Consider the following 112260-nt stretch of genomic DNA (forward strand, 5'->3'; position numbering starts at 1 on the left):
ATCGGCAACCGCAAGACGGCGCAGGAACCGGCCCAAGAACTCGCCTACGCGGCCAACGAACTCAACCAGTATACCCGCATTGAAGAAAACGCGGAGGCGCCTTTTGCGCCTCAATACGACGCCTCGGGCAACCAGACGCTCATCAGGACGTCAACGGGCATCTGGACAGTGGCGTACAACGCGGCCAACCGCGCGGTGAGCTTCACCAGCCGGGACGGCGCGACAGTCGTGGAATGCGGCTACGATTACCAGGGACGGCGCTACATGAAGAAAGTAACCCAAAACGGCACGGTCACCAGCCATGAACGCTGCCTGTACCGCGGCTACCTGCAACTAGCGGCGTTGGACATGCTGGACAACCGGAACGTGCTTCGGACACTGTTGTGGGATCCTCTGGAACCGGTGGCCACGCGTCCCCTGGCCCTGGTGCAGGCCGCCTCTCTTTACTGCTATGGATGGGACTTCAACAAAAACGTGACGGAGGTCTTCGACGCACGGGGAACGATCGCGGCAACTTACGACTATTCGCCCTATGGGACAGTTGGCAGCACAGGCAACCTCGTCCAGCCCGTCCAATGGTCCGGCGAGATGAACGACGAAGAACTCGCCCTGGTCTATTACAACTATCGTTATTACAATCCCGCTGACGGCAGGTGGATCAACCGCGACCCCATTGCTGAAGAAGGAGGATGGAATCTTTATGCGTTCCTCGGGAACAGCACTCAAGATAAGGTTGATGCTTTGGGGTTGGTTTTTGTTATGCCTATACATACGGCAACAGGTGTGCCTGGGTATGATCGTCCCTCGAATATTCCTGGATGGGGTACAGCTTTAGTAAACTTCCTTCGTTGGTTAATTGGTACTGTTCCACCTTATTCTATTTATCCAGAGGGATCTGAAGAATCGGAAGCTATTAAAAATTCTCCCATTGGAAGAGATATCATGATTTTTTTCAAAAGAAAAAATAAAGGAGCACGGTTTTGTGATGAATGGGAAAATGCAACTAATATATCTATTTCGTATCCGGGATTTAAATCTGTTATGTCGTTTACAAAATTTAAACGAGATTTTGAAAGATTTTTCTCAAGTTTACCTAATGGAATACCAACTTTTGTTGGAAGTTGTCGTGGCGATGTTTCTATTGAAATTATTAATAATAGAAATGAATTTTATATAAATACTATATATAAAGTAACTAATACAACATCTGCTACTTCATTTTTTTATCACTTAATGCCTAGTTGGTCTTCTGGCTATCCAATGGGAAATTGGACACAAGTATACATTTGGAAAGAAAAAATAAAATGTTGCAAAAAATAAATAAAAATTTATTTCAATCATGCCTATAATATTTTTTTTCTTGTTAATTTATTTATTATCTCTCTTTATGTCCACATATATAAAAGATTCAGATATATCTTTTATTTTTAATATTATATCTATCATTATAGGTTGCATTCCTATTGTTTTGATTACATTCATAATTTGTTTTGATTACGGAATAATTTCAGGCATTTTTATAGGACTACTACTACTGTTGCTATTATTATTGACAAACAAAATAATTAAATTTATTTTTAAAAAGTTTAAAACAAAAATACAATAAAGTACTTATTATTAACTATAGTTTATTTTAAATATCCATTACCTGAATACAGAGATTCCGATAAATAGATACTTCGTTTTTCATAGTAACACGATGGAAGAAAGTCGCTAAGCCTACATAGAACAAAGGTATAGCAAGTATCCGCTGTAGACCTGCTCAACAACCGTAACGTGCTTCGCACGCTGTTGTGGGACCCTCTGGAACCGGTGGCCACCCGCCCCCTGGCTTTGGTGCAGGGCAATGCCCTTTACTGCTATGGAACAGACTTCAACAAAAACGTGACGGAAATCTTCGACGAATAGGGAACGATCGCGGCGGCTTACGACTACTCCCCCTATGGAACAGCCACCCGCACCGGAAGACTCGTCCAGCCCGTCCAGTGGTCCGGCGAGATGCACGACGAAGAACCCGCCCTGGCCTATTACAATTACCGCTTTTACAACCCCAAAGACGGCAGATGGATCAACCGCGACCCCATCGCTGAACAGGGAGGATGGAATCTTTATGCGTTCCTCGGGAACAGCCTTCAAGATAAGTTTGATGCTTTAGGGTTAGAAGATAAGAAAAAAGATAAAGAATTTCTTGGATATGTTTATGATCAAATTTTAGAAGGAACAGACATATACATTTGTGAAACAACAGGATTGAAAATAAATGACAAAATTTTAAATAATACAGTTTCAGAATCCATGAACGCTTTTAAGGAAGCTAATAGTGCTAATCAAGCGGCAAGCAATATTAGATATGCAAAAGATTTTAGTAAAAAAGTGTCTAAACTTTATAAAGTAACTCCTGGAACAAAAATTCCCGGAGTAAAAATTTCTTCAATTAAAGATATAATTGATTTTGTTTATATCAAAAGAGATGAAAAAGTTGCATATCAACAATTTTATAAAGCTGCTACACGATATCAAACGCTAAAGAAAAAGACATTCTCAAGTTGTTTTGAATTATGCGTAGCCATGGGAGAGTATGCAAAAGTATTTTTAAAAAATGATTTAGGAAAAGGAATAGTTAAATTTTCTACTGTCTATTGTATTTCTAAATGTAATAAAAGGCATAAAACATTAGATTAACAAAACATGAAAAATATCTTCAACATATTAATATTCAGCGCCATAATAAATATAACCCAAGCACAAGGCAATATAGAAATTTTGAAACAGATCGTTCAATCCGCAGATTTATTTCAAGATTTTCCTATAATAAAGTTCATAGATACTAATAAAAATTTAAATGATACCACAAGATACACACAGATATCATATTATCGGGATAGGTTTGAAGCTTGGAAAAATATTCAAACAGTGACATCTGGAGTTATCAAATTCAAAAAAGACAATGTAGTAGGTAGATCATATGATGTTATTCAAATAGATCAGAAAACTGGAAAGCCTGTTCCAAGTTTTTGTATGTTTGGTGGTCGAGATGCAGCAATTTATACATATCAAGTTTTGAAAATTGGACAAACCATGTATTTGTGCCACCAATGGTACAATGAATTATGGAAACCTGTTCATAATGAATGGGGAATATCTAGTGTAATAATCAAACACGATTCTTTCCAAGACAGAGCTATTATGTTCTTTTTGGATAAGGAAAAAAAATCATATGTCTTACCATGCGGAGTTGCCTCAGCCTTGTATGAGAAAAAAAATCAAAAGATTGTATTAACATTTTTTGATCGTAAAAATCAGCTTACCGAGCTGAATAATGAAGAATACCGTATTTCCAAAATAGAAGCTTCATGTGATAATGACAATATAACATGTTATCTGAATGATAAAAAAATTGATATGCAATGGTCCAAAATAGGAAATTGGAGAGAAATGATGATTTATAATTTATGGACTTATGGCAACGGAATTGATTGGAAGAATTGACACTCCTGTATCAGAGCTATAATGCCCCCTTAGAATGCCCGGTCACCCGCACGCAGCAGCGGGGAACGGAACCCGCCCGCAGCGACAGCTTCAGCTACAACGGCAGAAACGAACTCACCGCCGCCACCCTGGGCGCCGCCCCCTACGGCTACAGCTACGACAACATCGGCAACCGCAAGACGGCACGGGAACCGGCCGAGGAACTCGCCTACGCGGCCAACGGGCTCAACCAGTACACCGACATTGAAGAAAGCGGGGAAGCGCCTTTTGTGCCGACGTACGACGCCTCGGGCAACCAGACCCTCATCAAGACGTCAACGGGCATCTGGACGGCCGTGTACAACGCGGCCAACCGCGCGGTGAGCTTCACCAGCCGGAATGGAAACACGATTATTGAGTGCGGCTACGATTACCAGGGACGCCGCTACATGAAGAAAGTCACCCAAAACGGCACGGTCGCCAGCCACGAACGGTACCTGTACCGAGGCTATTTGCAGATAGCCGCCCAGGACATGCTGGACAACCGGAACGTGCTCCGCACGCTGTTGTGGGATCCTCTGGAACCGGTGGTCACCCGCCCCCTGGCCCTCGTGCAGGGCGCTTCCCTGTACTGCTACGGCGTGGACTTCAACAAGAATGTGTCGGAGGTCTTCGACGCACAGGGAACGATCGCGGCGGCTTACGATTACTCCCCCTATGGGGCCGTGACCGGTACGGGCAGCCTCGGCCAGCCCGTCCAGTGGTCCGGCGAGATGCACGACGAAGAACTCGCCCTGGTCTATTACAACTACCGCTATTACAACCCCAAAGACGGCAGGTGGATCAACCGCGACCCCATTGCTGAACAGGGCGGGTGGAATTTGTACGGGTTTGTTGATAATGGAGTGGTATTTTCTATTGATTATCTCGGAAAAGAAACTAACGAATTTGGCTACACAATGACTATTCCTGCGGGTTACATACCCATTCTTCTTATTATTGAGGGAAGTATATCAATAGAAAAAAAAGAAAAATTGTGTATGCATTGAAGCAAAATTACGAACAGATGTTGGTATAGGTGTAGGTATAGGGCTTAAAATTAAACAAAAATGGTGGCCTATTCTTCCTGATATTGAATATTCTTTAAAAACTATGATTTCTGGATTAAGTAATGAAAAAAATACTTAAAATTGACAATTGTAATGGCAAAACTTTAACATCCTATCGGGAAGAATTATTAGGATTTTCTCACAGAATGGATGCAGGTATTACACTATCATCTTATATACAAGCATCTTATTCTATCGATTTTAAGATAAGTTCTGGATTAACTTTGAACGCAAAACCAATATATTTAACTTTAGATGCAACGGGATATATTAAGATTAACGCTACTTTAAAAATCCCATTTATCATAGATCAAAACGAAGAACTTGTTAACAAATCTTTTAATGAAAATATAAAAATATGGTCTAAATAATGAACGAAATATAATTAGTTGCCTGTATTATGATTTACCCTGAGTCTCCTTTAACTGTATATGAATATTTTGAATTAGTTTATGGATGTGTTTTTGTAATCCTATTTTTAAGAATTCTTGTTTGGTTAAAAAAATACTCTTAATTTTTCATTTAATAACTTCCCTTTTCCAATTATCAAACTCACAATTTATTTATTTCTGATCTCTGGAATAATTGGAATTTTGTCAACAATGTATCATGGTATAAATCTATTATGGGAAAACTTTTCGAATGAACTTTTAATATCATATACAGTATTAATTCTTGGTTATCTCATTATAGTCATTGAATGTTTCAGAATAACATATGTCTTGAAGAAAATAAAAAATAAATCTGATTCTAATTGAAATAATCATGAAAAAAAATCTTTTCAGACTTGTTTTATAAGAAGCTAGTGTATTATAAAGAATACAGGAAGAGAATTGAATCGGAAGATTTTCCAATGATATAATAGTATCAGAACAATTGTATCAAAGATGACAAAAAATCATAAAAAATGTGAATTCCCTAAAAATCCTTAAATAGAATGACCGTAGCTACTTGTAACTAGCGTCGCAGGATATGATCAACAACCGTAACGTGCTTGGCACCCTGCTGTGGGATTCTCTGGAAGAGATGGCCACGCGCCCCCTGGCCCTCGTGCAGGGCGCTTCCCTGTACTGCTACGGCGTGGACTTCAACAAGAATGTCACAGAGGTCTTCGACGCACAGGGAACGATCGCGGCGGCTTACGATTACTCCCCCTATGGACAGGCGGCTGCTACGGAAAATTTCGTCCAGCCAGTAGAACTCCGGCCTTAGCTATTTCAGGGCCAAGTTCGGATCTGTGCAGACGTAATATTCCTTCTTTCTCAAGGACAGATTTTCAGGAGGAGCAACAGATCTATCGGCAATATTTTTCTATGTTTATATGGAGATAGAGAGAAAGCAGGAAACCGGGGCAAAGTTAAATATATAAGATCCTTTCTCTCATTCTCTTTTCCTGGAATCCATGAAAATAGTCACCGGGCCGTCGTTAATCAGGGAAACCTGCATATCCGCGCCGAATTCGCCGCTTTCCACCCTTCCTTCCAGCAAAGACGCCAGTTCCTTCTTAAACAGCTCATACAGGGGAATGGCCCGCTCAGGCCTCGCGGCGCGGATGAAAGAGGGCCTGTTCCCTTTCCGGGTGGAGGCATGCAGCGTAAACTGGCTCACCACCAACACGCTTCCACTCACTTCCCTTACGGAAAGATTCATCTTTCCGTCCGCGTCGGAAAAAATGCGCATGGCCGCCGCCTTGTTGGCGAGCCAGCGCACATCTTCCTCCGTATCCGCCTCTTCAATGCCCGCCAGAATCAGCAGACCGGGCCCCACGGCCCCCGCACAAACACCGCCGATATGAACGGCGGCCTTACTGACACGCTGAATAACCAGCCTCACGGTTCCTCTCCTTTCCCCCTCAGGATAGTCACCTTCGTTCCCGGCCTGGTCAGCATGGCCAGTTCATTGCAGTCCTGCCGGCTCAGATAAAACCCAGGCGAGCGGGGCGTACCGCGAGCAGCGTCAATGACATAGCCTCCCGCCGCCAGCACCAGCGTCTTATCCGCAGAAGGAAACTGCCTGCTGTAGATGGACACGGGGGCCTGCTCATCCTTTACGGTCGTTTCCACATTCTTTTTCCCCCCGTCCTTCATGGAGAGGATGGGGTATCCCTTGACAAAATCCGTCCCGTCGTAAAGGCAGATTTCCTTTTCCGGCACGTTCACCACCACATGGAAATCCAGAGGCCGATACTTGAATACATCTCCCGCACGAAGAGCGGGAATATCCATCAAACCGTTCAGGTGAACCACCATGGCCTGAGAGCAACCCAGTTTTCTGACCATGCGTATCCAGGAATCTCCCTTCCGTACGGTATATTTTTTCACGTCCGGTCCGTTGGGATCCAGCAACTGGCGGATGCGCAGCCTTCCGATGAGTTCCTTCGCCTCTTTCCCCACCACGCCTCCCTGTTCCGCCAGAGGCTGCAGCAGTTCCAGAGCTTTTGGCAGACTGCCGCGGTCCATCAGGCGGCGGGCTTCAGCAAGGGCCTCCGGACGGCGCGGCCAGAGGGAATAATTTTCTCCGTCCGCCAAAACTCCCTGGGCACAGAAAGCCGCCGCCAAAAGGCTAAAGAAGACCTTTGCGCTTGAAGTCAAAGATATTGATTTCATGGGATTTTTGTATCATTTCCACCATGAATTTCAAGAGGGAGACCTCCCATGCGTCATCCACTCCCTCAATGAGAGACATGAATGTATCTTCTCCATTGCGCACCTGGTCCAGCAGCCGACCGCGCACGGAATCAAGCGGTTCATGCAGAATTTCCTCGCTCACCTCCGACCGTTTAAACCTGAACCCGTATTCCAGCAGCGTCAGAAAGCCCGGGCCGTTTTTGGAGAGCCAGTCAAAAAAGCGCTTGGCTTCTCCGGAAAATCCCTCCGTACTGATTTCATTGTAAATGGAAGGCCGTATGATTTTCGGTTTCTCCGCTTCCACCCAGCCGCTGCGCACGCGCACCACGTTCACCTCATCCATCAGTTCACTGAGGAGAAGAAAATTAAACCTGGTATCGCCAAAAGTATCAATGCGGCGGTCCGGTTCATACACCACCCGCGTCATCTCCGCCGCATAGCGGATATCGTCACGGGAAAAGGAAGGCAGGTCGCTCATGGAAGAAAAGGCAGAGGGGCTTTCCATGAAAAAGCGGCTTCCTTGCCTTGGACAGGGAAGCCGCTTTTGTAATAAAGGATTTTTAGCAGTTTAACTTAACCCTGAACCTTTTCGATGTAAGCAACGACGTCGGCCACAGACTGAAGCTTTTCAGCTTCTTCATCGGGCACTTCAATGTCAAAGTTTTCTTCGAAAGCCATCACGAGTTCAACGGTATCCAGCGAATCAGCACCGAGATCCTCGATGAATTTCGCATCAGCAGTCACTTTATCGGATTCAACGCCAAGTTGGTCGACGATGATACTTCTTACTTTTTCTTCGATGCTGTTGTCAGACATGATATTTATTGTTAAGGTTCATTGATATTACATGGGGTATGCGCCATTTGCAACACCTATTTATGAGTTTTTACGCGTCATCCGGCCACGGCGCCGGAAGCAGCAGGTTTCCAGCCGATTTTGGCCGTTCTTTAAAGATTCAGCCCGGCGGCTATGCGCAAGCCGTTCAACGTAATGTCAGGGTCCACATGGTCAATGCGCTCCACGCCCCTGGCGATCAGCGCTGCATCCCCTCCCGTAGCAACCACGGCCGGACGCACGCCCAGCTCACCTTCCAGCCGGGCCAGAATTTCCTTCACCAGCCCCCGGTAACCGTACACGGCGCCGGATTGCATGGCCTCTACTGTGCTGGTTCCAATGACGCGGGACGGCTCCTGGGGGTCAATGGCGGGAAGAAGCGCCGTATTGCGCTCCAGGTAATCCCCCATGCTGGCAAGCCCCGGGGCAATGACGCCGCCCACATAGGTGCATTGGGGACCGATCACGTCAAAAGTCACGGCGGTGCCGAAGTCCACCACAACGCACGGATACCCGTAATAAGCCGCGGCGCCTACGGCGTTCGCCAGCCTGTCGGCCCCTATCTGGCGCGGGTGGGGATAGTCGATGCCCACGCCCAGCCGGGAATCGCAGGAAAGGAAATGGCACGGTTTGACGATCCAGTTTTTCAGCTCTTCCGCCACGCGCGGCACAACGGAACACACCACGGCGGCATCATAACGGACGCCGGCCAGCACCTCGTCCAGCCGCTCCCCGCTCACCTCCCGGGTGGGAATCATATACCGCTCCGGCAACAGGGCTTCCGGCGAAGAAAGCACGAACTTGGTGCGCGTGTTGGAATTGTCAATCAGAAGATAGGTCACGGGAATCAGTTAGTATGTTCCTCCGCCAGTTTCAAGGCCAAATCCGCTATTCTGCCGCTTCCTCCGGTCATCCCCGCCCGCAGCAGGTTTTCATGCATGCGCCTCCACTGCGCGCCGCCGTCCGCCATCATTTCCTGAAGAGCGGAAGCCAGGGCGCGGACATCCGGCACATGGCCGCCGCCGCCCAGTTTTTCCAGAAGGCGGGTATTGCCCTCCTCCTGGCCCGGAAGAAGAAAGTTCACCAGCATGGGCCGTGCGGCCGCAAGCACTTCGTGCACGGTGGCGCCTCCCGCTTTCCCGACCACTACATGGCTGGCGGCAAGATAGGAAGGCACGCGGCGCGTCCAGCCGCGCACCGTCAGCCTGCGTCCGTATCTGGCTCGCAAATCCCGGATGCGGGGATAAATGCGCCGGAACCGGCGCCCCAGAATACAGGTTACATGCAGGGCGGGATTCGCATCCAGCATACCCGCCAGCTCCGCCCGCGCATGCCGTGCGGAACGCTGGGCAAAGTAAAGCACCCGGAACGGCTCCCCTTCCTTCCAGGAAAGAGGATGCTCCTTCGCCAACGCCCCCAGCACGGGATTGACGGGAAATCCCGTAACGCGCAGCCTGTCCTGCGGCAGCCCCTTTTCCTCCATGATGGCCCTCGTCCAGGGATCCGTTACGGCCCAGAGAGGGGACTTGGAACACAGCCATGATTTATTGATGACGAAGGAATCCGTCACGACGGTCAGGTAGGGAACCGCCCTGCCCGTGCAGGAGGCCAGGGAATCCAGCATGTAGGGATATACCATGTAGGTGCAGACCACGGCATCCGGCTTCCATTCCCGCAGCAAACGTTCCAGCAGGCGCTCCACGGGGGCGATTCCCCTGACGGGCTTTTCCGCCATATTGCGCCTGTCGCTCACCTCATACATCAGTTTCCAGAGGCGGGGCATGCGGGAAATCATCCACAGGTAGGCGGCGCGCGTCAGGCCAAACATCCGGGGCATCGCCTCCGCGCACAGGTCCGTAACGAGGACTTCCGCGCGCCCTGCGAGAGCATCCCTCACGCCCCTGGCGGCGGAATTGTGCCCTTCCCCGTATCCTGCGGTCACAATCAGAATGCGCGGCAGCCGTCCTTTCTGCATAGAACAGGGTATACCAATATTCCGCTCCATCGAAAAGAACTTCTTGCAGGAGGGCAGACATGAGGGGAAGCGGCCGGAAAAACATTATCCTCCGGTATTCCCTCCGGACGGAAAGGAACGGGAAAAAACGGCCTTTCTTCCCTATGATTCCCTTCTCAAAACCGGATTTAACATTGACCTGCGCAGGCCGTCAGGGCAAGCTTCCAGCCATGCGCATCGTCTTCATGGGCACAGGCGACATTGCCATTCCCGCCTTCCGCAGCCTGATCCGTCATTCGGATCTGGCAGGCCTGGTCACGCAACCCGACCGCCCTGTCGGCAGGCACCAGGTGCTTACAGCCCCGGCCATCAAAAATATTGCCAGGGAAGCGGGCATTCCCGTGCTCCAGCCGCATTCCCTGCGCAGCCCGGATGCGCTGAGCAACCTCAGGAGACTGAATCCGGATCTAATCGTCGTCATGGCGTACGGGCAGATTCTGAGCCAGGAAGTGATTGATATGGCCCCCATGGGCTGCATCAACGCCCATGCCTCCCTCCTGCCGCGCCATCGCGGAGCGGCCTGCATCCAGTCCGCCATCAAATCCGGCGATGCAGAAACGGGCATCACCATCATGCACATTGTCAGGAAGCTGGATGCCGGAGACATCATCGCCCAGATCAGCACCCCCCTGGAAGGCACGGAAACCGGAGGTTCCCTGCATGACAAGCTGGCCAGGATGACGCCGGATGTGCTGCTGCCCGTCATCCATTCCATTGAAAAAGGAACGGCTACACGCATCCGCCAGCAGGAAATCCTGGCAACATACGCCCCCAAGCTCCTGCGGGCGGACGGAAAAATCGACTGGACGCGCCCCGCAGAAGAAATCGGCCGCATGATCCGGGCGTACGACCCGTGGCCCGGGACCTTCACCAACTACTGGAACCGCAAGAAACGCATCCGCAACATGAAAATTTTCCCCGGCTTTTCCATCCTCCCGGAAGCGGAGGGAAAACCGGGCCAGGTGCTCTCCGCCGGAGAACAGGGGCTTTTGATCGCCTGCGGAAGCGGAGGATTGCTGGTGACAGACGTCCAGCTTGAAGGCAGCACGCGCATGAATATCTCCCAGCTCATTGCCGGCCACCCGAATTTGAAAGATATCCATTTTGACGTATAAATGGCCAAGTCCTTTTCCATGGAGAGCCTGAACGCGGCCCAGAGGAAGGCCGTGCAGACCCTGCAGGGGCCCGTGCTGATCCTGGCCGGGGCCGGAACGGGTAAAACGCGCACCGTCACCTGCCGCATCGCCCATATGGTGGACCGGGGTATCAGCCCCAAAAGCATCCTGGCCGTGACGTTCACAAACAAGGCCGCTCTGGAAATGCGGGAACGCGTAGGCCAGATGGTGGAACGCAAGGCGGCGCGCCAAATAATGGTGAGCACTTTCCATTCCCTCTGCGTGCGCATCCTGAGAGAGGATATAGGGCGCCTGGGGTACAAGACCAATTTCACCATTTACAGCGGTTCCGAACAAAGCGGCCTGATCCGGCGACTGATTGTGCGCCACGGCGGCATTACGGAGAAAATCACGCCCAAGGATGTGCTTTCCTCCATGAGCCGGATGAAAAACAGCGGTCTGGGACTTGACTCCATTGAAGACAACCTGACGGCCAACATCGCCGCCTCCTACCAGCGGGAACTTCAGGCGCAGAATTCCGTGGATTTTGACGACCTGCTGATTCTGGCGGACAAATTGCTGAAGGAGCACCGGGACGTCAGGGAGGCGTGGCAACAGCGCTTCCGCTATATCACAGTGGATGAATTCCAGGATACCAACAGCCTCCAAATGAGCCTGCTGGGCCATCTGGTGGGGCCGGAACACAATGTCTGCGTAGTGGGGGACGACGACCAGTCCATCTACGGCTGGCGCGGGGCCCAGATCAGCAATATCCTGGAATTCGAACGTTTTTTTCCAAATCCCTCCATCATCAAACTGGAAGAAAATTACCGCTGCACCGCCCCCATCCTGGACACGGCCAATGCCCTGATCCGCCATAACCTGGGCCGGAGGGACAAGACGCTGCGCGCCCATAAAGGCGGAGGAGAAGCCGTCCGGCTCATTTCCATGCCCGGAGACGCGGAAGAAGCGGAATTCATCATCACGGACATTGAAAACGTCCGCAGGCAGGAAGGCCGGCCCTGGGAGGATTTCGCCATTCTGTTCCGGGCCAATACCCAGAGCCGCATCATTGAACAAACGCTCCGGGAACATAAAATTCCCTACCGCATGGTGGGCGCGCAAAGTTTTTTCGACCGCAAGGAGGTAAAGGACCTCATTTCCTATCTGGCGACTATCGAAAACCCGCAGGCTGACGAATATCTGCTGCGCATCCTCAACACGCCGCCGCGCGGCATCAGCGAGCTGACCAGCCATCTGGCCATCGACTGGAGCCGGGAGCACGGCAACAGCGTCTGGGCAGCCCTCCAGGACGAAGAATTCCTGGCGGCCCTTTCCACCCGCGCCCGCAACAGCGTGCAGGCATTCAATGAACTGATTGCAAAATACATCGACCTTTTCCAGGATAAGGAAACCGACTTCGGAGACATCCTGGAGCAGCTTATTGAGGAAACCGGATTCAGCGAATACGTCACGCGCCTGTGCAAAACGGAAGCTGAAATCCAGAAACGGCTGGTGTCCATCGGGGACGTGAAAGCCTCCCTCCGCAACTTCTGGCAACCCGGAAAAACTCTCCGGGACTACCTGGCCCAGGTCACCCTGGACAAGGAAGATAACGATGACGACGTGGAAAACAAGCCAGGCGTATGCCTGATTACCATGCACGCCGCCAAGGGACTGGAATTTCCGGTAGTGTACCTCGTGGGGCTGGAGGAAGGCATCCTTCCCCACAAGCGTTCCCTGGAAGACGGCAATTGCGATGAAGAACGCCGCCTGCTCTACGTAGGCATCACGCGCGCCCAGGAGAAACTCATGCTTACTTATTGCGCCACGCGCCTGCGTTACGGGGACCGCATGCCTTGCCAGCGCTCCTCCTTCCTCAGTGAAATTCCTCCCCACCTGATGGAATATTCCAAATGGGAGGATCTCATGAACGCGGAAGCGACGGAAGAGGAATCCGGAAACTTTTTCGATTCCCTGCGCAGCATGCTTCTGGAAGAGGAATAAGAGGCGGCATGGCGTTTTGCCAGCCTCTTTTCAACCATGTCTTTTACTTTAACTTTATTCAGAGGACAAGGCGCCGTTGCCGCCCGGAAACGCCAGTCTGCCGACTTTCCGCCTCCAGAATATTCAGCCGCGCCAGCTGCATGGTCTGTTCCGGACGTGAAAAATCCTCCCGGCCTGAACCGGGAGGATTGAAAATACGGGACTGGAGGTCTTCCCTGGATTACCAGAAGATGATGTACAGGGCGACCGTCGCGGCAACCACGAGCCATCCGAAGATTTTAGCCCGAGAAGAGGACTGAAGGGCAACCACGCCCCTGTCGGGCAGCACGATAGGCTGTCCGCCGCGGGCGGCGTTCACCGCCGTGAAGATGAAGCCGATGACCACTACCGTGATGAAACACACGGCCATGCGGTTCAGGAAGGCCATTTCCGGCTGCCACACCTTCAGGATTCCGTACAGGAGGGCATTAATGACGATACCCAGCCAACCGAAGATGCGCGGGCACTTGGGCACAAAGAAGCCGAAGAGGAACACGCACAGGGCGCCCGGGCTCAGGAAGCCCTGGAATTCCTGAATGAAATTGAAGATGCCGCCAAAGGCCGGGCTGTCCAGGAACGGAGCAATGGTCAGGGCGATCACGGCGCACACCAGCAAACCAATCTTGCCGACGGTAACCAGCTCCGTGGGCCCCGCATTTTTGCGCAGCTTGTTGTAAATATCCATCGTAAAGATGGTGGACGCGGAATTCAGCATGGATGCCAGGGAAGACACCACCGCGCCAAAGAGAGCCGCAAGCACAAACCATGTCCATCCCGTGCCGGGAAGCAACTTCCTGATCAGCGTGCCGAAGGCGGAGTCATAGTCAAAGCCTACCAGCGTATCCGTCAGATAGTAGTTGTCCGAGTTGTCCACGGCCGGCTTGATGATTTTATTGTTAAGGGAAGCGATTTTTTCCACGAACGGGGCACGTTCCGCTAACGTGGTCTGGTCGTTGGCGGCATCCGCTTTCAAATCGGCGCAGGCCTGTTTCAAATTGGCCATAACATCTTCGCCCACCTTCATTACTTCCGCGTTATGAATGGCATGGGCACAGCCTTCCTCCACGTTTTCCACCAGGAAGCTGTCCGTAAGCTTGTAGATGACGGGGCGGCCCTTGACTGCGGCGGGATCTTCCGTCTTACGGATTTCCGCCGCATATTTTACTTCCGCCTGTTCCTTCAGGTCATTGCGGTACAGGTTATAGGCCAGGATGCCGGGGACCACCACCACGAATGGGATGATGAGCTTGAGGAACGCGGCGAACACAATGCCCATCTGACCTTCCGCCAGGGATTTGGAAGCCAGCGTACGCTGCATGATGTACTGGTTGAGGCCCCAGTAAAAGAAGTTGGGAATCCACAGGCCCAGGCAAAGAGCCGTCCACGGGATTTCCGCATCATCCGCAGGACGGATCATGTGCAGCTTGCCGCCCACGGTATTTACACCGCTGGCCGCGTCACCGGAGTTCAGCTCAAAAAAGCGCGTCACCCCATGCCAGAGGCTGTCCGAAGGATTCCCCAGGGAGGCAACCGTCGCGCCGGAATTGGCGGCGGCGGATTGAATCAAATGGTTCGGGTCTGCGCCGCTGAGCTCCGTCAGGGCAAAATAGGCTACCACGCCGCCGCCCACAATCAGGGCGGCGCCCCAGAACAGGTCCGTCCAGGCGCAGGCTTTCAACCCGCCCACGAACACGTATACCGTGGCGCAGAAGGCAATGATAACGCAGCCGACGGTGATGTTGCCGAAGTCAATGCCCATGGCAGAGTATCCCGTGAAGAACACGGAGATCACCTTGGCGCCGGCGTAAATCACGCCCGCAGTCGGCACGCCTACCAGAATCAGCAGCGTGGCAATGGCCATCAGGGAACGGGCCAGCGTGTTATACCGGTATTCCAGGAATTCGGGAATCGTATATACGCCGCCTTTCAGCAGCTTGGGAAGGAAACAGAAGGCTACAACCACCAGCGTGATTGCGGCCAGCCATTCATACCCGGCGATGGCCATGCCCACCCAGTTGGCCGATTTGCCGGACATCCCCACAAACTGTTCCGTGGAAATGTTGGCGGCAATCAGGGAAAAACCCACCAGCCACCAGGTCAGACCGCGGCCGGCCAAGAAATAGTCTGAAGCGCCCTTGGCCTTCTTTTCCTCTTCCGTTTCTTCGGGGTCACGGCTTTTCCAGATGCCCAGGGCGATTACGCCCACCACGACCACGCAGAAGAGAATGACTTCCACCATGGAAAGAGGGGCCGTTTTAGGCTCCGCAGAGGCGGTCTGTACAGCCTCTGCAGCGGGAGCCGCCGGCTGAATTTCCGCTGCCGGCTGGACTTCAACAGCGGGAGTCGCGGCCGGAGCGGCCAGGGCGGGCTGCGCATCAGCTGCCGTTGCAGGCACGGGCCCCTCCTGGGCGGATGCGCCCCACGTCATCAGGGCGAGCGCCCCGAATATAGTTGCTAGTGTTTTCATCATCAGTATGGATTAAGCTTGGTACAGAATACGGGCGCCTTCTCCGGCACGGGTTACAAGATACGTAGTTTCAATGCCCGTTTCCTGGCAGTAGCTGTCCAGAAGCTCCTGGGCCACCTTTTCCACGTCCTCCGTCTTCACCAGGGCCACAATGCATCCGCCAAACCCGCCGCCCGTCATGCGCGCGCCGTAAATGGAGGATGCGGAGGGAATGCGGTCACAAAGGGAAACAAGGGTATCCACCTCAGCACAGGAAACTTCATAGTCGTCACGCAGGGAAGCATGGCTGCCGCGCATGGCTACACCGGCCTCATCCCAATCGCCGCGGGCAAGGGCATTCGCAAAAGCGTTCACGCGCGCATTTTCTCCAATGACGTGGCGGGCGCGGCGATAGCGCACATCGCCAAGCTGTTCCCTGAAGGATTCCAACAGCTCCAGCGTAGCTTCCCGCAGGGAGGGCACGCCCATGATGGAAGAAGCTTCCTCACACTGCTTGCGGCGCTGTCCATAAGCTCCGTCCGCCAGGGAATGCTTCACAGCGCTGTCCAGAACCAGCACGGAGACGGACTCATTGTTCATCGGAACCAGCTCATATTCCAGCGTGGCGCAATCCAGCTTGAGAGCCATGCCCTTCTTGCCGTTGGCAGAAATAAACTGGTCCATGATGCCGCAGGGAACGTTCACGAATTCATGTTCCACGGCCTGCCCGATCAGGGCTACTTCCTTGGGATCTATTTCAACGCCGGCAAAAGCGGCGAGCGCCGTACAGACGGCAACTTCAAGAGCGGCACTGGAGGAGAGGCCGCCGCCGCGGGGCACATTGCTGTCAATCAGCATATCCACAGGCCCGATTTCTATGCCGCGCCTGTGCAGGTTGGCCAAAACGCCGCGGACATAATTGGACCAGAACGGTTCGCCGGGAACCAAGGCATCTTCCACCGCAATTTCATGGATCTGGTCACCCAGGGAACCGCAAAAGCGGTGTTTGCCCACGGGGGAGGGAGCCACAGCCACAACACAATGGTTATCAAGCGCCATAGGCATCACAAAACCGTTATTATAATCCGTGTGCTCACCAATAAGGTTCACACGTCCCGGTGCCGCTGCCACATGAGTAGGCGCCTGACCGAAATACTCGATGAAATACGGAGTCACCGTTTCTTTAGAGATTTCTCGCTGAACTAAATCCATAATAGATTGATTCTGCCCCATCCCTTTCCGCACCTCAAGATTAAAGTCTCTGCCCGGCAATAATTTTCTTCATTTTCCACAAAATACACCAATTTCATCCCCCTCCCGAATTGCAGTATTCTTAAAACGGGCCTGTTCCACCGGACAGAGAACCCCAGCCAGATTCCAAATTCCCGGCAATAACGGCTGACGGCCTGCAATCCAGGGAGACCTGGAAGCTACTTTGCCCCACGGGCGAAAAGCACTGCCGGGACGGTTTTCAGAAGCAGTTTGATATCCAGCCACAGGGACCAGTTGTCAATATACTTCATATCCAATTCCACCAGCTTTTCAAATTCCCGGATGTTGCTGCGTCCGGCAATCTGCCAGTACCCCGTCACACCGGGCAGCACGCTCAACCTGCGGCGGTGGGCGTCGCTGGTAAAGGCTTCCGTCTCATAAACGGGCAGCGGGCGCGGGCCAACCAGGCTCATTTCCCCCTTCAGCACATTAATGAGCTGGGGAAGCTCGTCGATGCTGAATTTGCGCAGGAAGCGCCCAAAGGAGAAGATGCGAGGGTCGTGCTCCAGCTTAAAGATGGGGCCGTCCATGTCATTGCCGTACTTGGCTTTCACTTCATCCAGCCTCTTATCCGCGTCCCGGTACATGGTGCGGAACTTCCACATGCCAAACTCCCGACCATACAGCCCGGAACGTTTCTGGCGGTAAAAGACCGGGCCACGATCCGACAGCTTGATTCCCACAGCCGCCAGCACCCACAGGGGTGACGTTCCCACCAGAAGCGCCAGCGCTCCCGTCCAGTCCAGCATTTTCTTCAACTGCCAGGAGGTGGTATAGGGAATGGGGGTGGATTTGTACACCAGCATTCTTGTTCCTCCAATCACGCCGAAATAGGTTTTATGCACAGCGGGCATGCTTACCACCATGCTCGCGTAAAAATCGACTCCCATCTTGCCGCACAGTTCCACCAGGCACCGCGCCACGGAAGAATCCACCTCCTCCGGCAGAAACACCACCTTGCTGACGCAATTCTTAATCAACAAATTCCTGACTACCGCACTGTCCACCTCTTCAGGCGCCATGACCAGCAGCCCATTCCTGAAGTCCACATGATTGTTCTCCAGCGTCCTGCGGAATTCTTTCACATGATCCGGAGTTCCCACCACCAGCGTAGGGGCTTCCTCCACCAGCCTTTTTTCCGCCCGGAACCAGCTGATACGCAGCCAGAGGGAACCCAGGAAGGTAAGCAAATACGCCAGGGTCTGGACACCGACATCCGCGGAGAAGGGAACAAAGAACTTCCATATCATCACGCTTAACACCACAAAACAGGCATATGCCACCACAAACCGCCGGATGCTTTCCCAAAGCGTCTGGCAGCGGTAGTAAACGCCGAACTGGTCACAGCACACATACAGCAGCAGAGACATCGTCAGCGGCGTCAGCACCAGCGTCCGCAGACGCCACGGTTCCGGAGCGACCCCATCCCATTGCCAGGACACAAATCCGACAACGAAGAAGACGACGAATGCAAGGACGAAAACAACAATCTTATTAATCCCGTAGGTAGTACGGTCTGCATTTTGAATCAGCATCGAGAGAATATGTAGATTAGCCGGCATTTAAAATGCTCCGTCCTTGTCTTTTTGTCAAATTGTTTGCTCACTCTGAGCCATGCCCGGCACGGAAGCCTGCCTCCCGGACAGCCTTCCCGCCTCCGGGCGAGCAGAAAGCCTAAAATGACGAGATACCGGCTTGCAAGAATCCGGCTCCCTGTGCATTGGTATACGCGTCAATCGACCGGACTGGTCACGCGCCTAGCCTGATCGCCCCCCTATCAGACCATGCATGGACCGTTGATCGGGGCATGGGGCCCCCTTACTCCTGGCTTTTCTCATGGCAGCGGAACGTCCCGGCGATCCTCCGGATGGAATTTACTGCACACAGCGATAAATCCGGCATGACACCAACATAATCACCAACTTAGCATATAAGTATGTCACAACACAACACACAGGGAAGACAGGGCCAGGGAGCTCGCCGCCGCTACAACAAAGGCGGACGCTCCTATGGCAATGACCGCCGCGATTCCAGCGGTTACCGTCCCAAGTACAGAAAAGAAGCGCCCGCCAAACTCTCCTTGTGGCAGCGTTTCCTGGGCCTCTTCGGCATTCGTCCGTCCAAGAATAACAAGTATGCGGCCAGGGATAAAGCCGCCGCCAAAACCAACACCCGCGTAGCCCGCAACAGGCAGGATCGCGTTTCCGCACCCAAACAGCCCGTCTCCAACCGCCGGCTTTATGTGGGCAATCTTTCCTATGAAGCTACGGAAAGCGATCTGGAGGACGTGTTCAAGGGCATCGGGGAAGTCAATTCCGTGGAAATCATTTACAACCCCCGCACCCACAAGTCCAAGGGGTATGCTTTTGTGGAAATGAAGAAGATGGAAGACGCCATCCGTTCCGTGGACATTCTCCACAACCAGCCTTTCATGGGCCGCAATCTGCTGGTCAGCGGAGCCAATGAACGCCAGGAACAACCCCGTCAGCCCCGCGAAGACCGCGCACCCAGGGAAGAACAGGGTTCCATGGCGGAAGTGAAGGAAACCTCCACTCCCCTGCTCCAGCCGGAAGCTCCCGCTCCCCAGTCCCAGGAACAATAACCATTTTACCATGCGGAAGCCGGCCTTTGAAGAAAGGCCGGCTTCCTGCATTTACGGGAAAGGGAACTCCAGGCAGCAACGAACGTGCAGCACGGCACGGGAGCCGCACCATCCACCAGCCCTTCCATCCGTAGTGTTTCAACCACACCCCTGTCCGTCCCGGGGCGGCGGAACAGGCGTGCCTGCAAAGGCGGATTCTGAAAATATCACGGCAGCCCCCAGGCTCTGCGCAGGCGCAAATATTCCCTGGCGGGGAGCAGAATATAAAGGGGATGTCTGGAAGGATCCAGCCATGCAATCATGGCCCTCAAATTTTCCTCGCTCATTGCGGTGCATCCGGCCGTAGGGGCTCCTCCGTCCCGGCGCCAGATATGGAAAAAAATGGAGGAACCCGCACCCGGCACGGGTTTCTGCCGTCCGTCTGCGGCATTATGCCGGATAAACAGTTTCAGACTGTGGGCGTAATCATTCAGCTTCATCTGCTGCTTGAACTCCCAAGGCGTGACGGGATCATGCTTCAGCACAAAGTGCTGGTTATACAGGGGAGAGGCAGGGTCATCCACCCACATGTCCCGCGGCGTGATGCGGCGGTACGGCATGGAACGCTTTTTCTGCGGCGCGGGAACAGTTCCATATACGCCCCCCAGTTCAAAAATTCCTGCGGGAGAACGCAAGTCCCCCTCCTTCTTCACCGGCCCTCCGGCGGGAGGGAAGCTGACGCCCCTGCCCCAGACCAGACCGGATTTTCCCAGACGCGCCGGAAACGGCCCTTTCACCATCACCCAGCCCCGCGGCCCTTTCTCCAAAAGGCTCAACTGCACATGGGAACTATTCCACCCGTCCGCGGAACCTACAATCACCTGGCTGCAATCCGCCGGAAGCGCCGCGGCCGGAAAACAGAACGCCGCCAGCATGCACAAACACAGGTATACTGCCTTCATGAGCCGTAGCATAACGGCACCGTTCCGGAAGAAAAGCAATTACTCCGTCTCCACAGGCACGCCATGCGGCGGAATTTATCCGTCCAGTTCAACGGAAAATTTCATCAAGCAGGGACTCAATTCCCTCCTTGGCAAACCGGGAATACAGATACAGCCTTTTAGCTTCCATGTACTTGCCCAGGGCGGACCCCACTTCTCCCTCATTCCTGCATTTTTCCGCATCATTCAGCAAATTCACCAGCGTGCTTGCCTTTGTCGTCAGGTCCAGATACCGGGCATTCAGCTCCTGGTCATTGATGAACAGCTCCTGGTCTTTGGAACGCAGCTGCTGAAGCTCCTCCCAGGCGCCGTATACGTCCTGCATGGCTTCACGCTGACGCGCCGCGCCCAGGGCACGCTCAATAACGGCCATTTTGCCCAAATCTTCCACAAACTGCTTCTGGAGCTCCGGATCATCCTTCACCAGAACGGCAAATTCATGCTGGTTGTCAAAGATGCGGCGATAATTCTTACTCTTGTGGAAACGTTTGAAATCCTCCAGCGCATGGGATTGCTGACCCGCGGCCATCATGGCGTTCCGCAGCGGAAGAAGGCGGGGGTTTTTCGGCCAGATTTCAATGGCGCTTTTCAGGCATTCCTCCAGTTTGGCGCGGTCACCCCTGGCCAGGGCTTCCTGACCCTGGGAAATATAGGCGTCACTGGCGAATACGGCGGCGCTGATTGCGGATTCCGCACGGCCCGTGCTGAAATCCCTGGAAGTCTTCTTAAGAGCCTCCACCAGGGAAAGGGCTTCTTCATAATCTTTGCCGTTCATCAGCTCGAACAACTTTTCCACGTCCCGCTTGAAGGCATACAGCTTTTGCTTCTTCTCATACGGAAACGTATTTACGGCAGGCATGAATTCCCCGATCAGAAGGGCTTCGTTCAGCCGTTCCAGCGCATCCACATAATGACGGGAATCCACCAGATTGTTCACGGCCTTCATGTGCCGGTCGGAGTCACGGGCCAGCTCCCGGGAAAGATTGTCCAGAATAGCGACGGTGGGCGGAGCGCCCAGCGTGCCGCTGAACATCTTGGCGGCATCGGAATTTTTATCCAGCCGCAGCTTGGTATCCCCGTCATTGAACAGGCGGCTGTAAACGCCGCAGCCTATGGAAACATGGTCAAAACGCCGCTGGGCAAACAATTGAACCAGCGTAGACTGGAAAACAACTTTCGCTTCCGTCACCGTCAGCACCTGTTCACTCTCCAGCTTCAGCTTGCGGGCTTCCATCTCCACCACACGCTTTTCCAGGTATTTGTAACGGGGATTATTTTTCGCCGGATGATTGGAGGGAGTCCCCTTTTTCCCGCCCTTCTGGCCGGAGGGTGCACCGGAAATCGCCGTCACGCCGCTTTCCATCAGGCTCATCTTCTGGGCGTTGCTGCGGATTTCCCTCTCCACCGCCTCAAGCATCTTCCCCTTGTTTTTCCCATTGCTCCTGGCCTGCCACGCGGTGTAAATGGCTTGGCAGAGAGCGTCGGAAACGCCTCCGTCCAGCGGATTGCTGGAAGCGGCGGTCAACAGGTCCACTACCTGCCGCACCACATTATCCGCCGCCAGTTTTTCCTTGCGCATGGAGAGCGTTTCGTGGAGCTTTTCAAAAATTTTCTGATATTCCTTCGCATCTTCCGTGCTCTCCTCCGGCTGGCTCAGGTATTTGTTGAAACGCGCTTCAATCTCCCGGAAACTGCCCATATTCAACGTCGTTCCGTTGATGGTCACCGTGCCGTCCTGAGGGTTCAGGAAAGGCAGCTCATTGCCGTACAGGGACTTGGCATCCCCCTGCCTGGAAGGCTGGTAGGCATTCGGCTGAACGGCGGGAGGGGAGGCAGGAGGCGCGGCAGGCGCACCGCCGGCTGCAGGAGGGTTGTACATCATCTGCCCCAGCGCAGGAACCGCGCAGGCCAGAGTCATCAAAAAACAGCATTTCATAGGACGAGGGAGATTGTTTATTTAGGCTGAATGGATGTAGCTACGCACACGCCGCGCACCTTCGGATTGACGTCTTCCACCCGGAACTCTATCCTGTATTGCTGGTCCCGGTTGATGTTCAGTCCGTTCCTGGCCTCAGCAGAAACACAGACGGGAATGATGCACTCACGCCCGGAGGCGTCTTTGTACAAGAAGGCAATAAGCTCGGACTCGCCGCGCGGAAAACGGTCAATCACCGTTCCGTCCAGTGCATAGTTGTTATTGGAAAGCTGGGAGGCGTTCGCCGCCAGAATATCCAGAGGTATATCCGACCCGGCCTGAGGCTTCTCCCCGGCTCGGAACATGACAATCCCCACAATAACGGCCAGCACAAAAACCGCCGCCCCGACCGTCAAAACCAGTGCGGATGATGAGGAATTTTTCTTTTTTGCTGCACGCCGTCTCGACATAATTTTTGATGGAAGAAGTATATAACGGACTTCCCGCAAATGCACGCATTAAATTAAAGCTCCCAGCGCGAACGGCGGATTCCCGCGTAGGCGGCCGCAATGCCGCACGCAACATGCACGCCCAGAACAATATAACAAACCAGGGAGGGCGTCAGGTCCGTATCCAGCACATTCTTGACGGCGTGATATACGTCGTCCTTCAGGGCGGAGATGCTGCCGGACCACGCCCAATACGCGGAAATGAAGGGCCGTATGAAATCCTCCACATATTCCGGAAGCGCCAGCACCGCTCCGGAGAGAGGAAGCTGGAAACCCACCAGATAAATGCTCAGCAGGGAAGCCTGGTCCGCACTCCGGGCCAGGGCGGAAATGCCCAGGCATACAAAAGTCATGGCGGCGTTCGCCAAAATCAGGAACAGCAGATGCGTCAGGCCGCCGCCACGGTCCCAGAAAAAATCCACAAAGGCAAACATCCAGACGGATTGCACCAGCACCAGGACGCTCAGATAGGACAGCTTGCTCGCCAGGTAGGCGGAAGGCCTCATGCCCGCATACTTTTCCTTTTCCATGACGGCGCGTTCGCCGGCCACCTCGCGGGCGGCATTGTTGGACCCCATCAGCCCCAGCAGAATCACCTCAAACATGATGATGCCGGAGACGGCGGATCCCGTCTTCATGTTCAGCTGCTGGGCTTCCATATCCTTCTGGACAGTCTGGACATCCTGCGTGGCGGAAAGCCCCACGATTTGCCCGGAGCCCTTGTCCGTAAACATGGCTACCAGCACGGGAAACAGCAGCACCATGACCAATTGAAGAACCAACTGGGAACGGTCGCGGAAAAAGATGCGCCAGCGCCGCCCCAGCAGGCAAAAGAACTGGGTGAAGAATCCGGGAACTTCCGGAATGTTTTCCTCCACGGCCTTTTCCCGTTCCGTTCCGGATTCTCCGGAGGCCCCCTCCTTCTCCGCCTCCGTAAGACGGACGGCATCCGGATCCGGCAGTTCCCCGGAAAGAATTTTCTTTTCCCTTTCCTGTTCCAGACGGGAATAATAGGAATCCCGGTGCTTGCTCCAGGACCGGCTCCAGGAAGGGCCTTCACGATCCTGGAGCTTCGGGTAAATCTCCTCCAGCGAGGAAACGCCGAAGTAATGCAGCATGGTTTTCGGCGAACCGTGGTAAGCCACGCAGCCCTGGTGCATGACCAGGATGGAATCATACCTGTCCAGATGGGAAAGGCTGTGCGTGACGGAAATGACGATGCGGCCTTCCGAACGGGAGATTTCATGCAGGAGGAACACGATATCGTGTTCCGACCTGGGATCCAGTCCGGACGTCACCTCATCGCAAATCAGCAGCCGGGGATTGGATACCAGTTCCATGGCCAGCGCCAGTCGCCTTTTCTGGCCGCCGGAAAGAATTTTCACATCCCGGTCCGTAATCCCCTCCATTCCCGTTACCTCCAGGGCATTGTCAATGCTGTCGTCCAAATCGTCCACGGAATTGAACCGGCAACGGAGCCTGGCGGCGCTCTCCACATTCTCATCCACGCTCAGCTGGTCATAGGCAATGCTGAACTGGGGAACGAACCCGATTTCCGAAGGTTCAAAGTCTTCTTCAGCCAAATCATGACCATTCCAGAAAAAACGCCCGCCCGTTTCCGCAATCATGCCCGCAATCGCCTTCAATAAGGTCGTCTTTCCGCAGCCGGAAGGACCAACGACCGCCATAAAATGACCGCGAGGGACATTAAAACTGACATTGTCCAATAATTTCAAAGGACCATCCGGTGTTTCTATCTCATACGTAATGCCGTTCGCCTGCAACATGGTTCTTTTACTTTAACGTATCAACTTCCGCATCATCAAGGAAAATCGGGCATTTGCACTCTATCCCGCCGGAAACGGAGAACATGCTCTCCGGGAACCTTCCCCGCCAGCCGCGGGAACGCTCCCGCGGTCAGGCTCCTCCTGCCCCCGCTCATTTCGGCATCCCCCGCGGCCGTATCCGTGCCGCAAGCCGGGCTGCACGGAATTCCCCCGAAAAACCGGATGGACAGACACAGCCCTCCCGAAAGGGAAGTTTGAAGCCTCCGGGAGCGTTTATTTCATCATCTTCCACACCGCCAGCCGTTTTTAAAACGGAAAATCCGCATCCCCCACCGGATCCACAGCTTTGTCCTCAAACTTTTTAACAGCTTTCTGCTGGGGATTTACGGCACGGACCACCAGCGCCCGGGGGGGCATTTCCCGCCGCCTTCCGAACTCGCATTTTTCCTCGCACAGATCGCAGGAGTTCCGGCGTTCGCGTTCCTCAGGCCGTTCCGCGGTAACGGGACAGGCGTGTTCGCACGCGCCGCAGCCGATGCACAGGGAAGGATCCAGCCTGGGCAGGCGGTGCTCCTGGCCGTCACGCCCGATATAGGGCACCGTGTAAAGGGCCTTGGTGGGGCAATGCTCCGTACAGGCTCCGCAATCCATGTCCTCCCGGGCAACCAGGCAGCGGCAAACGTAAAACCGGGCCACGGCAATGCGCGTAGTATCTTTTGTTATTCCCTCAGTATCCCTTTCCGCGGTAACAGGCATCCTGCGTATGGCCCCCGTGGGGCAGACTTCCGCACAGCGGTGGCAATCATAAAGGCAATATTTGGTGGCAAAATCCATCCGGGGTTTCATGAATCCCTTCAGGCCAAGCTGCAGGTATGAGGGCTGAAGCACATGGGTGGGACAGTTGGCAACGCACATCTGGCAGCCGGTGCAGATATCCAGAAAACGTTCCAGGGAACCGGCTCCGGGAGGAAGAACGCACTGGGTAGGGTCCAGCTTCCGGGCGGCATCTCCCCGGCATCCGGAAAAGGCGGCCGCAGCCAGCCCGACCGCAGTAGCCTCCAGGAACTGGCGGCGGGAACTCCCGGCAATGGAGGGAACCGCGGCGGAAGAAGAGGGAGCGGAAGCCGGGGGAACCTTCTTTTTTTGGGCCGGAATCTGTTGGCGGACCCTGGTAAACCAGCGGTAGCGTATTCCTCCCTCACTGCAGGAGCGCACGCAATCGTAGCACGCCACGCAACGTGAGGAGTCTATTTTGTATTCCTTCAGGTTCAGGCATTGCGCCTTGCAGGATTTGACGCATTTGCCGCATTTTTTGCAGGAGGCGGGATCAAAGCCCAGCCGGAAAAGGGAGATACGGGAAAGCAACCCAAGGAACGTGCCGACGGGGCATACCGTATTGCAATACAGGCGCCCCTTCCAGGCGCTCATGACGGCCACCAGGCCGAGCATGCCGGCGGAGGCCAGCAATACCGGGAAAGCCGCGGGGAAATAATCCATTTGAACCAGGTCCGCAGAAGAACTGTCCGCCGCCAGCAGGTTATTGCTCCAAATGGCGGCCGGCCATGCCAGCACATACATGATGCGCCCGAAAATGCTGTAAGGGTCCAGCCAATTCAGAGACAGACCGGCCAGCCCCGTCACGCAGCAGGCGACCAGCAATGCCAGCACCCCATACCGCATCCACGGCACAGGCCGGGAGAATTTCAGGAAACGCTTCGGCGCCAGCCAGCGGCGGATTCTGAAAACAATATCCTGGAGAATCCCCAGCGGGCAGATGAAGGAACAGTATACGCGGCCGAACAGCAGCGTAAGCAGCAGCAAAACCCCCAGAATCACGACGGAAACGGCGGCCCCGCTCAAGGTCCCCAGCACGGACGGCACCAATTGCCACCGCGCCAGGGAAAAGGAATCTTCCACCCCCTCTCCGCCCCCCGTCATGTTCGGCACGTTCCACGCGGGAATGTGGTGCAGAAAAGCGTATGCAATCCCAATAAAGAAAATGACGGCCACCGTCACGCGGAGCCACTTCAGAGGACTGACGAGAAAGGCTTTGATGACTGACATATTTATCATAAACCCGCCGGAGGCGGAAAGTTGGCCCTCCACCGCGTCATCCGCAGACGGGAGAAGGAGCCGCCGCGTCAGGCCATGCTGATACGGCGGATATGAAGCCTGGAAAGGTCGGCGACGCCCAGCCCCATTTCCTCCCCAAGCTGCACATGGCGAATTTTTCCGGTCTTGTTCAGCAGGGCGGCGCCCGCAGCGTCAATGGCCACGATGTCACGGGAAGCCAGAAGGGTTTTGCGCTCCACCAGATCATTCGTATCCTTCCCCACGGGGCCATTGCGCACCATGGGCATGTAAGCGTCCAGCACGCACAGGTCCGGCTTGCGGAAATACACGGCATCCGCGATGCACTGGTGCAGGTCGTTCTTATGCATGGCCCCGCGGTCCCAGACGGTGCCCATGACATTCTTCATGCAGGCGGTCATCTCGGAACCGCTGTGGTGCTTGAGGGGCGGGCAGGTGATGTAAACATCCGCCTCCAGCACGGCCTTATGCACCTTGGCGGAGGTGAATTTCCGGGCTTTCGGGTTTTCCGTCTGCACGTACTGGCTCTCATTGCCGCCGTCCACCATTACGCCGCCGGCCTTCTCTACGGCCTCTTTCACGCCGCTGCCCTCATAGGCGCCGTTGTGGCAGCAGTGGTCAAACACCCTTACTTCCTTCGCTCCGGCCTGCCTGCACAGCTCCACCAGCGTGGCGACGGTTTCAGGATGTGTGTTGGCGCCGAATTCCGGAGCCTTGTTCCAGCCGATGTTCGGCTTGATTACGACGGTCTGGCCCGGCTTGACGAAGGCCTGCATGCCGCCCAGCGTCTCCACGGCCTTCCTGACCATCTCCGCACGGGTGCCGTTGCGGACGGCCACCAGATCCGGAATGCCGGAAGCCGCCGGAGCTCCGGCCTCCTGGGCGAACAGGGAATCCATGTCCGATATGGCCGCCAGCGCCCCTGCGGCGGCAGTCCTTTTCAAAAAAGTGCGTCTGTCAGTCATCTTCATGCCAACGTCTGTGGTTTATCCCCGCATGCGGGAACACGCAGAAGGTTTTATGCCTCTTCCTAACACATGCCCTGCCAAAAAACAACCTGTCATTCTTCCCGCACCGGAATTTCATAAACGAATTGTCATACAGGCAGAGCTTCTGTACAACCCGGTCATGAAATGTTCCCTGCTCAGCCGCCCCATGACCTGCGCTCATGACTGGATCAGCCGTGTCGTCTTCCCCGGGGACGCAGTCGTGGACGCCACGGCGGGCAACGGGCATGATACGGTTTTCCTGGCCCGGCTGGCTGGCCCTTCCGGCCAGGTGCACGCCTTTGACGTGCAGGAAGAAGCCATCCGCGCCACCAGGGAGCGTCTGGAGAAGGAAGGGCTGCTCACCCCTTCCGTCCGGCTCCATCTTGCCAGCCATGACCGCCTGGCGGAACTGGTCAGAAGCCCCGTGAAGGCCATCGTCTTCAACCTGGGCTATCTGCCGGGCGGGGACAAAAAAACGGTCACCAGGACGGAATGCACCCTGGCCGCGCTGGAACAGGCCGCCGCCCTCATTGCCCCGAACGGGCTTCTCAGCGTCATGTGCTATCCCGGCCACGAAGGAGGAAAGGAAGAAGCGGAAGCCGTGGAAGCCTTCCTGTCCCGCCTGCCCCATCATTCCTGGCGCGCCGGCAAATACCAGCTCCTGAACACCGGAACACCGGCACCCTTCCAGATATGCGCCTTCAGGCTGGACTGACCTCCCCCCCCCGCCAGGCGCCCGGGAAAAACCTCAGGCCCGGCGTTCCTTCATCCACTCCACCACCTGCGCCAGAGCGCGGGCGCGGTGCGACATGGAATTTTTCACTTCCATGGGAAGCTGGGCGAAACTCCGGTCATACCCTTCCGGGACAAACAGCGGATCATAGCCGAACCCTCCTTCTCCGGCCGGCTCCGTCAACATGTAGCCTTCCACGGAACCGGAAAACTCCGCCAGCACGCGGCCGTTCCCGGCAAGCACCATGACGCAGCGGAACCGCGCGGAAGGCCTGTCCCCCGGCTTCACGCCGGCGCGCCGCAGTTCCTCCATCATGCGGAGGTTATTCCGCGCATGGTTCCCTTCCTCCCCGCCGAAGGAGGAGGACCAGACTCCGGGGCGCCCGTCCAGCACATCCACCTCCAGCCCGGAATCATCCGCCAGCAGGACGCCGGGGATGCATTTGGAAGCGGAAAGCGCCTTGAGCGTGGCGTTCTCCGTAAACGTGACTCCCGTTTCATCCACGGGCGGAGCCTGGGGATAGTCGGAAAGATCCTTCACTTCCCATTTCCCGGCCAGCATGGCGCGGATTTCCCCGGTCTTGTGGGCGTTGCGTGTGGCAACCACCAGCAGCGGCAATTCCTGTTCCATAATCATCAATCTCTTACAGTTAAACTCGCATAAAAGTCCGCTCTCAGCAGTCAATTTCCAGGCTGACGGGGCAATGGTCGGACCCCATCACATCCGGATGAATGGCGGCTTCCTTCACTCTGGAAGCCAGCGGATTGGAAATGCAGAAATAGTCAATGCGCCATCCGATGTTCCGGGCGCGGGCGCCCGCGCGGTAGGACCACCAGCTGTACCAGCCCGGCTCCTCCGGATGCAGGGCACGGAACGTATCCGTAAAACCGGCCTCAAGCAGCCGCGTAAACCCGGCGCGCTCCTGGTCGCTGAATCCGGCGGAAAAACGGTTCTCTTTGGGACGCGCGATGTCAATCTCCTCATGGGCCACGTTCAAATCCCCGCAGAAAACGACCGGCTTGATTTCCGCCAGTCCCGCCACATACTCGCGGAACGCGGCGTCCCACTGCTCCCGGTACGGAAGACGCGCCAGTTCATTCTGTGAATTGGGGGTATAGCAGTTGACCAGGTAAAACCGCTCAAATTCCATCGTGCAGACGCGCCCTTCCCGGTCATGCTCCGGCCAGCCGATTCCGACGGACGTGGAAAGAGGCCGCACCCGGCTGAGGATCAGCACGCCGGAATAACCGGCCTTCTCCGCCGGATTCCAGAGCTGGTGCGGCCAGGAGGAAATCCACAGGTCTTTCACCTGTTCCGGACGCGCCTTGATCTCCTGAAGGCAAAGGACGTCCGGCTCCAGGGCATCCACGGCGGCCGCCATCCCCTTGCCCAGAATCGCCCGCAATCCGTTCACGTTCCATGAGACGAGTTTCATGCGCGCATACTTCCCGTTTTTGACGGGTCCGTCAAGCCCTCAAACACCGTTGTCCCGCCCCCTCCCGGAGGGCTCCGGAAAATTCTTCTTTCGGAATCATCCCCAGTCTTTTGCATGCCGCATAGAACAAGCGTTTTTTCTTGCCAGAACCGCCCCCTCGTGCTTACTTAGATAGGCAAACACCCCGAGAGGCACTCGAGAGTGGGTCTGTCGACCCGCTCTTTTTTGTCTATCCATCACACTCCTCCACACTCATGACAAACGATATTAAAGCTTTGATTGACTATTACGAGAGGGAAAAAGGGCTCTCCCGTGAAAAAATCCTCCTCGCTCTGGAGTCCGCCTTTCTCTCCGCCTACCGCAAAATGGTTCCCGGTTCCGGCAGCATCAACTACCTGAGGGCCGAAATCAACGTAGACAAAGGCAAGGTGCGTATTTTTGCGGACCTGGAAGTGGTGCCGGATGAAGAATATTCCGACAAATTCAACCAGATCCCCCTTTCCCTGGCCGTCAAGCTGGACAAAAACGCCGTGCTTCACGACCTGCTCCCCACCAACATCACGCCCAAGGGCTTCGGCCGCATCGCAGTGCAGACCGCCCGCCAGACCATGCTCCAGAAACTGCTGGATGCGGAAAAGGAAATGCTCTACGACGAATTCAAGGACCGCGCCGGAGATCTGGTAACGGGCACTATCCGCCGTTTTGAAAAAGGGGATATTTTTGTGGACCTCGGTAAATTCGAAGGCGTCATGACCTCCCGCGAACGCGTACCGAATGAAGACTACAGCGTCGGCGACCGCATGCGCTTCTACGTGGTGGAAGTGCGCACGGAAGCACGCGGCCCGGAAGTCATCCTTTCCCGCAGCCATCCGAACCTGGTGCGCCGCCTCTTTGAATCGGAAGTGGTGGAAATAGGCGACCAGACCGTGGAAATCCACGGCATCGCCCGCGAAGCCGGCTACCGCACCAAAGTGGCCGTCATCAGCCATGACGACAAAGTAGATCCGGTAGGGGCATGCGTAGGCATGCGCGGCGCCCGCGTCAAAAACATCGTCCGGGAGCTCAACAATGAAAAAGTGGACATTCTGGAATGGACGGAAGACCCCGTCGCCTTCGTCCGGGAAGCCCTCAGCCCCGTGGAACCGCGGGAAATCACCGTGGACGAGGAAGCCAGAAAAATCTTCGTTATCGTCCAGGACGACAAGGACCTCTCCAAGGCCATCGGCCGCAGGGGACAGAATGCCCGCCTCACCTCCCGCCTGATGGGCTGGGATGTCCAGGTGCGCGTCTTTGACGTCCAGGAAGCGGAAAAACGCCAGAGCCAGGCCGCGGCCGAGGAAGTCATGCGCCAATGCCAGGCTGCGGCCAAAACCCTCAGCGAACAATTGGAAATCCCGGAAGAAACCGCCATGGGCCTGGTGACCATGGGCGGGACGGACCTGGTAGCCCTCACCGGATTTGAAGCTTCCGACATCGCGGAAAGCATGGGCATTCCCGCAGAGGAAGCCGCCCAAATCCTGGCCAAGGCCCGGGACCTCATCTCTCAATAACCGTTGGGCGCGGCGCTCAACATCTAACAACCTTAAATCAAGATGCCTAATAAACAAGAAGAGAACGAACCCAAAAAGGAAGTATTGGATCTGATCGGCGGATCTTCCAAAAAGAAACGCGCACCCCAGCCGGCCCCCGCACCGGCGCCCTCCCGCCCTGCTCCAGTCAAGAAAGAAGCTCTCGACTTGCTTTCCGGCACCAAGAAAAAGGCGGCGCGCGCCGCTGCCCCGGCCGCCGCAGAACCCGCCGCGCCCGCACCCCAGGAAGAAACCTCCGCGGACGATAAAATCATCAACCTCAAACCGCCCGTCTCCGTTTCCGAGCTGGCGGCCATGCTGAAAGCCAAGCCCTTCCAAATCATCAAGGATCTGATGGGCATGGGCATCTTCGCCAACCCGAATACGCCGTTGGATGCGGACGCCGTCAGCACCATCTGCGACATCCACGGCTACACATTCGCCCGTGAAAAACGGGAAAAGGGCGGCGGCGTGAAAGCCCAGCAGGAACCCGTCAAGGAACCGGAACCCGTGCCGGTGGTGGAAGAACCCAAAGCCACCCTCATCACGCGCACGCCCATCATCACCGTCATGGGCCATGTGGACCACGGCAAAACATCCCTGCTGGACTACATCCGCAAAACGCGCGTGGCCAAGGGGGAAGCCGGAGGCATTACCCAGCACATCGGCGCCTATACGGTTGACTACAACGGCAGCACGCTCACCTTTCTGGATACGCCGGGCCATGCCATCTTCACAGAAATGCGCGCCCGCGGCGCGGACGTCACGGACATCGTGGTTCTGGTGGTGGCCGCCAATGACGGCATCATGCCCCAGACACGGGAAGCCATCGCCCACTCCAAGGCGGCCGGCAAAACCATCATCGTCGCCATCAACAAATGCGACCTTCCGGCCGCAGACCCCGTCAAGACCAAGAGCGGCCTGATGGAAGAAGGGCTGGTTCCCACGGACTTCGGAGGCGATGTGGAATGCGTGGAAGTCTCCGCCCTGACCGGGGCCGGCATTGACGACCTTCTCGGCCTTCTCGTCCTCCAGTCAGAAGTGCTGGAACTCCAGGCCAACCCCAAGGCCAACTGCCGCGCCTCCATCATCGAGGCCCGCGTGGAACCCGGCACGGGCAGCTCCGCCACGGCCATCGTGGAAAGCGGCACCATCCGCGTCGGGATGCCCTTCATCTGCGGCCCTTACGCCGGCAAGGTGCGCGCCCTGGTCAACGACCACGGCGAACGCGTCAAAAAGGTAGGACCCGGCATGCCCGTGGAAATCACCGGCTTCTCTGAAACCCCGAACGTGGGGGACGAACTGGTGGAAATGGAAAACGAACGCGCCGCCAAAAAGCTTGGGGAAGAACGCCAGGAGGAACTGCGCAAGCAGCGCCTGGCCCAGCCCCGCAAGGCACGCATGGAAGAACTGCTCGCCATGATGGGGGACGGCACCCAGAAAGCCCAGCTCAAAATACTCCTGAAGGGGGATGTGCAGGGTTCCGTGGAAGCCATCAGGAAAGCTGTTCTGGACATCCAGTCGGACAAAGTGGAATGCGTCTTCCTGAACGCCTCCGCCGGCCCCATCTCGGAATCGGACGTTCTGCTGGCCTCCTCCTCGGACGCCGTCATCCTGGGCTTCAACGTCAAGGTGGAAGCCAACGCCGTCAAACTGCTCAAGCGGGAAGGCGTGCAGGTAAAACTGTATTCCATCGTTTACGAACTCATTGACCAGGTGCGGGATGCCATGCTGGGCCTTCTGGAACCGGAAACGCGCGAAACCATCATCGGCCACGCCAAAGTGCTTCAGGTCTTCAAGCTCAACAAGGGCCGTGCGGCAGGCTGCATGGTGGAGGACGGGAAAATCCTCCGCAGCTGCGAGGCGCGCGTCATCCGCGACAAGACGCCCGTCTTTGACGGTAAAATGTCCACCCTCCGCCGCTTCCAGGATGAAGTGGAAGAAGTCAAGGCAGGTCTGGAATGCGGCATCCGCCTCGGAGACTTCAACGAATACGAAACGGGCGACATCATCGAATGCTACACGCTGGAAAAAATCCAGCAAACGCTGTAACCCCCAACAAAAATCATCCAACAGGGACGGAGCTCCTTGCACGCTCCTCCGGGCGTCCGGGAAACCTCCGTCCCTGTCCTTTCCCTTATTCCCCCTTCTCCGATTGAACCAATCGGTCCCTTCATCACTCTATCCCTTCATATGAGCAGACGCACTGACAAGGTAAACGAACTCCTGCGCCGGGAAATAGGCACCACCATTCAGCGGGATTTTGAATTTCCCGGAACAATCGTCACCGTGATTGAAGTGGAAGTGACGGACGATCTGAAAGAGGGGAAAGTATGGGTGGGCGTCGTAGGGAAAATGGCTCCCTCCCAGGTGCTGGAAAAACTGAACTCCCGTCACGGCCTTATCCAGTCCGCCGTGGCCAGGCGCGTGGTGCTGCGCAATACGCCGCGCCTGACCTTCCGTCTGGACGACTCCGCCCAGCGCGGCGTTGACCTGGTCAACCTTCTGGAAGACATTGACAAGAACCTGCCCAAAGCCCCCCCTGCCGATGCGGAAAATGACGGGGAGTAATATTCTTCCCCTGGCTAAGGCACGGTGTCCCCGGCCGTACCGCGCTGGATGCGCCGGGACAGCGGAGGGCCGGAACACGCAGAATCACGCTTCCGGAAAAAATCCGTAACGGGAGGCAGCAGGGCCGGAAGGTCCCTGTTCCCGTAAGGAATCATCATCGGGAAACGGAAAGAGAAACCGGTGATTCCCTATCTCGTCACCTTTAATCTCAGAAACCGGCGCTCCGGAGAGCCTTTTCCCAGCGCAACCGTATCGCGGAATTCCCCGCAGGCCCCGTCCGGAGTGACGGCCCCTTCGTCAGCCCATTCCTCCAGGTCGGAAGAACTTTCCACATGGAACGTCACATCCGTCGCCTCCGGATTCACAGGCCAGGAAAGCACGAGGTATTTCCCGCCCGCTTCCTCGCGGACAGCCAGCTTCGTCACGCTCCCGCAGGGCTGGTTGGGATCCATGCCCGTAGCATATTTCATCAGATTGGAAATTCCGTCTCCGGCGGGACAGGCATCCGGGGCCATTTGCTCATCCGGCGTCCCATCCGCAAAATGGTCCTGCTTCCACTTGTCGTACCCTGCCGGGGCAGGAGCAGCTTCCTGGCGCAGCGTGAATGTCCTCTGCTCCCCGCCGCATACGACGGTGACAACGGCTTCCCGCTCCGTTTGCAGCCCGTTTGCTTCCACGGCAATATCCAGCACTGAGGTTCCGGAACCGGAAACGGGGGAAACCGTAACCCATGGCTGGTCGCAGGAAACTGTCCAGGGAAGATGCGTCTGCACGGTCAGCCCCGTACCGGAGGCGGCGCATCCTACCGTTTCCTCCGTCTTTTCCAGATTGAAGGGATTCACGTATTCATAGGAAAACGCGCTGGCGGGAACGGGTTCCCTGCCGCTGGTTTCCGGCCCCTCCCATTGCAGGGAAAGGGAGGAGGAAGCCGCCTTCCCCACATAGCCGATGCGGATGGGATGCAACCCCGCGGTAAGCTTCACCGTCTGAACGGCATTGGGCTGCACATCGCCGGAAACGCCTTCCCGCGCGTTGGAGGCAGCCTGCGTTCCGGGAGTATAGGCATAATCCGCATCAATGAGCTGCATATCGTGCAAATGGACAAAAGCCCTGGAGCCTTCATTGGAATCCGTCTGAAGGTAAAATTGATATTCCCCGGTGACAGGCACCCTGAGATAGCCCGTCAATTCCACCCCCTTCTGACCGGAAAGCCCCGCCTTGACGCTGAGCACGTCGGAAACATCCGTCGCACCCGTAGAACAGGGCCCCTCCTCCAGCTGCCGGAAATCCGGCACCCAGTCAAAAGAGCGGTTCCACGCACGCCAGCGCAGCCTTCCCTCCCGCAGGCCAGCGGGGGCGGAAACGGGCGCGATATAACCGGCGTCAAAACTGGTGGAGGCAATGGGGGAGGAACGGCGGGAACGCAGCGCCTGCGCCTTCATCTTCTCCTGCAGGTCCAGACGGGATGCCGCCAGATTCGCCGCTTCCTGCGGGTCTTTTTCCGTATCGTAGATTTCAAAATCCGTAGCGGGGGCGGCATTCCCCATCCGAATCCCCTTGAAGCCGTCCACAAATATAATCTGCTGCTGCCGCCGCCCTCTCCCCCTGTGTTGCTGGAGGAAATCGCTGTAATTCGGAGTGCTCCCGCTATAGGCATATTCCGCATAAATAACGCCCGTTTTCTGGCGTTCCGGCACCCCTGCCAGCGTAGGCAGCAGGGAAACGCCGTCACAACGGGACGGCACGGGCACTCCGGCCACGTCCGCAAAAGTAGCCATCCAGTCCTGGAACTGGCTGGCATTCAAACTGATTCCGCTGGGAACCACACCGGGCCAGCGTACCACGGCCGGAACACGCATGCCGCCTTCCCAGCAATCGCGCTTAATGCCGTCCATCATCCCGTAGCTCATGAAATACGCGGGATCCTGCGCGCCGTTGCCGTAATTGCCGGAACCGGGTTCATTGTGGGGGCCGTTGTCGGACGTGAAGACAATCATCGTATTGTCATCAATGCCTAAATCCTTAAGCAGCTGGATCATGTCCTTCAGGACGTCATCCACCCGGCGAATCATCGTGGCGTGGCGGGATTCCGTTCTTCCAAAAACCTCATGTTCCGGGTAGATATAGGTATCCGGAGAAAAATCCCCCTCCACCCCCGACCATCCGTCCGCAGCGGTATTGCAGGCTTCATAGCCGTCTTTTTTCTCCCACTGGAGGCCGCCGTCCCTTCCCAGCCCCGCCGGATAGGCACAGGCGGGAGCGGACAGACTGCCGTGGGGAGCCGGGAAAGCCAGATACAGGAAGAAAGGCCGGGAAGGAGTTTTCTCATGGTGGTCCACAATCCACTGTTTGGCGCGGGCCCCGAACAAATCCGTATCATAGGCGGTGCCCGGAACTTTCGCGCTGACGCTCTCCCACGCCGGAGCCGCGGCCTGGTCATTATATTCGTAAATATCCTGGGAACCCGCCGTCAAATAATGGTAATGCCCCGCCAAATGCTTGATGATTCCGTAAAAATAATCAAACCCGCGCATGTGGGGAGCCGCGGTCAGAGCCTTGCCGCTCTGTCCGCCTCCGCCCACGCCCCATTTCCCGATGGCCGCCGTATGGTAACCCGCGCTTTTCAGCAGCGTTCCCAGCGTATGGGAATTCTCGATAGGGTAATCAAACGTATTGTTGCGCACCACCCGGGAATGCCCCTGGTGAACGCCCAGCAGCAGGGAAGCGCGGGCCGGAGCGCATACCGGAGCCGCACTGTAATGGCGCCTCAGCTGCATGCCCTCCGCCGCCATCGTGTCCAGCGTAGGCGTCTTGAATTCATTCCTGCGGGTCACCTGCCTGCCGTTTTTATCCTGCTGCGTCCAGTTGACGCTCATATCCCCCCAGCCCATGTCATCCACCAGGACAAAAATAATGTTGGGCCTGGCTCCGGAAACATGCGCCGGCATGTCCGGCTTTTCCGCTACATCCGTCTGCAGCGTCAGCCAGCCGGATGCGGCATCATAATTCCATGAAACCGCCCCTTCAGGCAGTTCCTTTACGGTGACGGGGGCGCCCATATCCGGCCGGAACTGCACGCCCAGCGTATGCCTGCCCGGCCATTCGGAAATCAAATCCTCAAAGGAGGAATCAAACAAAACCACATATTCCCTTGCCTGCTGGGCAGGGGTTTCCGGCCGGACGGCGGAGTTTTGCGGCACGCCGTCCAGCGTAGCCACATGGAGACGCCCCAGCGTCAGGGATGAACTGGGCAGGGAAATATCCCCATCCACAGTCAGGGTGCCTCCCGGCGCATAAGTAATCGTTCCTGAAAAGGCGCCGCTGCCGCCCAGCGCGCAGCTGCCCTGCACCACCAGGTCCACCGCCGGTATTTCTCCGTCAAAATGCATGGAGGAGTTATTCAGCGTTATCGTCACATTGCTGCCTACGCTCCGGATTTCCCCCGCCTTGACATTCCTGTCCGTATAAGTGACCCGGGCATCATCCAGAAGCGTCTGCCGCAGCGTTCCCTTATCCCCGGTAATGCCGGAAGAGCCGGAAAGAATCACGTTGCCGTCCACACCCGCCTCCGTCAGGTCCAGCGTGGAATTTTCCAGCGCCAACTCCGTGTCCGCGCCAATGTTCCATTGTCCGGACGCCTTGGCCTCCGTTCCGGAAAAAGTCACGGACGCGTTTTCCCGCGTCACCAGGGCCCCCTGGTACAAAGACATGCCTTCCAGGCGGGCAGCGTCTTCCACCGTCACCGTATTGCCCATGCCCCGGTCCGCCAGATCCAGCGTCGGAATTCCCTTTCCGGCGTTCAGCACAAAACCGATGAGGCCGGAAATATTGTTCAGCAGCATCCCTTCCCCGATGCGCACGGCGCCTCCGCCCGTCACTGTCACGCGCCGCGGAACATCGCCTTCCGAAGTCAGGGAATACAATCCCCCGGACGGAGCGTCATCGTCATGCCCCACATACAGGCTGCGCCCTTCAGCCACATGCCACTCCTGGTCCGCGGCTACGCGCAGCTGGGCGACCCCGAAATCCGCAGAATAACCGCCTTCTCCGGCATTTTCCACGGTAATGCCGCCCTCCTCCACGCGCAAATATACATCCTTGTTCGTGTTTTTAATGAACAATGGGATTTTGCCTTCCGGCTGGCTGTTAAGCCCCTCAATCCTGACGCCCTTCAAATAGCGGCCCCCCGCGCCCAATCCGCCGACATCCGTCCTTCCCGCGGAATCCGTTCCATTGGTTACCATCCAATGTTCATAGGCGGAAGCGGCGGCCCCTGGCGCGGAAGAGGCGGCAATGCCTCCGACACTCCAGTTGGACAGGGAACCCCACTGGTAATCGGCACCCCTCCAGACATATTCAACATCGGCATATCCGGCTGGAGCAAGGAACAGAAGAAAAAAGAGGAGAACTGTAAAAAAACGGTGCGGGAACATGGCTGGCTGGCGAAACGATGACCCGGAGGACATCACGCCGAAGAACGGACTGCCTGGGGAATCATACCGGTTATTGATATTAAATGTTAAAAAATGCCGAATTTTGTTGGCTGAAAATGAACAAGCCGCCAGTTTCAAAGAAAAAACGGACGGCTTGAACAAGTGTATCAGGGACATGGGCTTCAACGTCTGCGGCGGCGCATCATTAGTGCAGCCATGCCCAGAATACTGAGAGAGGCGGTCGCCGGTTCAGGGATCGTATTCAGTTCAATGGCGCCCAATCCGACAAAGTAACCCTGCGTTTCCTGTCCCCTGTTCAGGGAAAGCTCAAGGGTATAAGTATTGTCGGCAGACAGGGTTACTTCCTGGCTCAGCATTCCTTTCTCATGAACGCCGGAAGACCCCCCGAGTTGCCCCAGCATTTCCACACTGGCCTGTTGGGAACCGCCGGCCGCGACATCTCCCGTACCCAGATAAACCAGGTTGGAATTGCTGCAACTGGCCAAAACATTGTCCCCCAGCTTCAAATTAAAGGTATAAGCGCCGTAACGGTTTCCCTGCTGAACCTTATTTTGCCCATTGAATGTAAAAAGATCCAAAGTTACGGAATCAATGGAGACGTCTTCCGTTACGGAAAAGGACAAAGAGACGCTCCACGTATTCCCGTTGCCGACATTTACATCGGGACTCAAAAAGGAGTTAACGTAGTTGGAACCCGTCTTTTGGGTTGAAACCCCAGTGAAAACCTGCTTGGTCAGGGAAGCCTCCGGTGATGTAGGATCGTACAAACTCGTTGTTGTTGAAGGATTTGTCTGATAATTAAACACAATATCCGCATGGGCGGCCCCGGCAAGGGCAAGGATGAAGACAATGATAGGGAATGTTTTCTTCATAACTGAAAAATTTGAATAAGCTTAACGCCCTCCCTATTCAAAGTCAATACTAAATAATAGAAACGAGATGTTTATACAAATATAGGAACAGAGGCGTCCTATAATCAGAAGCTTCCCTGCGGGAGATTTGAAACTATCATAAAATTTACAACACCAATTATTTATGCATAATAAAAAGGAGTGGATTTACTTTTCGGATTGGGAATCCGTCCCGCCTTTTCCTCTTTTTCACTAACGGCTTGCCAGAGGGCGAGAGAAAAGTTAAGTTCCGTGAACGGACGGCCAGCCCATGAGGCGGCCGGCCTTTTTCCAACATGAACGGTTACTGCTATTTCATTCTGGGGATATTGGTCCTGGCGGCCGGTTATTTCACTTACGGGCGGGTGCTGGAAAGGATTTTCCGGCCGGACGCCTCCCGGCGAACTCCCGCCGTGGCCTGTACGGACGGCGTGGATTATGTGGTCATGCCGCGCTGGCGCGTTTTTCTCATCCAGCTGCTGAACATTGCAGGGCTGGGGCCTATTTTCGGCGCCGTCATGGGCGTGCTGTATGGCCCGGCCGCACTCCTGTGGATCGTTTTCGGCTGCATTCTGGGCGGAATGGCGCACGACTACTTTTCCGGCATGATTTCCCTGCGGCACAAGGGGGAAAACCTGCCGGAAATCCTGGGGCGCTACCTGGGCAGGCAGGCCCAGTGGATCAGCCGCGCCGTCTGCATCGTGTTCAGCGTGCTGGTGGGCGTCGTCTTCGCCGTGGGGCCCGCCGCCATCCTGTCCCCCATGACGGGCTGGAGCGTTTCGGCATGGGTTTGGATTATCTTCGGCTATTACTTTCTGGCGACCATTCTTCCCATCCAGGCTATCATGGGAAAGGTCTATCCTCTTTTTTCGGTCGCCCTGATCATCATGGTCATGGGCATTCTGGGCGTGATGCTCCTGGCTCCCTTTGCGGATTCCATGCCGGCCTGGATGCACCTGCCCCGCATGGAAGTGCTTCCGGATCTGGACTTTTTCCATAACCGCCATCCGGCGGATTTCCCGCTTTTCCCCGTGATGTTCATCACCATCGCCTGCGGAGCCGTGAGCGGATTCCATGCCACACAGTCCCCGCTGATGGCGCGGTGCCTGAAAACGGAGCGGGAAGGGCTGCCCGTCTTTGGCGGGGCGATGATTACGGAAGGCATCATCGCCTTCATATGGGCCGCCGCCGCGCTGACCTTCTACGGCTCTCCGGAAGCCCTGGGAGCGGCTACCGCCAACGGAAAGGCTCCGGCGCTGGCCATCCAGACGATTTCCGAATCCTGGATGGGAAGCGTCGGTTCCATCCTGGTCATGATCGGCGTGGTCATCCTCCCCATCAGCACGGGGGACGGCGCCCTGCGGGTCACACGCCTGATGATTGCGGATAGTTTCAAGCTGAGCCAGGAACAGCTGAGCCGCCGCCTGATGATCGCCATCCCTCTCTTCGCCGCGGCCATTGCCGTCAGCAGCATGGACTACGCCGTCATCTGGCAGTACTTCGGCTGGGCCAACCAGCTGCTGGCCGCCGCCACGCTCTGGGCCGTTTCCATTTACCTGCGCAGCAAAAACCGATGCTGCTGGCCGGCGGCGGCTCCCGCCGCCTTCCTGAGCCTGGTAGTATTCCAATATCTGTTCTCCAGCCCGGAAATGTGCGGTTTCAGTGAAGAAGCCTCCCTGATTGCCAGCGTCCTGCTGACCGCCGTCATCGGCGTGCTGTGCCTGTTCCGCGGCTCCGGCCTGGAAAAAGCGGAGGAGCCCAGCCTGTAACTTCATGAATTCCAGCGCCCATACGCCAGGACACGCCCGCAAAGTTCCATGGGGAGCTTTCTGGCGGCTCGTGCTGATTCAGGCGCAGAACTCCTTTAATGAAAAAGGGGCTCAATTCCTGCTGATTCCCCTGGGCGTCTGGCTGTACGGCGCAGAGGGGGACCTGGAATATCCGCTGGGGGCCATCATCGTGCTGCCCTTCATCCTGTTCTCCCCATTCGTCGGCTGGCTTTCGGACCGTTTCTGCAAGGCGCGCATCATCCAATTCATGGCCCTGCTCCAGATATGCGTGCTGGCGGGCATGTACTGGAGCCTGCGCGTCCACAATCTGAACGGGGCCATCCTGTGGTTCTGCGTCTTTGCCGTGCAGGCCACCGTCTTCAGCCCGGCCAAAAAGGGAATCGTCAAGGACATCGTGGGGACCTCCCGCATGGGGTTCGCCAGCGGCATTGTGGAAATGGCTTCCATCCTCAGCCTGCTCATCGGCCAGATCGGCGTCTTCATCTGGTTCCGCTACCTGCTGGAGCCTTCCACGGATACCATCTGGCACCGCTGGCTGGGGGAGGGCTTCTTCCAATGGTTTGACGCATGTCTGAAACCCTCCGGCATCAATGACGGATGGTATGCCGCTTCTTTCCCATGCATGGTGTTTCTACTCCTGGCCGTTCCGGTGGCGGCCTCCAGCTTCTGCCTGCCCCGGTACGCTCCAGGGGGGGACCGCCCCTTCTCCTGGTCCCTGTTTTACGAGCACTTCCATCAGCTGGGCAAGCTGTGGAAAAACCGCAATCTGCGCGTCAGCGAGATGGGCATCGGCTATTTCTGGTTCTTCGGCGGCACGGTCATGCTGATGACTATCCAGATGGCCAAGGAAATCTCCGGTGGCGGGGATGACTTCAGCTCCGTGGGAGCCGTGCTGATGGCCTGGATGAGCGGGGGAACGGTGCTGGGGGGCATTCTCGCCTCCGTGATTTGCCGACGCCGCATCCGAATGAACGTTTCCGTGGCGGGTGGCGTGCTGATGGCGGCGAGCTGCGCGGCCCTGGCCGCAGTCTCCATGACTTCCCCGGTCTTTAATGTCCTGCTGATGGCGGCGGGCATTTCCGCCGCCCTGTTCCTGGTGCCTCTGAATGCCTTTTTCCAGGACCGGGCGGACAATGACAAACGCGGGGATATGATTGCCGCCGGCAACCTGGTGGACTGCGCGCTCGGGTTGCTGGCCGTCGGGTTCCAATACGCCATGATGCTGGTCATCCCCCCCTCCTGGCAATTCGTCGTCATGGGAATTCTCAGCCTCTTCATGGCGTGGGCGGTCTTCCGTTTTTCCCGCGCGGCTTCCGGCTCAAGGTAGTCCTGGGCCGGCAACCGGGCGCCCGTCCTTAAAAGTCCTTCTTCAGAGAAAAATCTTCTACATTGGCGCGCCCCGCTCCATTCTCCCGTCAGGGCGCGCGATTTACTTGCAACCCTGCTTCTATTCGGGCAAGATAGGGGGGAAACAAGAAGCCATGAAAAAATATCTCACCCTTCTGCTGTGTTCCCTGTGCGCCCTGGCGTGCTTCAGCGCCTCCGCGGAATCCGCCGCCGGCCTCAAGGACGTCCATGTCGTCATCTCCACTACCAAGGGGGACATTGAACTGGCCCTTTACCCCTCCAAAGCGCCCGTCACCGTAGCCAACTTCCTGAACCTCGCCAACAGGGGCTACTACAAGGGAATTACCTTCCACCGCGTGATTCCGGATTTCATGATCCAGGGCGGCGACCCCACCGGCACGGGCATGGGAGGCCCCGGCTACAGTTTTGAAGACGAATTTTCCCCGGACCTCAAGCATGATGGCCCCGGCGTGCTTTCCATGGCGAACGCGGGACCCGGCACCAACGGCTCCCAATTCTTCATCACCCACGTTGCCACGCCTCATCTGGACGGCCGCCATACGGTTTTCGGGAAGGTGCTGAAAGGCCAGGCCATCGTCAACTCCATCGTCCGGGGAGACAAGATCAAGGACATCCGCATTCTGGACAAGAACGCCGCGGCCGCCGTGCTGAAGGCGGAAGCCGCCCGCGTGGCCCAGTGGAACAAGGCGCTGGACGCCGCCAAATAAACCGGGAGCAATCAACGGCATGAATATTCTCAGGCGGTTCATCAACCAGGTCTTCACTCCGCAGAAAGTGGAGGCCACGCCGGAGAACGTCGCCAAATGGGAAAAAAAAGCGCCCGGATGGACCATCCGCTGCAACCGCTGCGGCCTGGAGGAACCCTTCGGGAAATACGGCATCCTTTACAAATCGGCAGGCAGGAAAAGGAACTTTGCCCGCTGTCCCCGCTGCCGCAAATGGTCGTGGCTCGTCATTTCCGGAAAAACGGCATGAAACAACCCCGTATTCATCATCAAGCGACTCTAAAAATCCATCCACCAACCATTCATTTTTATGAAAACACTCATTAAAAACGCACGCATCATCTCCCCCGGCATTGACCTGCCCGGGGCTGCCGTGGAAATCGAAGGCAAGACCATCACCGCCGTCTATCCCGCCGGGAGCGAACTCCCCGCCGCAGACAAGGTGGTGGATGCGGAAGGCCGCATGCTCCTTCCCGGTTTCATTGACATCCACAGCCACGGCGCCGGCGGCTGCGACACCTGCGACGCCAAGCTGGAAAGCCTCCGCACCATTGCGGAATGCAAGATGAAGGAAGGCGTCACCTCCTGGCTGCCGACCACCCTCACCCTGTCTCCCAAGGTGCTGGAAGACGTGTGCGCCTCTGTGGCGGAATACATGAAGAACCAGGAATTCGCCAAGACGCCCGGCATCCATCTGGAAGGGCCGTTCATCAATCCCAAGTGCTGCGGCGCGCAGAATCCCGCCTTTGTCCGCCAGCCGGACTATGATGAAGTAGCCAACCTGAACTCCATCGCCAAGGTTCTGCTGGTCTCCCTGGCGCCGGAAATGCCCGGAGCCGTGGAATTCATTGAAAAAGCCACGGCCAGCGGCATCCGTTGCTCCGCCGGGCACAGCGCGGCCACCCATGCGGACTTCAACAAGGCGAAATCCGCGGGCCTGGTGCACCTGACCCACTACTGCAACCAGATGTCCCCCCTGCACCACCGTGAAATCGGCCTGGTGGGCTCCGGCCTGCTGGACAGGGAAATCAAGATTGAAATCATCTGCGACACCATCCACCTCTGCGCGGACATGCTCAAGACCGTGTTCAAGAACAAGGAAACGGACCAGATGATGATGATTACGGATTCCCTGGCCTGCTCCTGGATGCCGGACGGCCCCGGAGACCTGGGCGGCCTACCCATCATCGTGAAGGACGGCGTGGCGCGCCTGCAGGAATCCGGCGCGCTGGCCGGCAGCACCCTCAAATACGCCCACGGCCTGAAAAACGTGCACCGCCTGACCGGCAAGCCCCTCAGCGACCTGGTGAAATCCACCTCCTGGAACCAGGCGCAGTCCCTGGGCCTGGAAGGCCTGGGCAAAATCGCCCCCGGCTTCACGGCAGACATGGTTCTGCTGGACGATGACTTCAACACCTGCAAGGTGTTCATCGACGGCGTGGAAAAATACAGCGCGTAACCGCGCACCCGCGCGCCGGACGGGACGGAAACCCTTCCGGCGCGCCATCCCCCTCTTACCGTATTCCAACGTTCAACATTCACCTCCATGGCTATTACCATTGAAATGCCCCGCCTGTCCGACTCCATGCACGAAGGAATCGTCCTGAGATGGGTCAAAAAGATAGGAGACTTCGTAGAAGTCGGCGACCATCTGGCCGACATCGAGACGGACAAGGCCCACGTGGAACTCCAGGCATGCGAGGACGGAACCCTGATGGAAATCCTGGTGCCGGAAGGCGGTTCCGCCGCGGTGGGCGCTCCCATTGCGCTGCTTCAGTCGGAATTCGGCGCCGCCTCCTGCGACTGCCCTCCGTGCCCGCCCGTCAAATGCAGCCCGCTGGCCGCCAGGCTGGCCGCGGAAGCCGGGCTGAACGCCGGAACCCTGCGCGGCACCGGACCACGCGGCAAGATCATGGCCGCGGACGTGCGCGCCTCCATACGCCCCGCAGACGGCCCCGCCCGCCGGGTGCAGACCCCGCTGGCGCCCCGGGACACGCGCCACGCCACGCGCGTGGATAATTTCTACCTGTACTCCCTGGAGGCGAACATGGCCTACCTGGCCGCCATCAGCACGCCCATCGCCGTCCAGTGCGAAAAACTCATCGGCGGCCGCTACAGCCTCTTTGACTACGTGGTGCGCGCCGCGGTGAAAGCGTGCATCAGCGAGCCGGAATGGCTGGCGGGAGACTCCGCCGCAGAACTGCTCATGGTGCTGGACAAGGGGGAAAAATACGTCTTTATTGAAAACGCCTCCGGCAAGACGATTTACAACATCGCCATGGAACGGCTGGCCGCCCCCGCGGCAGGGCCGCCCCCCGCGGGCAGCATCACGCCCAACATCCTGCTCTGCGACAGCGGCGTGAACGTGGAAGCCCAGCGCACCGTGCTCCCGGAAATGCCCCACAGCATCATCAGCATCGGCGGCACCACGCCGAAAACGGGCATAGAAGCGGGACGCCCCGTGTCCAAGCTCATCCTGCCCGTCACCCTGTACGTGAACGCCAACATCCTGCCGGAATGCAAGGCGTCCAAAATTGCCGCCGAATTCAAGACGCTGCTGGAAAATCCGGTCCTGCTTCTCCTGTAGGGCTGCCGGCATCCTGCCCCCTTTTCCTTGAACGTTCCATTCCCTCCCCTTGTCTCATTAACCATGAAAAAAGCCGCCATCCTCGCCGCCCCCGGATTTGAAGAAATCGAACTCATGGCTCCGCTGGACATCCTGCGCCGCCTGAACTTTGACGTGCAGCTGGCCGGCGTGCAGTCTGACAAGGTGGTCAGCACCCATGACGTGACCGTCACCACGGACACCATGCTGGACAAGCTCCATGCGGACAAGCTGGACGCCCTGATCCTGCCCGGCGGCGCAGGCGCCTGGGTGCTCCGCGACACGCCGGAAGTCATCCACCTGGTCAAGAAGATGCATGCCGCGGGCAAGCTGGTGGCCGCCATCTGCGCCGCCCCTATCGTTCTGGCGAAAGCCGGTCTGGTCAAGGACAAGAACGTTACGGCCTACCCGGCCCAGGACGTCTACCGGGAACTCAATGAGGCGGGAGCCCACATCGTGAAGGATGAAAACGTGGTGCTGGACGGCAATATGCTCACCGCCAACGGTCCCGGAGCCGCCACGCTCTTCGGCTACTGCATCGGGGAATACCTGGGAGAAGACCTCCAGGTAGCCCAGCTCAAGGAGCAGATGTGCTACACGGGCCTGTAGGATTCCGGAAAGCATTCCGGCTCCTTCACGGTCTCATACCACACCAAAAAACCGAGGGAAGAAGGGTTTTCCCTCTCACCTCGCCAAGTGCCTTTTCAGGGTATAATAAGCCCCCCGGCGTCCTTTGCGGGATGACATCAGGCGGGCACGCAGGGAAGAAAAGAAATTGCCCTGGAGGGGATAGTCCAGCAGAAGGCGGCAGAACGCCTGGTCCCACCGGTCCAGCCGGGAGAGGGCTTTCTCCCCGCCCACCAGTTCCAGCCATTTTTTCCACCCGGACAGGAGGGTTTCCCGGTCTTCCGGCGACGCCTTGAAGAAGGCCCCTTCTTTCATGATGAAGTGCCTGCGGATGAATTCCATGTAGTAGTCCACCAGCCCGAAGACGGCGGGGGAATCCAGCAGGCCGTGCCGCTGCCAGAAACGGGCCACCCGGTCCATGCCCAGCAGGTCCATGCGGAAGTCGCCCAGCAGCAAGTCCCGTCCATACGTGGCGGAGCCGGGACGTTCCCTGCGGTAATGGTAAAAACGGTCCGACAGGGTCCGGAGCCGGGGTGCGAAGGGCAGCAGCATCAGCAGGAAGGCCAGGTCCTCCCCTTCCTTCAAGCCCACCACAAAACGGAGGGAATGTTCTTCCACCAGGCTTCTGCGGACCAGTTTGTTGTATACGGGACCCACGCACCGGCACCAGGCGGAACCGCGGCGGAATTGCTCCACCCGTTCCTCCGGATAAAATTCATCATCCGGGGACCAGCCGCCCTCATGGACGACCACACCGTCTTTTTCCACGAATTCCCGGCAACCGCACACCACGACGTCCGCATCATTCTTTTCAGCGGCGCCAAGCAGGCGCGAGAACATCCTCCGGTCCACCCGGTCATCCGGGTCCACAAAGCCCACGTATTTTCCCTCCGCGGCATCCAGCCCGGCATTCCGGGCCGCGGACACTCCGGCGTTGGACTGGCTGATAACCCGGAGGCGATTGTCTTTTTCCCGCCACCTGTACAGAAGCTCCAGCGTCCCGTCCGTGGAGCCGTCATCCACGCAGATGATTTCCATGGGACCCAGCGTCTGCTCCGCCAGGCCGGACATGCATTCGTCCACGTAGGGCGCTACGTTGTAACAGGGGACAATGACGGAAACGGCGGTCTTCATGATAATCCGGATAACAGGAGCTTAAGACGGTGGTACCGCCCTTTTCTTCCGCTGCATGCCGACATCAGGGTACTGTGAAGACGCGCGCAGGGACCGAGCTTTACCGGTTCCGCACCCAGCAGGCGGCAGAACGCGCGGTCCCACTTGTTCAGTCCTGCAAAGCCGGGACCGATTTCCACGCCTTTCAACCATTTGCGGTAACGCGCCGCCAGTCCCCTGCGTTCCTCTTCATCCAGCCGCCGGAAGATTTCCTCTGCGGAGGTGACGTGAGCCAGCAGATAACGCTTCATGATATGGGCCAGCCAGCCCTGCCTGACGGCAGATTCCAGCCAGCCGATTTTTTCCCAGTAGGCCGTCACATATTCCAGACGGTCCATGTTCATGGAGTAAAACCATCCGTCCCGGTCCCAGACGTCGGAAAGGGATCCGGCCCTTTTCCTGCGGTAAAAGTACAGTTGATCCGGAATGACTGCGAGCCGTGACGCGTGGGGAAGCGCCGTCAGCCAGAAAATGTCATCTTCCCCGCCGCGGAACCCTGGTTTCATGCGCAGGCCGTTTTCTTCAAAAAAGGAACGCCTGTACACCTTGTTCCATACCACCACGTCCATCCGGAGCCATACGGACTCACCGCTGAAACAGGATTTTTTGGCATCAGGTTCAAATCCGGGTTCCGGCGCGTGCCCGGCGTCTTCCATCACCGTGCCGTCTTCTTCGGAAAAGGAGGTATATCCGCAAGCCGCCACCTCCGCACCATGCCGCTGCGCGGTTTCCACCAGCCGGGCATACATGGAGGTATCCACGTAATCATCCGGATCCACAAAGCCGATGTATTCACCCGCCGCCGCATCCAGCCCCGCATTGCGCGCGGAAAAGGCGCCCCCGTTTTCCTGGTGAATCACCCGGATGCGGGCGTCCTTTTCAGCCCATCCGCGCAGTACGGCCGGCGTATCGTCCGTGGAGCCGTCGTTGACACAGATGATTTCCAGGTCTTCCCAGGTCTGCCGGACCAGGCTTTCCAGGCATTCATCCAGATAAGGAGCAACGTTGTAGCAGGGTAAAATAATGGAAACAGTACCATCCATAGAGAAATCGGGAGTATCATTCAGTTTTTCATGGGAAAAACCAGCGGAAACCATGATTCATGATGCCCGCGCCTTTTCCCGCAACGGCTACCTTACTTCAACACAGGCGTTCCCGCAAGCCCCAACGATGCGCAGAATGTTAAGAACCAGTCCGCCGGGAAGCTATTTCCCACCGCCGCAAGAGGAAAGCTTCCCTTTAAGCCTGTAGTAACGTCCCCGCCGTCCGCGGCAGCGGGAGAGAAGCTTCCACCACGCACGGGACAGGAAGCCGGGATGTTCCGGCGGAGAAGCCAGCATCCGGCATAGCTCAAAGTCCCATTTGCCGAGAGTCCGGAACGCTTCCGCTTCCCCCGCCAGGGCAAACCATTCCCGGCATTTGCCGCGCAGGCGCCCCCATTCCTCCTCACTCAACTGCGGCAGGGGCTGCCCCGGATTCAGCAGCCGGACCAGAAGATAATGCCTCAGAGCCCGGAGTACCCAGCCGCGCTCCAGGCCGGATTCCAGCCAGCCGCATTTTTTCCAATACTCCGTAGCATGCAGCAGCCGTTCCGCCACCAGCAGGAGGGGACGTTCCTGCGCTTCCAGCATCTGGGAGACGGAGCCGTGCCTCTGGCGGCGGTACCAATACAAGCGGTCCGGTATCACAGCCAGGCACGTGGCATGGGCCAGCACCATCAGCCAGAGGACGTCGTCCTCCATGGATCTGAAAGAAGTTTCAAAACGGAGACCGTGCCGGTCCAGAAAATCTCTCCGGTACAGCTTGTTGCATGTCACCACGTCCATCCGCTCCCAGACGGAGTTCGTTCGCATCACGTCTGACTGCACCCCCTTGTCCACGCCCGGAGCCGGAGACCAGCTCAGTTCCTCCAGCACGGAGCCGTCTCCGTCGGAAAAGCTGGTGTAGCCGCAGGCTGTCACATCAGCGCCATGCCTGCGGGCTTCCTCCACCAGGCGGGCAAACATGGAAGGTTCCACATAGTCGTCCGGATCCACAAAACCCACGTATTCACCTCCGGCCATATCCATTCCGAGGTTCCGCGCCAACGCCTGCCCTCCGTTTTCACGGTGAATGACGCGGATGCGGTCCTCCTTTTCCGCCCATGCGTCCAAAAGAGCCGGGGTCACGTCCGTAGAACCGTCATTCACGCAGATGATTTCAATATTCCGCAAGCTCTGGTTCACCAGGCTGTCCAGGCAGGCCTCCACATACGGGGCCACATTGTAACACGGAACAATAATGGAAACGGACATGGTGCATCAGCTATGGGTTTTACCTCCGCAGGAAGCCAGAAGCAGACGGAGAGCGTAATAGCGACCGCGGCGCCCTTTGCGGAGGGAAAGGCGTTTCCACAAGATGCGGGACAGCAAGCCGGGACGTTCCGCAGGTCGTTCCAGCAGGCGGCAAAAAGCTGTTTCCCATTTGTCAAGACCCTGCAACCGCTCCGTGCCTTCTACCAGGGAGAACCATTCCCGGAACTGGCCGTGCAGCTGCGCCCATTCCCCCGCAGTCAGACGTGGGAGCGGCTTGTGCGCAGGCACCAGATGGACAAGCAGGTAGTACCAGAGGGCATGCAGAACCCAGCCGCGCTCCAGGCCGGATTCCAGCCAGCCGCATTTTTTCCAGTAAGCGGTGGCATGGAGAAGACGGTCCGCAACGAGGGGCAACGGGCACCCCTTCTCCTCCCATGCCAGGGAGATGGCGCCCTTCCTCTGGCGGCGGTACCAGTATAATTGATCCGGAATCACAGCCAGCCGGGTAGCGTGGGCCAGCACCATCAGCCAGAAGGCATCGTCCTCCCCCTGCCGGAAGCGGGGCTCAAAGCGGAGGCCGTTCCTTTCCAGGAATTCCCTCTTGTAAAGCTTGTTCCATGCCACGGCGGCCATCCTTCTCCATACGGCATTTTCCTGAAAAACGCATGCCTGTACATTCTCTTCCACTCCTTCTTCCGGTGACAGGCTCCATTTTTCCAGTATGGAACCGTCACGGTCGGAAAAACCGGTATAGCCGCAGGCCGTCACATCCGCATCACTCCTGCGGGCTTTTTCCAGCAGGCGGCCATACATGGAGTGTTCCACGTAATCATCCGGGTCCACAAAGCCGATATATTCCCCGCCAGCCAGGGCCATGCCGGTATTGCGCGCCGCAGAAAGGCCGCCGTTTTCCCGGTCCACCACCCGGATGCGGCCATCCCTTTCAGCCCATGCGCGCAGGATGGCTGGGGTATCGTCCCCGGAACCGTCATTCACGCTAATGATCTCAAGGTCCCCCAGCGTCTGGAGAGTTAGGCTTTCCATGCATTTATCCAGATAAGGAGCTACATTATAACAGGGGACGATGATGGAAACAGCCGCGCTCATACCAAGAAAACCCTATGTAAACGGATTTCAAATTCGATTTCAGGGAATGTGATTAAAAATCAAAAGCCTCCCGGATCGACCGAATCATATTCCGCATCAGGGACCGGATGCCCCATTTCCACGCTTTTTGTCTTGGCTTACGGAAACATCTTTGGTTTACAGGGGCAGGCGGCAAAGCCTTTCTCAAAGCGGTCCGCCTTATCACCCCCATATCTTTTCCAGCATCGTGGCACGCATACTTGTAGGCTTATCAGGCGGAGTGGACAGCTCCGTGGCAGCGGCCCTGCTCGTGGAGCAGGGCCATGACGTAGTGGGGGCCTACATGAAAAACTGGGTGAATGACGAAGGCATCCCCGGCGAATGCCCGTGGGAACAGGACATTCAGGACGCGCTGGCCGTCGCCAAAACAACAGGTATTGAATTCCGGGTCATTGACCTGGTGGACGAATACCGCGCCCGCATCGTGAATTATCTGATTGAAGGCTACCGCGCCGGATATACGCCCAACCCGGACGTATTGTGCAACCGGGAAATGAAATTCGGCGTCTTTCTGGATTATGCCCTGGAACAGGGGTTCGATTACGTCGCCACCGGCCATTACGCCCGCAGGATGGACACGCCGCAAGGGGCTTTCATCCTGCGCGGGCGGGACCCGAACAAGGATCAATCCTACTTCCTGTCCCTGATGCGCCCGGACCAGATAGCCCGCGCCGTCTTTCCCCTTGGGGATCTGCTGAAACCGGAAGTGCGCGTTCTTGCGGAAAAATACGGCCTCCCCACGGCACGCAAGAAAGACAGCCAGGGCATCTGTTTCATCGGCCAGGTAAAAATGAGCGATTTCCTGCGCCACTACCTGCCGGACAAGCCCGGCAAAATCGTGGACACGGAAGGCCGGACGCTCGGCACGCACAACGGCCTGCATCTGTTCACCATGGGCCAGAGGAAAGGGCACGGCGTCGCCTCCCCGCGGGAGGGAGTCGCCTATGTGGTGGTGGGAAAGGATGTCCAGCGCAACCGCCTGATTCTGGGATACGAAGACGCGTCCACGCGGGGATTGTACGCGTCCCGCGCCGTGGTCGGCGGCATTTCCAATACGCTCGCTCCCCTGCCGGCCCGCGTCATGGCCCAGCCCCGCTACCGGGCCAAGGCGGAATGGGCCTCCTGCGAATATCTGGAAGAAGGAAAGGTGCGCCTGGGCTTTGACACGCCCCTCCGGGCCCTGGCCGTGGGACAGGTCTGCGCCTTTTACGACGGAGGCAAGTTGCTCGGGGGCGGCTTTTTTGAATCCATAGAACCATGACTGACCCGGAACGCACCATAGCCGCACAGGCCACCGCCGCAGGACAGGGAGCCATCGCCGTCATCCGCATGAGCGGTCCCGGCTGCATGGACATCCTGAAACAATGCACCCCTGCGGCTTTCACGGAACGCCTCCGGCCGCGCAGGGCGACGCTGGTCTGCATCCGGGACGCGGAAGGAGCCGCCATTGACCAGGCGCTTGTCACCTGGTTCCCCGCCCCGGCCAGTTATACGGGGGAAGATACCGCGGAAATCTCCTGCCATGGCGGCATGCTGGTGACGGACCGCCTGCTGAAACGCCTCTACCAATGCGGGGCCTCCCCAGCGGAACCGGGAGAATTTACAAAAAGGGCCTTTCTGAACGGGCGCATGGACCTGACCCAGGCGGAAGCCGTGATGGATGTGATTTCCGCCGGGAGCGACCTGGCCCTGAAAGCCGCGCAGACCCAGCTGGACGGAGGCATCGGCGCCCAGGTGGACGAACTGAAAGACAACCTGGTTCATGTGCTGGCCCACATTGAGGCCTATATTGATTTTCCGGATGAAGACATTTCCCCGGACACCGCCTCCGATCTGCTGGCGCGCCTCCGGAGCATGGAGGAAAAACTGGCCGCCCTCCTCAAAACTGCCGAAGGCGGACGCCTGCTGCGGGAAGGCATCCGCACGGCGATCGCGGGACCTCCCAACGTGGGAAAATCCAGCCTGCTGAATACCCTGCTGGGATATGACCGGGCCATTGTCAGCAATATTGCCGGTACCACGCGGGACACGGTGGAGGAATCCATTCAGCTGGCCGGGCTGGCCCTGCGGCTGATTGATACGGCCGGTGTCCGCGAATCTTCCGACGTCATTGAACAGGCAGGCATTACCCGCACCAACAGGGCTCTTGAAACCGCGGATCTGGTTCTGGAAGTGGCGGATGCCTCCACGCCCCGGATCCAAGACTTCCCCGCCCCTGTTCTCACCGCGCCCCGGCTGCTCATTCTGAACAAGTGCGACCTGGGAGTCCATCCGGACTGGAAGGCCGTGCCCGGCATCCGGTTTTCCTGCGCCACCGGGGAAGGAAGAAAGGAATTGGAGGAAGCCATTATCCAGGCCTTTTCCTCCTCCCTGCCCGGTGAAACGGGCAGCTCCCTGGTAGCCATCAATGCCCGGCACCAGCATGAACTGGGCCTCTGCCGGGAGCATGTCCGGCTGGCTTCGGAATCCATCTCCCGCCAGGAAAGTCCGGAATTCACAGCCCTGGAACTGAGAGAGGCCCTGACGCACCTGGGAGAAATCACCGGAGCCGTGGATACGGAGGACGTGCTGGGCGCCATTTTTTCCTCCTTCTGCCTGGGGAAATAAGAAGAAGCTTTCATCAACAGGTTTTTCTGACTCCAGATTCTTCTTTCCTCTCCATTCTGTGGAAGGATGGCAATCATCCAAAAATTTATTTGCGGATATTTTCATTGATTCCGGCTTGTTAATTCGCTATCGATATCATGTTTTATGTTGCGCACCCTTTCTCTCTTTTTCCTTTTCGCTCTGGTTCCTGTTCAAGCCGCCATTTATTTTGCCCATAATGTTTCCGAAGATTCGGGGTTCATAAATACCAAAAAATACTGGAACGGAGATTCCGATTTATGCTGGGCGGCCACAGCCAGCAATATGCTGCAATGGTGGCAGAATAATTCCTCCGGCATTCCGGCTTTCGTTCCCAACGGCCAGAATGAAAGCGGAAGAACGGAAATTTACGATGTGTTTTGCAATAATTGGGCCAATACCGGGAAAGGCATAGAAATAGGCCTGCGGTGGTACCTGGGAGGGAAACCTCTCAATCCCAACAATTATTTATACGATTTTAAGGAAACCATCACTGAACCGCAGAATACTGGCCGATACTGGGAGGGATACATTACATCTCTGGGATTGTCCTCTTCCACCTGGGAAGGCGACTGCCCTTTCATCAGCAGCAAATACTTCACGCAAAGCGACTTTCCCCTCCAGTTCGGTACAGACCTCGTCTCATTTTTCCAGAATGGCGGCGTAGTGGGACTTTCCATTGCTCCTGCATCAGGTCCGGGTCATGCCATTACCTGCTGGGGAATTGAGGTTGACGACACTACCGGCATGGCCAAATCCCTGTACGTCACAGACTCCGACAACGGACAAGGTCTGGAAAAACGGGACGTTTATTATCATGAAACGGATGGAACCCTGCACTTGGGGAGCGAGAACGGCCCTCGAATCAACGCATACGACGCCCTGATGCTGCCCTTTTATAATGTTCCGGAACCTTCCACGGCAGTTCTCACCACCCTCGCGGCGGGAACTGCCTTTTGCCGCCGCAGGCGCCGACGCTCTTAAGGCTTCACGAAAACATTCCCTCCTGTCAAGTTTCCGGTTCTTCAGGAGGCGAATCGGTATCCGAGGTGAATAACGGAATGTAGGAAGGCAGGTTCCAGTTCCAGCGGATGGCCGCCAGGCGTACGGAAAGCGTGACCATGAAGCCCGTCACGAAGCAGGTGGAAGAATCAATTCCGGCATAGTAAAGCACCGCGTACGCCACGCCTCCCAGCAGGGCCGCGGTGGCGTATAGTTCTCCGGGACGGAACACGTAGGGAACGTTGCCGGTAAGCACGTCGCGCAGCAGGCCGCCCGCCACGCCGGTACAAATGCCCATCATCACGGAAACAGTGGGCGTATAGCCGTGGAGATAGGATTTTTCCGTGCCGATCATGCCGAAAAGGGCCAGAACGATAGCATCCGCCACGCGGATAGTGCCCATGGGTGGCGGATATTTCTGGGCCACATAAAAGGTTGCCAGGCTGGTGACGACGGAGGCCAGAACAAAAATTTCCCCTGAGGGGAGCGTCCAGTACACCGGTATGTCCAGCAGGATGTCACGCACGGTTCCGCCGCCCAGAGCAGCCAAGGTGCCGCAGACAATCACGCCGAACAAATCCATTTTCACCCGCGAGGAAGCGATGGAACCCGCCAGGGCTCCAATAATCGTGCTCATGATTTCACAGGTGGAGAGGAACATGGCGGGAGGAACAGGAAAAGAGGCGTATTCAGCAGACCCGTATCCACGGCAGGCAGGAGTCCTGGCTGGCGCAGAACAGGGAGGTGGAAGCCAGCCCCATGTCATGCAGGGTATCACGCATCAGGCTTTCTGCCAATGCCGGAGAATTGCTTTCTGCGCTCAGGTGAGCCAGCACCACGTTTTTCAGGGCGTCATGGGCAATCCGCCTCAGCAGGTCGCACGCCTGCTCATTGGACAGATGCCCGTGCGCGGAGGCGATGCGCTGTTTCAGCGGCCAGGGCCTCTTGGGAGTGGCCGCCAGCATGTCCGGATCATAGTTTGATTCCACCACCAGACTATCCACCATGGCAAGATATTCCGCGATGCAGCCGGGAGCCTGCCCCGTATCGGAAATAAAACCCAGACTGGACCGTTCCGTTTCAAATTTGAATCCCACCGGGTCCACGGCGTCATGGTAAGTGGGGAAGGGGGTAATGACGATATCTCCTATTTTGAACGATTGGCCCTTTTCAAAATAGGCCCAAGGGGCCTCCGGCGCTTTTTCCTGGACGCACATGGCCGTATGGCGGGTGGCGTAAACGCGCACGGCATGTTTTCTGGTGAACTGGTGTACGCCTTTCATGTGGTCCGCGTGTTCGTGGGTGAGCAGAATGGCGTCCAGCTCATCCGGCTCCACGCCGGCAGACCTCATCTTATCCCGCAGCCTGGAGGCGCTGAACCCGGCATCCACCAGCAGGACGGTTTCCCCCGCCCTGACAATGGTGGCATTTCCCCCGCTGCCGCTGCCCAACACGCAAAACTGCATCATGCGCGGAATATAATACCGCCCCCGGAAGGGAGCAAGACCGTATCCATGCTTTTTTTATGACATGGGAACATGAAAAAATACTTTTTTCCAGTACGGGGTTGACATTTCAGGTGCATTAAAGTGTATTGAAGTCACTACGTAGTGTACTTGCATGCGATGAGCAGTGTATCAGACAACCTTTTTGGTGCATACACGCACAAGCTGGACCCCAAAAACCGGATTGCCATTCCGGCCGAATGGAGGCCCTCCGAAGGTTGCGCCCTGCTCCTGTTATCCGGCCGGCGCCTTGATTTGCCGACCGTCAAAGCCTATACGCGGGAAAAATTCCAGCAACTCATTGACAAGATAGAAGCAACGCCCGGCTATACGGAAGCGCAGATCGACCTGTTCATCGGTAAATTATACGCCAACTGTGTGGAGGCTGTCATCAACGCTCAAGGCAAGCTACTGATACCCAAGCAAATGTGCGAACACGCACAGCTCAGTTCCTCCGTCCGGCTCGCTGCGCGGAGAGGATATTTCGAATTGTGGGAACCCTCTCTCTATGAAGAAGTTTCCCGGCGCGAGAACGCCAGCATCTCCGACATCAACCAATCCTACGGCATTCTCTGACTTTCCTTCATGCCCCCAGATTCCTCCATTCCGCCCGATCCTCAGGCACGCCCCTGCGCAACGCTTGCATTGCGCCCGGGCTGGCTTGCTTCCGACCTGGGCATCGGAGCCAGAACCGGGCTGCATGCGGAACTCACGGCTTATTCCATCGTTTTTTGGGGGCACGATGCCCTTCCGGCGCAGGATATGGTTGCCTGGCAGCAGGAAAAGGCACGCCTCATGGCGGAGATGTCCCTGGCCGGGCAAAAGGGCGCCTATGGCAAGCTGGGCGCATTGTCTTCCGGCCTGAACCGGGCTTTTGACAACCATATTGAGCTTTCTTTACGCGCGGGCGCGGGTACGCACGTCCGCACGGAGGAGGCGCTGGCCCTGGCAAACGGGCTCGCGGAAGAAACGTCCTGCCGCGTGCTGGCGTGGAGCGTCTGCCGCAACCATGTGCATGTGATTGCGGAGCTGACGGAGGAAAAAGGAGTGGATGAGCTGGTCTGCTCCTGGAAGGCGCTGGCCCCCTCCATGAACTGGGAAGACGCGTACCACACGGAAGCCCTGAAAGCCAGGGAAGCCGCTGCCAGGGTGGACGCCCTGATCTCCGAACTGGGGGATGACGCCGTTGCCGCCGTTGATGCGGAAGCGGACGGGGCCGTTTCCGGAACCGGCTTCCGGCACATTACCGTTCTGTTGCATGAGACGGTGGACATGCTGAAGGCAGGCCCCGGTAAATTCATCGTGGACTGCACGCTTGGCGGCGGCGGCCATACGGAACTTCTGCTGGAACAGGGAGCCACCGTCTGGGGCATTGACCGCGATGCGGACGCCCGCCGCGCCGCCATGCTCAGACTGGCGCGCTTCGGTTCCCGTTTCAAGGCGCTCGCCGGCAACTTCCAGGATGTGGAAAGCATTCTTTCCCAGCAGGGGGTTTCCCGGGTGGACGGGCTGCTGGCGGATCTGGGCGTTTCCTCCCACCAGCTTGACACCGCCGCCCGCGGCTTTTCCTTTAGGGAAGACGGCCCTCTGGACATGCGGATGGATACCCGCGCCGCCTTCTCCGCCCGGAATCTGGTGAATGAAGCCCCGGAAGAAGAAATCGCAAACATTATCTGGCAATTCGGAGAGGAACGCGCTTCCCGCGCCATCGCCCGCGCCATTGGAAAAGCCCGCGCCCAAGCCCCCATCACCACGACCGCACAGCTTGCCCGCATCGTGGAATCCGTCCTGCCGCGCAAAGGAAGGCAACACCCCGGCACCCGCACGTTCCAGGCTCTGAGAATAGCCGTCAACGGCGAGCTGGATGCCCTGGACGCCCTGCTGGATTCCTCCGTGCGCCTGCTTGGGCAGGGGGGCCGCATGGCCGTCATCACCTTCCACAGCCTGGAAGACCGCAGGGTCAAGCAGTTCTTCGAGCTGCGGAGCCGTCCGGAAATAGACCGCCCGGAATGGCCGGCTCCCCGCCCCAACCCGGATTACTGTTTCCGCCCGCTTTCCCGCAAGCCCGTTACTGCGGGAGAAGAAGAACTTTCAATCAACCCCCGTTCCCGCAGCGCCAAGTTGCGCGGCGTGGAAAAAATCATCTGACCATCTCTCTTTCGCCACCGCCATGAAAAGATTCAAACAACGTTTCACCGGCCACCAGATCAGCGTGAGCATGATCATGTGGCTCATTGCTTTCGCCTCCCTTACCTGCGGGGCGGGCATCACTTACGCCGTGCTGAAAAACGACCAGATCCAGGTTGCGCGCGACATCAAGCAGATGAACGAAGAAATTGCCTCCTGCGAACTCACAAAGGAATATTACCGTTCCAAGACTTCCTCCCTGACCAGCCGCTGGGCCATCCGCGACAGACTGGCCCAGGACAAGTCCAATCTGCAGCCTATCGAGCCCTCAGCCGTAGAATACATTTCTTCCGAAAACGCTTCCCGCATCGCCGCGGCAGGCCATTAAACGCGTTGAGCCGTTCATGATCACGATCACGAAGTCCAGATTTGCCAGAAGAAGCCTCGTCCTGTGCGGCCTGGCGGGCGCGGCGGTCATCTGGCTGATGTTGTCGCTGGTCAATCTTCAGCTGGTTTCCCCCAGGAAAACGAGCGGCGTTTCCAGCGGCGGCATTATTGAACGGGAGGTTCTCCTGCCCCAGCGCGGCCGCATCATGGATGCCAATGAGGAAATCCTCACCAGCAATATGCAGAGCTCTGAGTTGATTGCGGACGGCTATCATCTGAACGACCCCAAGACTATCAGCTGGGCTCTGGCTTATTCCAAGGCCGTCCATTCCCCCTTCTGGGAGAAAGCCGCAACGGATAAGGAAAAGGAGAAGCTCGTTTCCGGCTTCCGCAGCAAGATTCTGGGGCAGGCCGCCAGCAAAAAGGACGGCAGCAAGGAACATAACCTGGCGAAAATCCTGCTGGAAGAGCCTGAAGACGGGCCGGAAGGGGTGGACATGGCCAGGAAAAAGCTGGAAGAGCTTTACGAGCCGGAGATGGTGAAAGAATACGTGCAGGCGCACCTGGAATACGCCGCCAAAGTGATTGCCCCCTTCCTGCCGGACATGAGCGTGCAGGATATCATCAATACGGTGGAAAAAGACGGGGCGATTCCCAAGAAGCGCATCGTCATTGCCAAAAACCTGTCCGAGGAAAAAGCGGAACTGCTGCGGCAGGCTATCCAGAACGCCCGCGTCCAGGGATTCCGTTTTGAAACTTCCTCCAAACGCGTTTATTCCGTGCCGGAATGCATGGTGCATATTCTTGGCTACATCGCCCAGACGAAGGACAGCGGCCCCCGGCCCGTAGCCCTTTCCGGCCTGGAAAAGCAGCTTGACGACCAGCTGCTGGGCCACAACGGCATCAGGGAGTACCGGAAAGACAGCCGCGGACGCATCATTCCCTCCGCGGATTCCCGCTTCAAGGATGCCGTGGACGGGCTGAACGTGCGCCTGACGGTAAACATGGAGTACCAGACGATCGTGGAGGAGGAGCTGGACGCAGCCATCTCCCTTTACACGGATCAGACTCACAAACCCCGCGGCTGCATTATTGTGGTGGAACCCAAGACCGGCAGCATTCTGGCGATGGCCAGCCGGCCCCACTATAATTTAAATACGCGCGAGGGCCTTCAGGAAGGCGCTTACCATTTCGCCGTTCAGTCCCTGTACGAACCCGGCTCCACCTTTAAAATAGTTTCCGTCACATCCGCCGTGGACAGCGGAAAGGCCACGTTCGACACCATGATTAACTGCACCCCCTATCCGGTGCCCGGTTCCCGCCCCGTCACGGACGCCCCCCGTTCCTATGGAGGTCTGACCGTAGCGGGCGTGTTGAAAAAATCCAGCAATCCGGGCGCCTTCCGCATTGCGCTGAAATCGGGCTGGCCCACGTATAAAAAATACTTTGATCTGTACGGGTTTTCCTCCAAAACGGGCATCGACCTGCCGGGGGAAACCAACAGCCAGTGCCAGGACGGCAGCAATTTTGTCAACTTTTCCCGCATCAGCTTCGGCTACTCCCTGATGGTGTCCCCCCTGCAGGTCGCCATGGCTTATGCCGCCATAGCCAATGACGGCGTGCGCATGCGCCCCCGGCTGGTTGACGGCATTTATGTGGATGACAAGAACTTCCAGCCTTCCCCCCCCGTGGAGGTATGCCGGGTCATGAGCGTCAAGACGGCCCGGGACCTTCGGAACGCCCTGTTCCACGTTACGGATCTGGACGGAACCGCCAAAAGAGCGCGGATTGAAGGCTACAACGTGGGAGGCAAAACCGGAACCGCCCACAAGGTGAAGCCTACAGGCGGCTATTTTGAAAACCGCTACACCGTCTCCTTCGTAGGAATGCTCCCGGTGGAGGACCCGGCCTTCGTCTGCCTCGTCGTCATTGACGATCCCACTTCCAAGCACTGCCATCCCGGAGGCGGAACCGTATGCGCCCCGGTCTTCCAGAAACTGGCCACCCGCCTGGCGGCCGCCATGAACATTCCCAAAAATTCCCCTTCCGCAGAGGCAAATAAAAAAGCCTCCCGTGCCCAGGCCTCTTCCACCCCATCCAAACCGCCGCGCAGATAATCCCGTCATGAAGCTACTTACCTTACTCAAAGACCTTCCCTCCCATACGCTCACCGGCTCCCCCCAGGTGAAAATCTCACATCTGGAATGCGACAGCCGGCGCATTCTGCCCGGTTCCTGCTACATTGCCCTGAAAGGAACCCGGGCGGACGGTCATGAATTCATCCCGGAGGCCATTCGCCGCGGAGCCTGCGCCGTCGTCGCGGAAATGCCCTGCACGCAGGAAGCCAGGGAAGCCGGAGTCAGCTGGGTGGAAGTGAACGATTCCCGCCTGGCCGTCAGCCTGATGGGCGCAGCCTGGAACGGGCGCCCTTCCCGCCACATGACCATGATCGGCGTGACGGGGACGAACGGAAAAACCACGACGGCCTACATTGCCCATTCCCTGCTCAAGCAGTCCTGGCTGCGCGCCGGATTGATCGGCACCATCGCCTATGACAACGGAGAGGAAATCACCCCTTCCACCCATACCACGCCCGGACCGCTGGAACTGGAACACCTGCTGAAGGAAATGTATGAAAACGGCTGCCGCGGCGTCTCCATGGAGGTCTCTTCCCACGCGCTGGACCAGGAACGCGTGGCCGGCATCAATTTCAACGTGGGCATTTTCACCAATCTGACCCAGGACCACCTGGACTACCACCACACTATGGAGAATTATTTCCAGGCCAAGGCGAAATTGTTCGAACAGATGGCGCAGGACACCAGATCCCGGCGAAAACCCGTGGCCGTCATCAACATCGACGACGCTTACGGCCGCCGGCTGGCGGAAATGTTCTCCGGCCGCATGACCGTAAAGACCTACGGGTCCGCCCTGGGGGCGGATTTCCGCATGCTGGTGCACCACGCCACCGCCAAAGGCAGCGAGTACGAATTGGAATACAAGGGGAAAAGCTACCTGGTCCGTGTCCCCCTGATCGGCAAGTTCAACATGTACAACAGCCTGGCCGCGCTGGCCGCCGTCATTTGCGCCGGCATCCCCGTGCGGGACGCCATTGCGAACCTTCAGAATATTCCGCAGGTCCCCGGCAGGCTGGAACTATTCACCCACCCCGGAGGCGCCCAGATCTTCATTGACTATGCCCACACGCCGGACGCCCTGGAAAACGTCTGCAAGACGCTCAAGGAACTGTGCTCCCGCCGCCTGATTACCGTGTTCGGCTGCGGCGGGGACCGGGACAGGGGAAAACGTCCCCTGATGGGAGCCGCAGCCGCACGCCTGTCAGACGCCTGCATCGTCACCTCCGACAATCCCAGAAGCGAGGAACCCCTCTCCATCATCAACCAGATTGCGGCGGGCATGCCGGAAGGAAGATACGCCATTATTCCGGACCGGGCCAGGGCCATTGCCACCGCTATTGACCAGGCACGTCTTGGAGACATCGTCCTCATTGCGGGCAAGGGCCATGAAAATTACCAGGAGCTTTCCACCGGCCGCATTGATTTCAGCGACGCCAAGGAAGTGCGCCGCAACATGTTCATCAAGGAACGGGAAGAATTCCCCCAGGCATAACACGTTATTCCATCTTTCTTTCATGATTTCCCTCACAGCGCACGGCATCTGCAACATCATCGGCGGAAAATTGGTCAGCGGCCCCTTTGACAGGGTCGCTTCCGGCGGCGTGTGCACGGACAGCCGCCATTTGCCGCCCCATGCCGTTTTCTTCGCGCTGGGGGGAGAAAAATTTGACGGCAACCTGTTTGCCCCGGAGGCATCCCGTACCGCGGCCGCCGCCGTCGTCAGCCGTGTGGAGGAAGGCATGGCCCCCTCATGCGCCGTCATTCTGGTGGAAGACACGCTGGAAGCCCTTCAGAGGCTGGCCGCCTGGTGGCGTTCAGAGCTTACCCTCACCGTCATCGGCCTGACCGGCTCCAACGGAAAAACCTCTACCAAGGATCTGACGGCCTCCGTTCTTTCACAGGGGCTCCGCACCATCGCCACGCAGGGCAACCTGAACAACCACATCGGCGTCCCCCTCAGCATCCTCCGGGCCGCCCCGTCCGACGAAGCCGCCGTATGGGAAATGGGCATGAACCACTCCGGGGAACTGGCTCCCCTGTGTGAAATGACGCGCCCGAAAATCGGCATCATCACCAGCATCGGCACCTCCCATATGGAATACCTAGGCTCCCGGGAAAACATCGCCCGGGAAAAATGCACGTTGGCACACTGCCTGCCGGAAGACGGCTTCATGATTTTTCCGGCGGACTGCGATTATGCGGATATGATCCGTCAATCCACCCGCGCCGCCTGTATTGACTGCGGCATTGGCGCCGGAACCGTTCGCGCGGAAAATCCCGTCTCTACCGAGAACGGAACACGCTTCATCCTTTCCATCCCGGATTTCTGCCGGGAAGAGGTGGAATTGCCCGTCCACGGCCGGCACATGGTAACCAACGCGCTTCTGGCCGCCGCCGCCGGCTGGGTGGCAGGTCTTGCGAAAGAGCAAATCGCCTCCGGTCTCACCCAGGCGCGGCTTACGGGCGGAAGGCTTCACTGCTCCCGGATCAACGGCATTCTGGTAGTGGATGACACCTACAACGCCAACCCGGATTCCATGCAGGCCGCCCTGCGCACCTTAGCAGAGCTTTCCTGCGCCGGCAGACGCTTTGCGGTGCTGGGCAGAATGGGGGAACTGGGCGTGTTTTCCGAGGAAGGGCATGTTCTGGTGGGCCGCACGGCGGAAGAACTCCGTCTTGACTGCGTCGTCAGCGTGGGAACGGACGCCGCCCGGATTACGGACGCTATTTCTCCCAATTCATTCACTCAACGCCTGAACTTCAGCTCCGCGGAAGAAGCGGCCGAATGGCTCCGCAGCCATACGGCGCCGGGAGACATCGTCCTCTTCAAAGGCAGCCGTCTTGCCCGGATGGAGCAAGTCATGAACCTTACCTTTCCGCCACAGTAAATTGTATGCATTCCCTCATTGAACAGTTCAGCCCCTCAGGGGCATTTGCAGGACCGGCAGGGAGAGCCCTCCTGGCCTGCCTGGTTTCCTTTGCCTTGACGATGATCTTCGCCCCGCGGGTCATCCGGGAGCTGATTTCCCTGAAAATCGGCCAGCCCATCAGGACAGCGGAGGAAGTGCACAAGCTGGCGGAACTCCACGGAGCCAAGGCGGGAACGCCCACCATGGGCGGCGTGCTGATCGTGGGTTCCATGACGGCGGCTACCCTGTTGTGCGCCAGAATGGGCAATCCCTTTATCATTTCCTGCCTGATCGTCACCCTGGCGCTGGGCCTGCTGGGATTCCGGGACGATTACCTGAAGGTGGCGAAAAAAACCTCGGACGGCATTTCCGCACGTAAAAAACTCCTCGTCCAGTTCCTGGCCGGCCTGGCCGGCGTCACCTTCCTGTACCTGTACCCGGAAGGCAGTCCCCGCGTGGAACTTCACGACTACATATCCTCCCTGTTCATTCCGTTCTATGGCCAGGTGAACCTGCCATGGTTCGTTTACATTCCTTTCGGCGTCGTGGTGGTCATGTCCGCCTCCAATGCGGTGAACCTGACGGACGGCCTGGACGGCCTTGCCTCCGGCTGCTCTGTCGCCACGGGCATCACTTACGCCATCATTGCCGTCCTCTGCGGAAGCTGGCTGACGGCTGATTCCCTGGATATTCCCTTCCACCCCGGCGCGGGAGAAATCAGCGTCTTCATGATGGCCCTGGTTGGGGCCTGCCTGGGCTTCCTGTGGCACAACTGCTACCCGGCGAAGGTATTTATGGGAGACACCGGTTCCCTGGCCCTGGGCGGCGCGTTCGGTATGGCTGCCGTCTGCACGGCGCAGGAGCTTCTCTTTATCGTCATCGGGGGCGTCTTCGTCATGGAAGCCGTGTCCGTCGTCCTGCAGGTGGGCAGCTACAAGCTGCGCCACGGCAAACGCATCTTCGCCATGGCTCCCATCCACCACCATTTTGAACTCAAAGGCTGGAAAGAAACGCAGGTGATTGCCCGCTTCTGGATGATCAGCCTCCTGCTGGCTTTCCTGGGCCTTTTCCTGATTACTACCGCCTGACAAACCACGAACATGCAGCTCAATAACCTCAACATCGCCGTTCTGGGAGCGGGAAGAAGCGGACGCGCCGCGGCGCGCCTCGCCATGACGCATGGTGCACGGGTATGCGTGTTTGACGCTTCCTCCTCCATTGACGGATGGCCGGAAGACATTCCCCTGCATACCGCCGCCACGGAGGAAGACGGACGCGCCTTTCATGCGGATCTGGTGGTCATCTCCCCCGGCATTGAGACGGACAGCCCCTTTGTCAAATCCTTTGGACGGGAAGGCGTGGAAACCATCGGTGAAATGGAGCTGGCATGCCGCTTTTACCATGGCCGCATCATCGCCATCACCGGAACCAACGGCAAAACCACCACCACATCCCTGGTGGAAAAGATTTTGCTGCGCGCCGGAAAGACTGCCGTTGCCTGCGGCAATTACGGCGTTCCGGTGGCGGAAATCCTGCTCCGGGATTCTGTGCCGGATGTGCTGGCGCTGGAGGTCAGCTCTTTCCAGCTGGAAACCATCCGCGATTTTCACCCGGATGTGGCTGTATGGCTCAATTTTGCGCCGGACCACATGGACCGTTACAAATCCGTGGAGGATTACCACCGCGCCAAACTCCATATCTTCGACAACCAGACGGAAAAAGACCTGGCCGTCGTCCGCTCCGGGGAACGGCTTCCGCACCTGAAAGCCTCCGTGCTCACCTTCAGCCCGGAAGATCCGGCGGCTGATCTTTATTACCGCGAACCGTTGATCCTGGAGGGCGGCGCTTCCCTGCTGAACCTGGAAGAGACCGCCCTGAACCAGCGCCATAATGCGGAAAACGCCATGGCCGCCGTCCTGGCATGCCGCCACCTGGGCATTCCCGCAAAAACAGCCGCAGATGTATTAAAAGAGTTCACGCCCCCCGGCCACCGCTGCGAGACCGTCCGCACACTGGACGGCGTTTTGTGGCTGAACGATTCCAAAGCCACGAATCTGCACGCGCTGGAAGCGGCTTTGAAATCACAGCATTCCCCCGTCATCCTGATTGCCGGAGGCAAGGACAAGGGGCTGGATTACGTGCCCTTGCAGCCCATGCTGAAAGAAAAAGTGCGCGCCTGCGTGGTATTCGGCCAGATTGCGGACCAGCTCCAGCACGCTTTTTCCCCCGCAGTCCCCACGGAAAAAGCCGCAGATGTAGAGGCCTGCGTGGCAAAGGCCCGTTCTCTCGCCCTGCCGGGAGACACCGTCCTGTTCTCTCCCGGCACTTCTTCCTTTGACATGTTCACCGGCTATGTCCAGCGCGGCCAGGCCTTCAGGGACGCGGTGAATGCCCTGCCCCCCCTTTCCTGACAATTCACCAGAAAACGACCATCATGAAAACGACCAAAATACCTGATCACAATCCGACCGGACGCACCCGTCCGAAACGCAAAATGGGCACCGTATTACGCGCCAAACTCAGCAAATACCGCGCCCGCGTTTCCGAATTTGAAGACGATGCGCCCAGCAGCACCGTCGTGCGCTGGCTCGTCGTCCTTCTTCTTCTTCATCTTCTCGTCATCGGCGGCGTTTATGTCCGCAGCACCTGGTTCAGAAACACGGCGGAAACCGTAGAAATGGCAGCCGCCCTGCCCGCGCCGCCCACCGTCCCGCAGCGCCCCGCTCCCGCAGCGCCCCCGGCCGCTCTGTCCCAGGTTCCCCAGGCGCCACCCGCGGCCCCGGTCACCATCACGCAGCCGGAACAGGTAGTGGACGCGCGCCCCAACAGGCAGCCGGCCCCCGTGGCGGAGGAACACATTCCGGATGCGGCTCCGGTGGCAGGTCCTGCGCGCCACATCGTGCGCACGGGGGATACCTGGGAACGCGTCGCGCGTGACAACCAGGTGGCCGTCAATGACCTGAAAGCCGTCAATCCCAAAGTTCAGCGCCTTGTCAGCGGAAGCACGCTCGTCATTCCGGCCCGGCCAGGAGACAAATTTGAACCGGAAAAGTCCGCCGCGGAGGAATTGGAGCCGGAAAGCGTGCCCCACATTGTGAAGAAAGGGGAAACCCTCTCCGTAATCGCCCGCAAATACAAAATGAACTGGCGTACCCTCCAAAAATTCAACAAGATGAATGACCGGGACGTAGCGCGTCTCAAAATCGGGCAAAAAATCATGATCCCCAAAAAGTAGGCATCTTCCTGCCCTTCCGCCGCCATGTCTTCCAAAGTCTGCATGATTCTGGTCTGGTTCTTCGTCATCTGCCTTCTGGTCGTAGGCCTGGTGATGGTATCCAGCACGGCGGCGTGGGCGGAGGAAACCAAGCACCCGTACGAACCCCTGTTCAAGCAGACCGCCTTTGCCTGCGCCGGGCTGGTGGGGGCCATGATTCTCTCCCGGATAGACTACCGGATATGGAGGAAGTATATCTGGTGGATCCTTGGAGGGGCCTGTTTTCTGCTGGTGCTGTGCTATGTGCCCGGCATCGGGAAGGAAATCAACGGGGAACGCCGCTGGATCACCATCGGCATGCAGTTCCAGCCCAGCGAATGCGCCAAACTCTGCATGATGATGGCCCTGGCCAACTGGCTGGCCCTGTACCGGGACCGCACCACCTCTTTCTGGTGGGGTTTTGTGATGCCCGGCCTTATCTTCGGCATTCCTCTTGCCCTGATTCTTTTTGAAAAGGACATGGGCACCTCCGTAGCCCTGGCCCTGGCCGCGTTCTGCGTCATGTTTGTGGCCGGAACGCGCAAAATTTACCTGGGCGGGGCTTTCGCCCTGGCCGGAACGGCCCTGTACGTTCTGGTGCAGAGCAACGCCAACCGCCTGGAACGTTTCCTGGCCTGGAAAGACCTGGACGCCCACCGCCTGGGCGCCGGCCTCCAGCAGTACCGTGCTTCCATCGCCCTGTCCCGAGGGGGGCTGGACGGGGTGGGCCTGGGAAACAGCGCGGAAAAACACGGCACGCTTCCCTTCGCCCACACGGACTTCATTTTCGCGCCGCTGGGAGAGGAATTCGGTTTTTACGGGACCATGTTCGTCCTGCTCTGCTATTTCCTGATGACGTATGCCGGCATCGGCGTGGCCATGCAGTGCCGGGACACCTACGGACGGTTTCTGGCCGTGGGGATTGTCGCCATCATTTTCTGTCCCGCCATCCTGAACATCGCCGTGGTAACCAACGCCGTGCCCAATTCCGGCCTGCCGCTGCCCTTCATCAGCTTCGGGGGCACCAACCTGGTCTTTACGCTGGCCGCCCTGGGCATGCTCACCAGCATCCAGAGGTTTTCCACCGGCGCCCAGCCCAATTGTGAAATCACCCGCAAAGACGAACGCTCCATTGACGTAAGATTATGACTGAACCCTCTCTCAAACATCCCTCCCTGAACATCGTGATCGCCTGCGGCGGCACGGGGGGGCACCTTTTTCCCGGCATAGCCGTAGCCCAGGAACTTAAAAAGCGCGGCCACCGCGTCACGCTCCTCATCTCCCAGAAGAAAGTGGACGCCCAAGCCAGCAAAAATTACGGGGATCTTGACTTCCGCACCATTGAGGCCATCGCGATGCCCAAAATCCCATCCCTGTCCCTGCTGGGGTTCGGCGTCAGGCTGTACAAAGCCATCCGTTTCAGCCGCCATCTTCTGGACGAGGTGGAAGCGGACGTCGTCATCGGCATGGGAGGATTCACTTCATTCCCTCCCGTTTACGCCGCCCACCGCAAGGGAATCCGCACCTACGTGCACGATTCCAACGCGCTGCCCGGAAAGGCCAACCGCATGACCGCCAAATGCTGCACGAACGTGCTGCTGGGCATTGAGGAAGCCAGGCACTACTTCAATCCCGCCAAATGCATTGTCACCGGCACTCCGGTACGCCAGGAAATGGTGGCCCGGAAAGACAAAAACGAAGCCAGGGCGGAGCTCAACCTGCCCCAGGACCGCCGCGTGGCCCTGGTAATGGGCGGTTCCCAGGGGGCCAGGAATCTGAATTCCCTAGTCATTGAAGCCGCCCGGCAATGCGCAGACCTGTGCGACTTTCTCATCATCACCGGCTCCGCGGACTTTGCACGCGTCAGCCAGCTGACGGCGGACATGCCCCACGTGCACGTCATTGAATTCTGTTCCGCCATGGCTGCCGCTTATGCCGCAGCGGATGTGGTCATTTCCCGTTCCGGGGCGTCCAGCCTTACGGAACTGGCCCATATGGGGAAGGCCGCCCTGCTGGTTCCCTACCCCTTCGCCGCAGACGATCACCAGGCACACAACGCACGCGTTTTCGCGGCCCACGGCGCGGCGCGCATGATGCGTGAAAACACCCTCACGTCGGACGATATTGCGGCTTTCCTGAATGAAGTACTCAAGGATTCCTCCCTGCTGGCCTCCATGAATGAATGTGCTTTACGTCTGGACATGCCTGATGCAGTATCCCGCATCGCCAATGTCATTGAACATACGGACCATGCAGCCTCCCATGATTGAAACCTTACGCAAAAGACTGACAGACAGGGAACACCCGGCACGCCTACATCTCATCGGGGTAGCCGGGTCAGGCATGTCCGGCCTGGCGCTCATGCTGATGGAAATGGGGCACCGGGTGAGCGGCTGCGACCGGGTGACCAGCGCAGAGACCGAACGGCTTCAAAGCCTGGGGCTGTCTTTCTCCTGCCCGCATTCCGCAGACGCCGTTTCCGATGCGGAAATTGTCATTTATTCCAGTGCCATCCGGGCGGACAATCCGGCCCTGGCGGCAGCGCGCAAGCTGAATATTCCCTGCATGCGCCGCGCGGAATGCCTGGCAGCCATCCTGAACGGGAAGAAAGGGGTCGTGGTCTCCGGTACGCATGGAAAAACCACTACTTCAGCCCTCTGCGCGCACCTGATGAGGGAAGGCCGCATGCGTCCGTGTCACTACGTGGGGGCGGAAATCCCCGTGCTGGGAACCAACGCCCACTGGAATGAAGACAGCGAATACCTGGTGGCGGAAGGGGATGAAAGCGACGGCACGCTGGTAAATTACATTCCGGAGCACAGCATCGTCCTCAACATTGAACCGGAACACCTGGACCACTACAAGGATCTGGATGAAATCAAGGCCGTGTTCGACCGGCTTTGCTCCCAGACGCGCGGCAAGATTATTTATTGCCGCGCGCATCCCGGCGCTGAGGATGTCTGCGCCAAGTACCCCAATTCCGTTTCCTACGGCTGGTCCGATGCGGACTACACCGCTACGGACGTGCTGGAACGCCGCGGACGCACCCTGTTCACCGTGTTGAAGGGGAAAGAGGAACTGGGCCGCGTGGAGCTGGGCATACCCGGACGCCACAATGTCCTGAATTCCCTGGCCGCGATTGCTCTGGCAACGGAACTGGGCGTGGATTTCCCGGCGGTGATGCGGGGCCTGGCCTCCTTTGCGGGAGCCAAACGGCGCTTTGAAACCAAATACCTTTCCTCCTCCATCCGGATTGTGGACGACTACGGCCACCACCCAACGGAAATAGCCGCCACGCTCCAAACTGCCCGTTCCCTCCAGCCGAACCGCCTGGTAGTTTACTTCCAGCCGCACCGCTACACGCGCACGCAGCTTCTGGCGGATGACTTCGGCAAGGTGCTCCAGGAGGCGGACCTCGTTTTCGTAGCGGACGTGTATCCCGCCAGCGAACTGCCTATTGAAGGGGTAAGCGGGCAGACGATCATCAACGCCATGCACAGGCACGGCCCCGTGGAAACCCGTTACCTTCCCGACCTGGGCATAGCCCACCACACCATCGGCAACGCGCTGAAACCCGGAGACCTGTTCCTGACGCTGGGAGCAGGGAACGTCCATGAATGCGGCATGCGCATCGCGCGCGACCTGGCCCTGCTGGAGGATCTGGAACGCACTGCGGGCGGTTCTCTGGAAGGCAAACTGTACGAACCCATGTCACGCCATACCACCATGGGAGTAGGCGGATGCGCCCAGTACTGGCTGGAGCCTTCCACCTTTTCCGGAATGCAGGCGGCCGTCAACTATTGCCGGGACAGGAATATCCCCGTACACGTCATTGGCCGCGGTTCCAACATCATTGTCAGGGACGGCGGACTGCGCGGCGCCGTCATCCACCCCTCCGGGGGAGAATTCGATGTGCTGGAAATCCAGGGGAACCGCCTCACCGCCGGAGCGGGCGTGCGGTTGAAAAAACTGGTTTCCACCGCCGTCCAGAACGGCCTTGGCGGCCTGGAATGGATGGACGGCATTCCCGGCAATGTGGGAGGAAGCCTCCGCATGAACGCCGGAGCCATGGGCATGGATATGGTCAAAAACCTCGTTTCCGTCACCTGTCTGGATGAAGACGGGGAAATCCGCAGCCATACAAGGGAAGAATTGAACGCCCAGTACCGTTCCATTCCGGACCTGGTCCACAATTTTGTGCTTCAGGCCGTGTTTGAGGCGCAGCCCGCCCCTGCGGAAGAAATGGAGCGTCTTCTGGAGGCGGCACGGGCCAGGCGGAAGCTTTCCCAGCCCGTCGGAGCCAGCGCCGGCTGCATCTTCAAAAACCCGCCGGAAATCCCGGCAGGCAGGCTCATTGATGAACTGGGGCTGAAAGGCGCCTGCGTGGGAGACGCCTGCGTATCAGACGTGCACGCCAATTTTATCATCAACCGGGGTCATGCCAGAGCGAGGGACATCACCATCCTGATCGACATGATCCGCAAGGAGGCCAAGGAAAACCGCGGCATCGACCTGAAATCGGAAGCCCAGGTCATCGGAGACCGGGACCCCCAGTTTTAACCCATTCATTATTTATTCCAATATGAACACTCTCAAGCGCGACCTCAAAATCGCCCTCCTGCTCGGAGGTCCCGGGTCAGAACGGGAAGTATCCCTTGTTTCCGGCAACTCCGTTTACGACGCCCTGTGCCGGGCCGGATTCACCGATGTAACGAAGGTGGACGTGCACGGCCCGGATTTCCGGCTGCCGGAAGGCACGGAGCTGGCCTACAACATTATCCACGGCACTTTCGGTGAGGATGGAACCCTCCAGGCCATTCTGGAAGAACGCGGCGTTCCGTACACAGGGGCCGGCTCCCGTTCCAGCGCCCTGTGCTTCAACAAGTCAGAATCCAAAAAAGTTTTTCTGGAAGCCGGAGTTCCTACGCCGCATGCGGAAATTCTGGACTGTTCCCATGGCATCGTGATGCCGTCCCTCCCCCTGCCCTTCGTCATCAAGCCTCCCTGCGAGGGTTCCAGCGTGGGCGTCCACATCGTCCGCAGGCAGGAGGATGTGCTCCCCGCCATGGAGGAAGCCGTAACCCACGGCACCACCGTATTGGTGGAAGAGTTCATTCAAGGCAAGGAACTGACGGTCGGCATTCTGGACGGGAAAGCCCTTCCCGTTATTCATATCTGCCCCCGTTCCGGCTTCTATGACCTGAGCAACAAATACCCGTGGATGAATATGGGCGGCGGCACGGATTATATTTGCCCGGCGGATCTTCCGGAAGAAACCGCCGCCAACGTGCAGGAGGCGGCCCTGAAAGCCTACAAGGCCGCCGGAGTGGAAGTGTACGGCCGCGTGGACGTACTGCTGCGCGAGGAAGACGGCGCCCCCTTCGTGCTGGAAATCAACACCATTCCCGGCATGACCCCTTCCAGCCTGCTTCCCAAGGCGGCGGCGGCCTCCGGATGGCCCTATGAAGACCTCTGCGAAAAAATAGCGGAATTATCGCTAGTCACCCCCCGTAAATAACGTAATATTTGACAGAGGGCGGGGAGTCGCCCCTCCCGCACCCCCCGATGTCGCACAAAGCCACAACGCCAGTCCCCCGTTCCGCCAAAAGGCCGGAAATGCTTCTTCTGGAACGGGAGGCCAGAAAAGAGACCATCGAACGCAAGGGCAAAAACTACCGTTTTTGGCTCTTCCGGCGCAAGCTGTACCACATTGTCACCGTTTACGCGCTTATTTTCGGCTTAATCGGGGCTATCGTTTTTCTCTGGAAAGATTACATCCTCAAATACGACTGGCTTTCCATCGACACCGTCACCCTGAAAAGCAACGGCATTTTCAACTCTGAGCAGGCCTTTTCCGTTATGGGCATAGGGCCGCAGGACAACATTTTTTCCATAGACGCCGCGGAGCTGGAGCAGCGCCTGAAAAAATGTCCCGCCATCCGCCGGGCTTCCGTCAAACGCCAGATATCCTCCAACCCCACGCTGCTGGTGGACATTGACGCGCGCATACCCGTGGCCTGGATTGACTGCCCGGAACTGGGAATTCACCCGGGAGATGCCACGTACGGCGCTTTGGCAGACAAGGAAGGCGTCATCTTCCCCTGCATGGAGCAGGTCCACATGCCTTATATCCGGGAAAAGCGCATGCCCTCCGTCACGCTCAGGCCGCCCAGTTCCGGCAAACTCAGCTACGGCGTCAGCATCCGGGAACTGGAAGCGCCCATGAAACTGATTGAACTGCTTTCCGGCACGGTAACGGAATACCTTCCCAGCATCGTCTCCATAACGACGCCCAACGACTGGTCTTTCTGTGTGCGTTTTACCAATGACTGCCAGGCTACTTTCAGCCATTACGGCCTGGAACACCAGGTGGAAAAACTGTCCCGCGCCCTCCGGCATGCACGCCAGACGCACCGCAAAATCAGTTCCATCAACCTGATTCCGGAGCACAACATTCCCGTCATCTTTGACAATTCCTACGAGGATATTCCTCTTGCGGAGCCGATTGAAGAATAACGCCCCCAGACGTTCTCCGGAAAAACCGTGTTCTTCTCCGGCTCCAAACTTCTTTTCCGGTTCCGTTCCCCCTGTTTCCCCTAATTTCCCGCCGAACGGAACACCCGGTTTTCACAAGATTCTTCCCATGTCAGAATTCTGTTCTTTCTCAATGAGGAATGAGTCTGCGAAGACCCACAGAACACTTGCCAATAAGGCTGTCCCGGTTATACTGCGCTACGATATATGAGCAACGAAACACCTTTATCCCCCGAAGCGGAAAAACTGGCGGCAGCCCGCAAGCGCAACCTTGACCTGGCCCTCTCCCAAATCCAGAAAGACTTCGGAGAAAACGCCATTATGCGCCTTGGAGACAACGTCAAAATGGAAGTGGACGTCATTCCCACGGGCAACCTTCTGATTGACCGCGCTCTGGGTGTGGGCGGCTTTGCCCGCGGCCGCATTGTGGAAATCTACGGACCGGAATCCTCCGGTAAAACCACCCTGACCCTGACGGCCATCGCCCAGGCCCAGAAATCCGGAGGCCTGGCTGCATTCATTGACGTGGAACACGCACTGGACCCTCAGTATGCCGCCCGCCTGGGCGTGAACCTGGACGACCTGCTGGTTTCCCAGCCAAGTTCCGGTGAAGAAGCCCTGCAAATCTGCGAGGCTCTTGTCCGCTCCAACGCCATTGACGTCATCGTGGTGGACTCCGTGGCCGCACTGGTCACCAAGCAGGAGCTGGAAGGAGAAATCGGGGATTCCACGGTAGGAGCCCAGGCCCGTTTGATGTCCGCCGCCCTCCGCAAGCTCACCAGCTTCATTTCCAAGGCCCGTACCGTCTGCATCTTCACCAACCAGATCCGTGAAAAAATCGGCGTCATGTTCGGCAATCCGGAAACCACCCCCGGCGGCCGCGCCCTGAAATTCTACGCCTCCGTACGTGTGGACATCCGCCGCATCGGCCAGATCAAGGGCAGCGACGGCGTCATAGCCGGGAACCGCACCAAAATCAAGGTAGTCAAAAACAAGGTGGCCCCTCCCTTCACGGAATGCGAATTCGACATCATGTACAATGAAGGCATCTCCTCCGTAGGCAGCCTGCTGGATCTGGCAACGGAATATGATATCATCCAAAAGCGCGGCTCCTGGATCAGCTATAACGGCAGCCAGATCGCCCAGGGCCGCGACGCCGCCAAGGAAGCTCTCAAATCCAACCCGGAGCTGTACGCGGAAATTGAAGAACAGGTCAAGGCCAAAATGGACGAAAAGACCGCCAAATAATCCCGCCTGATCCCGTTCCTTCACTGCCATTTCAGGGCGGCTCCCCTTCCCGGGAGCCGCTTTTTTCTCTCCGGAAACAGAAGCGCAAAAGAATCTTTCACGGAAACTTTTCCCTTGTGCGTCATGAAAAATCCGTTAGTCTGGATGCGATATCGTCCTATGTATCCGACCTCTCGCACATCATTTGCAGCCGTGCTCGGCATTGTGGGCATGTTTCTGCTGACGTTGTCCACGGCCTTCGGATGGAATCCGGAAATCATTAATGGAGTGCAGTATATTCCCATGTCCGAGGTGCGCACCCATTACAAACTGACCAGGGAACGCACAGAAGGGCGGCAGAAAGTTTACGAAGTGCCGGAAAAGATTCAAATCCGTATCCAGGCGCGCAGCCAGGATATGTTCATGAACAACATGAAGTTCGTGTTATCCTATCCTGTGGCGGACCATCCCTCCAAGGGGCTGATGGTTTCCAATATGGATCTGCACAAAATCATTGACCCGGTTTTACGGCCCACTTACATCGCCAACCGCCGCAGTTTCAACACAGTTGTCATTGATCCCGGCCACGGCGGACATGACAGCGGCACGCGCAACCGCATCAGCAGGGAAGCGGATATCAACCTCTCCGTGGGCAAAAAACTGCGCGACCGCCTCAAGACCATGGGCTACCAGGTGGTTATGACCCGTGATACGGACAACTTCATTGCCCTCCAGGACCGCGTCCGCATTGCCAACAGGCACAACAATGCCATCTTCATCAGCATCCACTTCAATGACGGAGGCTCCTCTGCCCGCGGGGTGGAAACCTTCACGCTGGCGCCTGCAGGCACTTCCTCCTCCATGTCCCGCAATATCCGCCACGACGCTCTGCAGGGCAACGCCCAGGACAGCATGAACATTGCCTTGGCTACAGCCGTCCAGGGGCACATGCTGAAAGGGCCGCTTGCCATCAAGGAGGGCATTTCCATGGTTGACCGCGGCATCAAGCGCGCGCGCTATTCCGTGCTGTGCACCATCAAGCATCCCGCCATTCTGGTGGAAGGAGGGTTCATGTCCAACCCGCAGGAGGCCCTGCTCATCGCCACGGAGCGTTATCAGAATTTCATGGCCTCTTCCCTGGCTGCCGCTGTGCATCAATACCGCACCGCCCTTGGCCAGCAAGTGCGCAGAACGCGCTGAGTTCCGTACCTGTCCCCGGGCCTCCCTTCAGCAGCATGAACATCATCCGCATCCCCGGCCTGGCAGATTACCAGGAAACCCTGCGGTTCCAGGAACAACTGGTCCGGGCCCATCAGGAAGACCCGGACAGGGAAAACGAACTGTTGCTGCTGGAACATGCCGGGGTTTATACCATCGGGCGTACACGGAACCACGCCAGCCTGCACCCCGGTTCCGTGCTTCCCTTTCCCGTTCATGAAATCAACCGCGGCGGCCAGGCCACCTACCACGGCCCCGGCCAGCTGGTCGGATACCCCATTACGGACCTGAACCGCTGCGGCAGGGATCTGCACCGCTACGTCACCACCCTGGAAAACATCCTGATTGAAACCTGTGCCCGGTTCGGCGTGCAGGCCCGCATCCGGGAAGGGCTGGTAGGGGTCTGGGTGGAAAACCGTAAAATAGCCTCCATCGGCGTCGGGGTGAAAAAATGGATTGCCATGCACGGCTTCGCCCTCAATATAACCCGGAAATCCCTGCCTCCCTTCCTTGCTATTACCCCCTGCGGCATCCAGGGCGTGCAAATGACCTGCCTGGAGGATGAAATGTTCTCCCCCCTGCCGGAAGGAAACCTGTTGAAATGTTTCGGAGACGTTTTTGCAGCGCTATGGGAAGAAAAATTTCACAGGGATTAAGGGAATTCTGAACGTGCGGAGGGAATGAAAACCATCTTTGCCCTGAAGACGGAAAGGCGCCAAAGGCTGGAAAGAGCCCCCTTCTGACCATGAATGCAGAGGAAATGTTCAAAAAAACGCCTCATGTAAGACACAGACCGTGTCAGCAATACGTCCTTGCATCTTGACGCGGTTCCCGAACGGACGGATGCTTATGCCAGTTATGGGGAAAACGCTTTTCCAAAAAATCTGGGACGCTCATTCCGTCGGCATCCTGCCGGATGGGAGAACGCAAATGTTCATCGCTACTCACCTGCTGCATGAAGTCACCTCTCCGCAGGCTTTCGGAATGGTCCGGGATCTGGGCCTGACCGTGCGTCACCCAGAACGTACCTTTGCCACCGTGGACCACATCATTCCCACGGACAACCAGGCGGAACCGTTCGCGGACGCTACGGCTGACGCCATGATCAGGGAACTGCGCCGGAACTGCGCCGAAAACGGCATCCGCTTTTTCGATATCCCCACCGGGCTCCAGGGCATCGTGCATATGGTAGGACCGGAACTCGGCATCACCCAGCCGGGCATGACCATCGTATGCGGAGACTCCCATACGGCCACGCACGGAGCCTTTGGCTCCATTGCCATGGGCATCGGCACCACGCAGGTGCGCGATGTGCTGGCTACGCAGACCCTGGCCCTCAGCCCGCTCAAGGTGCGCCGCATCAATGTGAACGGAAAGCTGGCCCCCGGCGTGCGCGCCAAGGATGTGGCCCTGCATATCATCGGCCTTCTGGGAGCCAAGGGCGGCCTGGGCTTCGCCTATGAATACGGAGGCGACGTAATCGACGCCATGAGCATGGACGAACGCATGACCCTTTGCAACATGTCCATTGAAGGTGCGGCGCGCTGCGGCTATGTGAACCCTGACCGGACCACGGTGGAATACATTAAAGGGCGCCTGTTCGCCCCTATCGGTGCGGACTGGGACAAAGCCGTAGAACGCTGGCTGGGCTTTGCTTCCGATCCAGATGCGGAATACGATGAAATCGTGGAAATTGACGGGGCCTCCATTGAGCCCACGTTAACATGGGGCATTTCTCCGGACCAGAATACGGGTATCAGCGGCAGCACTCCCAACCCTTCCGACGCTGCGAACGACGAAGAACGGAAGATGATCAACGAAGCGCTGGAATACATGAAATTCCCCGCGGACATGCCTCTTAAGGGACTGCCGGTCCAGGTGTGCTTCGTAGGTTCCTGCACCAATGGCCGCATTTCAGATTTCCGGGAAGTGGCCGCCCTCATCAAGGGACGCCATGTGGCTCCCGGCATCAGGGCGCTGGCCGTTCCCGGCTCTCAGATGACTGCCCGGCAATGTGAAGAGGAAGGCATCGCAGACATTTTCCGTGAAGCCGGCTTTGAATGGCGCCTGGCGGGCTGCTCCATGTGCTTGGCCATGAATCCGGACAAACTCCAGGGAGATCAGCTTTGCGCCAGTTCCTCCAACCGGAACTTCAAGGGACGGCAAGGCAGCCCCACCGGGCGCACCCTGCTGATGAGCCCGGCCATGGTGGCCGCCGCTGCTCTGACCGGGAAAGTCTCCGATGCCCGCGAAGTATTCTCCCTGAATTAACTTTTCAATTTTCTCCTTTATGTCTCTGACCCAATTCACCTCCATCACCGGCACCTGCGTTCCCGTTCTGGGACCGGACATGGACACGGACCGCATCATCCCTGCCCGCTTCCTTAAATGCATCACGTTTGACGAACTGGCGGGAGTCATGTTCTGGGACGAACGCTTCGACGAAAACGGGCAATCCAAATCCCACCCGGTGGACGATCCCCGCTTCAAAGGGGCTTCCATCATTTTGGGCGGCTCCAACTTCGGCTGCGGTTCTTCCCGCGAACACGCCCCGCAGACCATCAGGCGCTCCGGCATCAAAGCCGTCATTGCGGAATCTTTCGCAGAAATCTTTTTCGGCAACAGCACCGGAATCGGGTTGCCCTGCGTATGCGCGTCTGCCGCCGACATTGCCTCTCTGTCCCGGCACATCTCCAATTACCCGGAAACGGAAGTGACAATTGACCTCCTGAACATGACAGTTTCCTGGAAAGAAGGGTCCTTCCCCATCCGGATGCCGGCGGAAGCCCGCGAAGCCCTGACCCGGGGCCGCTGGGATTCCATTGCGGAACTGCTTGTCAACATGGATGCCGTAGAAAAGAAAAACGAAGAACTGCCCCGGGTCGCAGCCTCCTGCTGATTCAGCATTCACCTCTTTCTTCCCTTTCTACCCTCTTCCCCATATGATTTTCAGAATTACAGACTACGTCCACTACGGCACGCTGGACAACCGTAAACGCGGAACCGTCCATCTTACGCTGCAACTCATGGGGATGCCCCATCCGGTGAACATTACCCTGCATGGGGACTGCCTCCAGGACCTGGCCGGTTGCGTGGTTGACTTCAGGAATCCCTCCCCACAGATGCTTCCTGCGGAACTTACCCAAATCCCGGAACATATCCAGGGGGTGGCGGGGGATATGACGGCCAGCCGACGCATGCCTGTCAAAGGCAAGAAAACCATGGAAAACGCCCTGTACCTGGAATGGTTCACCAGCCATCACGACATGGTGCTGCTGGAAAGTACGGTCTTCTCCATCAAAGTTTCCCTTCCCGAATGGATGATGGATTCCTGCGAAGAGCAAGCCCAGATCATGGCGAACCAGCAGATGCTGCGAACCCAGGTAAAAGAATGGTCCAGAGCCTATTCCAACCACCAGGAGGACGGCAGCCTGCCCGATCACCACTGGGACAAACGCCTGCGGGAGGCGGAAGCCATCGCCATAGCTTACCAGGAGGTATTCCAGAAATACAGGCTGAACCCCAGCGGCGACATCCGTGTGGCTTTTGTCATGGGCTGGGATGAAGTGCTGGACAACATCGCCCAGTCGGAAGAAACGGGGACGCCCTGTTCCTGCAAAAGCACCGGCATGCTCAGCCTGTTTGACATCCTCAATGAACAGGAGGCCCGGGAAGTGCAGTCCTGCATGTTTCATCCTCTTTTCCAGCAGGTAATGGAACTGACGGATCTGTGCCAGCACCGGTTCAGCCGGGAAATCAACAAGGCCCAGAGGAACAGGACAGGGCCGCCGGAACCCCTGAACCAGATTTTTTACTGCATCCGCTACATCACCCCCCGCATTCTTTCCTGCCTCCTCCAGGAGAAGGAGGATGCTGCGGACTACTGCACCATGGCCGCCCGTATGGCCCTGTGCGTGGAACAAACGCGCCGGACGGTAGCTGCCCTGGACAACTGCGGCTACCAGATGGACGGTGAAATAGCGGAACGTTTCTCATCCCTGCTGGAGGAAGTCAATTCCTTCCAGGAAAGTCTGGCAACCCAAAGCCGCAAAAGCAACCTGTAACAACAAAACCTTCCCTGGCAACACAATCTTTATCTTTGCGTATGATACATTCCCACACCTGTTTTCAAGGGCTGTGCGCAGTCCTGGCCGGCGCCGCTCTTTCCCACGCGGATGAGCCGGCTGTTTCCATTTCGGACTTCGGGGTGGACAAGGTCATGTCCGGCCCTGTCGTCTCCATCAATGACCAATACAAGGGCGTCGTAAAAATTGAGATGGATTCCCTGACTCCGGATTACGCTACTCCGTGGAATACCGGCCGCTACCAGGGAGGCATCGGCACCGGTTTCCTGATCGGGGAAAACGCTTTCATGACAAACGCCCATGTGGTTAGCAACGCGGAGCGCATTTATATCTCCATGTACGGAGATTCCCGTAAAATTCCCGCCAGGGTCAAATTCATCGCCCATGACGCGGATCTGGCTCTGCTGGAGGCGGACGATCCCAAGCCTTTCAAAGGAATACGTCCTTTTGAATTCAGCAAAAACCTGCCTCATCTGGAAGACGAAGTAAGGGTGATCGGCTACCCCATCGGCGGCAACAGACTTTCCGTCACGCGCGGCGTGGTCTCCCGCATTGATTTCACCACGTACGCCCACCCCCGCAACACGGAACACCTGACCATCCAGGTGGACGCCGCCATTAATCCGGGCAACAGCGGAGGCCCCGTCCTGATGGGGAATAAAGTCATCGGCGTGGCATTCCAGGGCCTGAACAACGCCAATAACACGGGTTACGTAATTCCAACCCCCGTCATCCGCCACTTTCTGGAAGACATCAAGGACGGCGTCTATGACGGTTACGTGGACATGGGCATTCAGGCTGCGCCCATCCTGAACCCGGCCATGCGCAAGGCGTTCGGCCTGCCGGACGACGAAAAGGGCGTTCTGATCGGCAAGGTGCTCAAGGGGTCCTCCGCTGACGGCGTTCTCCGTAACGGGGACCTGCTGATGAAAGTGGACGGCTATGATGTGGACAGCTCTGCCATGATTGAACTGGACGGCCAGAAAATCAGCATGAAAGAACTCATTGAGCGCTGTTTTAAAGACGACCGGCTCCCGCTGGATATCATTCGCGACGGCAAGCCCATGAAGGTGGAAATGGTGATGAAGCCATCCCCCTCCAGAGACCTTCTGATGGCGGAATACGATAAAATGCCCCGCTACGTCGTCTTTGGCGGCCTGGTGTTCCAGCCCATCCAGCGCAACGTGCTCGCGGCGGCGGACATCTCCATGCTGGACGTTGCACTGGACATCCGTAATTACCAGGAAGACGGCGGCTGCGTGGACCATGAAGACATGGTAATCATCACCAAAGTGCTGGATGATGAGGTAAACGCGCGCCTGTCCGGCTCCATTTCCAATTCTATTGTGGAAAAAATCAATGGCGTGAAAGTTAAGGGCCTTACCCACGCCTATGAACTCCTTTACCCGGAGAACATGCCGGAATACGTCGTCATCGAACTGAAAAACGGAGAACGCCCCCTTGTCTTTGAAGGCAAGGCCATGGAGACGGCCAACAAACGCATCTCCAAAACCTACAACATCCCGAAAAACGCCCGCCTGGACAGCTCCATTCCCGGTCGCCAGTCTGGCCGCAACACCACTCCCGCCCGTTAACCGCCATGAAAATTCTTTCCACTTTTTTCTTCGGTTCCCTGATATTGCTCTGCGGTTGCCAGCCGCGCGAAGCCGGACGAACCGCTCCCGAACCCCAGCCTGAACAACAGACGGAAACGCCTGCGGAACAGGCGGAGGAAACGCCCTCGCCGGCCCCGCTTCCCTCCCCCACCAGCTCCATGGTCGGCATTAACGCCACCAACCAGGGCTATGCCATGATTCAGCCGTGGAGCAAGGAAAACCCGGCGTACAGTCAGGGCTTCGGCATTTATCTGGGAGACGGCAATATCCTGACGGCAGCCAACATCGTTTATTCCGCCAGCTTCGTGGAAGTAACCTCCGCAGACGGAGCCCAGACGGTTCCCGTGACAGTAACCGCCTTTGACCCGGAAGCCAACCTTGCCCTCCTGCGCCTGAAAAACGGAAAAGATGCCGCTTTCCTGGACAAACTGGTCCCCGTTACGCTGGGGAAGGCTCCCCGCCTGGGCGACAAGGTAACCTTCTGGCAATTCAATGATGACGGCCTTCCCATCACCACCTCCGGAACCCTTCTGGCGACGGAAAGCGCCTGCCCGTTCACGAACGGGGAACCGTTCGTCCTGTATAACGTCAAATCCTCCGTTACTCCCCTGAAAGGCGGCGCAGGCAACCCTGTCATGAGAGGCAATGAACTTGTGGGTCTCAGCGCCAGCTGCGATCCTCCCGCCCAGAAAGTTCTGGCCGTCACCCATACCATGATTTCCCGGTTCCTGGAGCAGGCCCGGACTGGCAACTACATCGGTTTTCCGGCGGACGGCACCCAGGTCACGGAACTGACCGACCCCGTTTTCCGCAAATTCCTGGGCCTGTCTGAAACTGGCGGCGGCTTTTACGTGGTGAAACTGCCTGTTTACGGCTCTTTCTACAAAGCCGGAGTGCGTCCCGGAGACGTGGTGGAAAGCGTGAACGGCATTCCCCTGGACAGTAAAGGATTAATCAAGGATCCCGCGCTGGGCCCCGTTTCCGCCAATTTCCTGTTCCGTGACTCCGCCAAACCGGGGGATACCATTACGCTGGACATCCGCCGCAAGGGAAAGGACGGCTCCAGCCAGCCCATGACGTTGGACGTCAAACTGGACAGGAGCGCTATTGAAGGCGACCTGGTCAATCCGGCCCCCTTCATCTCCAATCCGCCCTACCGCATTTACGGCGGCCTGGTATTTGTCCCGCTGACGGGAGCCATGATGGGAGAAATCAACAAGCTCAGCAAGAACCATCCACCCCTCAACCTGGTGGAAGCCACTCAAAAGAAAGAGGACATACGGAAAAAAGGCGTGGATGAAATCGTGGTCTTCCTGATGGCCCTGCCCACCCAGGCTACACTGGGATACGCCCAGATGAGCCCCTCCATTGTGGAAAAAGTCAACGGCGTGCAGGTGAAAAGCTTCAAGCACCTCAACCAGCTTCTGGACCTTCCCGCTCCCGGCGGCACGCACCGCATCGAAGTGACCCAGCAGCCGTACACCATGTACATGTCCCAGAAGGAAGCTGCCAAAGCGGACCGATTCATCCAGATGAGGGCCGTTCCCGTGCTCCGCAGGGACTAGGAATCCGCGAGCCATGTTCATTTGCAGCCCTCCTGGCATGTCTCTTCACACGCTGAATATCCGGCTTGATTTTCCCTACAGGACAGGCTTTACCCATGGAGCCTTCCGCCCGGAAAATGATGCTCTGGCCAGCCTGATGGAACAGAGGCCCGGAAGCCGCGTTCTCGTTCTCCTGGAAAAAGGGCTGGAACAGTTTTATCCTCAGCTTCCGGCAGACATTGACCGCTATTTTGAAAAAAATGCCGGGGTGCTGGCCTATGCCGGCTGCCGTTCCGTTCCGGGCGGGGAGGAAGCCAAAACAGGTTTTTCCGCATGGGAAACGGCCCTGCGCCACATTGTGGAAGCAGGCATTGACCGCCATTCCTATATCATAGCCGTGGGCGGCGGAGCGTTTCTTGACGTAGCAGGCTTTGCCGCCGCCACCGCCCATCGCGGCATCCGGCTGTTGCGCATCCCCACCACCACCCTCTCCCAGGCAGACTCCGGAGTAGGTGTCAAAAACGGGATCAATTTCATGGGCCGGAAAAACTATCTGGGCACCTTCGCCGTCGCGTGGGCCACGCTTGACGACTTCCTGTTCCTCCATTCCCAGCCCCTCCCCCTGAAAAGAGCCGGGCTGGCGGAAGTAGTGAAAGTGGCGGTGGTGAAAGACGCCTCTTTCTTCAACTGGCTGGAAACGAACGCCTCCGCGCTGGCTGTATGCGAACGGGATGCTCTGGAATATGCCGTGGAGCATTCCGCTCTGCTGCACGCCTCGCACATTGCATGCGGAGGAGACGCCTTTGAACTGGGTTCCAGCCGTCCCCTGGACTTCGGACATTGGGCCGCCCATTACATGGAAACCATGTCCGGTTACATACTGGGGCACGCGGAGGCCGTTTCCGTGGGCATGTGCCTGGATATCCTTTATTCCGTCCGGAAAGGATGGCTGCCTGCCGCGGAGGCGGAAAGAATCATCTCCGTGCTGAAAACCCTGGAACTGCCCGTATTCCACCCCCTGCTTTCCCGCAGGACAGAAAACGGCGCCTGCGAAGTGCTGAAAGGTCTGGAGGCCTTCCGCGAACACCTCGGCGGTCACCTGACGGTACTGATGCTTACCGGAATAGGCCGGGGAAAAGACGTCCATGAGATAGACGCCGCTCTGATGGAGGAATGCATCCGGGAAATGCAGGAAGCCGCTGGATATTCCGTTCAGGAATAACAGCCCTTTCCTTGCCGCCTCCCCGTCAGAAAACAAGCAGAAGCCATCTGGCGTATCACAGAGAAATACCAGCCGGACGGCAGTATGAAAAAAACAACGATGTTTTTCCTTCCCACAATCTCCATATCCTCCTGTTCCGGCAGTTCCCGCAGGGCGGCATTATTATGTGCTGCCGGGCAGCCCATGATGCAAGCCATTTTGCGACTCCCCCTTTTTTCATAACGCGCCGGATTTACTTCTCCTTTTTCAAAAAGAAGATGAAGGAAAAAGCATGAACAGCCTGCCGGATACCTCAAAGAGAAGATCATCCGTCAACCATGCGGAGGCAGTGGACACGATGCCTCCCTGGGAACAAATCCATTCATCGTCTTTGCAAGGCACTGGAAAACCAAACTGCCGGAAACCGCGTTCCGCTGAAAATTCAGGGATGGATCTTCCGGAAAACCGTCCCTCTTAAACCTGTGCGGATAACTCCGCAGGAAACGGAACTTTCCCGTATTCGTCCAAACTGACGCCGGGCCATCCCCATTTACAGACGCGGTACGGCGGCGAGAAGCGCCTGCGTATATTCGTGGGAAGGGGAAGAAAATACTTTGTCCGCCTCCCCGTATTCCACAATGCGGCCTTTGCGCATCACGGCAATGCGGTCCGCGATATAATGGACCACGGACAAATCATGGGAAATGAATATCATGGTCAGGCTCAAGTCGCGGGCCAGGGCAATAAGAAGGTTCAGAATCTGGGACTGGATGGAAACGTCCAGCGCGGAAACGGGTTCATCCGCGATAACCAGCCTGGGTTCCGGCGCCAATGCGCGCGCAATGGCGACGCGCTGGCGCTGGCCTCCGGAAAATTCATGGGGATACTTGCGCATCAGGGAGGGGCTCAGCCCTACCTTTTCCATCAGTTCCGCCACATCATCCCTCGTCTGGGCAAAAGTTCTTTTACGGCGGCTCTGCAACGCCTCCTTTAATGTTGCATATACCGTAAAACGGGGGTTCAGGGAAGCATAAGGGTCCTGGAAAACCATCTGGAAATCCGGACGGCGCTTCCTGACTTCGGATGCGGAAAGAGCCGTCAACTCTTCCCCTTCCAGAAAAATGCGGCCCTCCGTAGGCTTCTGGAGCAGCATCACCGTGCGGGACAGCGTGGATTTGCCGCAACCGGATTCACCCACCAGCCCCAGGATTTCTCCCTTTTCCACGGACAGCGACACCCCGTCCACCGCCACTACGGGGGCAGATTTGCGGGCAGAGAGCAGCCCCTGCACCGCAGGAAAGACAACGCTCACATGATCCAGTTCCAGAAAAGCCATGCCGCCACCCTAACAAGCCTTCCGATGCAAGACAAGACCCCAGCCGCGCCAGTTCCTCCAATATCAGGACATCCATGCGCCCTCCCATGCCGTTTCCCCCACAGAAAAACCAGGACCGGCAATGAACGCCAGCCCCGGCTGGGCATTTCGCATGTCTTCCGGAGCCACCCGGAACCAGAAGGGTTCATCATCACACACGAGGCTGATAACAGCAAAAGAGGCTGTTCCCCCATTTCCACCATCCATTGGCCTTTTTGAAGAACTATAATACCGCCAAGAAATATCAGGGACCGCACACAAGGAAAAAACACGCTCCAGCCCAAAAGCGCTCCAAAAACGGCTGCCAGGATGAAGGCCGCAACCAGCAGCAGGGCCGGAGCTTTTCTATCCCGCATATTTTGATGATCCCCTATCCGGATTTCCGGATCCTCCCTGAATCAAATTTATGGATAAATCCCCCCATGGAGCCATATCAAACAAAAGAACCGTTCCCCGCAAAGGGAACGGTTCCAGAGATACTCTGACTCAGAGCTTACGCACCGAGCTGGTAGCGGACGAAGGAGGCGACGGAGATATCGTCGCCGAGTTCCTTGCCGGCCTGGTTGAGGAGGGCCTCCACCGTCATCTTTCCGGCAGGGTCCTTCACAAATACCTGGTTCAGCAGGCAGGACTGGGCGTACAGAGCCTTCAGCTTGCCGGGAAGAATCTTTTCCAGCAGGTGTTCGGGCTTGCCTTCCTGAATGAGCTGCTGCTTGGCGATTTCCTGTTCCTCGGCCACGAAGGCGGGATCCAGGCTATCGGAGCTGACGCTCTTGGGAGCGGCGGCGGCGATGTGCAAGGTCAAATCCTTGGCGAGGGCTTTGAACGCATCAGACTTGACGGTTTCTTCCTTGCCGGCCTTGATGGACAGCAGAACGCCCACTTTGCCGCCCATGTGGATGTAGGAGACCACGGCGCCGATGCCGTCCGCCGTCAGGCGGGCGAATTTGCGCAGAGCCATGTTTTCGCCAATGGAGCTGCACATGGCCTTGATATATTCTTCCGTGGAGCCTTCCGCCATGGGGACCTGGAGAGCCTCCTCCAGCGTGGAGGCCTTGGAATCCATGAGAGCGTTGGCAACGTCATTCACCAGACCCTGGAACTTGTCCCCCTTGGCGCAGAAGTCCGTTTCACAGTTGAGTTCAAGGATGATGCCGGAGCAGCCGCAGGGAGCCACAGCGGCGCGGATCACGCCTTCCTTGGCGTCACGGTCGGCCTTGGCCGCAGCCTTGGCAATTCCCTTCTCACGAAGATACTTTACGGCGGCATCCATGTCGCCGTTGCATTCGTTGAGGGCTTTCTTGCAATCCATCATGCCGGCGTCCGTTTTGTCACGGAGGGCCTTGACGAGAGCTGCAGTAATTTCTGCCATAGTGTTTCTGTTCTTTCTAAATGGTTGGTTTAGGCTTCGGCGGATGCGCCCTTGCCTTCGTTGATGGCCTTGACAATGCAGTCAAGAATCAGGCGGATGGAACGGACGGCGTCGTCGTTGCCGGGAATCGGGAAGTCGATTTCCTTCGGGTCGGCGTTGGTATCAACCAGAACGCAGACGGGAATGTTCAGGCGGTGGGCCTCGCGGATGGCGATGTCTTCATGGTCGGCGCCGATGGCCACCATGGCGTCCGGAGCGCCGCCCATGTTGCGGATGCCCTGAAGGTTGCGTTCCAGCTTCTGGCGTTCGCGGTCCAGAGCGGCCAGTTCCTTCTTGGACATGCTCTTAAATTCCGGGCTCTTTTCAATCCCTTCCAGATAGACAAGGCGTTCAATGCTCTTGCGGATTGTGCTCATGTTGGTGAGCATGCCGCCCAGCCAGCGGTGGTTGACATAGTACTGACCAGTGGCTTCCGCAGCTTCGCGGACGGCTTCCTGAGCCTGGCGCTTGCAGCCGACGAAGAGGATTTTCTTATTGCGGCGGGCCAGATCAGCCAGGAAGGAGCAGGCCTTGTCCAGGCATTTTTCCGTTTCCTCAAGGTTGATGATATGGATACCGGCCTTGTCCTTGAGAAGGTACTTTTTCATGCTGGGGTGCCATTTGCGGGTCTGGTGGCCCAAATGAACACCGGCTTCAACCATCTGGTTAATCAGATCATTAATCATATATGTATGTAGGTGGCTTTCCTTGCGGCAGGAAAAGCAGTTTTTGGGGACTTCGACGCTTTTTACCCCTCCGATCCCCGTTGTTTAGTTGCGCCGAATCACGCGAGGGGCGGGCAATATACTTCCCGCCCCCTCTCTTGTCAAAGCATAAATCATTGATTTACGAAACTATTCCGCCGTTCGCGGAACCTTGTCGCAAGCAAGCTCATGGAGAACTTTGCCATTTCAGCAAAATATCTTACCGCGCAGGCCCGTCAAAACCGTTCCCGGCAGACTCTCCCATGCCCGTTTTCCAGTATTCCCGTTCCGCTTGCAAATAAAACGCACCGAACGGAGGGAGGATTTTTAACGTTTTCCCATGCCGTGCGGCCAGTTCCGAAGAGGGCATGTCCTCCCGCATATGCTTCCCTTTTCCAATCAGGAACGGCAGCACTACCACCTTTTGCCCCTTCAATCCGGGTAATACCTTTTCCACAGAAGGAAATGCGCCAAAGTATGCAAGCGCCATGTCCGTTCCTTCCGGAAGCCGGAATTTCAACTGCTGGAGGAATTGCGCCGGCTCAGGGGCAGCCTCCCTTCCCGTTACCCCGTGGGCTACCACCAGCAGGGAAGCCTCCCCCTCCAATTCCTTTTGCAAGGCGGCGGCCCTAAAACCAACACCGCCGCATCCCGCTCCCCATACGGGTTTAAAAACAAGTTCCGGATGCTGCCCGCTCCCGGCATACAGCGCACGAAGCAATTCCGGCAATGTCTCCGTCACCGTCACGCCGCTCTGCATGAAGACAGGGTAAACCCAGACTACACCATCGCCCGGAGGCAAATCCGCCGCCGTCAGGCTGCGGAAAGACGCCTGCCAGACACAATCGCTTGAATATTGAAACTGCTCCGCCACATGCTGCCGCAATTCAGCCCCTGCTTCATCATAGGAAATAAAGAGTTTGTAAATCTTCCTGGGCATTTCGGTAAGACCACTGCGGGGGAACGGCGTTCGGAACATCCTGTCATTTATTCATGCGGAAGTAACGCATGATGGCCGTTTGTAACAAAAAGTCCGGAGGGCGGCAACTCCATACGCTTTTTTCCAATCCATGCTCCCCTCCATTTACACGCACCTATCTAAAAAATATTTACCATATTTATAACAAAATCATTATATCGAATATAAAAAGATACTTCCGGAAAAATAAACCTTCGCCTCCGAATCTCCGCGCGGAGGCAGGATAGCGGCTTGACCGAAAGGCCTGAAACCGTCATGATACAAGGACATACAGGTTTTGTTTTATGTCGTTTTACATTCAATCCGTTGAAATCGGCGGCCCGCGGCCGTTCTACCTTCTGGGCCCCTGCTCTCTGGAATGCGAATCCTTTGTATGGGAGATGGCCCGCTCCATCAAGGCCATCGCGAAAAACCTGGATGTCCCGCTGATTTTCAAAGCTTCCTACGACAAGGCGAACCGCACTTCCGTCACCTCTTTTCGCGGCCCCGGCGTGCGGGAAGGCTGCCGCATTCTGTCGGAAATCGGCAGGGAGCTGAAGCTGCCCGTCGTTACGGATGTGCATACGGCCCAGGAAGCGGAAATTGCCGCCGAATACGTGGATCTGCTCCAGGTTCCTGCTTTTTTGTGCCGCCAGACGGATCTTCTGGAAGCCTGCGCCAAGAGCGGCCGGCCCGTGAATATCAAAAAAGGGCAGTTCCTGGCTCCGTGGGATACCGTGAACATCGGGGAAAAAATGCGCGCCTTCGGCTGTGACGAATTCATGATGTGCGAACGCGGCACCACCTTTGGTTATAACAATCTGGTGGTGGACATGCGCTCCCTGTACTGGATGAAACAGGAAGGTTTTCCCGTCGTATTCGACGCCACTCACGCAGTTCAGAAACCCGGGGGATTGGGAGGAACCACGGGAGGAGACAGCGAGCTGGCCCCCGTGCTGGCATCCGCCGCCATGGCGACGGGCAGCATTGACGGCGTGTTCATGGAGGTGCACAAAGACCCGTCCAAAGCGCTTTCCGACGGCCCCAACCAAATTCCTCTCCACCTGCTTGAAGGAGTGCTGAAACGCCTTCAGTCCATCCACCAGGCGGTTCAGTCATGATGAAATTATTGTCCACATGCTTTTTGACGGCCGCCCTGTACGGCACGGAGGCGCAAGCGGACACCAGCCTGCCCGTAGCCACGCCTTTTGCCGGCGTAGATAAAAAATTACCTATGCTGGAGCTTCTGCCCGTAGGCCAGGTGCTCCCAAAAGTCAGCCTGTCACGATATGAAGGGCCGCGCCTTTCCATGCTGCTGACGGCTTCAAGCGTGACCGTGGCCGCCCCGCAGGAAATTGCCGCGAATATCCTGAACGTGTACTTGTACGGAAAAAACAACCAGACCTCCCACCTTTTCACGCAGGCCGCCTCTTATTTTCTGGATAAAAAACTGGCCGTCTCCCATACGGAAACCACCCTCAGGGAAGAAAATCTTTCCGCCAAAGGGACCGGCCTTTACCTGGACACCAATATCAAGAGGGGCATCATTCTGGGTCCCGTTCAAACCACCATCCGCATGGCTCAACGCAACAAGTAACCATTCCTTTTTATGAAAAAACTTTCCTCCCTGCTGCTGGCCCTGGCCGGAAGCCTTGCCTGCAGCGGCGCCAACGGCGTTCCCTCCCACATTGTCCAGCCCCTGCCCAGGGAACTGGATCCCCGCCTGGAACAACCCCTCACCCCGCCTTCCCATATTGTACGCCCCCTGACGGAGGAAGAGACAGCCCGGAGGGAACGGGAACTGGCCCCTGTTCCAACCGCAGGCTTGAAGGAAGACGGGGAAAAGGCGATTCAAACATACAGCGCGCAGGAAAAAACCGTAGACGGGCGGATTCAAGAATTCCGCCAGCAGCACCAGGTTGCCGGAAATACCCCCGCCCCGGCTGCGGAAACGACTCCCTCTTCCGCAGCATCCGGCCCGGAGGAAGGCTTCCTGCAGGCCAATTCCCCAAAAGACCTGTACACCGTAGATTGTGACGGAGACTTGTACTTCGATATGGAAGAAGGCGTTCTGGTGTTCATGAAAAATGTCCGGGTGCGCAACCCCGGCCTTTCCATGGATTGTGCGGATCATCTGAAAATTTATGCGGAATTCGTGCCGAAGAAACCGGGCGACAAAAAACCCTCCGACATCAAGAAGGAAAAGGGAAAAGAGGGGGACCAAACTCAGGTGGCTCTCCCCAACGGAGGCAATTTCGACTACAATTCCATTAAAACAGTCGCGGCTTCCGGCAACGTAAAAGCCAGTTACACCAACAAACAGGGAGAAACAAGCAACGCCCAGGCTGAAAAAATCACCTACAACGCCAAAACCGGAGAAATCATCCTGACGGGCGTCCCGGTCATCGTCACTCCGGACGTCATCGTGAAAAATCCGAACAAGGATGCTTTCATTCGGGTGTATTCCAACGGAAACATGTACGGCAGCCGCGGAACCAAGACTACGTTCCGCCACGTAGACAAAAAACTTTCCGACCGGGAAAACCAGAAAACCAGCCGCAAACCGTGAGTTCGTTCCACTCTTCTCCTTTGCTAAGCGCCGAAGGCATCTGCAAAACCTACAAAACGCGGACCGTTGTGGACCAGGTCAGCCTGAAGGTAGGCCATGGCGAAATTGTGGGCCTGCTGGGACCGAACGGCGCCGGAAAAACCACTTCCTTTTACATGGTAGCGGGTCTCGTACGCCCGGATGAAGGCCGCGTGATTTTTGCGGACGAAGATATTACGGAATTGCCGATGAACCTGCGAGCCAGGCGCGGCATGGGTTATCTGCCGCAGGAAGAATCTATTTTCCGCAAGCTTTCCGTGGAGGATAATCTTCTGGCCATTCTTCAGACCCGCAAAGACATGACTTCCCGCCAGCAAAAGGACCGCGCCGTAGAGCTGATGGACCGCTTCGGCATCACCAAGCTGCGCCGCTCCATGGCCATCCAGCTTTCCGGCGGCGAAAAGAGAAGGCTGACCATCGCCCGCGCCCTGGCTACCAGCCCCAAACTGCTGATGCTGGACGAACCGTTCAGCGGCGTGGATCCCATCGCCGTTTCAGACATTCAGAAAATCGTTATGGAACTGCGCGATACGGACGGCCTTTCCATCCTGATTACGGACCATAATGTGCGGGAAACCCTCCACATCGTGGACCGCGCCTACATTTTGTTTGAAGGGAAGGTGATCAAGCACGGTACTTCCGAGGAAATCGCCAACGACCCCATCGCCCGCAAGCAGTATCTGGGCGACCAGTTCCGCATGTAACTTTATTTTCCGTCTTTCCCATGTCCTCCCCGCAGAATACGATCGCCCTGGTTTTCGACTACGACCAGACCCTGAGTCCCTTCTACATGCAGGATCAGGCCATCTTCCCGGAATTCGGCATTTCTCCGCAGGAATTCTGGACCAGGTGCAACGCCACCGGAGAAAGAGAAGGCTGGGACGGAGAACTGATTTACATGAAAAGCCTGCTGGACGCCCTTTCCCTGGACCGCGTCAGCAACGCCCGGCTTACCCAGCTTGGAGAGCGCCTCACCTTTTACCCCGGTTTGCCGGACTTTTTTAACGCGTTCCCGTCCATGACCCTCTCCTCCCTTCATACGGATCTGGGCATCAGCATTGAATACTATATCATCTCCTCCGGTTTGAAAGCCCTGATTGACGGTTCCGCCCTACGCCCTTATTTCAAGGCCGTATTCGGATGCGAATTCAGCGAGGAGAACGGCTACATCAATTTTCCCAAGAGAGTCATTTCCCACACCACGAAAACCCAGTACCTTTTCCGCATCAACAAGGGAATGCTGGATTACGACCAGGACGTAAACGACCACATGCCGGAAGACATGCGCCCCATTCCTTTCGCCAACATGATTTACATCGGCGACGGCCCTACGGACGTTCCCTGCTTCACCGTCATGCGCCGGAACGGAGGCCACGCCGTAGCCGTATATAATCCGGAAGATGAAACCGGCCGCAGTTTCCGCAAATGCTATAACCTGGCCTCCAATTCCGACCGCGTGAATTTCATCGCCCCGGCGGATTACACGCCCGGCAGCCATCTCACCCGCCTGCTGTCCGGCATGGTCACGGATATCGCCAACGGCATTGTGCGCCGCCGGGACCGGGCTCTGGCGGATTCCTGTATTGCGGCTCCTTCCTTTTCCAAATAAAACCCGCTCCATTCCTCTCCCCGTCATGAACAGCCATTTCCACTTTCTCGGCATCTGCGGCACCGCCATGGGCGCGGTAGCCGCCGCCATGGCCCGCCGCGGCTTTACCGTCACCGGTTCCGACGCCAACGTCTATCCCCCCATGTCCACTTTTCTGGAGGAGGAAGGCATCACCCTGTTTGAAGGCTACAAGGCTTCCAACATCCCGCCGGATGCGGACGTCATCGTCATCGGTAATGCCATGAGCCGCGGCAATGAGGAGGTGGAAGCCGTGCTCCAACGGCGCCTGCGTTACCTTTCCCTCCCGGAGACGATGAAGGAATACTTCCTGCGCGGCAAGCGCAACTATGTGGTAACAGGCACCCACGGAAAAACCACCACCACATCCATGCTGGCGTGGCTGATGGAGGATTCCGGGCTGAACCCCAGCTTCATGATTGGCGGCATTGCCCGCAATCTCGGACGCGGGGGCCGTTTTACGGATTCCGATTTTTCCGTGCTGGAGGGGGACGAGTACGACACGGCGTTTTTCGACAAGCGTTCCAAATTTCTGCACTACCTCCCGGAACTGGTGGTCATCAACAACATTGAATTTGATCACGCGGATATTTACAATTCCCTGGAGGAAATCAAATTGAGTTTCCGTCGGCTGACCCAGATCATCCCCCGCAACGGCCTGGCCCTGGTCAACGCGGACGATCCCAACTGCCTGGACGTGGTTAAGGGGGCCCCGTGCCCCGTCAAGACGGTGGGCTTTTCCGACTCTTCCAACATCCGTATCCTGGATGTGGAGACCTCCACGGACGGCAGCCATTTCACACTGGAAGGAACCCGGTACTACGTACCGATGATTGGAGAGTTCAACATCCGCAACGCCGCCATGGCAATTGCAGCCGCACAATTTGCGGGACTGAACGTCAAGCAGCTGGCGGATTCCATGAGCCGCTTTGAAGGCGTGGCCCGCCGCCAGGAAGTCAAGGGGGTGGTCAACGGCATTTCCGTAGTGGACGACTTCGCCCATCATCCAACAGCCATCAAACAGGCCATCCTGGGCCTGCGCCAGCGCTATCCGGAATCACGCATCTGGGCCATTTTCGAACCGCGCTCCAACACCACACGCAGAAATATCTTCCAGAATGAACTGGCGTTGTCCCTCGCTACGGCGGATTTCCCTGTGGTAGCCGCCGTGGATCATCCGGACAAGGTGGCTCTGGAGGAACGCCTGGACCTCACCAAACTTTCCAACGACCTTTCCGCACTGGGCAAGGACGCTCTGATCGGCGGCCATGCCCAGGAAATCGTCTCTGCCGTCTGCAAGAAAGCCCAGCCGGGAGACGTTATTCTGGTAATGAGCAACGGCGGTTTTGAAGGCATTCACGCCAAATTGCTGGAAGCACTGAACGCCTGACCCTTCTTCATACATCCACTTCCAATGAAAAACGCATCCACCATCACCGCCTTCATCATCAGCTTCCTGGTCGTAGGCAGCCTGGCCCTGGTTTTCCTGTTCCTTGACAATAAGGAAGAGGAACCCGCCGCCGCTGAACCGGCGGCGCAAACGGAAGTACCGGCACGCCAGACGGTAACGCCCCAACCCACCGTCGACCCGCTTACCAAGGAAGATATCAGCCGGCAGACGGCTACGCCGCCCTCCCTGATCAATCTCAGCTCCCCCCAGACACTGGCGCAGGCAATTGCCAAAGTCATTCAGGACCGGGATGAGGACATCCTGAAATCCCTGGAAATCCAGCAGGCCGTGACGGAGAACCAGAGCCGCCTCATCCGGGAGCTCATGGAAGCCCGCCATATACGCCTTTCCTCTCCCGGCATCACCAGCATCGGCGCGAACAACCAGGGGGCCAATCCCACAGCCAGATACACGCTCAATTTCAGCAGCGGCGCGCGCGGCTACCTGGATATGAAGCGCAATGACAAGCAACAGTGGACGCTGGATACCCTCACTCTGCCCAGCAAGCAGGATCTGGCCAAGGACAAAGTCGCCCCCATGGCGATGAATGACCCCATGGGCATCGTCAGTTCCTTCATGGATGCCGTCGCCAAGGCGGATTTCCGCGGGGCGAGGAAGTTCGTGGACGGAACTAAAGTGCAGGATGCCACGGTAGCCGGTTTGTGCATTCTGTTTGAGGAGGGGGCTTTCCGGCTCCGGGAGGACGCTCCCATCAAAACCGCCTACGAAGCGCCCACCAATGCGGGGTTTTTCGTTCATCTTCAGGACGCCCAGGGCAGGAAGGCCGGCAATGTAGGCCTGACCGTGGCCAAAACGGACGGACAATGGCTGGTTGCGGAAGCTTCCCTGGACAGCATGCTGGAAGCCTATACGAAACGGCAGGGGGCCGGAGACGACATCTTTATCCCCATTGTAAAAAATCCCCAGGGCGGCGATTCCCTGGCCCTGTTCTTCGGCTTTAATGAAGATACCCTTTCCAAGCGTTCCGAACGCCAGCTGCAAATCGTAGCGGAAGCTATCAAGATGGACAGTGGCAAGAAGCTGGAAATCAGCGGCCATACGGATGACGTGGGGAGCGAACGCTACAACCAGGGGCTCTCCGAACGCCGTGCGGCCGCCGTGAAAGCCCAGCTCGTCCAGTTCGGCGTTCCTGCGGAAAGAATCGTTACCAAGGGATTCGGCAAATCTCAGCCGCGCCGAACCTACTCCCCCACGGCAGACGAAGAAACAAGGGATGAAGCCCGCAAGGAAAACCGCCGCGCGGAAATGTACCTGGACTTTTAAAAGAGTCATCAGAGAGCAGAGAAGGGGCAAGCCTTTCCAACTTCTCTATTTACTGTTGCCTGTCAATTATTAACCATATTCCATGGCTCGCCGATATGTCATCAGGCAGGATGCCGCGCCGGTCGCCCCCATCTCCGGGATCGACTACCGTACGGCCCTCAATGAAGAACAGTACGCCGCCGTTTCTTCAGAACCGGGGCCGGCTCTTGTCATCGCAGGAGCCGGATCGGGAAAAACGCGCACGCTGACTTATCGCGTGGCCTGGCTTCTGGATCACGGTACGGACCCATGGAACATTCTGCTGCTTACCTTCACCAATAAGGCGGCGCGGGAAATGACGGAACGGGTGCGTTCCCTGATTCCCCTGGACTTGTCCCGCCTGTGGAGCGGCACGTTCCATTCCATTGCCAACCGCATCCTGCGCCAGCATGCGGAATACCTGGGATATACGCCGGCTTTTACAATCATGGACTCCGACGACCGCAAATCCATGATTAAAAGCGTGGTCAAATCCCTCAAACTGGATGAGAAATCCACCCGCTTCCCCAAGCCGGAAGTTCTTTCATCCCTGTTCAGTCTGGCAGACAACGAGGGAGCCAATATCCGGGAAACGCTGGAAAACGCCTATCCCTACCTTTCCAACCACCTGGACGCCATCCTGGAGGTGCATGACCAATACGTAGCCCGCAAGCAGGAAACCAACAGCATGGACTTTGACGACCTGCTTCTCAACGTCGTGAGGCTTTTTCAGGAACAGGAGCACCTGCGTGCCCTGTACGGTTCCCGCTTCCAGCATATTCTGGTGGATGAGTACCAGGACACCAATTACCTCCAGAGCCGCCTCATTGACATGCTGGCCCGGGAACACGGCCAGCTGATGGTGGTGGGGGACGATGCCCAGAGCATCTACTCCTGGCGCGGAGCGGACATGGAAAATATTCTCAGCTTTACTACCCGCTATCCGGCGGCAAAGACTTTCAAGATAGAAACCAATTACCGCAGTGTGCCGGAAATTCTGGAGCTTTCCAACGCGGCTATCGCCGCCAACGAAGTTCAAATTGAAAAACAGCTCCGCTCCGTGCGGCCCACCGGGGAAATGCCCCCCGCCCTTGTCCCGCTCAACGACGACCGGATACAGGCCAAATTTGTCGTCCAGCGTATCAGGGATCTCATTGAAGAAGGCACGGACCCCAGTGAAATAGCCGTGCTTTACCGCGCCCACTTCCACAGCATGGAATTGCAAATGGAACTGACCCGCGGAGAAATACCTTTCCGCATCACCAGCGGCATCAGGTTTTTCGAGCAGGCCCATATTAAGGACGTGGTGGCATTTATGCGTTTTGTGGTCAATCCCAAGGATGAACTTTCCTTCCGCCGCATGGTGATGCTGCTGCCCGGCATCGGCCCTGGAATGGCCCAAAAACTCTGGATACGCTGGACCGCCTGCCCGGAAAGCCGGCAGGAAACCCCTCCGGAATCCTTTTCCGCCCTGATGTTGGATTTCCCGGTTCCTGCCAAATCCAGAACGGCCTGGACGCAGCTTTGCTACACACTGGATGAACTGGCCCCCGCCGGAAAGCTGGCCGGTCCGGCCTCCATGCTCCTTTCCATCAATGAGGCCGTGTACGACGAGTACATGCAGGCCGCATTCGAAAATTACGACCAGCGCAGGCAGGATCTTCTGCATCTGGCCGGATTTTCCGAACGCTTTGAATCCACGGAGGATTTTCTTTCCCAGCTTTCCCTTTTGGGCAACACGGATGATGAAAGCGCCGCGGCGGACTTCTCCGGCGGCTCCGTCACTCTGTCCACTATCCACCAGGCCAAGGGACTGGAATGGTCTGTCGTCTTCCTGATCGGCCTGTGCGACGGCATGTTTCCGCACCAGCGGGTAATTGACGACGGAGACCTGGCCGGGCTGGAAGAAGAACGCCGCCTTTTTTATGTAGGCATTACCCGCGCCAAGGACCAGCTTTACCTGACCTACCCCCGCTGGAACTGCCGCGCCCAGGGAGGAACCTTCATGCAAATGCCCTCCCGCTTTCTGGATGAATTCCCAGCCGGCCTGGTGGAAGAGTGGGAGGTGGAATAATCCAGCTCTCCTCTCCCGGGTTGTATCCGGGAAACGCCGGTTCTCAATCTTCTCCCGCCGGACAGGGAAAACGCGGCGCGGAGTTTCCGAAGGGTTCTTTTCCCACCCATTTGCATTCCTGCTTCCAACCCTTATCCGGAGATATTTCCGTCTTTCCCGGAAAAGGGAATTCCCTGATAACCCCGGCCACATTCCAAAAACCGTGACACCGCGGCTCTTACCGCATCCTTCCGTTTCTACCGCTGCGGTTCATCACCGCCATATCCAGCAAAACCAATAAGGGAAGGCCCTCTCCTAGGGAAGCTCCATCTGCATATGCGGGCCGCGTCAAAAAATACCCCGACCAGACTTTCATTCGCAAAGGTTTATGAGTCGCCCGCATTTATTCGGGCCATTCCTCCCGGCCTTCAATCTCGCCAAACTTCTAAATTAATCATGAAACCTATTAACAAACAATATATTCATCTATCCGGACAACGTTGAATATATCTCTCCATATGGAACCATTACCTCAGTTCCTGTTTCAGCTGGGAAACGCAGTAATCAGGATACACAAAAAATAACATAATACATTTGTTATTATTAAAATAGTCAATCTTTTACATCATAACAGACCTGACGTAAAATTTATAAAAATTTTAACTTTTAATATTCAGAAAATGATTCAGACAAAAACGGATAATCTCAACAAAAAAAATACTAAATTAAATAATTTCTAAATAATTTAATTTTTCCAATAAAATATGAATTATTCTCAATTTTATTAAAATTCTTTTCCGGCTCAAGACTGAAAAAAACTGTCATGATTAAATTATTTGAAGAAGAAGTATAACCAATTCATTATGAACAATTTTAATTATTATTTCCATTAATTTCTCTCATGTCATTCCGGTGAACGAACCGGAATGAGAATCATCTAAAATCTCGGGCGCCGTGATTGTCACGAACGCATAACCATCTAATCATTAAAAAAATAAAAAAGCATGAAATTAAGACTCCCACATATGCTGCTGGCGGCTGTTATCGCCTGCCTTGGCAGTTTCTCCGTTGCTACGGCAGCTGACTATGCAGTCAACAGTGCCGATGAATTCGTTACGGCCTGGAACCAGGCTGCCGCTTCCAATGAAGCTTCAACCATCACGATTACCGTACCTTCCGGCTCCGACAATATCACGCTGACCCAGGAACAACGAGCCCAGTTGAACGCCATCTCCGGGACGGGCAATGTTACCGTCCAAATGGCGGACGCCAGCAACCAACTGATTAATTTCAATTATGATCTGGTTAATAACCAGGTCAGCTTTAACGACATCACCCTAAAAGAACTCCCGGGAAGCGACAATGACATTGTGGTGGCGAATGCTTCAACTACCACCACTATTGACGGCAGGAATATTGCCATCAAGGGTGCGAATGATGCCGCCAATCCCAGGACAGTGGGAGCCACCGTCACCTCCACGAACGGACAGGTAGGCATCGGCGACAATGTTTCCATGGAAAAAGCCGTTACCGTCACCGGCCAGGCAACTCAAACCGTAGATCCGGCAACGCCGCCGACAGGACAAGCCTATACCAGGACGACGTACAATACTTACAATAATTCCAACGAACAGGCCGTGGTCCTGGGCAACAACGTCACGATGCAGGATACCGTAACGGCGACTGGTCAAATCGTCAGCGATCCGGCGTCCAAAGTTGCGCTGAACGGAGATGTGACCTCCACGGCGGGAATCGGCACCGTAACTACGGAACAGTTTGACGCCTCCAACACCCAGACCGGCAAAACCGTCATCGACTCTATGGATGACAGCGTCTCCGGCGGCATCATTCTTGGAGAAACCACAGCCGGGGCCGTCACCCTCAAAACTGAGGGCGGCAATATTTCCCTGGGAGACAATTCCATCCTGGATGGCACTACTGTTTCCGCAGAATCCGCCGACCTGAACAAAACCGTTTACAGCAATGACGGAGGCAGCTGGAATACCATCGCAAGCACGGAAAAGCTGGGCACCATCGAAGGCAGCGTCACGCTGGGTGAAAATACTACCGTCAAGGGAAATTCCACCCTGACGGCGGATGACAATATCGCCATCGGCAACAACAGCGTCATCACCGGCAATACCGCCGCTGACGGCGTGATCTCCGCAGGTGGCCAGATTTCCATCGGGGACGGTCCCCAGGTTTTGGATAACACCGCCACCAGCGACGGCAAAGCCGCCATCAACCTGGCGGACGGGCAAACCCTGTACATCGGCTCCGGAGCAATCCTTTCCGGCAATACATCCAACGGCGTTTCCGGTTCCGTGCAGGCGGGCCAGAACACCCGGATCAACGTTTATACGGACGCCACCGCCTATACCTTCATCAATGACGGCATCTCCACCGCGGCCGCCTCTTCCACGGCTGACGCCGCTCCGCTGGTTGCTGACCAGACCGTCATGACGAAGACCGGAGCGGGAACTCTCGTTTACGGCGGCACAGGAACCACCGATACGTTCGGAGGAACCTACCAGCAGCTTGAAGGCAACCTGATCATCGGCCATGCCACCTTCGGCGCCGTTGACTCCGCCACCGGAAAAGTCGGTCCGCTCCAGTCCATCGACGGCGCCGTAATGGGGACGGACGATACTGTTTACGACATTCGGACGGGACAGGTGACCCTGGCGAAGAATTCCACCATGAAGGGAGCTTCCGCCACTTTCGGAGGCGATTCTACCTTGCTGCTGAGCGACGGGTCCGTACTGGACTTCGGCACTCCCGCCACGTTCCAGGATAATTCCCGCGTAGGCATCCAGGTATCCGACGCCAGCGGCAATCCCGTTCCGCTCGCCCAACTCCGCAAGGGCACGGAAAGCGTGACGGTCACGCTGAACGGCACGGACATTTCCGGACGCCTGCTGAACAACGTATTCCTGAGCACCACCATGGCTCCGGGAACGGCGGAAGGCACCACCACCATCACCCAGGATATGAAGGGCATTGACGGTCCCATGTCCGGCTACAACGGCAACGTTTACACCGTAGCGGCCGCTCTGGAAAACAACCGTCTGAATGTGGCCGCCGGTTCTCCCGCCGCCCAGTTCTATGAAAACCTGTTCCGGGCCACGAGCGCGGATGAAGCGGCCCGCATCATCCAGTCCGTCAGCGGTGAACACGTGGTGAATTTCACTTGGGCAGCCAGCCGCACCGTGCGGAACTTCGCCGACCTGGGGCGCATTCAATCCGCCGCCTCCATGGCACGCCAGACGGAAGACACCGTTGAAGTAGTGGACGCCAAGGGTTCTCCGATCGCCCGCAAGACAATCGCCAGAGGCAACGGCAATATCTGGGTGGGCGGCATGGGAATCTGGGATGACCAGGATGCCCGCGACGGTGTTTCCGGGTATAAGTACAATGCCGGCGGTTATGCCGTAGGCATTGACTACAAAGCCGCTCAAGGTTCCCTGATCGGCATCGCCGCCGGTCAAAGCTTCGGCAGCTTCAAGGATAAGACGGGCATCGGCGCCGACTACGACGTCGATTCCTTCCTGGCCATGATTTATGGACGCATGCATCCCTTCAGGGACAGCAAGTTCACGCTGGACGGCTACGGCGCCTACGGACGTTCCCGTTTCAAGGGCGATTCCTACATGATGGGTTCCGCCGCCAATGGCAGAGCAGATACGGACACCTTCAGCGGCGGCCTGTACGGCACCTGGACGGAACGTTTCGCGCTCGGCAAAGCCTTTGTAACGCCTTACACAGGTATTGAGTTCATGACGTCCGAACTCAAGGGATTCTCTGAAAGCGGGCCTTATGGGCGCACTTTCGCCCACGCCCGGGCCCAGAACTGGACCATTCCTGTCGGCATTACGATCGCCCGTGCCTACCAGACGGACGGAGGCACCACCATCACCCCGGCCTTGACGGTAGCCGTAGCCCAGGATGTGAGCCGCATGAATCCGAAATCCAATGTCGCCGGCCCCCTCGGAACCTGGAACGCCCGCGGCGTCAATGTTGGCCGCACCGCATTCCGTTTGAATGCCGGCATTGATGTGCTCTTCTCCAACCAGTGGGGAGCACGCGTCTGCTACCAGTTCGAGACCCGCAACAAGCTGACCGCCCACGGTATCAACGGCGCCCTCAGCTATACGTTCTAAGTAGGAGAGCGCTCCAGCGCATGCTTTTACTTGGTTATGGTAGGCCCTTTCCCGACCCGCGCGGGAAAGGGTTTTCCGTATGTTTCCGCGTCCGTTCTTTTAATTCCTCTGCGGATTCCAAATCCGTACCCATATAAAAATGTTTCGTTGTAATAGGGTAAATGGATGTTGTATTGCATGGTGGTCTATTTTCTCATTTCTGATTTGTTATTATTCCAGTTATGTGTCTCCCTATTATGAAATTCCCGTAAGTTGTGATCCCATTATTTATCATCTCATGGGACGCGGAATGATGGAAGGGTTGATGCCTTATCGGGATTTGTTTGATCAAAAGGGGCCCTTCATTTTTTTGATATATGGCTTTTCCTACACCTTGTGTGGTTCTTACTGGCTTGTATTCGTTCTTGAGGTATTCGCAGTGACGGCCTCCATGATCTTTTGTTACAAGGCGGCCCTTCTCTTCGTATCTGGAAAAAAAGCGTTTATCGTTTCGCTGCTCATCCTTTATTCCATGTGCAGTTTCCACTATTATGCAGGAGGAGGTCATCCCTCCGAATTTATTCTGCCTTTCCAGTTTGCCGCGATTTATGGAGTGTGCCGCCTGTATCGGGATCCCGATCGCTTCGTAAGAACGGGCGTGGTGTTTGGCGCGGGCATCGGGATGGCGCTTCTGTTGAAATTCAACTTGGCCGCTTTTTGGTTCGTTCCCTTCCTGTATGTCCTATATCGTGCGCGGATGACCGGGAAGGCATGGATTTTTACAGGAAGCGTGGGAGGAACGCTCCTGTTGATGCTGACGCCCTGCCTCTGGTATTTTTACAGCCGCGGCGCGTTGCTGGATTTATATGAAGGATACATTGTTTTTAATGCCGGTTACGGCGCCGATGCGGTATCGTTCAAGGAGATGTGCCGGAATTATTCCCAATGGGTGAAAAGGGATATCATGTATCCTAGCATGTTGATGTACATCGTGGGAGGAGCGGGGGTGATTTTAAGCCGGATGCCCGCCAGGGAAAAGATTTATTATACAGCCGCTTTTCTGATTACCTGCATGGGCGTCCAGGGAAATGGAAAGACGCATTTCAACCATTACGCCCAGACACTTATTCCCTTCGCTGCTGTGGGATACCTGGTGGTGGCCAGGATGATCCATGTGGAAGAGGTTGTTTCCCGAAAGTGGCGCCGATGGCTTTTTCCTCTGGTTGTTGCGGGAGTGATGGCTTGCACCTTCCTGAATTGCGTGGATTTTTCATGCAGAAGCCGCGCCCGCGAATGGATGTCCGCTTTTGCTCTTCCAGATACCAGTGATGAACCGGGGGGGGAGAATGCTTGTGCAGTCCTTGGGCGGCATGCCGTATGGTTTTACTGTGTCAATGGTTTGGTGCCGCCCATACGCACGTTTACGATTTGCGCTTCCGACAAACAGGGTGCAGAACGGGAAAGGATGCGTCAGTATCAGGAAATCCGCCGCGGAAAGATAGACTATGTGGTGATAGCGGGAGAATACTTCAAGCCGGACAACACGGAATCTCCCTCCCTGAGGGCTATGCGGGATTTGCTAAGTACGGAATATTGCCGGGAACGATCCTTTTTCAGAGAAGTGACGAACTTGGATATTTACCGCCGTGTGAAGAGGGATTAATGCCCCAGTTCTTCCATGATGCGTTCTGCAAGAGCCCGGGGAGAGTCGGAAGGGGAAGCCGGAAGTTGCCGGAGCCATTGTTCGCGTTTCAGCCAGGTGCGCTGCCGTTTGGCGTATTGCCGGGTGGCGAGTGCCAGCTGGATCTGGCAGTTTTCATGGGAAATTTCCCCGCGCAGCATGCTTCGTATCAATGCCAGGCCCAGGGTGCGTTCCGCTGTGGCGGAGCATGGGCCGAGGGAAGCCGCTTCCTCCACCGCGCCCTCCTGCATCATGCGTGCGGCACGGCGGGCGATTCTTCCGTCCAGTTCAGAAACATCCCTGCTGATGACCCAGCCGGGTCCACGTGGCGGGGCCAGCCAGTTCCTCTTCCAGAAGGAAAGAGGTTTCCCTCCGGCAAGGACGATTTCCAGATTGCGTTCCACATAACGCCGGTTGGCGGCATCCGTCGAGGCCGCTCCTTCCGGGTCCAGGGAAGAAAGCCTGGCGTATAGCGCTTCCGTGGAACAGTCCGCGAACGAGGCGCGGAGAGCAACGTCCCCCGGCGGCGCTTCCGACAGGCCGTGGGAGAGGAATTTAAAGTACAGGCCGGAACCTCCCGTGACGATGGCTATTTTCCCGCGTGCGCGGATTTTTTCCATGCAGCGCATGGCGCGGTGATAGTGTTCCGTGGCATTCCAGTTCCTTTGGACGGGAATAATGGAAACCATGTGGTGGGGAACCCGTTCCCGGTCCGCCGGGGAAGGCGCCGCCGTCAGGATGGGCATTTCCCGGTACACCTGGTAAGCGTCGGAACTGACAATTTCTGCGTCCAGCATCTCCGCCAGTTCCACGGCTGCCGCGGATTTCCCCGACCCGGTGGGACCTGCCAGGAACAGGGTCATGGGAAATGCTGCCTGATTGGGTGGAAAAGGTTCAATCATAACATGGAGTGATGACGGATAGAGCTTGTTGTTTTTGTGAGGCCCTAAAGACTGCTCCTGCTTAAAAGCTGTTGGAGGAAGCGGAAAAGCGGAGGCGAGATGGCTTCATATCCCAGGGCGTTGAGATGAAGGCCGTCCCAAGTATAAAGGCTGGCATCCTTTCCCGGAAGGAAGAAATGAAGGGGGAGGACATGGACATTTTTTCCAAAGTCGTGTTGGAGCAGACAATTTCTGAAGGTTTCCATGCGCGACCCTTTTTGCGCGATAAGCGGGGGGATGACAATGATGGCGGTCGTCTCCGGGCTGTAAATCTCCCTGATTTTTTTGACGATGGCCACGTTTCCCTGAAAAGCCGTCCATCCCAGGCTTTTTTGCACTCCCAGATTGTTGACCCCCGAATACAGGACGATTATTTTGGGAGTCAGCGGGCTTGTCAGGCCGTCATTGATGCGCCAGAGCAGGTTGCCCGTGGTCTCGCTTCTGGTTCCCAGGTTGAGGCATCCCAGAGGGGAAAACCAGGTTTCCCAGGAACGTTTCCCTTCTCTCAGCCAGAATTCCATGGTGGAGGAGCCCAGGAACAACACGGGGGCATGGGGATTCAGCCGGGCGTTGCGTTTGTCCTGCCGGTGTTTTTCCAGCAGGGCGCCCTGTTCCGGGGAATAGGGCAGGGGATGGACAGCCAAATGGTAACGGTAGGCGTGTTTGGCGCACCAGACGGCGCCTAATGCGGCCGGAACGGTTAAAAGAAAAAAGAGAATACAGGCCTTAATTTTTTTTGGGAACATGGGTGATGCGGTCGTTGGCGACATAGGGCAGGCAGGCCGGGAAGAGTTTTCTCAGGAAAAGGTAGAATGCGACAACAAGGAAAATGATGGCGGGGATTAATACAAAGGGAGCGAAAAAGGATTGTTTCCAAATATGGGTGGGGATCAACATGATTAAAGGGTAATGAAGAACGAATATCAGGAAACAGGCGGGAGCATAGTTGGACAGCTTTCTGGCGACGGGAATTTTCTTTTCCAGCCAGATTCCAAGGGCCATGAGAAGAAGCGCTCCGAAGACAGGGCAGAGGGAATTCAAATGGACAGCCGGCCAGGAGATATTCCATACTCCATAAGATGCCAGTATTTTGTGCATGTTCCATTCCGGGTTATTCTGGCAGACGCTTAAATAGTTGGTGATGCTGAGCAGAAACCCGGCGCCTACGGCGAGCAGGACGAAGGGAGTAAAGGAATTTTTGTAAAAGTGTTTTACTTCAGCCAGTTTGATGGAAGACAGGAAAAGGCCTAGGCTGAACAGGGAGACGGTGAATGGAGCAAGAGTGATTTTGTTGGACGGCACGGGGTATTGGAGCCAGTCCGTGCTGAAGCAAACCAGGATCAGGACAAAAACCGGATATTTCAATTTCAACAGGATGGGAGAAATGAGGGAGCAGAGAATAATATCCCTCAAAAACCATGTGGGCGGAGAAAAGGGCTCTCCCGTCAATTCATTGATGGAAAAAGGAATAAAATCGGGAGTGAAAAGGGAGCGGAAGCCTACAAGATTGCATAAGTATTCCGGCAATTCCATATTCATGATTCCCGGATGGAGGAAAGAGATGACTACATTCCAGAACAGAAAGGGAATGAGAAGCGTATAACTCCGTTTGAACGCTTTTTTCCAGGAATTATTCCGGCCCATGAAATAACCTGCCAGAATCAGGAAAAATGCCACGCGGCCGTTGAAAACCGGAAGCTGGAACAGGCTGGCGAAAGAAAAGGCCGGCGCGTGGACGCATACAATCAGGCATGCCGCGAGGAATCGGGATATGTCAATCCAATGTTCCCGGGATGAGGGTAATAAAATTGTAGGATTTTGCGGTGTCATGAAAGAGTCTGCCTTTGGAGCCCCCTGAGGCAGGCAGGGGAAATGCTCAAGGGCAGATGGCTTGTTGTGTTTCCCGGGGATGTTTGAGACGTTCGGGGAGCGGTTTATTTACTGCGGGATTTCCGATGGCCAGGCAGCCGGGAGGCACATCCCGGGTGACGACGGCTCCTGCGGCGACTACGGAGCCGGAGCCGATGGTGACTCCTTTCAAAATGGTGGCCCTGGCTCCGATGAAGCATCCTTCCCCGATGGAAATGGGCTGCCCCTGTTCGGGCTGCCCCAGAGTTGATCCCCACCTGGAGCCGCTCCGGGGATAGTGCATGTCGTTGTCCAGAATCAGCGCGTCCGCTCCTATCAGCGTGTGGCGTCCGATGCGGATGCCGTTGACGCAGACCAGGGCGGCTCCGCTGATGCCGCAGCCGTCCTCCAGAATGATGCTTGCCTGATTGGAAAGGGCGGCCAGGCAGGTGTGATGGGAAAGTACCGGATTCATCCGGGTCAGGGAGTGGATGGTGACTCCGTTGCCGATGGCGATGGACGCTCCCGGGAATTTTTTAATGAGGGGAAGCCCGGAAAGAATGACGCCCGTTCCGGTGCGCACCCCCTTGAGCCTGAGCAGCAGACGCCCTATTCCTGAAAGCAGATGGATAAGGAATAATTTCATCAGCGTGAATACAGCATGGTATGATAACGTGACAGGCACCCGGTTACTGTCTGCTTTACGTCCAGCAGGCGGCGGCATTCCTGATGCCGCTCCATTCCCATGGACATGGCCTTATCCAGGCTGGCTGAAAGTTTCTGCGCGGCCTCCCTGATGGCGTCGCTGTTGCGGACCGGGACAATATAGCCGGATACGCCGTCCTGGACATATTGAGTCTGCCCGCCTTCTTCCGTGGTGATTACCGGAAGGCCCATGACTCTTGCCTCCTTCACGATATTGGGGCAGCAATCCCCCAGGGTGGGATGCACCAGGAACCACGCCGTGGAGAGGCGCTGCTGGAGTTCTTCGCGGGAAATGCCGCCCAGCCAGTGGATATTGGGGGTGGACCGGGCTTCCAGCCTTTCCCTGAGGGCGCCGTTGCCCGCCACGAACAGCTGGACATGGGAAAGGGACGGATGCGTGAAGGCCTCCACCAGATAGGAGATGCCCTTCAGTTCGTAAATGGTTCCGGCAAAGAGGCAGGAAGGTTCTGGAGACGGGCTTCTGTCAAGATGGTAAAAGGAAGGTTCCACGCCGTATTCCATGCAGGACAGGCGGGCCTGGGGGGCAATTTCCGCAACGCGGTCGCATGCCCAGGGGGATTCGCACGTGATAAGATCATAATGTTTGACGGCCATGCGTTCCCAAAGGGCCTGCATATGGAGGAGGAAGGCCTGCGGAGCGCGCTGGCAGTAGGCGGTGAGGGCCCCCTGGTAGGAAAGGATCTTCTTTCCCCGGAAAGCAATCCCCGCCAGAGCGTAAGCCTGCTCCACGCCCCATACGTGCAGGAGGTCCGGCTGGATAGCGTTCAGGGTCTTGCGTATTCTCCGGACGGTCAGGAAATGGGCCGTCAGGATATTTTTGCCCATGCTGCCCAGGGGAAGAATATGGATGGTCTGGTTGCGCATCCGGATAGTTTCCGCGGCGGAAACGGCTTTGCTGAGAGTAATCCAGTGGATGTCAAAATCTTCCTGAGATTCCAGAGCATGGAAAAGGGAAAAAATCCAGGGAATCGCACGCCGGTCCTTGTTGCGGAAAGACGTCAGCAGCCGGCCCAGAGGGAGATCCGCTGCTATGGCTAATACGGGACGGGGGCGTTTGGGCGTCATGGATTGGGAAAAAGGGGCAAGGGGTTAGCAGGTGGATAAATGGTCCGGAACGATGGAGGACGCGAACGGAGACTTTTTTCCCGGACGGATGGAGGAAAAAAGCAGTTCCTCCCACTTCCTGTCTACTGCGTCGGGGGCGTAACGGGCTTCCCATTGCGGGAGGCCCTTACGTCCCAGTGTTTCCCGTGTTGTTTCGTCCGTCAGCGATTCCACAGCTTTTTCCAGCGCGGAGGGGGATGCGTTTTTCAGGACGATTCCCCCTTCCAGGGTGGAAAGGGCTCCTGCATCCGGAGCGAACCAGGGAACGCCGCATGACATCGCCTCCAGAATGGAGAGGGGCTGCTGTTCCTGGAAGGAGTAAAGAAAAACGGCATTGCTTTCCGTAATGGCGGCTTCTACCTCCGGACGCGGGAGCCTGTAGAGAATCCTGAATCTGGGGTCATCCCCGATAGCCTGTTCCATTTGTTCCGCATAGGAATTGCGCTGGGGAATGAGAAAAAGAAACGTGATCTGCTGAAGATGGGTGCGTTTCACATGGCGGATGAAGAGAAGCTGCCGTTTCCTCATGCTGGCGCTGGCGGGGCAGGTGAAAACGGGGGCGGAGGAAAGTCCGTATTTTTCCCGGAAAAAAGGAGCGGTTCTTTTCAGAGCCGGGAATGTGTTGGGAATGCAGGAGTAATGGGCAAGTTTGCGTCTGGATGCGCAGTAATAATCAAAGCTCTTGAAAAGTGTTCCGTAAGGGTCGAGAAAAACGAGACGGTTTAACGGTGATTTCCGGCACACGTTGAAGATATCCCTGCGTATTTGAAAAAAGGAGCAGAGCCATTTTTTCAAGCCGAAAAAAGGAGGATGGTTAAGGCGGAAAAAAGAGCGGAAGTTGGTAGCTGTTCCATGGGAGCGGAGGAAAAACGGAATGCCTGAATCCCGCGCCGCGTCCAGCAATTCTTCCCGGCACCAGTCCGCCCAGGAGTGGTAAATGATAACATCCGGCCGGAAATCTTTCAAAAACCCGTTCAGGTATTCTCTTAAACGGGCGCTGTCCTTCGTCAGGGTGTCCGGCAGGGTTGTGAGAGGGCTGTATGGGCGGGAGCGGAAAGGCTCCTCCGGTGAATCCAGCGGGCGGGTGAGGACGTGGATATCCCAGTTCAGAGAGCTCAGGCTGCAGGCCATTTCATAGGCAGCCATGCCTACGCCTTCTTCCTCCGGAGGAAAAACATATGTAACGATGAGAATCCTGCCCTTGCTCACGGGCGGTAATGTAGATGAAAAGAAGAAATAAAACAAGGACACTTTATGGAACTGTTCCGGTCCATGGAACCTGTAAAAATGAGGAATTTGTTTTTTAACCGATGAGCGGATAAGAAGGCGTCATGGGAACAGGCGATTCTGCCCGGTTTCTATCCCCTGTGAGGGCCTGTTGGCTGAGGATTCGTAAAAAGATATTGATGCGGCAGGATGTTGTGCTAGATTGGCACCGCTTTCCGTACCCGTATGGCCGCAATATGCCGTTGGTATATTGCCGGTTGAATAAATAATCCGGTTATTAATAAAACAGATATTTTTAACTTCTCCCGGGAAAGGATAAGGTTGATGGAATAAATAACATGGAAGAATCCCGCGTAAAGAAAAGCCTGTTGAACGCCAGGGTCAATCTCATTTTTTATGTTTTGATTCTTCTCATTTCCTTTTTTTCAAGGAAGATATTCTTGAATTGCCTAGGTGCTGATTTTGTCGGTTTGACGGGAACGTTAATGAGTCTGCTGAATTTCCTCAATTTGGCGGAACTTGGCATAAGCACGGCTATCGGGTATGTGCTTTACAAGCCGATTTTTGAACATGATGAAACCAGGATTAATGAAATTATCTCCGTGCTGGGATACATGTACCGGTGGATAGGGCGGATAATCATTGCGGCTGGAGTAGCGCTTTCCTGTTTCCTGCCGGTTATTTTCCCTTCCACAGGTTTTTCCTATGGAATCATCTATTTTGCTTATTATTCCTTTCTGGCCTCTTCCCTGATCGGGTATTTTGCCAACTACAGGCAGACCCTTTTGGGAGCGGACCAGAGGAATTACGTAGTGGCGTTTTATTTCCAGACGGCATCCATCATCAAAATCATATGCCAGATGCTGTCTGCATGGTATACGGGAAGCTATTATTTATGGATAGGGATAGAGCTGTTCTTCGGCATTATTTATTCCTTCATCCTGAATTGGAAGATCAATCAGGTCTATCCCTGGCTGAAGAGCAATGTGGCCCTGGGGAAGGAGCTGTTCAAAAAATATCCTGAAGTCACTAAATACACCAAGCAGTTGTTTATGCATCGGCTGGGAAGCTTTTTCCAGTTCCAGATGACGCCGTTCCTGGTATATGCCTTTGTTTCCCTCCAGATGGCGGCCTATTTCGGCAACTATTCCACCGTTGTGGAGAAACTGCACCTTCTGGTCAATAATATGCTCGGCAGTACGGAAGCCGGTGTGGGCAACTTGATTGCGGAGGGAAATGCGGGAAAAATCCGCAAGGTGTTCAGTGAATTGTTTTCCCTGCGCATGCTGATTGCCGGGACGGTATGTTTCCCCTTTTACCAGCTTTTGGAGCCATTCATCACGCTTTGGCTGGGGGCGGAATATATCCTTCCCCGGGAAATCATGCTGCTGCTCGTTATCAGGCTGTTCATCACCATTACGCGGGGGGTTGTGGATCAGTTTTTATACGGTTACGGTTTGTTCTGGGATGTATGGGCTCCTCTTGCGGAAAGCGTGATCAACATTTCCGTGGCGATCATAGGAGGTTACTTATGGGGATTGCCCGGCGTTTTGCTGGGGGGCATCTCCAGCCTGATACTTATTGTGGGCATATGGAAGCCTTTCATGCTGTATAACTGGGGATTCAGAAAAAATGTGATGAGTTACTGGTTCCAATTCGGTTACCAGCTGGCGCTGGTTTCGATTTCGGCCGTGTTCATGGGCTGGATCTGGAAATTCGTTCCCCTGCAGCCTTCCGCGTCTTTCTTTTCCTGGTTTTTATGCGCCTTCCTCATGGCCGTTTCTTATGGCGGAGTGACGGTTCTTTTAATGTATTGCGGTACGCAGGGCATGCGCGGAATGGTGCGCCGTGCGCTGGAGATGGCGGGAACCCGGTTGCCGTGGCGGAAAAAAACTGAATAGGGACGCAGAGGTGTTGCCGGGCATCGGGAATGGGGACGCTGCGTCATTTATGCTCAATCTTCAGTAGTCGTTTCGGCTTCCGGGTCAACAAAATCCTCCACCGCCTCGGAGACAATGATATTGCTCTCCATGGAGGAAAACCCGTAATACGCCGGATTGACATTATTGCAATGCAAGTGCATCGTCGCCGGAAGGAACGCTCCGGCCAACGCCCAGCTGTTGGCATTCTCCATATCAAGATAATATCCGGAAAAGGGATAAATATTCTCAAAGCAATGGACTCCCCTCACCGTGGCGATCTTGACGCAGCCGCGGGTGGAATTCCCGCCATGCAGCAGCCACAACGCTCCCCTGTCTTCGGTATCATATCCTCCGTCCTGGTATTGCTCGTAAACCACCGCGTACACGCAGACGGGATAACCGTTATTGGAAGACGTCTCCGGCGCGAGGGCCTGCGTCGTCTTCATCTTCCATTTCTGCTCGGCATTGGAATAATAAATCTCCCGGACACGAATGTGATACCCCCCTGCGGCCGCGTCCCGGACATGATCAAACGTAATATCGATAATCTCCCCAATCCTGTAGCCGCCCGCCGCCTGATCCGGCACCAGCGTAAATGCGTCCCTGTCCCTTCCCATGCGCACGACCGTT

The 112260-nt window shown here is 56.7% G+C and carries 96 protein-coding genes; 59 read left to right on the forward strand and 37 right to left on the reverse strand.

From position 1 onward, the window contains the following. From WW58_RS10930 to WW58_RS10955, 7 genes are all read left to right on the forward strand, one after another. Positions 1-1320: RHS repeat domain-containing protein (locus WW58_RS10930; RefSeq protein ID WP_046437661.1), on the forward strand; the 1320-nt coding region annotated here is incomplete at its 5' end. A gap of 456 nt (positions 1321-1776) precedes the next feature. Next, positions 1777-1908 (forward strand): hypothetical protein, encoded by a 132-nt coding sequence (locus WW58_RS13595; protein ID WP_256151013.1) that lies wholly within the window; start codon positions 1777-1779, stop codon positions 1906-1908. Between the two features lie 6 nt (positions 1909-1914). Further along, on the forward strand, positions 1915-2682 hold the full coding sequence (locus WW58_RS10940; RefSeq protein WP_215833691.1) for an RHS repeat domain-containing protein: 768 nt from the start codon (positions 1915-1917) through the stop codon (positions 2680-2682). 6 nt (positions 2683-2688) lie between these two features. Continuing rightward, the gene (locus WW58_RS10945) at positions 2689-3489 is read left to right on the forward strand and encodes a hypothetical protein (protein ID WP_046437667.1); all 801 of its coding nucleotides are present in this window, start codon (positions 2689-2691) and stop codon (positions 3487-3489) included. Beyond that, positions 3477-4517: an RHS repeat domain-containing protein gene (locus WW58_RS10950; RefSeq protein WP_288143456.1), complete on the forward strand. Its 1041-nt coding sequence runs from the start codon at positions 3477-3479 to the stop codon at positions 4515-4517. Before WW58_RS10945 ends, WW58_RS10950 begins: the two co-directional genes overlap by 13 nt. A 122-nt stretch (positions 4518-4639) precedes the next feature. Further along, complete coding sequence (locus WW58_RS13600) at positions 4640-4948, forward strand: hypothetical protein (RefSeq protein WP_215833630.1); 309 nt, start codon at positions 4640-4642, stop codon at positions 4946-4948. A 601-nt stretch (positions 4949-5549) separates the two neighbouring features. After that, positions 5550-5789 (forward strand): hypothetical protein, encoded by a 240-nt coding sequence (locus WW58_RS10955; RefSeq protein WP_046437671.1) that lies wholly within the window; start codon positions 5550-5552, stop codon positions 5787-5789. Between the two features lie 168 nt (positions 5790-5957). Here the strand turns inward: WW58_RS10955 and dtd are convergent, their stop codons facing one another. The 6 genes from dtd to WW58_RS10985 form a co-directional block, all read right to left on the reverse strand. Next, positions 5958-6410, reverse strand: a complete 453-nt coding sequence (gene dtd, locus WW58_RS10960) for a D-aminoacyl-tRNA deacylase (RefSeq protein WP_012420025.1) — start codon at positions 6408-6410, stop codon at positions 5958-5960. After that, on the reverse strand, positions 6407-7183 hold the full coding sequence (locus WW58_RS10965; protein ID WP_180975816.1) for a LysM peptidoglycan-binding domain-containing protein: 777 nt from the start codon (positions 7181-7183) through the stop codon (positions 6407-6409). The genes dtd and WW58_RS10965 overlap by 4 nt, the downstream gene beginning before the upstream one ends. Then, positions 7140-7709, reverse strand: a complete 570-nt coding sequence (locus tag WW58_RS10970; RefSeq protein ID WP_046437675.1) for a hypothetical protein — start codon at positions 7707-7709, stop codon at positions 7140-7142. The genes WW58_RS10965 and WW58_RS10970 overlap by 44 nt, the downstream gene beginning before the upstream one ends. 68 nt (positions 7710-7777) lie before the next feature. Beyond that, positions 7778-8020, reverse strand: a complete 243-nt coding sequence (locus WW58_RS10975; RefSeq protein ID WP_012420022.1) for an acyl carrier protein — start codon at positions 8018-8020, stop codon at positions 7778-7780. Positions 8021-8151: 131 nt separating this feature from the next. Continuing rightward, positions 8152-8880 carry a type III pantothenate kinase gene (locus tag WW58_RS10980; protein ID WP_046437677.1) on the reverse strand — a complete coding sequence of 243 codons (729 nt, stop codon included), beginning with the start codon at positions 8878-8880 and terminating at the stop codon, positions 8152-8154. Positions 8881-8885: 5 nt separating this feature from the next. Beyond that, positions 8886-10013: an MGDG synthase family glycosyltransferase gene (locus WW58_RS10985; protein ID WP_179219145.1), complete on the reverse strand. Its 1128-nt coding sequence runs from the start codon at positions 10011-10013 to the stop codon at positions 8886-8888. Between the two features lie 143 nt (positions 10014-10156). Between WW58_RS10985 and fmt the strand changes: the two genes are divergently transcribed. Next, complete coding sequence (fmt, locus tag WW58_RS10990; RefSeq protein ID WP_232051379.1) at positions 10157-11167, forward strand: methionyl-tRNA formyltransferase; 1011 nt, start codon at positions 10157-10159, stop codon at positions 11165-11167. Then, positions 11168-13174 (forward strand): ATP-dependent helicase, encoded by a 2007-nt coding sequence (locus WW58_RS10995; protein ID WP_022196918.1) that lies wholly within the window; start codon positions 11168-11170, stop codon positions 13172-13174. Between the two features lie 220 nt (positions 13175-13394). On the opposite strand, the gene WW58_RS11000 is transcribed toward WW58_RS10995, so the two are convergent. The 3 genes from WW58_RS11000 to WW58_RS13605 all read right to left on the reverse strand — a co-directional run bounded on the left by WW58_RS11000 (position 13395) and on the right by WW58_RS13605 (position 18466). Further along, positions 13395-15683, reverse strand: a complete 2289-nt coding sequence (locus WW58_RS11000; protein ID WP_046437680.1) for a sodium:solute symporter family transporter — start codon at positions 15681-15683, stop codon at positions 13395-13397. Between the two features lie 9 nt (positions 15684-15692). After that, positions 15693-16871 carry a galactokinase gene (gene galK, locus WW58_RS11005; protein ID WP_046437682.1) on the reverse strand — a complete coding sequence of 393 codons (1179 nt, stop codon included), beginning with the start codon at positions 16869-16871 and terminating at the stop codon, positions 15693-15695. 218 nt (positions 16872-17089) lie between these two features. Beyond that, positions 17090-18466, reverse strand: coding sequence for a sugar transferase (locus WW58_RS13605; RefSeq protein WP_179219146.1), 1377 nt, complete (start codon positions 18464-18466; stop codon positions 17090-17092). Positions 18467-18867: 401 nt separating this feature from the next. Here WW58_RS13605 and WW58_RS13610 point away from each other — a divergent pair, with 401 nt between their 5' ends. Further along, complete coding sequence (locus tag WW58_RS13610; protein WP_094139450.1) at positions 18868-19533, forward strand: hypothetical protein; 666 nt, start codon at positions 18868-18870, stop codon at positions 19531-19533. Positions 19534-19739: 206 nt separating this feature from the next. Here WW58_RS13610 and WW58_RS11020 read toward each other — a convergent pair whose 3' ends face one another. The 6 genes from WW58_RS11020 to WW58_RS11045 form a co-directional block, all read right to left on the reverse strand. Beyond that, positions 19740-20474 (reverse strand): L,D-transpeptidase family protein, encoded by a 735-nt coding sequence (locus WW58_RS11020; RefSeq protein ID WP_022196911.1) that lies wholly within the window; start codon positions 20472-20474, stop codon positions 19740-19742. An 88-nt stretch (positions 20475-20562) separates the two neighbouring features. Then, the gene (locus tag WW58_RS11025) at positions 20563-22449 is read right to left on the reverse strand and encodes a hypothetical protein (RefSeq protein ID WP_022196910.1); all 1887 of its coding nucleotides are present in this window, start codon (positions 22447-22449) and stop codon (positions 20563-20565) included. A 17-nt stretch (positions 22450-22466) separates the two neighbouring features. Next, positions 22467-22898: a hypothetical protein gene (locus WW58_RS11030; RefSeq protein WP_022196909.1), complete on the reverse strand. Its 432-nt coding sequence runs from the start codon at positions 22896-22898 to the stop codon at positions 22467-22469. A 53-nt stretch (positions 22899-22951) separates the two neighbouring features. Next, on the reverse strand, positions 22952-24724 hold the full coding sequence (locus WW58_RS11035; RefSeq protein WP_046437686.1) for an ABC transporter ATP-binding protein/permease: 1773 nt from the start codon (positions 24722-24724) through the stop codon (positions 22952-22954). A 306-nt stretch (positions 24725-25030) separates the two neighbouring features. Further along, positions 25031-26788, reverse strand: coding sequence for a 4Fe-4S dicluster domain-containing protein (locus WW58_RS11040; protein ID WP_215833632.1), 1758 nt, complete (start codon positions 26786-26788; stop codon positions 25031-25033). Between the two features lie 77 nt (positions 26789-26865). Then, a complete protein-coding gene (locus WW58_RS11045; RefSeq protein WP_197736685.1) occupies positions 26866-27786 on the reverse strand; it encodes a DUF362 domain-containing protein in 921 nt (306 codons plus the stop codon). 157 nt (positions 27787-27943) lie between these two features. Here WW58_RS11045 and WW58_RS11050 point away from each other — a divergent pair, with 157 nt between their 5' ends. Further along, the gene (locus WW58_RS11050; protein WP_046437783.1) at positions 27944-28519 is read left to right on the forward strand and encodes a class I SAM-dependent methyltransferase; all 576 of its coding nucleotides are present in this window, start codon (positions 27944-27946) and stop codon (positions 28517-28519) included. Positions 28520-28552: 33 nt separating this feature from the next. Here WW58_RS11050 and WW58_RS11055 read toward each other — a convergent pair whose 3' ends face one another. Both WW58_RS11055 and WW58_RS11060 read right to left on the reverse strand, forming a co-directional pair. After that, positions 28553-29173, reverse strand: coding sequence for a non-canonical purine NTP pyrophosphatase (locus WW58_RS11055; RefSeq protein ID WP_206627329.1), 621 nt, complete (start codon positions 29171-29173; stop codon positions 28553-28555). 37 nt (positions 29174-29210) lie between these two features. Next, a complete protein-coding gene (locus WW58_RS11060) occupies positions 29211-29972 on the reverse strand; it encodes an exodeoxyribonuclease III (protein ID WP_046437687.1) in 762 nt (253 codons plus the stop codon). Between the two features lie 254 nt (positions 29973-30226). Here WW58_RS11060 and nusA point away from each other — a divergent pair, with 254 nt between their 5' ends. The 3 genes from nusA (at position 30227) to rbfA (ending at position 34111) form a co-directional block, all read left to right on the forward strand. Beyond that, positions 30227-31522, forward strand: coding sequence for a transcription termination factor NusA (gene nusA / locus WW58_RS11065; RefSeq protein WP_022196903.1), 1296 nt, complete (start codon positions 30227-30229; stop codon positions 31520-31522). 42 nt (positions 31523-31564) lie between these two features. Then, entirely contained in the window at positions 31565-33592 is a 2028-nt protein-coding gene (gene infB, locus WW58_RS11070) for a translation initiation factor IF-2 (protein ID WP_046437690.1), read from the forward strand. 141 nt (positions 33593-33733) lie between these two features. Next, positions 33734-34111, forward strand: coding sequence for a 30S ribosome-binding factor RbfA (rbfA, locus tag WW58_RS11075; RefSeq protein ID WP_012420002.1), 378 nt, complete (start codon positions 33734-33736; stop codon positions 34109-34111). Positions 34112-34299: 188 nt separating this feature from the next. Here rbfA and WW58_RS13615 read toward each other — a convergent pair whose 3' ends face one another. Then, positions 34300-38544: a sulfatase-like hydrolase/transferase gene (locus tag WW58_RS13615; RefSeq protein WP_164907849.1), complete on the reverse strand. Its 4245-nt coding sequence runs from the start codon at positions 38542-38544 to the stop codon at positions 34300-34302. Positions 38545-38726: 182 nt separating this feature from the next. Next, complete coding sequence (locus tag WW58_RS11085; protein ID WP_046437692.1) at positions 38727-39437, reverse strand: PEP-CTERM sorting domain-containing protein; 711 nt, start codon at positions 39435-39437, stop codon at positions 38727-38729. Between the two features lie 314 nt (positions 39438-39751). Here WW58_RS11085 and WW58_RS11090 point away from each other — a divergent pair, with 314 nt between their 5' ends. The 7 genes from WW58_RS11090 to WW58_RS11120 all read left to right on the forward strand — a co-directional run bounded on the left by WW58_RS11090 (position 39752) and on the right by WW58_RS11120 (position 46552). Beyond that, positions 39752-41224, forward strand: a complete 1473-nt coding sequence (locus tag WW58_RS11090) for a carbon starvation CstA family protein (RefSeq protein WP_046437694.1) — start codon at positions 39752-39754, stop codon at positions 41222-41224. 4 nt (positions 41225-41228) lie between these two features. Continuing rightward, on the forward strand, positions 41229-42572 hold the full coding sequence (locus WW58_RS11095; protein ID WP_046437696.1) for an MFS transporter: 1344 nt from the start codon (positions 41229-41231) through the stop codon (positions 42570-42572). A gap of 154 nt (positions 42573-42726) precedes the next feature. Continuing rightward, positions 42727-43320: a peptidylprolyl isomerase gene (locus WW58_RS11100; RefSeq protein ID WP_288143457.1), complete on the forward strand. Its 594-nt coding sequence runs from the start codon at positions 42727-42729 to the stop codon at positions 43318-43320. A gap of 19 nt (positions 43321-43339) precedes the next feature. Further along, positions 43340-43588: a hypothetical protein gene (locus tag WW58_RS11105; RefSeq protein WP_046437698.1), complete on the forward strand. Its 249-nt coding sequence runs from the start codon at positions 43340-43342 to the stop codon at positions 43586-43588. A 60-nt stretch (positions 43589-43648) separates the two neighbouring features. Continuing rightward, positions 43649-44797, forward strand: a complete 1149-nt coding sequence (gene nagA / locus WW58_RS11110) for an N-acetylglucosamine-6-phosphate deacetylase (RefSeq protein WP_102728594.1) — start codon at positions 43649-43651, stop codon at positions 44795-44797. Between the two features lie 87 nt (positions 44798-44884). After that, the gene (locus WW58_RS13620; RefSeq protein ID WP_102728593.1) at positions 44885-45925 is read left to right on the forward strand and encodes a biotin/lipoyl-containing protein; all 1041 of its coding nucleotides are present in this window, start codon (positions 44885-44887) and stop codon (positions 45923-45925) included. A 63-nt stretch (positions 45926-45988) separates the two neighbouring features. After that, a complete protein-coding gene (locus WW58_RS11120) occupies positions 45989-46552 on the forward strand; it encodes a DJ-1 family glyoxalase III (protein ID WP_046437700.1) in 564 nt (187 codons plus the stop codon). Between the two features lie 75 nt (positions 46553-46627). Here the strand turns inward: WW58_RS11120 and WW58_RS11125 are convergent, their stop codons facing one another. The 4 genes from WW58_RS11125 to WW58_RS13635 form a co-directional block, all read right to left on the reverse strand. After that, positions 46628-47704, reverse strand: coding sequence for a glycosyltransferase (locus tag WW58_RS11125; protein WP_046437702.1), 1077 nt, complete (start codon positions 47702-47704; stop codon positions 46628-46630). After that, positions 47701-48840, reverse strand: coding sequence for a glycosyltransferase (locus WW58_RS13625; protein ID WP_102728592.1), 1140 nt, complete (start codon positions 48838-48840; stop codon positions 47701-47703). Before WW58_RS13625 ends, WW58_RS11125 begins: the two co-directional genes overlap by 4 nt. A 108-nt stretch (positions 48841-48948) precedes the next feature. Next, positions 48949-50037, reverse strand: a complete 1089-nt coding sequence (locus WW58_RS13630) for a glycosyltransferase family 2 protein (protein ID WP_102728591.1) — start codon at positions 50035-50037, stop codon at positions 48949-48951. 6 nt (positions 50038-50043) lie between these two features. Beyond that, on the reverse strand, positions 50044-51144 hold the full coding sequence (locus WW58_RS13635; RefSeq protein WP_102728590.1) for a glycosyltransferase: 1101 nt from the start codon (positions 51142-51144) through the stop codon (positions 50044-50046). A 226-nt stretch (positions 51145-51370) separates the two neighbouring features. Here WW58_RS13635 and mnmA point away from each other — a divergent pair, with 226 nt between their 5' ends. The 3 genes from mnmA (at position 51371) to WW58_RS11155 (ending at position 54792) form a co-directional block, all read left to right on the forward strand. Further along, positions 51371-52444: a tRNA 2-thiouridine(34) synthase MnmA gene (mnmA, locus tag WW58_RS11145; protein ID WP_084042872.1), complete on the forward strand. Its 1074-nt coding sequence runs from the start codon at positions 51371-51373 to the stop codon at positions 52442-52444. Next, positions 52441-53790, forward strand: coding sequence for a tRNA uridine-5-carboxymethylaminomethyl(34) synthesis GTPase MnmE (gene mnmE, locus WW58_RS11150; protein WP_046437704.1), 1350 nt, complete (start codon positions 52441-52443; stop codon positions 53788-53790). Before mnmA ends, mnmE begins: the two co-directional genes overlap by 4 nt. 144 nt (positions 53791-53934) lie before the next feature. Then, complete coding sequence (locus WW58_RS11155; RefSeq protein ID WP_012419698.1) at positions 53935-54792, forward strand: IdeS/Mac family cysteine endopeptidase; 858 nt, start codon at positions 53935-53937, stop codon at positions 54790-54792. 25 nt (positions 54793-54817) lie between these two features. Here WW58_RS11155 and WW58_RS11160 read toward each other — a convergent pair whose 3' ends face one another. Both WW58_RS11160 and WW58_RS11165 read right to left on the reverse strand, forming a co-directional pair. Continuing rightward, positions 54818-55447 (reverse strand): trimeric intracellular cation channel family protein, encoded by a 630-nt coding sequence (locus WW58_RS11160; RefSeq protein ID WP_162378776.1) that lies wholly within the window; start codon positions 55445-55447, stop codon positions 54818-54820. 52 nt (positions 55448-55499) lie between these two features. Then, positions 55500-56279 carry an MBL fold metallo-hydrolase gene (locus tag WW58_RS11165; RefSeq protein WP_046437707.1) on the reverse strand — a complete coding sequence of 260 codons (780 nt, stop codon included), beginning with the start codon at positions 56277-56279 and terminating at the stop codon, positions 55500-55502. A gap of 156 nt (positions 56280-56435) precedes the next feature. On the opposite strand from WW58_RS11165, the gene WW58_RS11170 reads away from it, so the two are divergent. From WW58_RS11170 to WW58_RS11280, 23 genes are all read left to right on the forward strand, one after another. Continuing rightward, a complete protein-coding gene (locus WW58_RS11170; protein ID WP_046437709.1) occupies positions 56436-56891 on the forward strand; it encodes a division/cell wall cluster transcriptional repressor MraZ in 456 nt (151 codons plus the stop codon). 9 nt (positions 56892-56900) lie between these two features. After that, positions 56901-58463: a 16S rRNA (cytosine(1402)-N(4))-methyltransferase RsmH gene (gene rsmH / locus WW58_RS13640; RefSeq protein ID WP_237970158.1), complete on the forward strand. Its 1563-nt coding sequence runs from the start codon at positions 56901-56903 to the stop codon at positions 58461-58463. A gap of 22 nt (positions 58464-58485) precedes the next feature. Continuing rightward, positions 58486-58830 (forward strand): hypothetical protein, encoded by a 345-nt coding sequence (locus WW58_RS11180; protein WP_046437711.1) that lies wholly within the window; start codon positions 58486-58488, stop codon positions 58828-58830. A gap of 16 nt (positions 58831-58846) precedes the next feature. Next, positions 58847-60946 (forward strand): peptidoglycan D,D-transpeptidase FtsI family protein, encoded by a 2100-nt coding sequence (locus WW58_RS11185; protein ID WP_046437712.1) that lies wholly within the window; start codon positions 58847-58849, stop codon positions 60944-60946. Between the two features lie 7 nt (positions 60947-60953). Then, the gene (locus WW58_RS11190; RefSeq protein WP_046437714.1) at positions 60954-62459 is read left to right on the forward strand and encodes a UDP-N-acetylmuramoyl-L-alanyl-D-glutamate--2,6-diaminopimelate ligase; all 1506 of its coding nucleotides are present in this window, start codon (positions 60954-60956) and stop codon (positions 62457-62459) included. A gap of 22 nt (positions 62460-62481) precedes the next feature. Further along, the gene (locus WW58_RS11195) at positions 62482-63855 is read left to right on the forward strand and encodes a UDP-N-acetylmuramoyl-tripeptide--D-alanyl-D-alanine ligase (RefSeq protein WP_022197581.1); all 1374 of its coding nucleotides are present in this window, start codon (positions 62482-62484) and stop codon (positions 63853-63855) included. Between the two features lie 5 nt (positions 63856-63860). Further along, on the forward strand, positions 63861-64964 hold the full coding sequence (gene mraY, locus WW58_RS11200) for a phospho-N-acetylmuramoyl-pentapeptide-transferase (protein WP_046437716.1): 1104 nt from the start codon (positions 63861-63863) through the stop codon (positions 64962-64964). Between the two features lie 12 nt (positions 64965-64976). Further along, positions 64977-66287, forward strand: coding sequence for a UDP-N-acetylmuramoyl-L-alanine--D-glutamate ligase (gene murD, locus WW58_RS11205; RefSeq protein ID WP_046437717.1), 1311 nt, complete (start codon positions 64977-64979; stop codon positions 66285-66287). 23 nt (positions 66288-66310) lie between these two features. Then, positions 66311-67111, forward strand: a complete 801-nt coding sequence (locus tag WW58_RS11210) for a LysM peptidoglycan-binding domain-containing protein (RefSeq protein ID WP_046437719.1) — start codon at positions 66311-66313, stop codon at positions 67109-67111. Between the two features lie 24 nt (positions 67112-67135). After that, positions 67136-68278, forward strand: a complete 1143-nt coding sequence (locus WW58_RS11215; protein WP_012419710.1) for an FtsW/RodA/SpoVE family cell cycle protein — start codon at positions 67136-67138, stop codon at positions 68276-68278. Beyond that, the gene (gene murG / locus WW58_RS11220) at positions 68275-69399 is read left to right on the forward strand and encodes an undecaprenyldiphospho-muramoylpentapeptide beta-N-acetylglucosaminyltransferase (RefSeq protein WP_046437720.1); all 1125 of its coding nucleotides are present in this window, start codon (positions 68275-68277) and stop codon (positions 69397-69399) included. Before WW58_RS11215 ends, murG begins: the two co-directional genes overlap by 4 nt. Further along, complete coding sequence (murC, locus tag WW58_RS11225; RefSeq protein ID WP_046437806.1) at positions 69392-71689, forward strand: UDP-N-acetylmuramate--L-alanine ligase; 2298 nt, start codon at positions 69392-69394, stop codon at positions 71687-71689. The genes murG and murC overlap by 8 nt, the downstream gene beginning before the upstream one ends. 22 nt (positions 71690-71711) lie before the next feature. Beyond that, positions 71712-72647 carry a D-alanine--D-alanine ligase gene (locus WW58_RS11230; RefSeq protein ID WP_046437722.1) on the forward strand — a complete coding sequence of 312 codons (936 nt, stop codon included), beginning with the start codon at positions 71712-71714 and terminating at the stop codon, positions 72645-72647. A gap of 47 nt (positions 72648-72694) precedes the next feature. Then, positions 72695-73645, forward strand: coding sequence for a cell division protein FtsQ/DivIB (locus tag WW58_RS11235; protein WP_046437724.1), 951 nt, complete (start codon positions 72695-72697; stop codon positions 73643-73645). A gap of 225 nt (positions 73646-73870) precedes the next feature. Then, on the forward strand, positions 73871-74911 hold the full coding sequence (recA, locus tag WW58_RS11240) for a recombinase RecA (protein WP_012419715.1): 1041 nt from the start codon (positions 73871-73873) through the stop codon (positions 74909-74911). A 159-nt stretch (positions 74912-75070) separates the two neighbouring features. Then, positions 75071-76090, forward strand: coding sequence for an N-acetylmuramoyl-L-alanine amidase family protein (locus WW58_RS11245; RefSeq protein ID WP_046437726.1), 1020 nt, complete (start codon positions 75071-75073; stop codon positions 76088-76090). A gap of 35 nt (positions 76091-76125) precedes the next feature. Further along, positions 76126-76764: a lipoyl(octanoyl) transferase LipB gene (gene lipB / locus WW58_RS11250; RefSeq protein ID WP_046437728.1), complete on the forward strand. Its 639-nt coding sequence runs from the start codon at positions 76126-76128 to the stop codon at positions 76762-76764. A 202-nt stretch (positions 76765-76966) separates the two neighbouring features. Then, entirely contained in the window at positions 76967-78379 is a 1413-nt protein-coding gene (gene leuC, locus WW58_RS11255; protein ID WP_046437729.1) for a 3-isopropylmalate dehydratase large subunit, read from the forward strand. Between the two features lie 19 nt (positions 78380-78398). Next, a complete protein-coding gene (gene leuD, locus WW58_RS11260; RefSeq protein ID WP_046437731.1) occupies positions 78399-79007 on the forward strand; it encodes a 3-isopropylmalate dehydratase small subunit in 609 nt (202 codons plus the stop codon). 43 nt (positions 79008-79050) lie between these two features. After that, a complete protein-coding gene (locus WW58_RS11265) occupies positions 79051-80172 on the forward strand; it encodes a hypothetical protein (protein WP_046437733.1) in 1122 nt (373 codons plus the stop codon). 41 nt (positions 80173-80213) lie between these two features. Then, positions 80214-81788 carry a S1C family serine protease gene (locus WW58_RS11270; RefSeq protein ID WP_046437735.1) on the forward strand — a complete coding sequence of 525 codons (1575 nt, stop codon included), beginning with the start codon at positions 80214-80216 and terminating at the stop codon, positions 81786-81788. 5 nt (positions 81789-81793) lie between these two features. Beyond that, positions 81794-83374 carry a S1C family serine protease gene (locus tag WW58_RS11275; protein ID WP_046437737.1) on the forward strand — a complete coding sequence of 527 codons (1581 nt, stop codon included), beginning with the start codon at positions 81794-81796 and terminating at the stop codon, positions 83372-83374. Between the two features lie 37 nt (positions 83375-83411). Further along, complete coding sequence (locus WW58_RS11280; RefSeq protein WP_022197144.1) at positions 83412-84575, forward strand: 3-dehydroquinate synthase; 1164 nt, start codon at positions 83412-83414, stop codon at positions 84573-84575. Between the two features lie 529 nt (positions 84576-85104). Here WW58_RS11280 and WW58_RS11290 read toward each other — a convergent pair. Together WW58_RS11290 and WW58_RS11295 are read right to left on the reverse strand one after the other, a co-directional pair. Further along, on the reverse strand, positions 85105-85890 hold the full coding sequence (locus tag WW58_RS11290) for an ATP-binding cassette domain-containing protein (RefSeq protein WP_012419724.1): 786 nt from the start codon (positions 85888-85890) through the stop codon (positions 85105-85107). A 63-nt stretch (positions 85891-85953) separates the two neighbouring features. Beyond that, positions 85954-86088 carry a hypothetical protein gene (locus WW58_RS11295; protein WP_257229009.1) on the reverse strand — a complete coding sequence of 45 codons (135 nt, stop codon included), beginning with the start codon at positions 86086-86088 and terminating at the stop codon, positions 85954-85956. Positions 86089-86144: 56 nt separating this feature from the next. Between WW58_RS11295 and WW58_RS11300 the strand changes: the two genes are divergently transcribed. After that, a complete protein-coding gene (locus WW58_RS11300) occupies positions 86145-86414 on the forward strand; it encodes a hypothetical protein (RefSeq protein WP_128191031.1) in 270 nt (89 codons plus the stop codon). A gap of 8 nt (positions 86415-86422) precedes the next feature. On the opposite strand, the gene tsf is transcribed toward WW58_RS11300, so the two are convergent. The 3 genes from tsf to WW58_RS11315 form a co-directional block, all read right to left on the reverse strand. Then, positions 86423-87301: a translation elongation factor Ts gene (gene tsf / locus WW58_RS11305; protein ID WP_031930425.1), complete on the reverse strand. Its 879-nt coding sequence runs from the start codon at positions 87299-87301 to the stop codon at positions 86423-86425. A 29-nt stretch (positions 87302-87330) separates the two neighbouring features. Beyond that, on the reverse strand, positions 87331-88026 hold the full coding sequence (gene rpsB / locus WW58_RS11310; protein WP_012419726.1) for a 30S ribosomal protein S2: 696 nt from the start codon (positions 88024-88026) through the stop codon (positions 87331-87333). A gap of 238 nt (positions 88027-88264) precedes the next feature. Then, entirely contained in the window at positions 88265-88984 is a 720-nt protein-coding gene (locus WW58_RS11315) for a sirohydrochlorin chelatase (protein ID WP_022197140.1), read from the reverse strand. A gap of 323 nt (positions 88985-89307) precedes the next feature. Here WW58_RS11315 and kdsA point away from each other — a divergent pair, with 323 nt between their 5' ends. The 10 genes from kdsA (at position 89308) to WW58_RS11370 (ending at position 103844) form a co-directional block, all read left to right on the forward strand. After that, complete coding sequence (kdsA, locus tag WW58_RS11320) at positions 89308-90123, forward strand: 3-deoxy-8-phosphooctulonate synthase (RefSeq protein WP_046437746.1); 816 nt, start codon at positions 89308-89310, stop codon at positions 90121-90123. Continuing rightward, a complete protein-coding gene (locus tag WW58_RS11325; RefSeq protein WP_046437748.1) occupies positions 90120-90599 on the forward strand; it encodes a hypothetical protein in 480 nt (159 codons plus the stop codon). The genes kdsA and WW58_RS11325 overlap by 4 nt, the downstream gene beginning before the upstream one ends. 12 nt (positions 90600-90611) lie before the next feature. Continuing rightward, positions 90612-91571: an LptA/OstA family protein gene (locus tag WW58_RS11330; RefSeq protein ID WP_046437750.1), complete on the forward strand. Its 960-nt coding sequence runs from the start codon at positions 90612-90614 to the stop codon at positions 91569-91571. Then, positions 91568-92314: an LPS export ABC transporter ATP-binding protein gene (gene lptB / locus WW58_RS11335; RefSeq protein WP_012419731.1), complete on the forward strand. Its 747-nt coding sequence runs from the start codon at positions 91568-91570 to the stop codon at positions 92312-92314. The genes WW58_RS11330 and lptB overlap by 4 nt, the downstream gene beginning before the upstream one ends. A gap of 20 nt (positions 92315-92334) precedes the next feature. Beyond that, positions 92335-93219: a haloacid dehalogenase-like hydrolase gene (locus tag WW58_RS11340; protein ID WP_012419732.1), complete on the forward strand. Its 885-nt coding sequence runs from the start codon at positions 92335-92337 to the stop codon at positions 93217-93219. A gap of 25 nt (positions 93220-93244) precedes the next feature. Continuing rightward, positions 93245-94627 (forward strand): UDP-N-acetylmuramate:L-alanyl-gamma-D-glutamyl-meso-diaminopimelate ligase, encoded by a 1383-nt coding sequence (gene mpl / locus WW58_RS11345; RefSeq protein WP_012419733.1) that lies wholly within the window; start codon positions 93245-93247, stop codon positions 94625-94627. Between the two features lie 24 nt (positions 94628-94651). Further along, positions 94652-95971, forward strand: coding sequence for an OmpA family protein (locus tag WW58_RS13645; protein ID WP_012419734.1), 1320 nt, complete (start codon positions 94652-94654; stop codon positions 95969-95971). Positions 95972-96053: 82 nt separating this feature from the next. Beyond that, positions 96054-98063: an ATP-dependent helicase gene (locus tag WW58_RS11355; protein ID WP_022197133.1), complete on the forward strand. Its 2010-nt coding sequence runs from the start codon at positions 96054-96056 to the stop codon at positions 98061-98063. Between the two features lie 983 nt (positions 98064-99046). Further along, positions 99047-102202, forward strand: coding sequence for an autotransporter family protein (locus tag WW58_RS11365; RefSeq protein WP_288143458.1), 3156 nt, complete (start codon positions 99047-99049; stop codon positions 102200-102202). Between the two features lie 430 nt (positions 102203-102632). Then, positions 102633-103844, forward strand: a complete 1212-nt coding sequence (locus WW58_RS11370) for a hypothetical protein (RefSeq protein WP_143246960.1) — start codon at positions 102633-102635, stop codon at positions 103842-103844. Here WW58_RS11370 and miaA read toward each other — a convergent pair. The 6 genes from miaA to WW58_RS11400 are packed head-to-tail and all read right to left on the reverse strand — an operon-like array spanning position 103841 to position 109690. Beyond that, positions 103841-104764, reverse strand: coding sequence for a tRNA (adenosine(37)-N6)-dimethylallyltransferase MiaA (gene miaA / locus WW58_RS11375; protein ID WP_046437759.1), 924 nt, complete (start codon positions 104762-104764; stop codon positions 103841-103843). The genes WW58_RS11370 and miaA overlap by 4 nt on opposite strands. A gap of 44 nt (positions 104765-104808) precedes the next feature. After that, a complete protein-coding gene (locus tag WW58_RS11380) occupies positions 104809-105549 on the reverse strand; it encodes a GDSL-type esterase/lipase family protein (RefSeq protein WP_046437761.1) in 741 nt (246 codons plus the stop codon). Then, positions 105530-106633 (reverse strand): acyltransferase family protein, encoded by a 1104-nt coding sequence (locus WW58_RS11385; RefSeq protein ID WP_046437763.1) that lies wholly within the window; start codon positions 106631-106633, stop codon positions 105530-105532. Before WW58_RS11385 ends, WW58_RS11380 begins: the two co-directional genes overlap by 20 nt. A 46-nt stretch (positions 106634-106679) precedes the next feature. Further along, entirely contained in the window at positions 106680-107297 is a 618-nt protein-coding gene (locus WW58_RS11390) for an acyltransferase (protein WP_257227985.1), read from the reverse strand. Continuing rightward, complete coding sequence (locus WW58_RS11395; RefSeq protein WP_046437765.1) at positions 107297-108442, reverse strand: glycosyltransferase family 4 protein; 1146 nt, start codon at positions 108440-108442, stop codon at positions 107297-107299. The genes WW58_RS11390 and WW58_RS11395 overlap by 1 nt, the downstream gene beginning before the upstream one ends. 24 nt (positions 108443-108466) lie before the next feature. Continuing rightward, the gene (locus WW58_RS11400) at positions 108467-109690 is read right to left on the reverse strand and encodes a glycosyltransferase family 4 protein (protein ID WP_215833629.1); all 1224 of its coding nucleotides are present in this window, start codon (positions 109688-109690) and stop codon (positions 108467-108469) included. Between the two features lie 356 nt (positions 109691-110046). On the opposite strand from WW58_RS11400, the gene WW58_RS11405 reads away from it, so the two are divergent. Then, entirely contained in the window at positions 110047-111609 is a 1563-nt protein-coding gene (locus tag WW58_RS11405; RefSeq protein ID WP_046437769.1) for a lipopolysaccharide biosynthesis protein, read from the forward strand. Positions 111610-111662: 53 nt separating this feature from the next. Here WW58_RS11405 and WW58_RS11410 read toward each other — a convergent pair. Then, the coding region (locus WW58_RS11410; RefSeq protein ID WP_288143459.1) for a hypothetical protein at positions 111663-112260 on the reverse strand (598 nt) is incomplete at its 5' end.

Source organism: Akkermansia sp. UNK.MGS-1 (assembly GCF_000980515.1).
Lineage (GTDB): Bacteria > Verrucomicrobiota > Verrucomicrobiia > Verrucomicrobiales > Akkermansiaceae > Akkermansia > Akkermansia muciniphila.

Bases quoted from the DNA above. Each gene is read 5' to 3' on its own strand.
- WW58_RS10945 (WP_046437667.1), top strand. From the start codon at position 2,689: ATGAAAAATATCTTCAACATATTAATATTCAGCGCCATAATAAATATA.
- WW58_RS13600 (WP_215833630.1), top strand. From the start codon at position 4,640: ATGAAAAAAATACTTAAAATTGACAATTGTAATGGCAAAACTTTAACA.
- WW58_RS10955 (WP_046437671.1), top strand. From the start codon at position 5,550: ATGATCAACAACCGTAACGTGCTTGGCACCCTGCTGTGGGATTCTCTG.
- WW58_RS10965 (WP_180975816.1), bottom strand. From the start codon at position 7,183: ATGAAATCAATATCTTTGACTTCAAGCGCAAAGGTCTTCTTTAGCCTT.
- WW58_RS10970 (WP_046437675.1), bottom strand. From the start codon at position 7,709: ATGGAAAGCCCCTCTGCCTTTTCTTCCATGAGCGACCTGCCTTCCTTT.
- WW58_RS10975 (WP_012420022.1), bottom strand. From the start codon at position 8,020: ATGTCTGACAACAGCATCGAAGAAAAAGTAAGAAGTATCATCGTCGAC.
- WW58_RS10985 (WP_179219145.1), bottom strand. From the start codon at position 10,013: ATGCAGAAAGGACGGCTGCCGCGCATTCTGATTGTGACCGCAGGATAC.
- fmt (WP_232051379.1), top strand. From the start codon at position 10,157: ATGATTCCCTTCTCAAAACCGGATTTAACATTGACCTGCGCAGGCCGT.
- WW58_RS10995 (WP_022196918.1), top strand. From the start codon at position 11,168: ATGGCCAAGTCCTTTTCCATGGAGAGCCTGAACGCGGCCCAGAGGAAG.
- WW58_RS11000 (WP_046437680.1), bottom strand. From the start codon at position 15,683: ATGATGAAAACACTAGCAACTATATTCGGGGCGCTCGCCCTGATGACG.
- galK (WP_046437682.1), bottom strand. From the start codon at position 16,871: ATGGATTTAGTTCAGCGAGAAATCTCTAAAGAAACGGTGACTCCGTAT.
- WW58_RS13605 (WP_179219146.1), bottom strand. From the start codon at position 18,466: ATGCTGATTCAAAATGCAGACCGTACTACCTACGGGATTAATAAGATT.
- WW58_RS13610 (WP_094139450.1), top strand. From the start codon at position 18,868: ATGTCACAACACAACACACAGGGAAGACAGGGCCAGGGAGCTCGCCGC.
- WW58_RS11020 (WP_022196911.1), bottom strand. From the start codon at position 20,474: ATGAAGGCAGTATACCTGTGTTTGTGCATGCTGGCGGCGTTCTGTTTT.
- WW58_RS11025 (WP_022196910.1), bottom strand. From the start codon at position 22,449: ATGAAATGCTGTTTTTTGATGACTCTGGCCTGCGCGGTTCCTGCGCTG.
- WW58_RS11030 (WP_022196909.1), bottom strand. From the start codon at position 22,898: ATGTCGAGACGGCGTGCAGCAAAAAAGAAAAATTCCTCATCATCCGCA.
- WW58_RS11035 (WP_046437686.1), bottom strand. From the start codon at position 24,724: ATGTTGCAGGCGAACGGCATTACGTATGAGATAGAAACACCGGATGGT.
- WW58_RS11040 (WP_215833632.1), bottom strand. From the start codon at position 26,788: ATGTCAGTCATCAAAGCCTTTCTCGTCAGTCCTCTGAAGTGGCTCCGC.
- WW58_RS11045 (WP_197736685.1), bottom strand. From the start codon at position 27,786: ATGAAGATGACTGACAGACGCACTTTTTTGAAAAGGACTGCCGCCGCA.
- WW58_RS11050 (WP_046437783.1), top strand. From the start codon at position 27,944: ATGAAATGTTCCCTGCTCAGCCGCCCCATGACCTGCGCTCATGACTGG.
- WW58_RS11055 (WP_206627329.1), bottom strand. From the start codon at position 29,173: ATGATTATGGAACAGGAATTGCCGCTGCTGGTGGTTGCCACACGCAAC.
- WW58_RS11060 (WP_046437687.1), bottom strand. From the start codon at position 29,972: ATGAAACTCGTCTCATGGAACGTGAACGGATTGCGGGCGATTCTGGGC.
- nusA (WP_022196903.1), top strand. From the start codon at position 30,227: ATGACAAACGATATTAAAGCTTTGATTGACTATTACGAGAGGGAAAAA.
- infB (WP_046437690.1), top strand. From the start codon at position 31,565: ATGCCTAATAAACAAGAAGAGAACGAACCCAAAAAGGAAGTATTGGAT.
- rbfA (WP_012420002.1), top strand. From the start codon at position 33,734: ATGAGCAGACGCACTGACAAGGTAAACGAACTCCTGCGCCGGGAAATA.
- WW58_RS13615 (WP_164907849.1), bottom strand. From the start codon at position 38,544: ATGTTCCCGCACCGTTTTTTTACAGTTCTCCTCTTTTTTCTTCTGTTC.
- WW58_RS11085 (WP_046437692.1), bottom strand. From the start codon at position 39,437: ATGAAGAAAACATTCCCTATCATTGTCTTCATCCTTGCCCTTGCCGGG.
- WW58_RS11090 (WP_046437694.1), top strand. From the start codon at position 39,752: ATGAACGGTTACTGCTATTTCATTCTGGGGATATTGGTCCTGGCGGCC.
- WW58_RS11095 (WP_046437696.1), top strand. From the start codon at position 41,229: ATGAATTCCAGCGCCCATACGCCAGGACACGCCCGCAAAGTTCCATGG.
- WW58_RS11100 (WP_288143457.1), top strand. From the start codon at position 42,727: ATGAAAAAATATCTCACCCTTCTGCTGTGTTCCCTGTGCGCCCTGGCG.
- WW58_RS11105 (WP_046437698.1), top strand. From the start codon at position 43,340: ATGAATATTCTCAGGCGGTTCATCAACCAGGTCTTCACTCCGCAGAAA.
- nagA (WP_102728594.1), top strand. From the start codon at position 43,649: ATGAAAACACTCATTAAAAACGCACGCATCATCTCCCCCGGCATTGAC.
- WW58_RS13620 (WP_102728593.1), top strand. From the start codon at position 44,885: ATGGCTATTACCATTGAAATGCCCCGCCTGTCCGACTCCATGCACGAA.
- WW58_RS11120 (WP_046437700.1), top strand. From the start codon at position 45,989: ATGAAAAAAGCCGCCATCCTCGCCGCCCCCGGATTTGAAGAAATCGAA.
- WW58_RS11125 (WP_046437702.1), bottom strand. From the start codon at position 47,704: ATGAAGACCGCCGTTTCCGTCATTGTCCCCTGTTACAACGTAGCGCCC.
- WW58_RS13625 (WP_102728592.1), bottom strand. From the start codon at position 48,840: ATGGTTTCCGCTGGTTTTTCCCATGAAAAACTGAATGATACTCCCGAT.
- WW58_RS13630 (WP_102728591.1), bottom strand. From the start codon at position 50,037: ATGTCCGTTTCCATTATTGTTCCGTGTTACAATGTGGCCCCGTATGTG.
- WW58_RS13635 (WP_102728590.1), bottom strand. From the start codon at position 51,144: ATGAGCGCGGCTGTTTCCATCATCGTCCCCTGTTATAATGTAGCTCCT.
- mnmE (WP_046437704.1), top strand. From the start codon at position 52,441: ATGACTGACCCGGAACGCACCATAGCCGCACAGGCCACCGCCGCAGGA.
- WW58_RS11155 (WP_012419698.1), top strand. From the start codon at position 53,935: ATGTTGCGCACCCTTTCTCTCTTTTTCCTTTTCGCTCTGGTTCCTGTT.
- WW58_RS11160 (WP_162378776.1), bottom strand. From the start codon at position 55,447: ATGAGCACGATTATTGGAGCCCTGGCGGGTTCCATCGCTTCCTCGCGG.
- WW58_RS11165 (WP_046437707.1), bottom strand. From the start codon at position 56,279: ATGATGCAGTTTTGCGTGTTGGGCAGCGGCAGCGGGGGAAATGCCACC.
- WW58_RS11170 (WP_046437709.1), top strand. From the start codon at position 56,436: ATGAGCAGTGTATCAGACAACCTTTTTGGTGCATACACGCACAAGCTG.
- rsmH (WP_237970158.1), top strand. From the start codon at position 56,901: ATGCCCCCAGATTCCTCCATTCCGCCCGATCCTCAGGCACGCCCCTGC.
- WW58_RS11180 (WP_046437711.1), top strand. From the start codon at position 58,486: ATGAAAAGATTCAAACAACGTTTCACCGGCCACCAGATCAGCGTGAGC.
- WW58_RS11185 (WP_046437712.1), top strand. From the start codon at position 58,847: ATGATCACGATCACGAAGTCCAGATTTGCCAGAAGAAGCCTCGTCCTG.
- WW58_RS11190 (WP_046437714.1), top strand. From the start codon at position 60,954: ATGAAGCTACTTACCTTACTCAAAGACCTTCCCTCCCATACGCTCACC.
- WW58_RS11195 (WP_022197581.1), top strand. From the start codon at position 62,482: ATGATTTCCCTCACAGCGCACGGCATCTGCAACATCATCGGCGGAAAA.
- mraY (WP_046437716.1), top strand. From the start codon at position 63,861: ATGCATTCCCTCATTGAACAGTTCAGCCCCTCAGGGGCATTTGCAGGA.
- murD (WP_046437717.1), top strand. From the start codon at position 64,977: ATGCAGCTCAATAACCTCAACATCGCCGTTCTGGGAGCGGGAAGAAGC.
- WW58_RS11210 (WP_046437719.1), top strand. From the start codon at position 66,311: ATGAAAACGACCAAAATACCTGATCACAATCCGACCGGACGCACCCGT.
- WW58_RS11215 (WP_012419710.1), top strand. From the start codon at position 67,136: ATGTCTTCCAAAGTCTGCATGATTCTGGTCTGGTTCTTCGTCATCTGC.
- murG (WP_046437720.1), top strand. From the start codon at position 68,275: ATGACTGAACCCTCTCTCAAACATCCCTCCCTGAACATCGTGATCGCC.
- murC (WP_046437806.1), top strand. From the start codon at position 69,392: ATGATTGAAACCTTACGCAAAAGACTGACAGACAGGGAACACCCGGCA.
- WW58_RS11230 (WP_046437722.1), top strand. From the start codon at position 71,712: ATGAACACTCTCAAGCGCGACCTCAAAATCGCCCTCCTGCTCGGAGGT.
- WW58_RS11235 (WP_046437724.1), top strand. From the start codon at position 72,695: ATGTCGCACAAAGCCACAACGCCAGTCCCCCGTTCCGCCAAAAGGCCG.
- recA (WP_012419715.1), top strand. From the start codon at position 73,871: ATGAGCAACGAAACACCTTTATCCCCCGAAGCGGAAAAACTGGCGGCA.
- WW58_RS11245 (WP_046437726.1), top strand. From the start codon at position 75,071: ATGTATCCGACCTCTCGCACATCATTTGCAGCCGTGCTCGGCATTGTG.
- lipB (WP_046437728.1), top strand. From the start codon at position 76,126: ATGAACATCATCCGCATCCCCGGCCTGGCAGATTACCAGGAAACCCTG.
- leuC (WP_046437729.1), top strand. From the start codon at position 76,967: ATGGGGAAAACGCTTTTCCAAAAAATCTGGGACGCTCATTCCGTCGGC.
- leuD (WP_046437731.1), top strand. From the start codon at position 78,399: ATGTCTCTGACCCAATTCACCTCCATCACCGGCACCTGCGTTCCCGTT.
- WW58_RS11265 (WP_046437733.1), top strand. From the start codon at position 79,051: ATGATTTTCAGAATTACAGACTACGTCCACTACGGCACGCTGGACAAC.
- WW58_RS11270 (WP_046437735.1), top strand. From the start codon at position 80,214: ATGATACATTCCCACACCTGTTTTCAAGGGCTGTGCGCAGTCCTGGCC.
- WW58_RS11275 (WP_046437737.1), top strand. From the start codon at position 81,794: ATGAAAATTCTTTCCACTTTTTTCTTCGGTTCCCTGATATTGCTCTGC.
- WW58_RS11280 (WP_022197144.1), top strand. From the start codon at position 83,412: ATGTCTCTTCACACGCTGAATATCCGGCTTGATTTTCCCTACAGGACA.
- WW58_RS11290 (WP_012419724.1), bottom strand. From the start codon at position 85,890: ATGGCTTTTCTGGAACTGGATCATGTGAGCGTTGTCTTTCCTGCGGTG.
- tsf (WP_031930425.1), bottom strand. From the start codon at position 87,301: ATGGCAGAAATTACTGCAGCTCTCGTCAAGGCCCTCCGTGACAAAACG.
- rpsB (WP_012419726.1), bottom strand. From the start codon at position 88,026: ATGATTAATGATCTGATTAACCAGATGGTTGAAGCCGGTGTTCATTTG.
- WW58_RS11315 (WP_022197140.1), bottom strand. From the start codon at position 88,984: ATGCCCAGGAAGATTTACAAACTCTTTATTTCCTATGATGAAGCAGGG.
- kdsA (WP_046437746.1), top strand. From the start codon at position 89,308: ATGTCGTTTTACATTCAATCCGTTGAAATCGGCGGCCCGCGGCCGTTC.
- WW58_RS11325 (WP_046437748.1), top strand. From the start codon at position 90,120: ATGATGAAATTATTGTCCACATGCTTTTTGACGGCCGCCCTGTACGGC.
- WW58_RS11330 (WP_046437750.1), top strand. From the start codon at position 90,612: ATGAAAAAACTTTCCTCCCTGCTGCTGGCCCTGGCCGGAAGCCTTGCC.
- WW58_RS11340 (WP_012419732.1), top strand. From the start codon at position 92,335: ATGTCCTCCCCGCAGAATACGATCGCCCTGGTTTTCGACTACGACCAG.
- mpl (WP_012419733.1), top strand. From the start codon at position 93,245: ATGAACAGCCATTTCCACTTTCTCGGCATCTGCGGCACCGCCATGGGC.
- WW58_RS13645 (WP_012419734.1), top strand. From the start codon at position 94,652: ATGAAAAACGCATCCACCATCACCGCCTTCATCATCAGCTTCCTGGTC.
- WW58_RS11355 (WP_022197133.1), top strand. From the start codon at position 96,054: ATGGCTCGCCGATATGTCATCAGGCAGGATGCCGCGCCGGTCGCCCCC.
- WW58_RS11365 (WP_288143458.1), top strand. From the start codon at position 99,047: ATGAAATTAAGACTCCCACATATGCTGCTGGCGGCTGTTATCGCCTGC.
- WW58_RS11370 (WP_143246960.1), top strand. From the start codon at position 102,633: ATGATCTTTTGTTACAAGGCGGCCCTTCTCTTCGTATCTGGAAAAAAA.
- miaA (WP_046437759.1), bottom strand. From the start codon at position 104,764: ATGATTGAACCTTTTCCACCCAATCAGGCAGCATTTCCCATGACCCTG.
- WW58_RS11380 (WP_046437761.1), bottom strand. From the start codon at position 105,549: ATGTTCCCAAAAAAAATTAAGGCCTGTATTCTCTTTTTTCTTTTAACC.
- WW58_RS11385 (WP_046437763.1), bottom strand. From the start codon at position 106,633: ATGACACCGCAAAATCCTACAATTTTATTACCCTCATCCCGGGAACAT.
- WW58_RS11390 (WP_257227985.1), bottom strand. From the start codon at position 107,297: ATGAAATTATTCCTTATCCATCTGCTTTCAGGAATAGGGCGTCTGCTG.
- WW58_RS11395 (WP_046437765.1), bottom strand. From the start codon at position 108,442: ATGACGCCCAAACGCCCCCGTCCCGTATTAGCCATAGCAGCGGATCTC.
- WW58_RS11405 (WP_046437769.1), top strand. From the start codon at position 110,047: ATGGAAGAATCCCGCGTAAAGAAAAGCCTGTTGAACGCCAGGGTCAAT.